Origin of the sequence: Mycolicibacterium llatzerense (assembly GCF_025331195.1) — a bacterium.
GTDB lineage: Bacteria > Actinomycetota > Actinomycetes > Mycobacteriales > Mycobacteriaceae > Mycobacterium > Mycobacterium llatzerense.
In genome coordinates, this window is record NZ_LXOV01000017.1 from 56520 (window position 1) to 171214 (window position 114695).

General features: G+C 66.3%; 108 protein-coding genes and 1 pseudogene (2 of these 109 cut by a window edge). 62 read left to right on the plus strand and 47 right to left on the minus strand.

What is annotated here, in order from left to right; all coding sequences use genetic code 11:
* The 5 genes from A7G45_RS27930 to A7G45_RS27950 all read right to left on the minus strand — a co-directional run.
* Positions 1–285 carry the start of an alkaline phosphatase family protein gene (locus A7G45_RS27930; protein WP_260941695.1) on the minus strand. 2010 nt of this gene lie to the left of the window's left edge, so only the first 285 of its 2295 coding nucleotides appear in the window; the start codon lies at positions 283–285; the stop codon falls past the left edge of the window.
* A 203-nt stretch (positions 286–488) separates the two neighbouring features.
* The gene (locus tag A7G45_RS27935) at positions 489–902 is read right to left on the minus strand and encodes a hypothetical protein (protein WP_260941697.1); all 414 of its coding nucleotides are present in this window, start codon (positions 900–902) and stop codon (positions 489–491) included.
* 168 nt (positions 903–1070) lie between these two features.
* Positions 1071–1406 (minus strand): GerW family sporulation protein, encoded by a 336-nt coding sequence (locus A7G45_RS27940; protein ID WP_043395063.1) that lies wholly within the window; start codon positions 1404–1406, stop codon positions 1071–1073.
* 77 nt (positions 1407–1483) lie between these two features.
* A complete protein-coding gene (locus A7G45_RS27945; RefSeq protein ID WP_071287129.1) occupies positions 1484–1981 on the minus strand; it encodes a TspO/MBR family protein in 498 nt (165 codons plus the stop codon).
* A gap of 90 nt (positions 1982–2071) precedes the next feature.
* Positions 2072–3451, minus strand: coding sequence for a cryptochrome/photolyase family protein (locus A7G45_RS27950; protein ID WP_260941702.1), 1380 nt, complete (start codon positions 3449–3451; stop codon positions 2072–2074).
* Positions 3452–3533: 82 nt separating this feature from the next.
* Here A7G45_RS27950 and A7G45_RS27955 point away from each other — a divergent pair, with 82 nt between their 5' ends.
* Positions 3534–4301 (plus strand): DUF2127 domain-containing protein, encoded by a 768-nt coding sequence (locus tag A7G45_RS27955; RefSeq protein ID WP_043987620.1) that lies wholly within the window; start codon positions 3534–3536, stop codon positions 4299–4301.
* Between the two features lies 1 nt (position 4302).
* Here the strand turns inward: A7G45_RS27955 and A7G45_RS27960 are convergent, their stop codons facing one another.
* From A7G45_RS27960 to A7G45_RS27970, 3 genes are all read right to left on the minus strand, one after another.
* Entirely contained in the window at positions 4303–5772 is a 1470-nt protein-coding gene (locus A7G45_RS27960) for an AMP-binding protein (RefSeq protein WP_260941706.1), read from the minus strand.
* A 93-nt stretch (positions 5773–5865) separates the two neighbouring features.
* On the minus strand, positions 5866–6063 hold the full coding sequence (locus A7G45_RS27965) for a hypothetical protein (RefSeq protein WP_260941708.1): 198 nt from the start codon (positions 6061–6063) through the stop codon (positions 5866–5868).
* The gene (locus A7G45_RS27970; RefSeq protein WP_308204183.1) at positions 6009–6284 is read right to left on the minus strand and encodes an alcohol dehydrogenase catalytic domain-containing protein; all 276 of its coding nucleotides are present in this window, start codon (positions 6282–6284) and stop codon (positions 6009–6011) included. The genes A7G45_RS27965 and A7G45_RS27970 overlap by 55 nt, the downstream gene beginning before the upstream one ends.
* A 281-nt stretch (positions 6285–6565) precedes the next feature.
* On the opposite strand from A7G45_RS27970, the gene A7G45_RS27975 reads away from it, so the two are divergent.
* The 6 genes from A7G45_RS27975 to A7G45_RS28000 all read left to right on the plus strand — a co-directional run bounded on the left by A7G45_RS27975 (position 6566) and on the right by A7G45_RS28000 (position 11864).
* Entirely contained in the window at positions 6566–7054 is a 489-nt protein-coding gene (locus A7G45_RS27975) for a hypothetical protein (RefSeq protein WP_071287132.1), read from the plus strand.
* Positions 7051–8196, plus strand: coding sequence for an HTTM domain-containing protein (locus A7G45_RS27980; RefSeq protein WP_260941712.1), 1146 nt, complete (start codon positions 7051–7053; stop codon positions 8194–8196). The genes A7G45_RS27975 and A7G45_RS27980 overlap by 4 nt, the downstream gene beginning before the upstream one ends.
* Before the next feature lie 202 nt (positions 8197–8398).
* Positions 8399–8977 (plus strand): hypothetical protein, encoded by a 579-nt coding sequence (locus A7G45_RS27985; protein WP_260941714.1) that lies wholly within the window; start codon positions 8399–8401, stop codon positions 8975–8977.
* Entirely contained in the window at positions 8974–10155 is a 1182-nt protein-coding gene (locus tag A7G45_RS27990) for a WXG100 family type VII secretion target (protein WP_260941716.1), read from the plus strand. The genes A7G45_RS27985 and A7G45_RS27990 overlap by 4 nt, the downstream gene beginning before the upstream one ends.
* A 104-nt stretch (positions 10156–10259) precedes the next feature.
* A complete protein-coding gene (locus tag A7G45_RS27995; RefSeq protein WP_260941718.1) occupies positions 10260–11159 on the plus strand; it encodes a hypothetical protein in 900 nt (299 codons plus the stop codon).
* A gap of 63 nt (positions 11160–11222) precedes the next feature.
* The gene (locus A7G45_RS28000) at positions 11223–11864 is read left to right on the plus strand and encodes a nucleoside/nucleotide kinase family protein (protein ID WP_260941721.1); all 642 of its coding nucleotides are present in this window, start codon (positions 11223–11225) and stop codon (positions 11862–11864) included.
* Here the strand turns inward: A7G45_RS28000 and A7G45_RS28005 are convergent.
* Complete coding sequence (locus tag A7G45_RS28005) at positions 11859–12656, minus strand: AraC family transcriptional regulator (RefSeq protein WP_043987616.1); 798 nt, start codon at positions 12654–12656, stop codon at positions 11859–11861. The genes A7G45_RS28000 and A7G45_RS28005 overlap by 6 nt on opposite strands.
* 72 nt (positions 12657–12728) lie before the next feature.
* Between A7G45_RS28005 and A7G45_RS28010 the strand changes: the two genes are divergently transcribed.
* Entirely contained in the window at positions 12729–13991 is a 1263-nt protein-coding gene (locus A7G45_RS28010) for an amidohydrolase family protein (protein WP_260941724.1), read from the plus strand.
* Between the two features lie 45 nt (positions 13992–14036).
* On the opposite strand, the gene A7G45_RS28015 is transcribed toward A7G45_RS28010, so the two are convergent.
* The 3 genes from A7G45_RS28015 to A7G45_RS28025 all read right to left on the minus strand — a co-directional run bounded on the left by A7G45_RS28015 (position 14037) and on the right by A7G45_RS28025 (position 17132).
* Positions 14037–15161: an acyl-CoA dehydrogenase family protein gene (locus tag A7G45_RS28015; RefSeq protein ID WP_043987614.1), complete on the minus strand. Its 1125-nt coding sequence runs from the start codon at positions 15159–15161 to the stop codon at positions 14037–14039.
* Positions 15162–16394 (minus strand): acyl-CoA dehydrogenase family protein, encoded by a 1233-nt coding sequence (locus A7G45_RS28020; RefSeq protein WP_260941727.1) that lies wholly within the window; start codon positions 16392–16394, stop codon positions 15162–15164.
* 72 nt (positions 16395–16466) lie between these two features.
* On the minus strand, positions 16467–17132 hold the full coding sequence (locus A7G45_RS28025; protein ID WP_043987612.1) for a ScbR family autoregulator-binding transcription factor: 666 nt from the start codon (positions 17130–17132) through the stop codon (positions 16467–16469).
* A gap of 185 nt (positions 17133–17317) precedes the next feature.
* Between A7G45_RS28025 and A7G45_RS28030 the strand changes: the two genes are divergently transcribed.
* Entirely contained in the window at positions 17318–18226 is a 909-nt protein-coding gene (locus tag A7G45_RS28030) for a hypothetical protein (protein ID WP_156127176.1), read from the plus strand.
* A gap of 12 nt (positions 18227–18238) precedes the next feature.
* Here the strand turns inward: A7G45_RS28030 and A7G45_RS28035 are convergent, their stop codons facing one another.
* On the minus strand, positions 18239–20128 hold the full coding sequence (locus A7G45_RS28035) for a putative bifunctional diguanylate cyclase/phosphodiesterase (RefSeq protein WP_071287140.1): 1890 nt from the start codon (positions 20126–20128) through the stop codon (positions 18239–18241).
* Between the two features lie 76 nt (positions 20129–20204).
* A complete protein-coding gene (locus tag A7G45_RS28040; protein WP_043395078.1) occupies positions 20205–20921 on the minus strand; it encodes a hypothetical protein in 717 nt (238 codons plus the stop codon).
* Positions 20922–21299: 378 nt separating this feature from the next.
* On the opposite strand from A7G45_RS28040, the gene A7G45_RS28045 reads away from it, so the two are divergent.
* Complete coding sequence (locus A7G45_RS28045; protein ID WP_043395080.1) at positions 21300–21752, plus strand: MaoC family dehydratase; 453 nt, start codon at positions 21300–21302, stop codon at positions 21750–21752.
* Between the two features lie 49 nt (positions 21753–21801).
* On the opposite strand, the gene A7G45_RS28050 is transcribed toward A7G45_RS28045, so the two are convergent.
* Positions 21802–22992 carry an acyl-CoA dehydrogenase family protein gene (locus tag A7G45_RS28050; protein ID WP_043395082.1) on the minus strand — a complete coding sequence of 397 codons (1191 nt, stop codon included), beginning with the start codon at positions 22990–22992 and terminating at the stop codon, positions 21802–21804.
* 132 nt (positions 22993–23124) lie between these two features.
* Here A7G45_RS28050 and fabG point away from each other — a divergent pair, with 132 nt between their 5' ends.
* The 4 genes from fabG to A7G45_RS28070 are packed head-to-tail and all read left to right on the plus strand — an operon-like array spanning position 23125 to position 26965.
* Positions 23125–23859, plus strand: coding sequence for a 3-oxoacyl-ACP reductase FabG (gene fabG, locus A7G45_RS28055; RefSeq protein ID WP_260942218.1), 735 nt, complete (start codon positions 23125–23127; stop codon positions 23857–23859).
* Positions 23860–25080: an acetyl-CoA C-acetyltransferase gene (locus A7G45_RS28060; RefSeq protein WP_260941735.1), complete on the plus strand. Its 1221-nt coding sequence runs from the start codon at positions 23860–23862 to the stop codon at positions 25078–25080.
* 30 nt (positions 25081–25110) lie between these two features.
* Entirely contained in the window at positions 25111–26304 is a 1194-nt protein-coding gene (locus tag A7G45_RS28065) for an acyl-CoA dehydrogenase family protein (protein ID WP_260941737.1), read from the plus strand.
* Positions 26288–26965 (plus strand): GntR family transcriptional regulator, encoded by a 678-nt coding sequence (locus A7G45_RS28070; RefSeq protein WP_260941739.1) that lies wholly within the window; start codon positions 26288–26290, stop codon positions 26963–26965. The genes A7G45_RS28065 and A7G45_RS28070 overlap by 17 nt, the downstream gene beginning before the upstream one ends.
* A gap of 14 nt (positions 26966–26979) precedes the next feature.
* Here the strand turns inward: A7G45_RS28070 and A7G45_RS28075 are convergent, their stop codons facing one another.
* Positions 26980–27438, minus strand: coding sequence for a nitroreductase/quinone reductase family protein (locus A7G45_RS28075; RefSeq protein WP_260941741.1), 459 nt, complete (start codon positions 27436–27438; stop codon positions 26980–26982).
* Positions 27431–28282, minus strand: a complete 852-nt coding sequence (locus A7G45_RS28080; protein ID WP_260941744.1) for an NmrA family NAD(P)-binding protein — start codon at positions 28280–28282, stop codon at positions 27431–27433. The genes A7G45_RS28075 and A7G45_RS28080 overlap by 8 nt, the downstream gene beginning before the upstream one ends.
* 93 nt (positions 28283–28375) lie before the next feature.
* On the opposite strand from A7G45_RS28080, the gene sigI reads away from it, so the two are divergent.
* The gene (gene sigI, locus A7G45_RS28085; protein ID WP_260941746.1) at positions 28376–29239 is read left to right on the plus strand and encodes an RNA polymerase sigma factor SigI; all 864 of its coding nucleotides are present in this window, start codon (positions 28376–28378) and stop codon (positions 29237–29239) included.
* Between the two features lie 33 nt (positions 29240–29272).
* Positions 29273–29641 (plus strand): SpoIIAA family protein, encoded by a 369-nt coding sequence (locus A7G45_RS28090; RefSeq protein WP_043395096.1) that lies wholly within the window; start codon positions 29273–29275, stop codon positions 29639–29641.
* A gap of 96 nt (positions 29642–29737) precedes the next feature.
* Here A7G45_RS28090 and A7G45_RS28095 read toward each other — a convergent pair whose 3' ends face one another.
* The 7 genes from A7G45_RS28095 to A7G45_RS28125 all read right to left on the minus strand — a co-directional run bounded on the left by A7G45_RS28095 (position 29738) and on the right by A7G45_RS28125 (position 38781).
* Complete coding sequence (locus A7G45_RS28095) at positions 29738–31384, minus strand: medium-chain acyl-CoA ligase Mig (protein WP_260941747.1); 1647 nt, start codon at positions 31382–31384, stop codon at positions 29738–29740.
* Positions 31385–31599: 215 nt separating this feature from the next.
* Positions 31600–32712: a T6SS phospholipase effector Tle1-like catalytic domain-containing protein gene (locus A7G45_RS28100; protein ID WP_260941749.1), complete on the minus strand. Its 1113-nt coding sequence runs from the start codon at positions 32710–32712 to the stop codon at positions 31600–31602.
* Between the two features lie 98 nt (positions 32713–32810).
* Positions 32811–32948 (minus strand): CstA-like transporter-associated (seleno)protein, encoded by a 138-nt coding sequence (locus tag A7G45_RS28105; protein ID WP_276525132.1) that lies wholly within the window; start codon positions 32946–32948, stop codon positions 32811–32813.
* Entirely contained in the window at positions 32948–35230 is a 2283-nt protein-coding gene (locus tag A7G45_RS28110) for a carbon starvation CstA family protein (protein WP_260941753.1), read from the minus strand. Before A7G45_RS28110 ends, A7G45_RS28105 begins: the two co-directional genes overlap by 1 nt.
* A gap of 44 nt (positions 35231–35274) precedes the next feature.
* Complete coding sequence (locus A7G45_RS28115) at positions 35275–36798, minus strand: ATP-dependent DNA ligase (protein ID WP_260941754.1); 1524 nt, start codon at positions 36796–36798, stop codon at positions 35275–35277.
* Positions 36799–36830: 32 nt separating this feature from the next.
* Positions 36831–37190: a GatB/YqeY domain-containing protein gene (locus tag A7G45_RS28120; protein WP_260941756.1), complete on the minus strand. Its 360-nt coding sequence runs from the start codon at positions 37188–37190 to the stop codon at positions 36831–36833.
* Between the two features lie 55 nt (positions 37191–37245).
* Positions 37246–38781, minus strand: a complete 1536-nt coding sequence (locus A7G45_RS28125) for a molybdopterin-dependent oxidoreductase (RefSeq protein WP_260941759.1) — start codon at positions 38779–38781, stop codon at positions 37246–37248.
* Between the two features lie 101 nt (positions 38782–38882).
* Here A7G45_RS28125 and A7G45_RS28130 point away from each other — a divergent pair, with 101 nt between their 5' ends.
* On the plus strand, positions 38883–39935 hold the full coding sequence (locus tag A7G45_RS28130) for a phosphotransferase family protein (protein WP_260941760.1): 1053 nt from the start codon (positions 38883–38885) through the stop codon (positions 39933–39935).
* On the opposite strand, the gene A7G45_RS28135 is transcribed toward A7G45_RS28130, so the two are convergent.
* Positions 39926–40675: a sulfite exporter TauE/SafE family protein gene (locus A7G45_RS28135; protein ID WP_260941761.1), complete on the minus strand. Its 750-nt coding sequence runs from the start codon at positions 40673–40675 to the stop codon at positions 39926–39928. The genes A7G45_RS28130 and A7G45_RS28135 overlap by 10 nt on opposite strands.
* A gap of 61 nt (positions 40676–40736) precedes the next feature.
* Here A7G45_RS28135 and A7G45_RS28140 point away from each other — a divergent pair, with 61 nt between their 5' ends.
* The 3 genes from A7G45_RS28140 (at position 40737) to A7G45_RS28150 (ending at position 43163) form a co-directional block, all read left to right on the plus strand.
* Complete coding sequence (locus tag A7G45_RS28140; protein WP_260941763.1) at positions 40737–41720, plus strand: putative nucleotidyltransferase substrate binding domain-containing protein; 984 nt, start codon at positions 40737–40739, stop codon at positions 41718–41720.
* Positions 41717–42526 carry a Fic family protein gene (locus A7G45_RS32595; protein WP_260941765.1) on the plus strand — a complete coding sequence of 270 codons (810 nt, stop codon included), beginning with the start codon at positions 41717–41719 and terminating at the stop codon, positions 42524–42526. The genes A7G45_RS28140 and A7G45_RS32595 overlap by 4 nt, the downstream gene beginning before the upstream one ends.
* A gap of 154 nt (positions 42527–42680) precedes the next feature.
* Entirely contained in the window at positions 42681–43163 is a 483-nt protein-coding gene (locus A7G45_RS28150; protein WP_043395114.1) for a 2-isopropylmalate synthase, read from the plus strand.
* A 26-nt stretch (positions 43164–43189) separates the two neighbouring features.
* Here the strand turns inward: A7G45_RS28150 and A7G45_RS28155 are convergent, their stop codons facing one another.
* Positions 43190–44671, minus strand: coding sequence for a cytochrome P450 (locus A7G45_RS28155; RefSeq protein ID WP_043395117.1), 1482 nt, complete (start codon positions 44669–44671; stop codon positions 43190–43192).
* A 128-nt stretch (positions 44672–44799) separates the two neighbouring features.
* Here A7G45_RS28155 and A7G45_RS28160 point away from each other — a divergent pair, with 128 nt between their 5' ends.
* Positions 44800–45432, plus strand: a complete 633-nt coding sequence (locus tag A7G45_RS28160) for a TetR/AcrR family transcriptional regulator (protein ID WP_260941769.1) — start codon at positions 44800–44802, stop codon at positions 45430–45432.
* Between the two features lie 9 nt (positions 45433–45441).
* Positions 45442–46314: an SDR family oxidoreductase gene (locus A7G45_RS28165; RefSeq protein ID WP_043395121.1), complete on the plus strand. Its 873-nt coding sequence runs from the start codon at positions 45442–45444 to the stop codon at positions 46312–46314.
* 3 nt (positions 46315–46317) lie between these two features.
* Here the strand turns inward: A7G45_RS28165 and A7G45_RS28170 are convergent, their stop codons facing one another.
* From A7G45_RS28170 to A7G45_RS28180, 3 genes are read right to left on the minus strand one after another with little or no spacing between them, the layout of a single operon-like run.
* Positions 46318–47478: an AAA family ATPase gene (locus A7G45_RS28170; protein ID WP_043395123.1), complete on the minus strand. Its 1161-nt coding sequence runs from the start codon at positions 47476–47478 to the stop codon at positions 46318–46320.
* A 2-nt stretch (positions 47479–47480) separates the two neighbouring features.
* On the minus strand, positions 47481–48506 hold the full coding sequence (locus A7G45_RS28175) for a DNA polymerase IV (RefSeq protein WP_043395125.1): 1026 nt from the start codon (positions 48504–48506) through the stop codon (positions 47481–47483).
* A 1-nt stretch (position 48507) separates the two neighbouring features.
* Positions 48508–49140 (minus strand): TetR/AcrR family transcriptional regulator, encoded by a 633-nt coding sequence (locus A7G45_RS28180; protein WP_110797163.1) that lies wholly within the window; start codon positions 49138–49140, stop codon positions 48508–48510.
* Between the two features lie 105 nt (positions 49141–49245).
* On the opposite strand from A7G45_RS28180, the gene A7G45_RS28185 reads away from it, so the two are divergent.
* The 12 genes from A7G45_RS28185 (at position 49246) to A7G45_RS28240 (ending at position 59693) form a co-directional block, all read left to right on the plus strand.
* Positions 49246–49785: an NADPH-dependent FMN reductase gene (locus A7G45_RS28185; protein WP_043987594.1), complete on the plus strand. Its 540-nt coding sequence runs from the start codon at positions 49246–49248 to the stop codon at positions 49783–49785.
* A 116-nt stretch (positions 49786–49901) separates the two neighbouring features.
* A complete protein-coding gene (locus A7G45_RS28190) occupies positions 49902–51146 on the plus strand; it encodes a PucR family transcriptional regulator (RefSeq protein WP_234711527.1) in 1245 nt (414 codons plus the stop codon).
* Between the two features lie 108 nt (positions 51147–51254).
* Positions 51255–51800, plus strand: coding sequence for an RNA polymerase sigma factor (locus A7G45_RS28195; protein WP_043987592.1), 546 nt, complete (start codon positions 51255–51257; stop codon positions 51798–51800).
* Entirely contained in the window at positions 51797–52504 is a 708-nt protein-coding gene (locus tag A7G45_RS28200) for a Rieske (2Fe-2S) protein (RefSeq protein WP_260941775.1), read from the plus strand. Before A7G45_RS28195 ends, A7G45_RS28200 begins: the two co-directional genes overlap by 4 nt.
* Before the next feature lie 117 nt (positions 52505–52621).
* A complete protein-coding gene (locus A7G45_RS28205) occupies positions 52622–53059 on the plus strand; it encodes a cupredoxin domain-containing protein (RefSeq protein ID WP_407667550.1) in 438 nt (145 codons plus the stop codon).
* Entirely contained in the window at positions 53056–53991 is a 936-nt protein-coding gene (locus A7G45_RS28210; protein WP_260941777.1) for a metallophosphoesterase family protein, read from the plus strand. The genes A7G45_RS28205 and A7G45_RS28210 overlap by 4 nt, the downstream gene beginning before the upstream one ends.
* Before the next feature lie 32 nt (positions 53992–54023).
* Positions 54024–54353 carry a hypothetical protein gene (locus A7G45_RS28215; protein WP_276555798.1) on the plus strand — a complete coding sequence of 110 codons (330 nt, stop codon included), beginning with the start codon at positions 54024–54026 and terminating at the stop codon, positions 54351–54353.
* Between the two features lie 537 nt (positions 54354–54890).
* Positions 54891–55130 carry a glutaredoxin-like protein NrdH gene (gene nrdH, locus A7G45_RS28220; RefSeq protein WP_020104016.1) on the plus strand — a complete coding sequence of 80 codons (240 nt, stop codon included), beginning with the start codon at positions 54891–54893 and terminating at the stop codon, positions 55128–55130.
* Between the two features lie 31 nt (positions 55131–55161).
* Complete coding sequence (gene nrdI, locus A7G45_RS28225; protein WP_071287773.1) at positions 55162–55605, plus strand: class Ib ribonucleoside-diphosphate reductase assembly flavoprotein NrdI; 444 nt, start codon at positions 55162–55164, stop codon at positions 55603–55605.
* The gene (gene nrdE / locus A7G45_RS28230; protein ID WP_260941791.1) at positions 55572–57740 is read left to right on the plus strand and encodes a class 1b ribonucleoside-diphosphate reductase subunit alpha; all 2169 of its coding nucleotides are present in this window, start codon (positions 55572–55574) and stop codon (positions 57738–57740) included. The genes nrdI and nrdE overlap by 34 nt, the downstream gene beginning before the upstream one ends.
* 23 nt (positions 57741–57763) lie before the next feature.
* Positions 57764–58519, plus strand: a complete 756-nt coding sequence (locus A7G45_RS28235; protein WP_260941793.1) for an NUMOD3 domain-containing DNA-binding protein — start codon at positions 57764–57766, stop codon at positions 58517–58519.
* A gap of 1 nt (position 58520) precedes the next feature.
* Complete coding sequence (locus A7G45_RS28240) at positions 58521–59693, plus strand: threonine synthase (RefSeq protein ID WP_260941795.1); 1173 nt, start codon at positions 58521–58523, stop codon at positions 59691–59693.
* On the opposite strand, the gene A7G45_RS28245 is transcribed toward A7G45_RS28240, so the two are convergent.
* The 5 genes from A7G45_RS28245 to A7G45_RS28265 all read right to left on the minus strand — a co-directional run bounded on the left by A7G45_RS28245 (position 59632) and on the right by A7G45_RS28265 (position 64904).
* Positions 59632–60306 carry a response regulator gene (locus A7G45_RS28245; RefSeq protein ID WP_260941797.1) on the minus strand — a complete coding sequence of 225 codons (675 nt, stop codon included), beginning with the start codon at positions 60304–60306 and terminating at the stop codon, positions 59632–59634. The two genes, A7G45_RS28240 and A7G45_RS28245, sit on opposite strands and share 62 nt — an antisense overlap.
* Positions 60296–61936: a sensor histidine kinase gene (locus A7G45_RS28250; protein WP_260941800.1), complete on the minus strand. Its 1641-nt coding sequence runs from the start codon at positions 61934–61936 to the stop codon at positions 60296–60298. The genes A7G45_RS28245 and A7G45_RS28250 overlap by 11 nt, the downstream gene beginning before the upstream one ends.
* Positions 61937–61986: 50 nt before the next feature.
* Entirely contained in the window at positions 61987–63339 is a 1353-nt protein-coding gene (locus A7G45_RS28255; protein ID WP_260941802.1) for a CitMHS family transporter, read from the minus strand.
* 150 nt (positions 63340–63489) lie between these two features.
* Positions 63490–63894 (minus strand): VOC family protein, encoded by a 405-nt coding sequence (locus A7G45_RS28260; RefSeq protein ID WP_260941804.1) that lies wholly within the window; start codon positions 63892–63894, stop codon positions 63490–63492.
* A 128-nt stretch (positions 63895–64022) separates the two neighbouring features.
* The gene (locus A7G45_RS28265; protein ID WP_260941806.1) at positions 64023–64904 is read right to left on the minus strand and encodes an exodeoxyribonuclease III; all 882 of its coding nucleotides are present in this window, start codon (positions 64902–64904) and stop codon (positions 64023–64025) included.
* A gap of 180 nt (positions 64905–65084) precedes the next feature.
* On the opposite strand from A7G45_RS28265, the gene A7G45_RS28270 reads away from it, so the two are divergent.
* Together A7G45_RS28270 and A7G45_RS32600 are read left to right on the plus strand one after the other, a co-directional pair.
* Positions 65085–65543 carry a hypothetical protein gene (locus A7G45_RS28270; protein WP_260941808.1) on the plus strand — a complete coding sequence of 153 codons (459 nt, stop codon included), beginning with the start codon at positions 65085–65087 and terminating at the stop codon, positions 65541–65543.
* A gap of 125 nt (positions 65544–65668) precedes the next feature.
* Positions 65669–66820, plus strand: a complete 1152-nt coding sequence (locus A7G45_RS32600; protein ID WP_260941810.1) for a GGDEF domain-containing protein — start codon at positions 65669–65671, stop codon at positions 66818–66820.
* Between the two features lie 39 nt (positions 66821–66859).
* On the opposite strand, the gene A7G45_RS28280 is transcribed toward A7G45_RS32600, so the two are convergent.
* On the minus strand, positions 66860–67246 hold the full coding sequence (locus A7G45_RS28280; protein WP_043395151.1) for a DUF5997 family protein: 387 nt from the start codon (positions 67244–67246) through the stop codon (positions 66860–66862).
* A 51-nt stretch (positions 67247–67297) separates the two neighbouring features.
* On the opposite strand from A7G45_RS28280, the gene A7G45_RS28285 reads away from it, so the two are divergent.
* A complete protein-coding gene (locus A7G45_RS28285; RefSeq protein ID WP_260941813.1) occupies positions 67298–68143 on the plus strand; it encodes a hypothetical protein in 846 nt (281 codons plus the stop codon).
* On the opposite strand, the gene A7G45_RS28290 is transcribed toward A7G45_RS28285, so the two are convergent.
* Positions 68116–68838, minus strand: a complete 723-nt coding sequence (locus tag A7G45_RS28290; RefSeq protein WP_260941815.1) for a hypothetical protein — start codon at positions 68836–68838, stop codon at positions 68116–68118. The genes A7G45_RS28285 and A7G45_RS28290 overlap by 28 nt on opposite strands.
* Positions 68839–68898: 60 nt before the next feature.
* Here A7G45_RS28290 and A7G45_RS28295 point away from each other — a divergent pair, with 60 nt between their 5' ends.
* From A7G45_RS28295 to A7G45_RS28305, 3 genes are all read left to right on the plus strand, one after another.
* Positions 68899–69627: a LysR family substrate-binding domain-containing protein gene (locus A7G45_RS28295; protein ID WP_260941817.1), complete on the plus strand. Its 729-nt coding sequence runs from the start codon at positions 68899–68901 to the stop codon at positions 69625–69627.
* Positions 69628–69673: 46 nt separating this feature from the next.
* Positions 69674–70387: a TetR/AcrR family transcriptional regulator gene (locus A7G45_RS28300; protein WP_260941819.1), complete on the plus strand. Its 714-nt coding sequence runs from the start codon at positions 69674–69676 to the stop codon at positions 70385–70387.
* A 114-nt stretch (positions 70388–70501) separates the two neighbouring features.
* Positions 70502–72181, plus strand: a complete 1680-nt coding sequence (locus A7G45_RS28305; RefSeq protein ID WP_260941821.1) for a PE-PPE domain-containing protein — start codon at positions 70502–70504, stop codon at positions 72179–72181.
* A 3-nt stretch (positions 72182–72184) separates the two neighbouring features.
* On the opposite strand, the gene A7G45_RS28310 is transcribed toward A7G45_RS28305, so the two are convergent.
* The gene (locus tag A7G45_RS28310; RefSeq protein WP_407667551.1) at positions 72185–73381 is read right to left on the minus strand and encodes an NAD(P)/FAD-dependent oxidoreductase; all 1197 of its coding nucleotides are present in this window, start codon (positions 73379–73381) and stop codon (positions 72185–72187) included.
* A 234-nt stretch (positions 73382–73615) separates the two neighbouring features.
* On the opposite strand from A7G45_RS28310, the gene A7G45_RS28315 reads away from it, so the two are divergent.
* The 3 genes from A7G45_RS28315 (at position 73616) to nrdF (ending at position 77053) form a co-directional block, all read left to right on the plus strand.
* A complete protein-coding gene (locus A7G45_RS28315; RefSeq protein ID WP_043985139.1) occupies positions 73616–74350 on the plus strand; it encodes a TetR/AcrR family transcriptional regulator in 735 nt (244 codons plus the stop codon).
* Between the two features lie 94 nt (positions 74351–74444).
* Complete coding sequence (locus A7G45_RS28320; RefSeq protein WP_260941825.1) at positions 74445–75956, plus strand: flavin-containing monooxygenase; 1512 nt, start codon at positions 74445–74447, stop codon at positions 75954–75956.
* A 134-nt stretch (positions 75957–76090) separates the two neighbouring features.
* Positions 76091–77053 carry a class 1b ribonucleoside-diphosphate reductase subunit beta gene (nrdF, locus tag A7G45_RS28325; RefSeq protein ID WP_276555802.1) on the plus strand — a complete coding sequence of 321 codons (963 nt, stop codon included), beginning with the start codon at positions 76091–76093 and terminating at the stop codon, positions 77051–77053.
* Between the two features lie 84 nt (positions 77054–77137).
* Here nrdF and A7G45_RS28330 read toward each other — a convergent pair whose 3' ends face one another.
* The 4 genes from A7G45_RS28330 to A7G45_RS28345 all read right to left on the minus strand — a co-directional run bounded on the left by A7G45_RS28330 (position 77138) and on the right by A7G45_RS28345 (position 81263).
* Positions 77138–77608 (minus strand): hypothetical protein, encoded by a 471-nt coding sequence (locus A7G45_RS28330; RefSeq protein WP_260941829.1) that lies wholly within the window; start codon positions 77606–77608, stop codon positions 77138–77140.
* 73 nt (positions 77609–77681) lie between these two features.
* Complete coding sequence (locus tag A7G45_RS28335) at positions 77682–79295, minus strand: serine/threonine-protein kinase (protein WP_260941831.1); 1614 nt, start codon at positions 79293–79295, stop codon at positions 77682–77684.
* A gap of 72 nt (positions 79296–79367) precedes the next feature.
* The gene (locus tag A7G45_RS28340) at positions 79368–80054 is read right to left on the minus strand and encodes a DUF4333 domain-containing protein (protein WP_260941833.1); all 687 of its coding nucleotides are present in this window, start codon (positions 80052–80054) and stop codon (positions 79368–79370) included.
* Between the two features lie 3 nt (positions 80055–80057).
* The gene (locus A7G45_RS28345) at positions 80058–81263 is read right to left on the minus strand and encodes a neutral zinc metallopeptidase (RefSeq protein WP_260941836.1); all 1206 of its coding nucleotides are present in this window, start codon (positions 81261–81263) and stop codon (positions 80058–80060) included.
* A gap of 805 nt (positions 81264–82068) precedes the next feature.
* Between A7G45_RS28345 and A7G45_RS28350 the strand changes: the two genes are divergently transcribed.
* Complete coding sequence (locus A7G45_RS28350) at positions 82069–83592, plus strand: serine/threonine-protein kinase (RefSeq protein ID WP_260941838.1); 1524 nt, start codon at positions 82069–82071, stop codon at positions 83590–83592.
* A 37-nt stretch (positions 83593–83629) separates the two neighbouring features.
* Here the strand turns inward: A7G45_RS28350 and A7G45_RS28355 are convergent, their stop codons facing one another.
* The 5 genes from A7G45_RS28355 to A7G45_RS28375 all read right to left on the minus strand — a co-directional run bounded on the left by A7G45_RS28355 (position 83630) and on the right by A7G45_RS28375 (position 87126).
* Positions 83630–84538, minus strand: a complete 909-nt coding sequence (locus A7G45_RS28355) for a serine hydrolase (RefSeq protein ID WP_260941839.1) — start codon at positions 84536–84538, stop codon at positions 83630–83632.
* 214 nt (positions 84539–84752) lie between these two features.
* Positions 84753–84947, minus strand: coding sequence for a hypothetical protein (locus A7G45_RS28360; RefSeq protein WP_260941840.1), 195 nt, complete (start codon positions 84945–84947; stop codon positions 84753–84755).
* Positions 84948–84959: 12 nt separating this feature from the next.
* Positions 84960–86009, minus strand: a complete 1050-nt coding sequence (locus A7G45_RS28365) for an NAD(P)-dependent alcohol dehydrogenase (protein WP_260941841.1) — start codon at positions 86007–86009, stop codon at positions 84960–84962.
* 156 nt (positions 86010–86165) lie between these two features.
* Entirely contained in the window at positions 86166–86441 is a 276-nt protein-coding gene (locus A7G45_RS28370; protein WP_260941843.1) for a YciI family protein, read from the minus strand.
* Between the two features lies 1 nt (position 86442).
* On the minus strand, positions 86443–87126 hold the full coding sequence (locus A7G45_RS28375; RefSeq protein ID WP_260941845.1) for a TetR/AcrR family transcriptional regulator: 684 nt from the start codon (positions 87124–87126) through the stop codon (positions 86443–86445).
* Between the two features lie 223 nt (positions 87127–87349).
* Between A7G45_RS28375 and A7G45_RS28380 the strand changes: the two genes are divergently transcribed.
* The 11 genes from A7G45_RS28380 to A7G45_RS28430 are packed head-to-tail and all read left to right on the plus strand — an operon-like array spanning position 87350 to position 98994.
* Positions 87350–89335 (plus strand): dipeptide ABC transporter ATP-binding protein, encoded by a 1986-nt coding sequence (locus tag A7G45_RS28380; protein WP_260941847.1) that lies wholly within the window; start codon positions 87350–87352, stop codon positions 89333–89335.
* Entirely contained in the window at positions 89335–90201 is an 867-nt protein-coding gene (locus tag A7G45_RS28385; protein WP_260941849.1) for an ABC transporter permease, read from the plus strand. The genes A7G45_RS28380 and A7G45_RS28385 overlap by 1 nt, the downstream gene beginning before the upstream one ends.
* 55 nt (positions 90202–90256) lie before the next feature.
* Entirely contained in the window at positions 90257–91261 is a 1005-nt protein-coding gene (locus A7G45_RS28390) for an ABC transporter permease (protein WP_260942222.1), read from the plus strand.
* On the plus strand, positions 91262–91915 hold the full coding sequence (locus A7G45_RS28395; protein WP_260941851.1) for a cysteine hydrolase family protein: 654 nt from the start codon (positions 91262–91264) through the stop codon (positions 91913–91915).
* The gene (locus A7G45_RS28400) at positions 91915–93522 is read left to right on the plus strand and encodes an ABC transporter substrate-binding protein (protein WP_260941853.1); all 1608 of its coding nucleotides are present in this window, start codon (positions 91915–91917) and stop codon (positions 93520–93522) included. Before A7G45_RS28395 ends, A7G45_RS28400 begins: the two co-directional genes overlap by 1 nt.
* The gene (locus A7G45_RS28405; protein WP_260941855.1) at positions 93522–94352 is read left to right on the plus strand and encodes an N-acyl homoserine lactonase family protein; all 831 of its coding nucleotides are present in this window, start codon (positions 93522–93524) and stop codon (positions 94350–94352) included. Before A7G45_RS28400 ends, A7G45_RS28405 begins: the two co-directional genes overlap by 1 nt.
* On the plus strand, positions 94352–95650 hold the full coding sequence (gene allB, locus A7G45_RS28410) for an allantoinase AllB (protein ID WP_260941858.1): 1299 nt from the start codon (positions 94352–94354) through the stop codon (positions 95648–95650). Before A7G45_RS28405 ends, allB begins: the two co-directional genes overlap by 1 nt.
* Positions 95647–96408 carry an aspartate/glutamate racemase family protein gene (locus A7G45_RS28415; protein WP_260941859.1) on the plus strand — a complete coding sequence of 254 codons (762 nt, stop codon included), beginning with the start codon at positions 95647–95649 and terminating at the stop codon, positions 96406–96408. The genes allB and A7G45_RS28415 overlap by 4 nt, the downstream gene beginning before the upstream one ends.
* The gene (alc, locus tag A7G45_RS28420; RefSeq protein ID WP_260941860.1) at positions 96405–97418 is read left to right on the plus strand and encodes an allantoicase; all 1014 of its coding nucleotides are present in this window, start codon (positions 96405–96407) and stop codon (positions 97416–97418) included. Before A7G45_RS28415 ends, alc begins: the two co-directional genes overlap by 4 nt.
* A complete protein-coding gene (locus A7G45_RS28425; RefSeq protein WP_260941861.1) occupies positions 97415–97960 on the plus strand; it encodes a hypothetical protein in 546 nt (181 codons plus the stop codon). Before alc ends, A7G45_RS28425 begins: the two co-directional genes overlap by 4 nt.
* Positions 97957–98994 carry an isopenicillin N synthase family dioxygenase gene (locus tag A7G45_RS28430; RefSeq protein WP_260941863.1) on the plus strand — a complete coding sequence of 346 codons (1038 nt, stop codon included), beginning with the start codon at positions 97957–97959 and terminating at the stop codon, positions 98992–98994. Before A7G45_RS28425 ends, A7G45_RS28430 begins: the two co-directional genes overlap by 4 nt.
* On the opposite strand, the pseudogene A7G45_RS28435 reads toward A7G45_RS28430, so the two are convergent.
* Positions 98991–99152 (minus strand): annotated as a pseudogene (locus A7G45_RS28435) (iron-siderophore ABC transporter substrate-binding protein); the annotation flags it as partial. The gene A7G45_RS28430 and the pseudogene A7G45_RS28435 sit on opposite strands and share 4 nt — an antisense overlap.
* A 240-nt stretch (positions 99153–99392) precedes the next feature.
* On the opposite strand from A7G45_RS28435, the gene A7G45_RS28440 reads away from it, so the two are divergent.
* The 7 genes in view from A7G45_RS28440 to A7G45_RS28470 are tightly spaced (at most 38 nt apart) and all read left to right on the plus strand, a layout consistent with a single transcriptional unit that may run on beyond the window.
* Positions 99393–99977 (plus strand): hypothetical protein, encoded by a 585-nt coding sequence (locus A7G45_RS28440; protein WP_260941865.1) that lies wholly within the window; start codon positions 99393–99395, stop codon positions 99975–99977.
* On the plus strand, positions 99978–103043 hold the full coding sequence (locus tag A7G45_RS28445) for a vWA domain-containing protein (RefSeq protein ID WP_260941866.1): 3066 nt from the start codon (positions 99978–99980) through the stop codon (positions 103041–103043).
* Positions 103043–106588: a tubulin-like doman-containing protein gene (locus A7G45_RS28450; protein ID WP_260941868.1), complete on the plus strand. Its 3546-nt coding sequence runs from the start codon at positions 103043–103045 to the stop codon at positions 106586–106588. The genes A7G45_RS28445 and A7G45_RS28450 overlap by 1 nt, the downstream gene beginning before the upstream one ends.
* Before the next feature lie 38 nt (positions 106589–106626).
* On the plus strand, positions 106627–109236 hold the full coding sequence (locus tag A7G45_RS28455; RefSeq protein ID WP_260941869.1) for a hypothetical protein: 2610 nt from the start codon (positions 106627–106629) through the stop codon (positions 109234–109236).
* A gap of 3 nt (positions 109237–109239) precedes the next feature.
* Positions 109240–111330, plus strand: coding sequence for a SaeA-related protein (locus A7G45_RS28460; protein WP_260941871.1), 2091 nt, complete (start codon positions 109240–109242; stop codon positions 111328–111330).
* Complete coding sequence (locus tag A7G45_RS28465) at positions 111327–113798, plus strand: GAP1-N2 domain-containing protein (protein WP_260941873.1); 2472 nt, start codon at positions 111327–111329, stop codon at positions 113796–113798. The genes A7G45_RS28460 and A7G45_RS28465 overlap by 4 nt, the downstream gene beginning before the upstream one ends.
* Positions 113798–114695 carry the 5' portion of a hypothetical protein gene (locus A7G45_RS28470; RefSeq protein ID WP_260941875.1) on the plus strand. The gene runs 26 nt beyond the window's last position, so the window shows 898 of its 924 coding nt (coding positions 1–898); the start codon lies at positions 113798–113800; the stop codon falls past the right edge of the window. The genes A7G45_RS28465 and A7G45_RS28470 overlap by 1 nt, the downstream gene beginning before the upstream one ends.

Genomic DNA, 114695 nt, shown 5'->3' on the forward strand with positions numbered 1-114695 from the left:
GTCGCTGCTCTTGTTGGATTGCGGCTTGGGTTTGTGGGCGGAGGTCGTCGCCGAGTCGTCTGATGTTGATGCCGGTGTGGCGCCGGGCTGTGCCGCTGTCGCCGGGGTGGGCGGGTGTTTGGGAGCCGGCTTGCTCGGGCCTGCCGCATCCGTGGCATGCGAGGTGTCCGATGCCGTCGATGAGGGCTCGGCGTAGGCGATTCCTTGCCCCGTTGTGAGCGATATGCCGACCCCGAGAAACACTGCCAGGGCTCCGACCCGACCGATGTACCGCGAGCAACCCATGGTCGTTCCCCTTCGTCCGTCCGCCGTGGTCGTCCGCGGTAACGGTAGAAAGAATTGACGCCGGAGTTAGCATTTCCGCCCGGGATGCAGCTGGGAGTATTCGTACAGTTCCCTGTGACTTGCCGATCGCAGCGCGGGTGCCGGCGGCCAGGCGCGGGCCGCCACCCTGTCGGCATGACAGGATGGCGGCCGCGTCGTCGGTGCTAGAGGCGAATGAATGCGCTGCCTTCTGCGTCCCACACGCCCCAGGCGCCGAGGTCAGGGTCCCAGACGGCCTGCATACCGGCGGCCCAGTCGGGCAGTGCCGGTGCCGGCGCAGTACCCATCGGCGGCACGACCGGGACAACCACCCACGCGGGCGCAGCGGTGAACGGGATGCGGTCCTGCGGCAGCGGCCCACCGTGCCCGGGAGGAGGCAGGTAGCCGTGGCCCGCCGGCAGCGGATTACCAGGTGCACCGGCGTTTACGCCGGGTCCGGTAACACCGGGGGCGGGAAATGGTGGTGTCGGTATCGGTCCCATCGGATCGGCTTGGGCGACGGCCGCGCCGACTCCCAGTCCCACCATGCCGAGCATGCCGGTTGCGACTGCGCGTGCTGCGATTTTCTTCAAGGTCATGCGTTGAACTCCCTTGGTGTGGTTTCAGAAATGGCGGAGCACCTCGGCCGCACCGTGTGCGGAGAAATGAGGGCTCCTCGAACCCCCGCCACTGTGGGCATACCCGAAGGAGGAATCGCCAAACCAAACCGAGGGGATGCCCCGTCGGTCAAAGGGTGCGTCGAGCGGCTACCTGCGAAGTCGCGGTGCCAGATGCCCGTGGTTGGACAGGTCAGGCCACGGCGGGCGCCGCAGGATCGCCAGGCAGCCGATCACGGCGGTGATCAGGCCGGTGACGACGCCGACCAGTGCGATCCGGTCCGCGTCCACCGCCGGCACCCACGACGTCCCGCCATCGCGAATGACGAAGACGCCGAGCGGTTTTGCCGTCGTGCCGGTGCCGCCGTGACTGACCTTGGCCACCGGGATGACGGTCGCTCCGTCGGGCGTGTGGTACGGCTCGGCGAAGGCGCGGCCTGCCGCGTCGTCGGAGAACTGGTCGAGAAAAGCTTCCGGATTCTGCAACCTGGCCTCCGCATGAGTCGAGCGTGGATGGTCGCCAGCGTAAGTCGACTGCCCTGGTATGTGCCAGACCTTCGCGGCTACGACCGTTCGGCGCGCCTGTTCAGCTGCCGGATATGCCCGCAGAGCACGGTGGCGAACGCGCACCACAGGGGATAGAGCGCCAATGGTGCAGCCCGTCCGCCGATGGCGTCGACAGCCCGCCGCGTCAGGTCGGCGCTGCTCACCGTGAGCGCCGCGCTGACGGCGGTCGCGGTGCCGAAGCGACGACGATTGAAGAACAACCAGGACCACGCAGCATTGAGCACGAGATTCAGTGCGAGTCCGTTCCGGTAGGCGCGACGCTCGATGTCGCGGCCGGTTGCACCCAATTCGTCGATCGCGGCGGCTGAGACGACGGCGATGTCTGTGTAGAGCGCGGGCCAGACCACAGGGAATACCTGGCGAGGCGGTTGATACGCCGGCTTGCGCAGCTGCTCATACCAACTCGATCGGACTGCGGGCGCTGTCGCCGCGCCGCCGACTGCCGCGGTGGCGACGGTTGCGGCTGCGGTGATCAGCAGGGTGGTGATACGCATGAAGTCCCTTCCCTGAGCATGTCAAAAACTCGATGGCACTGGTCAATTGGCAAGCACTTACTTTCGATGCTGCCATACACCGGCGTGTCGCTACGGTTTCCGCGGCGCGGGCACCGCGGTGTTGCGGGCACCGAGCGCGTGATACCGCCGGAGCGCTTCGGCGCGTTCCTCGCCGTGATCGACGATCGGCTCCGGGTAGCCGGGCGGGCGTGGCCCTGATTTGAGGTGGGCATCGGCCACGTCGGCCAATTCGGGAACCCAGCGGCGGACATAGGCACCGGTGGGGTCGAATTTCTGGCCCTGCGCTGTCGGATTGAACACCCGGAAGTACGGAGCGGCATCGGTGCCGGTGCCCGCGCACCATTGCCAGCCATGCTGATTGTTGGCGATGTCGGCGTCGACCAGCTGCTCCATGAACCAGCGGGCACCCCATTGCCACGGCAGGTGCAGATCCTTGACCAGAAAGGACGCGGTGATCATCCGCACCCGGTTGGGCATGAAGCCGGTCTCGCTCAATTGCCGCATGCCGGCGTCGACGAATGGGAACCCGGTCCGGCCGGCCTTCCAGGCGTCGAAGAGCCGCTCGGCTGCGTCGTCGGTGTCGGTTTCGATGGCGTCGTAGTCACGGTTCCAGTTGCGCCAGGCGCTGTCCGGCCAGTGGTGCAGCACCGCGGCATAGAAGTCACGAAAAGCGAGCTGGCGCAAGTAGGCAACGTGGCTGGCGTGGTGCAGGTCGAGGCCGTCGACCATGGAGCGCGGGTGAATCGTGCCGAACTTCAGGTGCACCGACAGGTGGCTGGTCCCGTCGGCGCCGGGTAGGTCACGCTGGTCGGCGTAGTCGTCCAAACCCGCGTCGATGAATTGCCGCCACTGGTGTAGGGCCGCCTCCTCGCCGGCAGCGAAGCAGGGCGGCACCTTGGGGTCCGGGATGTCGGCAGGTTTGGCTGCTGCGGCAGCCAGACCACTCGGATCGATCCATTGTGCCGATTGGGGACCGGTTTGGGCCGGCTGCCGCCAACCGTGCTCACGCCAGCGCCGGAAGAACGGCGTGAACACCCGGTAGGGGCTGTCGTCGTCTTTGGTGACCCGGCCGGGTGAGACCAGGTACGGCGAGCCGGTGGGAACCAGCGGGACGCCGTCGAGTGCCTGCTGGACCCGCTCGTCACGGCGCTCGCCGAACGGGGAGAAGTCCGCTGAGACGTGCACGGCACTCGCATCGACCTCTTTGGCGATCAGCGGAATTCGATCTTCCGGGCGTCCACGGGTGACCAGCAGGCGGCCATCGAGCTCAGCATGCAGATGCCGCAAACAGTCGCCCAGGAACTGCAGGCGGCGGGCGCCTGATGAGGCTTCAAGACGCGGATCGAGGACGAAGCAGGCAAGCACGTCGCCGTCTTGGTCGGCCGCTGCGGATAAGGCCGGTAAATCGCTGAGCCTGAGGTCACGGCGGAACCAGAGCAGGGAAGGCACGGCTCCATCTTGGTATGAACCGGTGGAGCTGCGGTCGACGGATCCGTGTTCTCGGCTCAGGTGGTGTCGATACGGTACGAACATGGTGGATTTCGCCCTGCGGTCCTGTGGACTACGTGGCCACGCAACGTTCGCTCCGGACGAACCTGAGCTGGCCGCCCGCTTGCATGTGCTGACGCCGGTCGGTGAGGCATGGCGATGCCTGCGGTGCGAGACGTTCGTCGTCGGTGCGCCGCGGGGGAAGGGACCTGCGGAATCGGCACCCGAAGTTCCGCGCGGCCGGCTGCTGCGCGACCGCGTGCTGATGCGGGTGTTGGCCGCCGAGCGCGTTTTCCGGTTCCTGCTGCTGGCCGCGATGTCCTACGGCGTGTTCCGGGTGCGAGCGGCCCGGGTGCATCTGCGGGACATGTTCGAGAAGGACCTGCCACTGCTGCGGCCGTTGGCGGACCAGATCGGCTGGAACCTAGACAGTTCCAAGATCATTCGCCACATCAACGACGCGTTCACGATGTCGAGTGACACGTTGTTGTTGATCGCGATCGGCATTGCCGTCTATGCGTTGATCGAATTGGTGGAGGCCGTCGGGCTGTGGGGGATGTGGCGGTGGGGCGAGTACTTCGCGGTGGTGGCCACCAGTTTCTTTCTGCCGCTGGAGATCTACGAGTTGACCGAGAAGGTCACCGCCCTGCGGTTGACGATGTTCCTGGTGAACGTCATTGCGGTGCTGTGGTTGTTGTGGAGCAAGCGGCTGTTCGGGCTCAACGGCGGTGGCGCGGCGTACCGGCAGGAACATGAGACGGAGAGTCTGATGAGTGTCGAGCGGGCGGGATTGGCGACCGCCGCGGCCTGAGCTATCCGGCGAACTGTTCCCGGAGTTGTTCGCGCAGTACCTGTTTGGCGATCTTGCCGTTGGTCGTGAGGGGTAGCGCGTCGACGAACACGACATGGCGGGGACGTTTGAACGCCGCGATGCGGCCGCGTACGTGCGTGACGAGATCGTCGGCGTCAGGCTGGGTGTCGGCGGCGGGCACCACGACCGCGCAGATCGCCTCGCCCCAGTACGGATCGGGAACCCCAACGACGGCAATCTGATCCACGTCGGGATGAGACGACAGCACGTCTTCGACTTCCCGGGAGGACACGTTCTCGCCGCCGGTGATGATGATGTCCTTCAGCCGGTCGGTCACCACGAGCCGGCCCGCGTCATCGAGGTACCCAACGTCACCGGTGTGCAGCCAGCCGCCGTCGGTCGTGGGCGTGTCGGGCCAGTACCGGACTGCCACCTGATCGCCACGAACCAGGATCTCGCCACTCGGTGCGATCCGGATCTGCACATCGGCGTGGGGCCGGCCGGCCGTGGCGAGCACGGCGGTGTCACCCGCGGCGCCCGCACGATGGTCCTCGGGGCCGAGAAAGGTGACATTGCCGCCGGTTTCGGTCATTCCGTAGCCCTGGTGGAATCCGACGGCGAGGCGGCCCACGGCACGCCGAAGCAGGTCGGCAGGGATGGCCGACGAGCCATAGGCGATGTCCTGCAATGACGGCAGGTCGGTGCCGGTCTCGTCGAGATGAGCCAGCAGGCTGTGCAGCATGGTCGGGGCCAGTGAACACGAGGTCACCTGGTACCGGTTCACCGCGACGGCGAAGGCTTCGGGCCGGAAGGCCGCCACCGGCAGCACCGTCGACTGTGCGCAGTGGTGCACCAGCATGTTGTAGCCGGCGATGTGGCACATGGGGAACGGCAGCAGATACACGCCGCCCGGACGGACCGACCTGCCGGCGATGCTGCCCCGGACGGCCGTGGTGATCGAACGGTGCGTGTGGACAACGCCTTTCGGTGTGCCCGTGGAGCCGCTGGTGAACAGCAGCCAGACCGGGTCGTCCGCGTCCGGCTCGTCGGGCACGGGCCATCGTGTCGATTGCGTTGCCGCAGTCCACTGTTCGTCGTCGAACGAGATCGAGTCGGGCCGGCTCAGCGGTTCCAGATGGCGGGCGTCACCCAGGATCAGGGTGGGCGCCGCGGTGGCCAGTTGTGCGACATGTTCGTCGGCGCTGAGCCGTTGATTGATCAGGACGAGGATGCAACCGGCGCGGGGCACCGCGTAGTAGAGCGTCGCGTAGTCGGGGCCGTTGTCGGCTATCACCGCGACCCGGTCGCCGAGGGTGGTCCGGGAAGCGATCCAGCCCGCGGCAGCCGTGATCGCCCGGTCGAATTGTGCGAACGTCGTGACGGTGCCGTCTTCGGCGATGATGGCCGGACGGTCGGGCACGACAGCGGCGGCGCCGGACACCAGGTGATGGAGCAATTCACCGTGCCCCACAACGCCTCCCGTGTCTCGGCCTGAGTATCCGCAATACGCTACCAGCCTAGGTGCGTGGATAATTCTCCGTCCCAAGGGGTTTGGCTGGGGATCTCAGTCGGCGTGGGCGGCGAGCACCTGGTTGACGCCCGATGGGGCCCAGGAGCGCAGTGGCGAGACGACGTCGCCGCCCCGGTAGTCGATGGCCAGTTCGGCACCGAGTTCGGTGACGCAATCGAAGTTCTTCGGGCTGCAGGTCACCGCGACCCGCGCACCCAGCGCATGGGCGATCTGGATGGTGCTACCCGCCACCGGTAGACCCGTGGCGTCGACGTAGCTCCAGCCTCCGGTAGTGGCGCCAGCAGCTCAGGCGACGCGACACGGTATTCGGCGTACGTGCGGTCTGCCCCGTTGCGCTGATTGGACATCCCGAAGACCTGATCGCCCACCTGCCAGCGGGTAACTCCCGGCCCGACGGCCGCGACGACACCGGCCAGGTCGAAGCCCAGCCCGAACGGGAAGTGGTAGTCGATGTAGACGGAGAGCTTGCCCTCGCGGGTCTTCCAATGCCGGCTGCGTCAGCTCGGCCAAATTGACGTCGGAGTAGATAACGCCGCCGGTGCCTGCTAACGTCCTGAGTGCGTTCACAAGTTTGCTCAGTTGGGGGCTCGGCACCGTGGATGCGAAGGGGGAAGCGACTTGACTTGGTATGCGTTTTCCCGCCATCTTCGCTGGCAGTGCGCCAAGGTGGGAATCAGGGGGCATACGACCGCTGTGCAATTACCAGTGATCGTGAAGTTATTGGGGGACGTTGGTGCAGGCTTCTGAGAAGCGCAGAGTGCGGATTGTCTTTGTTGTCACGTTCTTGTGGATCGCCCTGCTCCAATACGTATTTCTCGGCATTGCGCGCGGGGAACCCTACCCGGCTCTGATTCTCCCCGGTTTCCCGGCGAACTGTCCGGGCTGCTTATTGGAAACTGGCGTACCTAAGGCGAAAGAGCCGTGGCTAATCGTTCGTTTCGCGGACGGGCATGTAGAGCCTGCGCCAATAGAAACCATCCTGCCTCCGGGTCCGTCAGTGCCGTTCATCGCTTTCTCGACTGCCTACGACAACGACGCTTTCAGGAGCAATCCCGAGGCCGTCGCCTGGCTTCGGTCAAAAATCATGGAGCGGTTCCCCGACCAACCTGTAGCAGGCCTGGATATCGTTTGGCGGACAGCGACATATAGACCGGACAAGACATCTGGAACGGACTACGCGCCCTTGCGTACTGTCAGCATCGATTTCGGAAATGCGACGTGAAACTAGTCGAAAGATTCGACCGCTGGGTCGAAGATGGACCGTTCACCGCTGAGGATTTGGGTATTTACCGGATCATCTATGCGTTGAGTGTCCTGCTGGTCGCGCCTGATATCACTTGGCTTAGCCACTATCCCGATTTCATGTTCCATGCGCCGCCAGGGCCACTTCAGCTCCTGTCGGGATTTCCGTCCCCGGGGGTACTCATCGGATTGGAAGTGCTTCGGTCAGTCATTCTCGTCATGCTCGGGTTGGGTATATGGACAAAGTATGTGTCGATCGCTACCTGGCTCGTACTTTCTGCCACCTATGGAGTGACGTTCTGTCTGGGTAAAGTCGACCACACGATCTTGTTGACATTACCGCCCCTGGTGTTGGCCTTCGCCAATTGGGGGAACCGCTTCTCCGTGGACGCCTTTCGGCGTAACAGCGAACCCTCGCTGCAGGCACAGTGGCCATTGCGCTTGTTGGCTCTGCTGATCGGGTGGGGCTTTTTTGCCGCGGCGCTGACCAAGGCGCTGACCGGCTGGCTGTCATTCTCGAGCCAGGCGTCACGCGGGTATTTCGTCCTTGGCTTCGTGACCCAGGGGCGGACGCACTGGCTGGCCCAGTGGATAGCTCAGCATGATGTGCTCGCCGCCTGGGAGGTCGTCGACTGGCTTACCGTCGCCTTCGAGCTCGCCATTCTCATTGCCTTACCGTGGTGGCGTGCCTTTCGGATCACGCTGGCTGTAGCTGCCATATTTCACTTGGTCGTGTTGTTGATCATGAACATTGATTTCAGTAATGCAGTCGTCGCTTACGGTGCGTTCGTTTCGTGGGGTGCGATTGCCCGGCGGGTAGGTAGTTCACGGGTTGGCCGATCTGGTTTGAGGGCCCTGGAAGCGCGGCGCGCGCTACTGGAGGGTGCTGGCGGCCGGGTTCTTTTGGCAGTGCTAGCGGTTGCTGTCGGCGCAGCGTCCTGGTTCCTGATGGTGAGCCCGACGGGCAAAGTTTCTACCGGGGCGATCGGCGGACATCTCATCATTGTCATCGGCGCGATGATTGGGCTGACGTACCTCTTGATCGAAGCGAGTGCCGCACTCGCGGGCGGTGGTAGACGAGGATCGCTACGCCCGAAACATCCTCTGCGGCAGCGATGTTGAATAACCACGGGACGTTGACGTCGTCGTAGCCGTGGTTGAACGCATCGAGCGCATCGCGGATCGGTGAGCGCCAGTCGCCGGTGTGGACGTGAGACAAACATCCGATACTGGGTCGTTGCTCTTTCGGTGGTGGCACGGTGCGAGCCGGCGATGGGCTCCTTGGTGACACCCGAGTTGAGCCGGTCTGTCGGGATCGATTTTGGTGACCGGCGGTCCGAGTTCGGTGGGGGACAATGGGGAGACCGACTGGAACGGGGGACGGCCCATGCCCTACACGGTGTCGCAGGTGATGAATTCCGCTCCGGAATCGCTGCTCACCGCGTCGCTCGACGCGCGGGCCGCAGCCCAGCGCGTCGATGCTCAGATCGACCGGGCACGAACACGATTCGCCCACCTCGCCGACGACTGGACCGGCACCGCCGCCGATGCCGCGCAGAAGCAGGGCCGCGAATCACTCGACGAGCAGACCACCTATCGGGACCACCTCTACGCCGTGGCCAAGCCTTTGGCGACGGGCGGCGCGCAGCTCACCGAGCTCCGGGCAAACTTGAAGAAGGCCGTCGATGCCGCGCAGGCGCAGTGGGACGTCGCCGACGACGGTGGGGTCACGCCAGGGTTCTGGCTGCGCTGGTATGCGAGGGTCTCGCCGGTCCAGGCGCTGCAGATTGCGGCCAAGCGCATCGAGGTCGAGAACGCGATCAAGCTGCTGCTCGCGAAATTCGAAGCGGCCGACCGGGACACCGGCCATCAAATTCGCAAGGTCGGTTGGGAGTTGGCATGACCGCACCGTTGACCGTCGTGGTGGCGTCGCTGCGGGAAACCGCGAAGGCGCTGGAGGACCTGGCGAGCGGCCTGTTCAACGACGGTGGCGGTCCCCAGCTCTCGGCCGCCGCGGAGCCGGTAGCGGGACTGGACAGTGGCCAGGCGTGCCGGGACGCAGGCGATGCGTTCCTGCGGCGCGCACAGTCGCTGGGGCAGGGCATGTCCGCATTCGCAGGCAAGCTCGATTCGGCTGCCTACCTTTACGAGCACGGCGATCGCGCGGCCGCCGAACGTATCCCGTTCGACGTGCCGGAACCGAAAGATGAGCGGATCGGCGACGATCCCGGCGAACCCGGATACGACCCCGTCAACAAGTACGAGGACGCGCTGCGCACAGCGGGGCTGCTGGACGGAACCAGCGACGGGTACTACCGCGAGTGGCTGCAGAACGCGGCGAAAAAGGGTGTGCCGCCACAGGTGATCGTCGACATCGCTCGGCAGCAGCACATCACGCCGGCGAGTTTCGACGTCCTCAAGGGCATGGAGCGCGTCGTCGACAACAACCGGACGAGCAGTGATCCCAGCGACGACAATACCTACTTCCTGCTGCCCGCGGGGACGAGTGCCGACGCTGCCCGCCGGGCCGCGTTGATGACGTACATCCTGAACGCGGGCACCAGCTACACAAAGGGAAATCCGAACACAGACTTCGCCGAGACGCCGTACACCGCGAACGAGGTGCAGCGCATCCTCGACCGACAGTCCGCGAATTCCTGGAGTTACGAACAGGTTCCGCGACTGGCGGGCAGCGGCGGGCGCTTCGCGACCACTCCCAACGGGATGCTCATGGGGCTCGGTGGCGGCTTCGTGCAGAACCAGCTGAGCCAGCAGGGCGGGTCCACCTACGGTGACGTCTTTCTGATCAACATCGACCATCCAGCGGACGCGGGCGACCAGCTTCGCAGGATCATCGGGTCAGGTCAGATGTGGTACGACGGACCCGGGGGAGCACGCCAACAGGACGTGGACATCGACCGCATCCTGCACCATGAAGAGCGGCACTCGGAACAGTGGGCCGCGTTGGGGCCGGTGGAATTCGCCAAGCAGTACGCCATCAGTCTGGGCGCCGAAAGGCTCACTGGCCGCCGGAATCCGTTCGAGACGAACGCCGGCGCTTCGGACGGCGGCTATTCATGATTCGTCGAATGCTCTGCCTAGGTGTCACTTTCGCGACCCTGATGGCATTGTGCGCTTGCGATCCGCTGGGGAAACCATCGCTGCCGGTTCAGTTCGGGGTCCGGGTGACCGACGGACAGCTGCGGCTCTGGACCGGATCGTCATGCCGTGGCACGACGGCAGTCAACGTCACCTTCAACATGGATCGACCGGACAAGGCGGAGTTGAAGCTCGAGGCGACGCCCTTGCCGGAAGTTGTTGGTTCACAAAAGGCTCCGCCGAATCCGGGTACCGAAGTGGAGTACTTCACCGTCGGCGGACCATACCCGGGATTCGACGTGGTCACTCAACTACCACCCGGGTTCGATTGGCGCACTGCGGACACCGTGTTCATCTTCCCGCAGGCCCCACACGCATTCGGGGCCACCAGCAAGCTGGGTGAGGCGATAAAGGAATCCGACCGGCATCCCGCGGATACCTACTGGTTCGAGGGGTTCGGTTGGCTCAATCCTCAGGACATCGCTGCTCAGGACGGCACGAAGTTCCTGACGCTCTGTTCGCGCGACCCCGCTCAAGGTAGCCGGCTACCAAGGGTTTTCGGCGCTCGCGTCACCGACGGCACGCTGCGGATCTGGCCCGGCCAATACTGCGGTCCCGTGGACAATGTGATGCTGACTTTCCAGCCCGGTCAGGCCGATCTCGTGCTGGCCGCCGACCCGCACCAGGCAATCCCATTCGACTCCTTGACCGCCCCCGGACCGTATCCCGGCTTTGCGGTGGTGCGGCCCCTGCCCAGCGGATTCGACTGGCGGACACAGAAAACGGTGCTGCTGCGGGTCTATCGCAGCAACGGCGATCCGTGGACCACGACCACCGACCTCGGTCCGGCGGTAACCGAATCGGGCCAACATGCGCCGGACACCTTCTGGTTCCAGGGATTCGGCTGGCTCAGTCCTGCTGACGTCGCCGCCAAAGACGGCAAGGAGCTATTGACCGCGTGTGCGCCTGAGCCCCAGCGCCGGTGACATGTCGATGTCAGGTGCCTCAGGTCTTCGACTTGGGCGCGCTCAGCGGCTAATGTCCGCGCAATGGCGCCACTGACAGACGATGTCGCCCGACTGCTCGACGAGCGGTCGGGCCGGGTCGTCGTCGGTCTGACCGGGCCGCCGGGCGTCGGTAAATCGACGGTGGCGGCGCGGGTTGTCGACGAATTCAATTCCATCCAGCGCGATTTCGCCGCCCTGCTGCCGATGGACGGTTTCCATCTGTCCAACGCGCAGCTCGCACGGCTCGGCCGAAAAGGGCGTAAGGGCGCCCCGGACACATTCGATGCGGCCGGCTTTCTGGTATCGCTGGCTCGGGTGCACGACGCCTACCAGAGCGCTGATGTTTATGTGCCACAGTTCGATCGGGCGCTCGAAGAGTCTGTCGCAGCGGGCCTGGTGGTGCCGGCAGCGGCGCGGCTGGTCGTCACGGAGGGCAACTATCTTGCGCTGTCGTCTCACAACTTTTCCGGTGCGCGGCAGCTGATCGACCGGCTGTACTACCTGAAGGGCGCTGACGAGGTGCGGCGGAAGCGACTGCTCGCACGCCACATCGCCGGCGGGCGGAGCCTGATCGCGGCCGAGCATTGGGTGCGTGCGGTCGATGAGCCGAACGCGGAGCTGATCGCCGAGACCGAGGGGCGCTGTGATCGCACCTGGGACATGGACGACGGTGATCGGTCATGAGCGCGCCGTCTCCGCGGTCCGACGCCGGTACGCCGATGGTGATTCCCCGCTGAACTGGGTGAAGCAGCGAGTGAACGCGCTGAGGCTCTCGAAGCCGACCGCGGTGGCGGTGGCTTGGACAGATTGCCCCGGCTCCGTCAGCAACGCCATCGCCCGGAGCATTCGGGCGTTGAGAAGGTAAGTGCGCCAAGATAATCCGATGGACTCCTGGAACAACCGGCGCAGCGTCCGTTCAGATACCGAGACCGCACGGCTCACCTGTTCGGCCGTCGCCGACGTCAGATGTTCTTTGGTGTAATCCATTGCCGCGGCAACGATCGGGTGCTCGGTAGTCGGCAGACTCAGCGGCGCTTCGTGGTCCAACGCTTCAGACACGAGATGCGCCAGGGTGCGAAAGAAATCGTCCGAGACGGTGTCGCCGTGCGCCCGGTTGATGGGCCACCGCAACGCGTAGATCATCATCTCGCGGATCAGCGGGGAGACGGCGATGATGCGTGCTCGATCCGATCGGTCGGCGATCAGGCTTGGATCGAACATCACCGCAACGGTCTTCACATCCGGGTTCATCACCGCCTGATGGGGTAGGCCTGCCGGTATCCAGGCTGCCTGTTGCGGCGGCAGCAGGTAGTGGGCGACATCCGTCTCCACCTCGACCAGGCCGTGCAGCGCGTACTCGATCTGGTGCACCTCGTGTGAGTGCCAGCCGGTGATCAGGGCGTCGCCCTCGTAGAGGTAGCTGCCGCCGAGAGCGCGCCCGCCGCGGCGCAGCTCGATCACCGGCCGTGCGGCCATTTTGGCCGTTCGGGATAAACCCCTGTCCGAAAGTGCAGAGACGGTCACGCCTCTAGACGGTACTACTGAGGCATGCAGACCGACGACTTGATCCTGGTGAGCATTGACGACCATGTCGTGGAACCCCCCGACATGTTCCTCAACCACGTGCCGGACAAGTACAAGCCCGAGGCGCCGATCGTCGTCACCGATGACAAAGGCGTCGATCAGTGGATGTACCAGGGCCGACCCCAAGGGGTGAGCGGACTCAACGCTGTGGTGTCCTGGCCAGCCGAGGAATGGGGCCGCGATCCCGCCGGCTTCGCGGAAATGCGCCCTGGCGTGTACGACGTGCATGAGCGGGTGCGAGACATGAACCGCAACGGCATCCTCGCCTCGATGTGCTTCCCGACCTTCACCGGTTTCTCCGCCCGGCACCTCAACATGCACCGCGAAGAGGCCACCCTGGTGATGGTCTCGGCCTACAACGACTGGCACATCGACGAATGGGCCGGGTCGTACCCGGACCGGTTCATCCCCATCGCGATCCTGCCGACGTGGAACCCCGAGGCGATGTGCAGTGAGATCAGCCGGGTGGCCGGCAAGGGCTGCCGGGCCGTGACGATGCCCGAGCTGCCGCATCTGGAAGGCCTGCCGAGCTACTTCGACGAGGACTACTGGGGCCCGGTGTTCCGGACGCTGTCCGAGGAGAACGTAGTGATGTGCCTGCACATCGGCACCGGCTTCGGCGCGATCTCGATGGCCAAGGACGCCCCGATCGACAATCTGATCATCCTGGCCACGCAGGTGTCGGCGATGTGTGCCCAGGATCTGTTGTGGGGCCCGGCAATGCGCAACTACCCGGACCTGAAATTCGCCTTCTCCGAGGGCGGCATCGGCTGGATTCCGTTCTATCTGGATCGCAGCGACCGGCACTACACCAACCAGAAGTGGCTGCGCCGCGACTTCGGGAACAAGCTGCCCAGCGACGTCTTCCGCGAGCACTCACTGGCTTGCTACGTCACCGACAAGACGTCGCTGAAGCTGCGCCACGAGATCGGTATCGACAACATCGCCTGGGAATGCGACTACCCGCACTCGGACTGCTTCTGGCCCGACGCCCCCGAGCAGGTGCTGGCCGAGCTCAACGCGGCCGGGGCCTCGGACTCCGACATCAACAAGATCACCTGGCAGAACTCATGCCGGTTCTTCGGCTGGGATCCCTTCAAGCTGACGCCGAAGGACCAGGCGACGGCAGGTGCGTTGCGCGCCAAAGCCACCGATGTCGATGTGTCGATCCGGCCGCGCGCCGAGTGGGCGCAGTTGTACGCGCAGAAGCAGATGACGCCCACCTGATCCGGATGGATCAGGTGACGGCGGTCATGCCTCCTCGAGTCGAAGTCAGCCCCGGGTCAGTTTTGCGTAGCGGGTCACGTGGTAGTCGGTGGAGCCGTACTCGTATTGAACGGCGGTGAGCCGCTTGAAGTAGTGGCCGATGGCGAGCTCCTCGGTCATGCCCATGCCGCCGTGCAGTTGCACCGCGTTCTGGCCGATGAACCGTGCCGCCCGGCCGATGGTGGCCTTGGCTGCCGACACCGAACGCGCCCGGGTGTGCGCGTCGGTTTCCAGGTTGAGCACCGCGAGGTAGACCGCGGACACGGACTGCTCGAGCTCCATGTGCATGTCGACCATGCGATGTTGCAACGCTTGGAAGCTGCCGATCGGCTGGCCGAACTGTTGGCGCTGCTTGGCGTATTCGACGGTGTCGGCCAGCACCTTTCGCATGTTGCCGACGGCTTCGGCGCACACGGCGGTGGCGCCTTCGTCGCGGGCCTGGGCGATCGACGGCCAGGCCTCGCCTTCGGCGCCGAGAAGAGCATCGCCCGGCAACCGGAGTTCGCGCAGCTCCAGGTCGGCTGCGCGACGGTCGTCGACGGTGCGGTAGCTGTGCAGGGTGAGCCCAGCGGGCAGTGTCGTGACGTCGACCAGGAACAGTGAGATGCCGCCTGCTGTCTGAGCGGTGATCAGCAGGTGGGTGGCGACCGGCGCGTTCATGACCATGATCTTGTCGCCGGAGAGCACCCAGTTGTCACCGTCGCGGGAGGCAGTCGTCTGAACGTCCTGCCACCGGTCGCCGCTCTCGGCCTCGGCCGCGGCGAGCGCGACAATCGCTGTGCCGGAGGCGATTTCCTCCAACACGGGACCGGCGGCCGTGCTGCCAGATCGCAGCAGCAGGCCGGCGGCGACCACCGCGGTGTCCACGTAGGGCTCGATGACCAGCGCGTGCCCTAACGCTTCGGCGATCAGCATGACCTCGACGGCCCCGCCGCCGATGCCGCCGACCTCCTCCGGCAGGGCGGCGCCGAGAATGCCGAGTTCCTCAGCGAACGAGTGCCAGATGTCGGGCTGCCAGCCGGGGCCGGATTTGGCTGCCGCGCGGCTGGTTTCGAGGTCGTATCGGCCGGCCAAGAACTTGGACAGGCCGTCCCGGAGCAGTTCCTGTTCCGCGGAGAAGGTGAAGTCCATCTACAGCCCCAATTCTGCTTTGGCGAGGATATTGCGCTGAATTTCGTTGCTGCCGGCGTAGATCGACCCGGCACGGTCGTTGAAGTACCGCAGGGGCGCGACCGCCTGCCATGGCTCGCCGCTGACGTAACCGTCTGGGGGAGGGGTGAATTCGGCGACCGGACCACCGGGGCGCGTGGCGTGCGGTTGGTACGCGCGGCCGCGGGGGCCGGCGGCCTCCATGGCGAGTTCGGTCAAGGTCTGGCTCAACTCGGTCGAGAGCACCTTCAGCATCGACGACGCCGCGCCCGGATGTCCGCCTCCGGCCAGCGCGGCCAGCACGCGGTATTCGAGGATCTCGAGCACCTCGGTGCGGATTCGCGCGTCAGCGAGCTTGCGGGAGAACGCGGCATCGTCGAGCAGCAGGCCACCGTCGGGGCCCGGCGCCTGGGCCGCGGCGGTGGCGATCTCGTCGGCCAACACCTGCAGACCCGGGGCGGCGGCGCCACCGCCGCGCTCGAACTCGAGCAGATACTTCGCGACGGTCCAGCCCTCGTCGATCTGGCCGATGACGTTGCTCTTGGGTACCCGGACCTCGTCGAAGAACACCTGGTTCTGGACCTCTTCGCCGGACGTCATCACCAGCGGCCGGATCTCGATGCCCGGCGTGCTCATGTCGATCAGCACGAAGGTGATGCCCTGCTGCTTCTTGCCGGTGCGGGTGGTGCGCACCAGCGCGAACATCCAGTTGGCCTCGGTGGCGTGCGTCGTCCAGATCTTGCTGCCGGTACACACCAGGTCGTCGCCATCGGAAACGGCGGCCATGGTCAGGGCGGCCAGGTCGGATCCGGCTTCGGGCTCGGAGTAGCCCTGGCAGAAGAAGACCTCGCCGGTCAGGATGCGGGGCAGAAAGTAGTCCTTCTGTTCCGTCGTGCCGAACCGGACGATCGCGTGGGCCACCATCCGGATGCCCATCGGAGACAGGGACGGCGCTCCGGCCAGGATCGATTCCCGGCTGAAGATGTAGTGCTGAGTCAAGCTCCAATCGCAGCCGCCGTATTCGACCGGCCAGGCCGGCGCGGCCCAACCGCGCTCGTGGAGGATGCGCTGCCAGGCCAGGCTCGCGTCGTGATCGCTGTAGACGCTGGTCATCAGGCGACCGGCCTCTTGAATCTCCGGTGTCAGGTTTTCCTGCAGAAACGTGCGTACTTCATCACGGAATGCCAGATTGCTGGCCGACCAATTGAGGTCCATGCAGACTCCTCTGTCGCTTGGGCTGATAGCAGCCTAGCAACAAAGAAGTGAACTTAGTTAGCGATGTGGGGTTCAGGTGGCGGTGCGCTCCACGATGTTCGTCTGTCGCGTGGACGCGCCGACCATGAAGGCGAGGTGGTGATCGAGCGATTCCGCGGTGACGATCGCCGGCATCAGCACGCGCCACTGCTGGGCGAATCGGTCCCGGAGGTCTTGACCGTCGGATGCGGCGCTGGACATCAGCTCGGCGCCGAGGATCCAGGCCACCAGGGTGTTGGCGACATCGGCAGGGTTCGCGCCAGGGCGCAGGTCACCGTCGGTTTCGGCCCGTTTGATGTCGGAGGTGAACTGATCGACGAAGTTGACGTAGCTGTGCCTCGCGGTCGGGTTGAACCCCGCGAACGTGCGCAGCAGTTTGGTTCCCGCTTGGGCGGTCCGGTTGGTCGCCAGCAGGTCGCTGGTGGTGAACGTGCCGACGATCAGCGATTCCATCGCATTGTGTTCCGAGTCGCGCGCAGACTGGAAGACGTTGTGCAACAACACCATCGCTTCTTCGATGATTACAGTGGCCAGCGCTTCTTTGGAATCGAAGTGGTAGTAGAGCGCGCCTTTGGTCAGTTCGGCGCGTTCGATGATGTCGGCCAAACCTGCGGCCGGGTAACCGATCTCGTTGATCAAATCGACAGCGGAATCGATGATCTTGCGTCGGGTCACTTCGGATCGCGGCTGGCGCCCCATTCGTCGATCACCTTCCGTCAGCGCGCGTTCAGTGGCAAGCCCCCCGGATCATCCTAAGGGTCCCATAACCTCGGCCGTTGATGGTGTCGTTCATTCTGAGAGTATGTAAAGTAGCCGAACGGCGAAATCGACCCCTGGCTGTCGGATTGTTGCAACTCGCTGACACTCAACTCAGGGAATTCAAGTTGGATTGGGACGCAGAAGTTGACGTGCTGTGCATCGGCGCCGGTATCGGTGGCCTGGCGACAGCCATAGCCGCGGTCGATGCCGCCGCAGACGTGATGGTGACCGGAGCACTGCTGCGCGCCGACGACGGGCGCTGGGTGCGCGACAATGAAGTCCGCTGCGCCACTTTGGGCGCGGTCCTCGATGCGCGGATCGACGCCTTCGGCGTGCCGCGAGGTGTCGCCGACGAGGAGCCTGAGCCGGAATCCGGCGAAGCCGGCGAGGTCCATCCGGCCGAGCCAGTCGCCGACCAGCAGCTCGATGTCACCGGCGTCTATTTCGCCGCGGTGACCGCCGAAGTAGATGCCGACGTCAGCGCGCAGCCATCGAATGGTCGGTCGGTGCCAACCCGCGCGGTGCGCGAGCTGACAGAGTCCGAAGCGCACAGCCGCAGCATCGAGACGTTCTTCGGCGCGGGGCTGCTCGACTGGGCTCGGGTGTGCCTGGATTCTGCCACCGGGGCGCTCTACAGCACCGTTCGCGGCTGGACCGCGGAGACCCTACGAGACTCGTCGGGCACGACGCTTCGGCTCTCTTCTCTCGGCCCCATCGAATGGAACGCCGGCGACGGACTGGACGAACTGTTCGACTGGCTGGCGGCGGCTGCCGCTGAGCGTGACATCGCGGTCAGTTCGGACAGCACGCTTGAGGCCCTGCTCTTCGAAGACCGTCGCATCATCGGAGCGGAGCTGAATACGCCCGACGGGCTGTACTTCGTACGGGCCCGCCACGGTGTGGTGATTTCGCCCGATTTCACGAATGTGGGCGCGCCGGCAGAGAATGCCGCCCCACCTGCCGGGGCTTTCGAGGTCTGCATCGTGGGCCACCCCGCCAGCAGGTTCGCCCGCGTGGAACTTGTTGCGCGGTAACGCTGTTCGGTGTCACGTCTCGCTGGCGAACCGGACCGGCACGCGGCCTTTGCGGTACAGCGTCGCCATCTGATCGCTCGGTAGCGGCCGCGACAGCAGGAACCCCTGCGCTCGGTGGCAGCCGTGGCGCAGCAATGTCGTTGCGGCAGCCTTGGTTTCGACACCCTCGGCGACGATCTGCAGACCGAACGAGTCGGCCAGTGCGATGATCGCCCGGACGATCGCCAGATCGCCCGGGTTGGAGCCGAGGTCGGTCACGAAGCTGCGGTCGATCTTGAGGATGTCGACGGGCAGCGACTTGAGGTGGGACAGCACGCTGTATCCGGTGCCGAAGTCGTCGATCGCCAACCGCACCCCGGTTCTCCGGAGGTCGGCCAGCGTCGCGCGCGAGGACTCGCTGTCCTGGACGACGACATTCTCGGTGATCTCCAGGCAGACCGATCCGCGGTCGAGGCCGAATTCGTCGAGGATGTCGGCCACCGACTCGGCGAAGCCGTCGGTGACCAGTTGGACGGGGGAGACGTTGACGCGCAACTCGAAATCGTCGCGATCATCGGCCGCATCAGTGCCGGCCTTGGCCGCCCGGAACTCGTCACGCCACCGCGCGAATTCGCGGCATGCGGTGCGCAGCACCCAGCGGCCCAATTCGCCTGCCAGGTTGATCGATTCGGCGATACCGATGAAGGCGGCCGGGGGGAGCAGTCCGCGGGTGGGGTGGTCCCATCGCACGAGTGCTTCGGTGGCGAGCAGTTTCCCGGTGCGCATGTCGATTTCGGGCAGATAGTTGAGCAGCAGCGCACCGTTCTCGATGACGTCCTGCAGATGCAGCTCGATGTCGTTGCGGTAGGCCGTTTCCAGCGACATCGCGTTGGTGAACACCGCGACGCGATCCCCGCCGGAGGACTTTGCGCTCAGGACCGCCTGGTCGGCCCGGCGCAGCAGGTCGGACGAGTTGTCGGAGCCCGGTATGCCGGAGGCGACGCCGACACTCACTGCCCGCGTGAGCCGTTCGCCGTCGATCCAGACCCGGCGCCGCAACGAGTCCTGGAGCTGATAGGCGAGGGCCTCGGCCTTGCTCGCGGATATCGGTTCCGCCGGGACGACGACGAACTCGTCGCCGCCGAGCCGGGCGATCACGGTCTTGCTGTCGACGCCCTCGGTGAGGCGCTGGGCGAACACCCGGATGAACGAGTCACCGGCACTGTGCCCCAGGTAGTCATTGATGGCCTTGAGCCGGTCCAGGTCGAAGAAGAGGGCGGTCACCGGCCCGGGTTGTCCCTGCTGCAGTCGCGCATCGAGGTGGGCGATGAGAGCACGGCGGTTGTTGAGTCCGGTGAGGTCATCGTGTTCGGCCAGGTATCGAAGCTGCTCTTCGGCCAGTACCCGAGATTGGGCCTGGGTCAACAGCGAAGCGATGGCTTGCAGCGCATTGATCTCTTCGGTGAGCCATTCGCGATTGCCGTACTTGACGAACCCGAGTGCGCCGGTGGTGCGCTCGCCGGACACCAAAGGCGTTGCTGCCAGTGATATCTGGGGTACGTTGCGATCCGCCTCGATACGGCGCTGGTAATCGTCGGGTTCCGGGTCGGGGCGCACGATGAGCGGTGTCTTGCGATGTTCGGTTTCCGCGAACACCGGATCGGCGTCGGCAAAGTACACCACGCGCAGGGGGTCGGGGTCCGGAATCTCCGGCCGCACTGGCCATTCCGCGACGAGTATCGAGGCGCCGATCTCATGGTCGTTGCGGCGCAGAAAGCTGACGTCGACGCCGAAGTAGTTGACCAGGATCTCCAGAACGTCCGTGTACACCTTGGTGTTGTTGGTGGAGTCCGCCGCCATCAAACGCGTCGCCACCTCTGTCACCACGCGATCCAGTGAAGGGGGAGATTCGTCGATGGACATGAGGCTTCCAGCTTAACCTGCGTTGTCCTCGGAGACGGTGTGCCGACCGCCTCGCGGCGAGCGTCTGGGGCTGCCTTCAGCTGGCGGCCAACGTGGTTGATATCTGGTCGATCTCGTGCAGCGCCTTCGTAATCTGCTCCGGTTGAGAATGATTGACCATGGTCCTTCGGTCCCACCACATCATCTTGGTGCGGTAGCGCTCGTCGGGGTACGGCGTGGCCGGAATCGGCGCCACCACGCCACCGCCGGATTTCCACAATTCCAGGACGTGCTGGGCTGCCGTGGCCATCACGAACTGCACGCCCATGATGCTGGTCGCGTGGTAGGCGGTGCGGGCCAGGAGGTGGGTGATGGCGTGCTGGCTCGCCCGATTGTCGGACACCCAGGCCGTCTTCATCTCCATGACGCCGAAGGGCACCCGATCGTTGATCATCTTGCGCACCATGGCCAGCCCAGGTCGGGCGGCCCATTCCATCACCGCGTGAGAGTCCTCGGCGCAGCCGAGGGGGGCCTTGGCGCGCAGTCCGCCGACCATGTTGTCGTGGCGGTCCAGGACCGTCCAGAACAGCGCGGTGTCCGCGCCGTCGCGGATCGCGGCAGCATCCACGACCGCTTCGACGCCGTGCCGGCGATAACTTTGCTGAGCCGCATCGAGGTAGCGATTCCAGAGTTCGGGGTCGGTGTCGGGTTGCGACAGCACCACGGTGCATTCGGTGTCCGGGTCGGACCAGGCGATGTTCTCGGCAAAGCGAATATCGACGTTGGATTCGTATTCGACATACTCCACCGACATCGTTGCCCCATTCGTTTCGCGCAGTCACTGCAACTTCAGTTGGCAGTCGGTTGCGGTAAACGCATCGCGCGCGGACTGCATTCCTGAATTCAGTATCGGGGTTGTTGGGGTCCTGCATCCAGCTAGTGGTGAAACGTTGTCTGTCGACCTTCGGGGCGCCGAAGAATTAGCCGAAACGATTGTGCTGGTGCGACGGATGTTGGCAATCCCGGATATCTGTGTCTTTGCAGGTTAACGCAGACAGTACGCGGATATGGCGAACTTTGGCCAGCTAAGTAGCGGGCATCCGCCCAAAATCTGTGCATTGTGCCGCCCCGGCGGACGCGTTAGAAGTATTAGCGGTGTGGCCCGGAAGCGGCCGCGTTGAGAGAGGTAAGCGTGAAAGTCTTCAACAATCTGGCCGAGTTCGTCGCAGCAGCAGGTAGTCAGCTTGGACCGTCCGAGTGGATGGAAATCACCCAGGATCGGGTGAATCTGTTCGCCGAGGCCACCGACGACCACCAGTGGATTCACGTCGATCCTGAGCGCGCCGCCGCGGGGCCGTTCGGAGGCACAATTGCACATGGTTTGCTGACGCTTTCACTGCTACCGCATTTCACGCACCAGCTGTATCGCGTCGACAACGTCGCTTTGGCCGTCAACTACGGCTATAACAAGGTGCGATTCATCACGCCGGTCAAGGTCGGAGCAAATGTGCGCGCGAGCGCCGTCATTTCGAAAATCGATGAGCTCGATGGTGCCGTTCAAGCGACCATGACGATCACGGTCGAGATCGAGGGTTCGGACAAGCCCGCCGCCGTTGTCGAGTCGATCGTGCGAATCATCGGTTGATTGCTGGACGCGGCCCAAGGGACGGCGCTCCGGGGGCCGCGCAGTCCGGTCAGCGGCCTGAGGCCGACCGCTGCGCGGCCTTCACCAGTCCGCCACCGATGATCAAACGCTGAATCTCGCTGGTGCCCTCGTACAGGCGCAGCAGACGCACGTCGCGGTAAATCCGTTCGACGGGTACGTCGCGCATGTACCCGCTGCCGCCGTGCACCTGCACGGCCAGGTCGGCGACCTTGCCGACCATCTCGGTGCAGAACAGTTTCGCGGCGGACGGTGCGATGCGGCGGTCTGCGCCGCTGACCCACAGTTGCGCGGCGTCGCGGACCAGCGCGCGGCCGGCCATGACACCGGTCTGCATGTCGGCCAGCATCGCCTGCACCAGCTGGAATTCCCCGATCGCGGTGCCGCCCTGGGTGGCGGTCGCGGCGTATGCCACCGACTCGTCGAGGGCACGCTGTGCCGCGCCCACCGACACCGCCGCGATGTGTACCCGCCCACGGGCCAACGACGTCAGTGCCGCGCGGTAGCCGATGTCCTCGGTGCCACCGATGAGGGCGTCGGGTCCGACCCGCACGTCGTCGAACGTGATGTCGGAGGTCCAGGCGCCCTCCTGGCCCATCTTGGCGTCTTTGGGTCCGACCGCGACGCCGGGAGCGTCGGCAGGCACCAGGAACACCGCAATACCTGGTCCGTCAGCGTCGGCGGGCCGGGTCCGGGCGAACACCACGAACAGGTTGGCGGTGGGAGCGTTGGTGATGAATCGCTTGTGTCCGGTGATGATCCAGTCGTCCCCGTCCAGGACGGCCTTGGTGCGCAGGCCCGCGGGGTTGGAGCCGGCACCGGACTCGGTCAATGCGAAGGACGCCACGCAGTCGCCGCTGGCGATCGGCTCCAGCCAGCGCTCTTTTTGCGTGTCGGTGCCGAATCCGACCAGCACCTGCCCGGCGATGCCGTTGTTGGTGCCGAACATCGAGCGCACGGCCAGCGTGGTGTAGCCCAGCTCCATGGCCATCTCGACGTCCTGGACGAGATTGAGTCCCAGACCGCCCCATTCCTGGGGGATGGCGTAGCCGAACAGCCCCATGTCCTTGGCCTGGTCCCGGATGTCGTCGGGCACCCGGTTGTCGTTCATGATCTCCAGCTCACGCGGTACCACCGCGGTCCGGACGAACTGGCGGGTGGCATCGAGGATGTCGCGGAAGTCCTGCTCGCTGACGGTCGGCGCGGTGGCGGGTTCGGCCATGTTTGGGTCTCCTTGTGCAACACGAGAGCGCGTCTGGTTTGATGCAAGAAATATCATATTTTATGTATGAAGCCGGTTGCCGGGTGCGCGGCCGGGTCAGTCGATGAAGAGGGACGAGAGGAGAAGCCGACCATGCTTTTGGACGGACGTATCGCAGTGATCACCGGTGGTGCCCAGGGCATCGGATACGCGATCGCGGAGCGGTTCATCGCCGAGGGAGCCCGCGTCGTGATCGGCGACCTGAACCTCGAGGCGACCGACGCGGCCGTGGCCAAGCTGGGTGGCTCGGAAGTGGCGAAGGCCGCTCGGTGCGACGTGACGTCTGCTGTCGATGTGCAGGCGCTGATCGACGCTGCCGTCGGATGGGGCGGCCTCGACATCATGGTCAACAACGCCGGCATCACCCGCGATGCCACCATGCGCAAGATGACCGAGGAACAGTTCGACCAGGTCATCGACGTGCACCTGAAGGGCTGTTGGAACGGTACCCGGCTGGCTGCAGGCGTCATGCGGGAGGCGAAAAGCGGTGCCATCATCAATATTTCGTCGATCTCGGGCAAGGTCGGCCTGATCGGCCAGACCAACTACTCTGCGGCCAAGGCGGGCATCGTCGGCCTGACCAAGGCTGCTGCCAAGGAGGTCGCCCACCTCGGGGTGCGGGTCAACGCCGTGCAGCCGGGCCTGATCCGCTCCGCGATGACCGAGGCGATGCCGCAACGGATCTGGGATCAGAAGCTGGCGGAGATCCCGATGGGGCGGGCCGCCGAACCCAGCGAAGTGGCGTCGGTCGTGACGTTCCTGGCGTCGGACATGTCGTCGTACATGACCGGCTGCGTGCTGGAAATCACCGGGGGACGGCACATCTAGATGAGCACGTCCAGTCCTGTCATCTGCGCGCCGGTGCGTACCCCCATCGGCCGGTACGGCGGCATGTTCAAGTCGTTGACCGCGGTCGAGCTCGGTGTCGCGGCGCTGCAAGGTCTGTTGCAGCGGACCGGGATTCCGGTGGCAGCGGTGCAGGACGTCATTCTCGGGCACTGCTACCCGTCCAGCGAAGCCCCGGCGATCGGCCGGGTGGTGGCGCTCGATGCCGGGCTGCCCGTCACCGTTCCGGGCATGCAGGTCGACCGGCGCTGCGGATCGGGGCTGCAGGCCGTCATCCAGGCCTGTCTGCAAGTGGCCAGCGGCGCAAACGATCTCGTCGTCGCCGGTGGCGCAGAGTCGATGAGCAACGTCGCGTTCCACTCCACCGACATGCGCTGGGGTGGCTCGCGCGGCGGCATCACGGTGCACGACGGGCTGGCGCGCGGGCGGACCACCGCCGGCGGCAAGAACTACCCGGTGCCGGGCGGCATGCTCGAAACCGCGGAGAACCTGCGCCGGCAGTACGCGATCTCCCGCGTCGAACAGGACGCGCTGGCCGTGCGGTCGCATCAGAAAGCCATTGCGGCGCAAAGCAGTGGTGTGCTGGCCGACGAGATCGTGCCCGTGACGGTGAGCTCGCGTGCCGGCGATCAGTTGATCGACACCGACGAGCATCCCCGCGCCGACACCACCGTCGAAGCGCTGGGCAAGCTCAAACCCGTTCTGGGCAAGAGCGATCCGGATGCCACCGTGACCGCCGGCAACTCCAGCGGGCAGAACGATGCGGCCTCCATGTGCGTCGTGACCACCCCGGAGCGTGCGGCCGAACTCGGGCTGCAGCCGCTGGTGCGCATGGTGTCGTGGGGCGTGGCCGGGGTGGCGCCGAACGTCATGGGGATCGGCCCGGTGCCGGCCACCGAGGTCGCGCTGGCCAGAGCCGGTCTGGCCCTTGCCGATATCGATCTGATCGAGCTCAACGAGGCCTTCGCCGCGCAAGCGCTGGCCTGCACCCGTGAGTGGAAGTTCACCGACAGTGACTGGGAGCGCACGAATGTGCGGGGGTCGGGCATCTCGCTCGGTCATCCCGTCGGCGCGACCGGCGGCCGGATGCTCGCGACCCTGGCGCGTGAACTGCACCTGCGGGATGCCCGCTATGGACTGGAAACCATGTGCATCGGAGGCGGCCAGGGGTTGGCCGCGGTGTTTGAACGGATCGCCTCATGACGGACAGCGAGAAGCGGAGCGGGATCGCGCATGACTAAGTTGGCCCAGACCGCCGGCCTCACCGAGGTGCAGCGCGAAATCGTCGCCACCGTGCGGCAATTCGTCGACCGGGAGATCATCCCGGCTGCCCAGGACCTGGAGCACTCGGACACCTACCCGCAGGCCATCGTCGATCAGATGAAAGACCTGGGTCTGTTCGGCCTGATGATCCCGCAGGAGTACGGCGGGCTCGGTGAGTCGCTGTTGACCTATGCGCTGTGTGTCGAGGAACTGGCCCGGGGCTGGATGAGCATCTCGGGCGTCATCAACACGCATTTCATCGTCGCCTACATGCTGCGCCAGCACGGCACCGAAGAGCAGAAGCAGCGCTACCTGCCCCGGATGGCGACCGGCGAAGTGCGCGGCGCCTTCTCGATGTCCGAGCCAGAACTCGGATCCGATGTCGCCGCGATCCGCACCAGGGGCGTGCGTGACGCCGATGGCGGCTACACCATCACCGGCCAGAAGATGTGGCTGACCAATGGTGGCAGCGCGACTCTGGTTGCGGCACTGGTGAAAACCGATGAGGGAGCGGACAAACCGCACCGCAACCTGACGGCGTTCCTGGTCGAGAAGCCGACCGGTTTCGGTGAGGTCAAACCTGGTCTGACGATTCCGGGCAAGATCGACAAGCTGGGCTACAAGGGCATCGACACCACCGAGCTCATCTTCGACGGGTACCACGCCGGCGCCGACGACGTGCTCGGCGGCAAGCCCGGGCAAGGCTTCTTCCAGATGATGGACGGTATCGAGGTCGGCCGCGTCAACGTGTCGGCGCGGGCGTGCGGGGTCGGTATCCGGGCCTTCGAACTGGCGGTGCGCTACGCCCAGCAGCGGGAGACGTTCGGTAAGCCGATCGCCGACCACCAGGCCATCGCCTTCCAGCTCGCCGAGATGGCCACCAAAGTCGAAGCGGCACATCTGATGATGGTCAATGCCGCCCGGCTGAAGGACTCGGGCGAGCGCAACGACGTCGCGGCAGGCATGGCCAAATACCTTGCCAGCGAGTTCTGTTCGGAGGTCACTCAGCAGAGTTTCCGGATCCACGGCGGCTACGGCTACTCCAAGGAGTACGAGATCGAACGCCTGATGCGAGACGCGCCGTTCCTGTTGATCGGCGAGGGCACCAGCGAAATCCAGAAGACCATCATCAGCAAGAACCTGCTCAATGAATACCGCATCTGAACCCGAATTCGCCGCGCCCGCACAGCTTTCCCACGATGTGGCGCGGTACGTCCGCCGGCGGATCTTCAACGGTACGTTTCCGGCGGGGGAGTACCTGCGGCTGGACCAGCTGGCCACCGAACTGGGTGTCAGCGTCACCCCGGTCCGCGAGGCACTGCTGAACCTGCGGGCCGAGGGGCTGTTGGTGCAGCACCCGCGACGCGGCTTCATGGTCCTCGAGGTCACCGCCCGCGACGTGTCCGACGTGGCCATGGTGCAGGCGTTCGTCGGTGGCGAATTGGCGGCTCGTGCCGCCGAGCACATCACCGCCGACCAGGTCGCTGAGCTCACCCGCATCCAGGAGGCGCTCGAGCAGGCCTACCAGCACACCGATGTCGATCGCATGGTGCGGCTCAACCACGAGTTCCACCGGCTGATCAACGTCGCCGCCGATTCGCCCAAGCTGACCCAATTCATGTCGGGGATAACGCGTTACGCACCGGAGGCGGTGTTCCCGACGCTCGAGGGCTGGCCGGATCTGTCGATCCGGGACCACCGTCGGGTGATCGCGGCGCTGCAGACCGGCGACAGCGACGCGGCCCGGACGGCGATGGCCGAACACTTCGAGGTCGGTGTCCAGCCGCTGACCGAGCACCTCTGCGAACGTGGTGTCATCCGCTAGGTGCAAACTCCCGGTCAGCTCGGCGGGTCGAACCGGAAGACGGCGAGTCTGCCTGCCAGTGACTCGAATTCGTCGGGCGTGCCCTCGGCGACCATGCCGGAGCTCTTGGCGAATTTCACGCCGACCGGTACCTGCACCGGGAACTCGCGCAGTACCGGCCGCGCTTCGTCGATCGTCAGCTCGGTGATCTTCACCGGCCGGGACTTGCGGCCCCGCGTCAAGGTGCCGGTACCAGCGGCACGGGCGTTGAGCGCCCAGTGCGCGCCCGGGTAGCCGGCCACGGCGTACATCGCGCCGTGGACGACGAACGGCGTCATCGGGGTGCTCCGCGGCGTGCCGGTCTTGCGGCCGGGCACGGTCAGCACCATCGCGGGGCCGACGGGGATGCCGAGCTTCCCGACGGCGACGACGACCTTGTTCATCTGCTTCAGGTAGCGCGGCGGTCGCGGATCTGATGTGGGCTGCTCAGACATGGCTGGTCTCCAAATTCCGGGCGAAGGCGCCGCGGTGGCGGTCCACCCATTCGGCGAACGGCTGGGCCGGCCGGCCGAGGATGCGCTCGACCTCGTCGCTCACCGGTGCCGGGGTGTCGACGGTTTCCGCCAGCAGCGCGGTGTACGCGCTGCCGAACTCCGGAGGGAAGCCGATGGCGACGAAGCGCTCGCGGACCTGTTCGACCGGGATTTCCAGGTAGCGAAGATCGCGGCGCAGGACCCGGCCGACGACGGCCAGCAGTTCGGCGTTGGTGAGCGATTGCGGGCCCGTCAGCGGGATCTTGCGGCCGTCCAGTTCATCGGTGAGCAGGGCATGCGCGGCGACCGCGGCGATGTCGGCTTCGACGATCGGTGCGCTGGACGCAGCAGCGTAGGGGCCGGCCACGACGTCGCCGGCCTGCAGCTGCCCGGCCCACATCCCGATGAAGTTGGTGGCGAACAATGCCGGCCGCAGGCTCACCCACGGCAGTCCTGAATCGGCGGCGAGCTGTTCGACTTCCTTGTTCCGGTCACCCCGGAATCTCGACGGCTGGCGCGAGAAGTCGTCGTCGGCGTTGATCGCCGACAGTGCCACCAGTTTGGCTCCGGCGTCCTTGGCGGCCTCGACCGTCCAGGCCAGGTCCGGACCGAGCTCACGGGAGTTGAGGAACACCGCGCTGACGCCGGCCAGGCCGTCGCGTACGGATGCCACGGTCTCGACCTCCGGCGGGAAGTTCGAGGATGGATTACGGGTGACGGCACGGACTTTCATGCCTGCGGCGTGCAACTGTTCGACGAGTGGGCGGCCGACGTTGCCGGTGGCCCCAGTGATGAGAATGGTCATGAACCAAGGACGGAACGCCGCCGGAAAAAGTTATGACCGCCGGCGGTTCGCGTGGTGCGGTAACTTTTCAGCACACCGAATCGTCTTTAACTGATGACAGAAATCACCGGATTCACCGCGGCCTGGCGCCACCACCATCCGTATCTGGTCAATCTCGCGTACCAGATGCTGGGTGACGTCGGCGACGCCGAAGATGTTGCGCAGGAAGCATTTCTGCGGTTGTCCCGCACGGCGCCCGGCGAGATCGAGGACGTCCGCGCGTGGCTGACGACCGTCGCCGGCCGGCTGTGCCTCGACCTGGTGCGCTCGGCGCGCGCACGGCGGGAACAACCGACCGATCTGGAGCAGGATGCGATTCCTGAACTGCCGTCGGCAGAGCCCGACCCCGCGGACCGGATCACCCTGGACGACGAAGTGTCGGGTGCCCTGCTGCGGGTGCTGCGGCAATTGAGTCCCGGCGAGCGCGTGGCGTTCATCCTGCACGACGTGTTCGGTGTCCCGTTCGAGTCGATCGCCGAGACCGTCGGCAGACCGGTCGGCACCTGCCGACAACTGGCCCGTCGGGCCCGGGCCAAGGTTGTGGGTACCGAGGTGCCCGCCGACGACGTCGAGGTGCCCGAACATCAACTCGTCACCGAGAAGTTCATCACCGCCTGCGCCGGCGGCGACGTGCAAGCGCTGGCCGCAGTGCTGGATCCGACGGTCTGGGGCGTCGGCACGGTGCTCAGCGATCCGCCGATCCCGCCCATCGTCAATCACGGACCGCAGCGGGTCGCCGAGAATCTGATGCTGTACCTCGGACCGGGCACCACCGTGGTCGCCGGCCCGCTCGGGCAACCCGTGCTGCTGGCGTTCGCGCACCGGCAGCTGTTCGCTGTGGTGGTCCTGACGATTCGCGACGGACTCGTCGCCAAGATCGAGGCGACCGCCGATCCGCTCGCCCGATTCGGGGCGTGAACACTCCCCGCGAGCAGACGTAGGCTGGCGAACATGATCGAAGTGCTGTCAGACATGCCCGACGGTGTGACCGGCATTCGCGTTTCGGGGCGCGTGAGCGGGGACGACTTCCGTGAATTCGAGCCCACCATGGACGATCTCGTCGTTGGTGGCGAAATCAGGATCGTCGAGGTCATCGCCGCCGACTACGAGGGCTTCGGGCCGGGTGGCCTGGTCGAGGATCTGAAGGTCGGGTTCGGTGCGCTGTTCAAACACCACTCGGCGTTCAAACGCATCGCGGTGGTGTCCGACAAAGCCTGGGTCGCCCACACGCTGCACGCTGTCGCCTGGATGATCCCGGGCGACCTCCAGATCTTCGGCCTCGACGAACTGGACCGCGCCAAGGAGTGGGCTGCGGGTTAGCGTTCGCCTCACGAGCAGACGCAAAACTGTCCAAATTCCAGGGGAAATCGACAGTTTTACGTCTGCTCGCGAGGGAGTTACCCCCAGTCTGGGGACCTAGTTCTGGAGTGCCTGTTCCTTGGCCCAGCGGTAGTCGGCTTTGCCGGCGGGGCTGCGGACGATGGTCTGCCGGAACACGACGGCCTTCGGCAGCTTGTAGCGGGCGATCGATTCCGCGGCGTGCTTGATGAGCTCGGCGGCGTCGACCTCGGCGCCGTCGGCCAGCGCCACGACCGCGACCACCTCGTTGCCCCAGCGCTCGCTCGGGCGTCCGGCGACGACCACGTCGACCACGGCCGGGTGCGATGCGATGGCGGACTCGACCTCTTCGGCGAAGATCTTCTCGCCACCGGAGTTGATCGTCACCGAGTCGCGGCCGAGCAGCTCGACGGTGCCGCCCTCCAGCAGTCGGGCGCGGTCGCCCGGCACCGCGTACCGGATGCCGTCGATCATCGGGAACGTCTTGGCCGTCTTGGCCGCGTCGCCCTTGTAGCCCAGCGGCACGTAGCCCTCCTGGGCCAGCCAGCCGTTGCCATCGTGGCCGGGGGCCAGGAGTGAGGAGAAGTCCTCCGAGACGATCCGGGTGGCCGGACCGGCGGTGAAGGTGCCGCTGGACACGTTGGCCTTGGTCGACACGTGCGACATCTGCGCGCCGGTCTCCGACGAACCCACACCGTCGATCACCATGGCGTTCGGCAGTGCCGCGACGAGTCGGCCCTTCACGGCCGGCGTGAACAGCGCGCCGCCGTTGGCGATGATGACCAGCGAGGTTGGGTCGTGGCTGCCGTCGGCCACCGCTTCTTCGATGGCGGTGACCAACGGCCGGGCCATGGCGTCACCGACGACCGTCGCGATCGCGATCTTCTCTCGGGCGATGGTCTCGACGATCTCCTTGGCGTTGAAGCCCTCGACGTCTTTGGCGAACACGATGGTCTGGCCGTTGTTGATGCCCGTCATCACGCCCCACTGGGCGGCGCCGTGCATGAGCGGCGGCAGGATCATCATGCGCATCTCGGTGGCCGCCGAGGCGCGGTCGACGATCTCCTGGGCCGACTGGGCGGGCTCGCCCGTCATCGCGTTCCGGCCGCCGAACGAGGCCATGAAGATGTCGTGCTGGCGCCACAGGACGCCCTTGGGCATGCCAGTGGTGCCGCCGGTGTACAGCACGTAGAGATCGTCGGGTGACGGCGTCACCGGCGGCGGCGGGACGTCGGCGTTCACGATGGTCTCGTAGTCGACGGCACCGGGCAGCAGCTCGTTGCCCGAACTGTCGGCGATCTGGATCAGCACCTTGAGGTTCGGCAGATCCGGCAGCACTTCGGCGAGGGTCGGCGCGAACGCGGCGTGGTAGATCAGGGCCGAGGCGCCCGCATCGTTCAGCAGGTACTGCAGCTCGGCCTTGACGTAGCGGTAGTTCACGTTGAACGGCGCCACCCGGGCCCGGAATGCGCCGAGCAGGGACTCGACGAACTCGGGGCCGTTGTAGGCGTAGATGCCGACGAGGTCCTGGCCTACTTCATGGCCGGCCAGCTGGTCGCGATCGGTGTGCACGCCCAGGCCCTGCACGTGCAGGTACGCGGCGAGCCGGTGGGAGCGGGCGACGACCTCGGCGTAGGTGAACCGGCGGTCGCCCTGAATGACCAGGGTGCGGTCCGGGATGGCTGCAGCGACGGCGTCGGTGACGTCGGAAACCGTGAACAGCACGTTTCTCCTAAGGCTGGTGGGACAACAACTGGACATCTGTCCATACACTCATTTAGTACCACGGAGTGAGGATCGTCTCTTTTGGTACCACCCTGTGGGGTGCCGGGCGCCGTATGCGTCCACTGTGCGGAAGGTCGTGTAGACGGCCGTCGTCGTGAGCCCGCCTTGCTTGGCCACCGCAAAGTCGTGGGTGTGAGCGTGGGTGCAGCCGTGGATCAGTCCGGGTCGACGGGCATGCGGTGGAACCCGCCCGTTGGTGGGTTCGCCAACGGTTTCGGGCGATAGGTGGCGTCCTGTTCCTCCCGGGTCAGTGCGGTCGAGGACACGTATTCATGATCGGGATCCTTCGCGCCGATATGTCGGACGTAGCGCCCCAACAGCCGGTACATGAGCGTCATGGAATCGTGCTTCTTGCCCAACGGGTTGGGCTGAATGCTGGTGTACGCATCCACGATTGGCACCGTGTCGGCGGAAGCCGGGGGGACCGGCGGGTGTACGGCGAAGGCCCCGGGCTTGAAATGCAGACCGCACTTGTGGGCCTTCTCGGTTATCCAGCGGAGCGTGATGTCACTGAGTTCGTGGGTGAAATATCCGCCGCCGACGTCGCAGTGGACACCGGAGAACCAGACCTGTTCGAGTTTCTGGGTTGGCGTGTCCTTCGGCTGGGTCCAGAGGGTGGGCTCGAAGGGGCGACGCTGTTCGTCGATGGCCAGGGCCTGGTAGGCAAAACGGACCGTGGAGCTCAGGTCGGTGTCGTGAAACTGCCAGCGCTTGTTGATCAGGTTGATCAGGGGATTGCCCGACAATGGAATGCCCAGTGAGCCAACGGTATCCCAGACGCCGATGAAGTAGACCGAAGCTTCGTACGAATAAGCCTGGCGAAACAGCGTCGACTCGATGCCCCGCGGCTTGGTGGCGTCGTTGTGGCTGCGGTAGAGCGCATAGGCCTCGTCGATCCGGTCGGCGTGCTCACGGCGCAGGATGCCGCAGTTACGGATGAATCCCGCCGCACTGCGGGCGGTGAAGGCGCCACGGCTGAAGCCGAACAGGAACAGTTGATCGCCCGGCTCATACGTGGCGACGACGTACCGGTATGCCGACATCACGTCGCGCGACAGTCCGACACCGAAAGCACCGCCGGTGAACTTTTCGGACCGCATCGTGCCGACCCCGCTGCGGTAGTACGCCACCTGCTTGGTGCCGTCGCTCCCGCGGTCTGCCACGGCGAGGGCGACCTTGCAGACGTTTGTCGGGCTGGCTTGGCCGTTCCGCAGTTCGTCGGGCGTGTTCCAGGTGCCGTCACAACACACCACGATGCGTTTCGACATCAGCATTCCCTCCCCGGTGCGCCGGACGGGCGGCCTTCCAGAGAAATTCTGCGCGCGCTGTGTGCGGTTTGTCTTCAGTTATGCAGTGATGGTGCAGATCAGCAGCAGCGGCCCTGCGGGTTGAGGTCGGCGGCGCGGTGCCGGGCCTTCCAGTAGTCGCGCTCGGTCAGCACCGGCTCGCCGGCGTGCGTGCGACGGCGGTGTTCCAGGTACCGCGCGTAGTGGTTGTCACCCATCAATGATGACCAGTACCAACGGATCTGGCGTGCGAACTCGGTAGCGCGTCCCACTGCTTCTGCACCTCCTTCTCGGCGTCGGTCGGGAACAGGCCGCGCGGGGCGAACAGCCGCGACGGCACCGCCTCGTCGTCGGTCAGTGGCCGGCCGCCGCCGCGGATGGCTTGCAGGGCCACGACGATGCCGACGACCACGACGATCACCACCAGTACGGCGAACACGATCGACAGCGTGCCCTGGATGAACGTGTTCCGGATGACGGCGTCGATCTGGTCGGGGTTCTTGGCGGAACCGAACGTCGTCTTGCCCGCGGCCTTGGCTGCGAGATATTGCGAATGCTGTTGCCAGTAACCGATTTTGGGGTCGTGGGAGAAGATCTTCTGCCACGACGCGGTGAGGGTGACGAGAACGTCCCAGCACAACGGCAGGCCCGGAATCCAGGCCCATTTGAGCAGGCCCTTCTTGATCACCACGACGGTGACGACCGTCAGCGCGATAGCGGCGAGCAACTGGTTGGCGATGCCGAACAACGGGAACAGCGTGTTGATGCCGCCGAGGGGGTCGGTGACACCCATCAGCAGGATGCTGCCCCAACCCGCGACGACGAGCAGGCTGCAGGTCCACGCGCCGAGGCGCCAGCTGGGATCGCGCAGCTTCCGCAGCGGCCCACCCAGATTGCCCAGGGCATCGGACAGCATGAAGCGGGCGACCCGGGTGCCGGCGTCGACGGTGGTGAGGATGAACAACGCTTCGAACATGATCGCGAAGTGGTACCAGAAGGCCTTCATGCTCGAGCCGCCGAAGACCTGCTGCAGGACCTCGGACATGCCCAGGGCCAGCGTCGGCGCGCCGCCGGTGCGGGAAACGACCGAGTGCTCACCGACATCGGTCGCGGCGGCGGTCACCTGTGCCGGGGTGATCGGGGCTCCCGACAAGCCCAGTCCGTTGGCGTAGGTGGCCGCGGTGGCCGCGGTTCCGCCGGTCGCCGCGGTGGGGGAGTTGATCACGAAGTACAGGTGCTGGTTGAGGATCGCCGCGGTGATCAGCGCCATGATCGCGACGAAAGACTCCGTCAGCATGCCGCCGTAACCGATGAGCCGCGTCTGCCCTTCCTTCTCCAGCAGCTTCGGTGTCGTGCCCGACGAGATCAGGGAATGGAAGCCCGACAGTGCACCGCACGCGATGGTGATGAACAGGAACGGGAACAGCGCACCGGCGAACACCGGACCGTCGGCACGGGTGGCGAACTGTGACACTGCGGGGGCCGCCATGACCGGACGGGCAATCAGGATGCCGACCGCCAGCAGAGAGATGGTGCCGACCTTCATGAACGTCGACAGGTAGTCGCGGGGGGCGAGCAGGAACCACACCGGCAACACCGAGGCGGCCAGCCCGTAGACGATGATGCACCACGACAGCGTCACCTTCGACAGCGTGAACCAGTCTGCGCCCCAGGATGTTTCCGCGACCCAGCCGCCGGAAACCACCGCGAGCAGTAGCAGTGCGACGCCGATCAGGGACACTTCAGACACCCGGCCGGGCCGCAGGAACCGCAGGTACAGACCCATGAAGATGGCGATCGGGATGGTCATCGCGATGGAGAACACGCCCCACGGGCTTTCGGCGAGAGCGTTGACCACCACCAGCGCCAGCACCGCCAGCAGGATCACCATGATCACCAGCACCGCGACGATCGCGGCGACGCCGCCGATGGGCCCGAGTTCGTCGCGCGCCATCTGGCCGAGTGACCGCCCGCGCCGCCGCGTCGAGATGACCAGCACCAGGTAGTCCTGCACACAACCGGCGACGACCGCACCGACGATGATCCAGATGGTGCCCGGCAGATATCCCATCTGCATGGCCAGGACCGGTCCGACCAGCGGGCCGGCGCCGGCGATGGCCGCGAAGTGATGACCGAACAGGACCCGACGGTCGGTCGGCATGTAGTCGGTGTCGTTCTCGAGGAGTTCGGCCGGGGTGGCGTGATCGTCGCGGGGTTTGACGATCTTCATCTCGATCAGCCGCGCGTAGAACCGGTATCCGATGACGTAGGTACAGATCGCGGCGATGACGAACCATACCGCGTTCACGGTCTCGCCACGGGCGAAGGCGATGACGGCCCATGCCACGGCGGCAAGCACCGCGATGACGCCGAAGATCACCCGATGCCGGGTGGTGATGGGCGAGCGGTCGATGATCGCGACCGGTGGCAGGTCCGGGTCGGTACGCACGTAGGTGACGTCACCGACGGACTCGTCGGGGTACGCGGTGGCTGGTGACATGCCCCACATCCTGTCATCGGTGGCTCCGGATCGCGGGGTAACACTCAGCGTTCGTACAGCGACCGGACGGTGTCGATGGTGTCGGCCTCGTCGGGCCGCTTGTCGTCGCGGTAGCGCAGCACCCGGGCGAACCGCAGCGCCATCTTGCCGGGGTAGCGGCTCGAACCCTGCACGCCGTCGAACGCGATCTCCACCACCTGCGAGGGGCGCAGCCGCACGACGTAACCGTCCATCGGGCCGTCGGCGAGCTCGGTGAACCGCGTCGTCTGCCAGTCCAGCATCGCGTCGGTCATCCCTTTGAAGGTCTTGCCCAGCATCACGTATCCACCGGTGGCCGGGTCACGGGCGCCCAGATGGATGTTCGACAGCTTGCCCGTGCGCCGTCCGGAACCCCACTCGACCGCCAGCACCACCAGGTCCAGGGTGTGGACCGGCTTGACCTTCAGCCAGCCGGCGCCCCGCCGGCCCGCCTCGTACGGCGACTCCGGGTGCTTGGCCATCACGCCTTCGTGGCCGGCGGCCAGCGTCTCGTCAAGGAACTGTTGGGCGACAACCGAATCGGAGGTGACGCAGCGCCGCACCCGCAGTGGTTCGGGGACCACCTCGTCGAGCGCTTCGCGGCGGCGCTGCGCCGGCTGATCCAGCAGGTCGGTGCCGTCGCGGTGCAGGATGTCGAAGAAGAACACCGAAAGCGGTTGCGCCCCATCATCGGAGCGTTTGCCGATCCGCGATGAGGTCACCTGGAACCGGTGCGGACGACCGTCAGGGCGCATGGCCAGGGCCTCGGCATCGGCGATCAGGTTCGTCACGGGCAGTGCCAACACGGCGCTCACCACGTCGGGTACCCGGGCCGTGATGTCGTCCAGGCTGCGGGTGTAGACCGACACCTCGGTGCCGGATCGATGAATCTGCACCCGGACACCGTCGAGCTTGGTCTCGAAGATCGCGGCGCCACCCAGCTTTTCGAGGGCATCGCCGACATCGGTCGCGGTCTGGGCCAGCATCGGGCTCACCGGACGGCCGACAGCGAGCGTGAAGCGCCGCAGCGCGTCGGCACCGTCGGACATCGCCGCGGCAGCCACCGTGGCCAGATCACCGCTGAGCATCGCGGCGCGCCGCACGTCGGCGGCGGGGATACCCGCGGCTTTCGCGACCGCGTCGGCCATCACCCCGGCCAGGGCGCCCTGACGCAGCCCGCCGCTGAGCAGCCCACGCAGAAAGGTCTGCTCGACTTCGGTGGCCGCCCCGAACAGCGCGTGCAGCAGCTCGGTGCGGGTGGCCGCTGAACCGCGGCCGGCGACTGCCTTGATGGCCGACAGAGCGGCGTCGACCTCGATGACGGTCAGCGCCGGGCTCTCGGCGGGTGGCGGCAGCGATCGCAGTGCCGCCCAGCCGACCCCGATCTGGCGCTGGGGCAGCTCACCGGACAGCCAGTCGACGACGATCGCGACAGTGGCCGGATGCTCGGTTGCCGTGCCGAGCAGGGCAGCGATCCGGCTGATCTTCGCCGACCGCGCAGATACCGCACCGACCTCGGCTGAAGCCGCTGCGACGTCGGTGAGGAGCACGAGTTCAGCTTGGCACGGGGGTCCGACAATTCTCAGTCGGACAGCAGCTCACTCAGTACTGCCGCTTCGGCCTGGACGTGGTCGGCGCGGTCGCCGTGGCCGACAGACCGCAGTTGTTCGGCCGCGGCTCGACGTTCGTCGGCTTCGGCCCGGATCAAGCTCCGGATCTGGTCCTCGGTCAGGCTCCGGCGGGCGACCTCTGCCGCGCCGAGACCCTGCGCGCTGTCGGCGATGGCTCCGGCCCTGGGCACGGATACGTCCGGGGTCTCGGCATTGTCGATGGCGCTGAGCGCGCTGCGGATCGCGGAGGTCGAAATGGTGTCCTTCGACTTGCGTGCCGCGATCAATCGGGCCCGCAGGTCGGTGCGCCAGTGCTGCGCCGGTTCGGTCATCCGGACACCGTAGTGACGCGGATCCGTCTCGCCAACCGAATATTTCGGGTTCTGGTCAGGCCACGGTGAAGGACACCGAATGCCAGCCCGTCGCTCCGTCGGGGACGGCACCGGCGACGTCGGCGGTCTGCACCGTGCCGGTGCCATCGGTGGCGCGGACGGTGATGGTGTGGCGCCCCGGCTGGTCTGCCTGCCAGGGGTAACTCCACAGCCGCCAGGTGTCGTTCGAATACGCGGCGCCCAGGGTCGCCGGCCGCCACGGACCGTCGTCGATGCGGACCTCCACCGCGCGGACACCGCGGTTCTGCGCCCACGCGACGCCGCCGAACGTCGCCGGCCCCATCGGCACCCCGGAGCCGGCGCGCGGCACGTCGATGCGCGACTCGGTCTTGATCGGCCCATGCGCGGACCAGCCCAACTTCGTCCAATAGGCCTGGGCCCGATCGAATCTGGTGAGTTCCAGATCGACGAGCCACTTGGTCGCCGAGACGTAGCCGTACAAACCGGGAACCACCAGCCGCGCCGGGTAGCCGTGCTCGGTGGGCAGCGGTTCGCCGTTCATGGCGACGGCAAGGAGCGCGTCGCGGTTGTCGGTCAGTGCCTCGACGGGGGTGCCCGCGGTGAACCCGTCGATGGACTTGGACAGCACCATGTCGGCATCGGGGTGGACGCCGGCCCGGGCGAGCAGGTCACGCACCCGGTAGCCGGTCCAGGTGGCGTTCGATATCAGGTTGCCGCCCAACGGGTTTGACACGCAGGTGAGCGTGACGACCTTGTCGATCGCCTCGAACTGAGCCAGTTCGTCGAAGCGAAAGGTGACCTCGCGATCGACCATCCCGTGGATCCGCAGTCGCCAGTCCTGCCGCTGCACCTGCGGGACGGACAGCGCCGTGTCGATCCGGTAGAAGTCGGCATTCGGGGTGATGAACGGCGGCAGGTTCACCCCGGCGGGTTGCACGTCCGGCGGGATCGGCGGGCCTGGGACCTTGGGCGCCGGCGGGGTGTAGGCGTTGCGGTCGCCCGAGACCGACGATGCGGCACGGCCCAGCACCGTGCCGATGACTCCGGCCAGCGTGCCGGCGGCCAAGAAGCCGAGGGCCGCCAGCGATCGCCGCCGGCCCGGATCGGCGGCACCGGTGTCCGCGTCTGGTTCGGGTACCCGGGGATCGAGGCGCCCGGAGACCAGGACGCGCAGGACCGCGATGCCCGCCGCCGCCCCGACGAGGGACGGGACGACGTCGATGGGGCGGGCACCGGTGCGGGACAACACCGCGGCAGCGCCCAGCACCCCGGCCAGCCCGATGGCGATGCTGCCGAGCTTCCGGTCCTCGAATTGTGCTGCCACCATGGCGATCACCGCGATGGTCAGGATCACCGCCACGGTCAGGAACAGTTTGTCGTTGGTGCCGAAAGTCTGGATGGCCCACTCTTTGAGCGGTCCCGGGGTCAGATCGATGACCACCGACCCGACCGCGGTACGGGAATCGGCGTGCGGCCCAAACGGAATCGCCAGGAGCGCAGCCACACCGAGAGCCACGGCCGCGGCCGCCAGGCCGGCGAGTGATCGGTGCGGATCCAGTCGAGATGCCACACAGCCACAGTACGGCGAACTCGACGGGCCGGTCCCAAATGAAAACGGATCGTAAGAAATAGCTGCCCGTTCGGGCGATTCCGGGCCAGAATCACAGCATCATGCAGCCGACTTTGACCGACCGTGACCGAGACATCGTCCAGAACTGGATCCGCGCCGAGGGGCTGGGTGAGCAACTCACCGACATCGAGCCGCTGACCGGCGGTACCCAGAACATCGTGGTGCGGTTGCACATCGACGGCCGACCGGTGGTGCTGCGCCGCCCGCCGCTGCATCCGCGGCCGACCAGCGACAAGACCATGCAACGCGAGATCGCGGTGCTGCGGACCCTGGCCGGCACGTCGGTGCCGCATCCCGCGTTCATCGCCGGTTGCGAGGACCCGTCGGTGCTCGGCGTCGTCTTCTATCTGATGGCCGAAGTCGACGGCTTCAACCCCGGCGAGGAATTGTCGCTGGCCTACGCGGCCGACCCGAGCCTCCGGCATGACGTCGGGCCGTCGTACGCGGCGAGCCTGGCGCAGTTGGGCAACGTGGCTTGGGAAGGGAGCCCGTTGGCGGCCATCCGCAAGCCGGGATCGTTTGTGGCACGGCAGGTTCCGCAGTTCGTCGGATTGCTGCAGAGCTATCGGCATGACCGCTACGACCCCGAATCGCTGGACGGGGTCGCGCAACTGGCGACCTGGTTGACCGACAACCGGCCGCCCGATGGCGAGCCCGGAATCATGCACGGCGACTGCCACCTGAACAACGTCATGCTGCGCCACGACAAGCCGGAACTGGCGGCGTTCGTCGACTGGGAGATGTGCACCGTCGGCGATCCGCTGCTGGACCTGGGCTGGATGCTGGTGTGCTGGCCGACCGCGCCCAACGCCATTGTCGTCGGTGCCGCGCTGGCCGAGGCCGGCGGACTGGCCGGCCGGGACGAACTGCTGGATGCCTATCTCGCCGCGGGCGGCCGACGCACCGAGCATCTGGACTGGTACCTCGCGATGGCCTGCTTCAAGCTGGGCATCGTCATCGAGGGCACCTGGTCGCGCTTCCTGGCGGGTCTGGCCGACCGCGAGGCAGGGGAGAAGCTGCATGCCTCCGCCACCGAGCTGATCCACTTGGGCGTGCGGGTTGCCAAGGGCGACAACCCGTTCGCCTATCGGTAGGTATCCCAGCCCAGCTTGACGGCCAACGCCAGGCCGGCCACCGCGATGGTCAATCGCAGCGGTGTCGCCGGGGTGTGCCGCACCACGACCGGACCCAGTCGGGAGCCCACCAGACACCCGACGCCCAGCGGGGCCACCGCAATCCAGTTCACCGGGGCGAGCGCGACGAAGCCCACGGCGGCAACACCATTGGCCACGCCGAGGATGACGTTCTTCGCGGCGTTGGCGTGGGCCATCGACTCGCTGCCGCTGTGCAGCAACAGGGCGAGCAGCACCACGCCGGCCGCGGCGCCGAAATACCCTCCGTACAAACAGATCACGAAGATCGCGACGGAGATGAGCACCGCCCGCCCCCGGCCGGGTTCGGTGTCGGCGCCGCGCCGTTGGGGGATGGCGATGGTGACCGAGGACAGGCCGAGCAGCGCCGGGACCACCACCTCGAAGCCCTCGGCAGGCAGGGCCAAAAGCAGGGCGGCTCCGGCCGCCCCGCCGAGTGCGGCGGCCGGCAGGACGCGGCGCAGATACGGTCCCATGCCGTCGAGTTCGGGGAGGGAACCCCAGACCGATCCGATGGTGTTGAAGGTCAGTGCGACGGTGTTGGTCACGTTCGCCGCCACCGGCGGCAGCCCGGCCATCAGCAGGGCCGGATACGTCGCGACGGATGCCAGCCCCGCGATGCTCCCGGTCAGGCCGCCTGCGACACCGGCGGCGAGCAGAAGTAGTGCGTGCTGCCAGCTCATCGCGGCAAACAATATCCAACTGAGCGAGCAGGAATAACTGTCCTCCGATAGAAATAGCGTCATGGACGCGATCGGCGCGATCGATGAGGCGGGCGACGACGCCGCGCTGCGCTCGGGAATCGAGCAGGGCCTGCAGGCGGTGCGGGCCGCGGCACGCGCGTCGGCTCCGGCCGGTGAGGTCGCGGCCGCCTGGTCTCAGGTGCTCCGATCCGGCGTCGCGGCGGCTGTTCGGCTGACGCCCGTCGGTGTGCCATGGTCGTGGTTCGTCTCCGGCAGTGTCGCGCGGGGCGAGGCGGTGGCGGGATCCGACGTCGAGACCCTGGTCGTGCTGGCGGACGACGCCGGGCGGGACGAGGCACTGGAAGCGGCCGCTGCAGTGCATGCCGTCCTGGAGCGGTGTGGTGTGCGAGCCGACGCCAACGGGGTGCTGGCCAGCCGGCCGCGGTTCTCCCGGTCGGCGAGCGCGTGGTCTGACGGCATCGCGCACTGGGCAGCCGATCCGTGGCAGGACCGCGGCGTGGTGATGACCGGCGTGCTGGCCGACTCCCGTGCCGTCCACCTGGCCGACGCGACGGTGACCGACGACTTGCTGCGCGCCCAGGTGGTGCGCGCTGCCGTCGACAACTACCCGGTCCGTCAGTACCTGCTGCAGGACGCCACCACGTTTCGGGCCATGTTCCCCTCCCGGCTGCGCATGTTGGCCAACCAGTCCGACGCCGTCGACCTCAAACTGGCCGCGATCGATCCGCTGGTGAAGATCGCGCGGTGGGCGGCAGTGTCGGCCGGTTCCACCGCGCTGTCGACGCCCAGCCGGCTCGACGCCGCCGGAGCCGCGAATGTGCTTGATGCCGAAGATGTTTCGAGCCTTCATGAGTGTTTCACCGCGTTGGTGAGATTTCGGTGGACGTCGAGGGCCGGTGGCGACCAGGTGGTGCTCTCGGAGCTGCCGCCGCAGGAGCGAGCCATGCTGCGCAGTGTGGCCCGAGAGGTGGCCGGTATCAGCCGCAAGCTGACTTTTCTCGCGTCGACGTCGGCGTTCCGGTGATCGCGGCAGAGTTCACCGAGGCCGCCGCGACCGCGCTCGCGGGACACCGAGCGGTGCAGCAGACACTGGCCGCCCAGCGCATCGAAGGATGGGAACCCGAGCCCGCCCACATCGTCGACTTGGGTGCACTGGCTTCCGGCGCCATGGATTTCGACGACTACCTGACGCGGTGTCGCGAGCAGTATCCGCCGGCGCCGGTGCGGCACCGGTTCCGCTGGCGCCGGGCACCGTACCTGATACCCGGAACATCGGTGCTGCGCAACAACTTTGGTATTCAAAGCGGACCTGACTTGGCGGCGGTGGAATTTCAGGTGACGGCGGGCCGAATGGTGCTGTGGCATGGCCGGCGGTCCGAGCCGAGCATCGATATCAGCGCTCTGCACCGCGAGCTCTTCGGTGACGTGTATCCCTGGGCGGGGGAGCTGCGCACCGTCGACCTTCGCCGCGGCGACTCGGCGTTCACCTGGCAGGTTGACATCGCGGCCCGACTGGACGAAATCCGGCTCGCCGCAACAGCATTGGCAGATATCGGTGCCGGCTTCGACAACCCGAGGCTGGCCTGGGAACTATCCCGGATATACGCCCGGTACAACCAGATTCATCCGTTCCGGGAAGGCAACGGGCGCACCGGGATGCTGCTGCTGCACGCGCTCGCCGGCCGATGCGGTCGGCAACTGGACTTCACCGGTGTCGGCCGCGCCGCCTGGTATTCCGCGGCGCGGGACAGCATGCCGCTGCACCGGGACGGGCACGCCAGCCACCGGCCGTTCCTGTGGCTGCTCAACAAGGCCGTGAAATCGCCTTGACCCGAGGCGCGGTCGCGGACTAACCTCGGCGACCATGCTTCACATGCTCGTAGTAGCCAGTACCCACAGCGGGGTCTGATCCTGACCGACCCCTCGCTGTGGGTCGGACGCTACTACCTGTCGGTCACTTCTTTCGAGCAGAAAAGACCGACGCATGTTCACCTCCACCGCTATCTCCACCACTTCGCGTTTCGCGGATCTGTTTGACCGCCCCGTGCCTCGTGACCTGCGCGAACACGCCGAAACGATGTGTCACGACACCTTCATCGACCACTACGGCCATCAACGTGGGCCGGTCCGCCTTGGCAGTTGGGGCACCGCCGGCGACGACGACCGTCGCCGCGGCGTCACCGCCGCTCGCACGTACCGGGCCAGCATCGCCGTCGGCGACCGCATCACTACCTCGACGGCGGCCGCGACCGGGCCCGTCGCCGCGCTGACCGCCATGCTGCACGAGCGCGGGATGGCCGTCGAGATGATCAAGTTCCATCAGCTGCCCGCCGTCGGCGGCGGCATCGCGACTTTCATCCAGGGCACTGACGGCGTGCGCGCGGAGTGGACCATGGGCTGGGCCCGCGATCCGGTCCAGTCGGCGCTGCGGGCGATGATCGCGTGCGCCAACCGGCTGCACGCCTAGTTTCTAAACGCCGTTTCGGCGGAGGATCAGCCGATGGGCCGCAGCGTGATCGGCATGCCGTCGATCGGCACCGGCATGCCGCCGTAGTCGTATCGCGGCTTGTAGCCCTTGTGCGGGAGTTCCAGGCGGTAGCGACGCAGCAACCGGTGCATGACCGTCTTGATCTCCAGCTGGCCGAAGACCATGCCGATGCACTTGTGCGCCCCGCCGCCGAATGGGGCGAACGCGTAGCGGTGCGACTTGTGCTCGTTGCGCGGCTCGGCGAAGCGGTCCGGATCGAACTTCTCGGGGGCCGTCCACAATTCGGGCAGCATGTGGTTGAGCGACGGCCAGGTGATGACGTCGGTGCCCTCCGGGATGTAGTAGCCCAGCAGCTCGGTGTCGCGCACTGCCCGCCGGAAGTTGAACGGCAGCGGCGTTTGCAAGCGCAGCGCTTCGTTGATCACCAGGTCGTAGGTCTCGAGCTTCTCCAGCGACTCGATGTCCAGCGGACCGTCCCCGATGCGCGCGGAATCCTCGCGCAACCTGTCCTGCCACTCCGGGTTGGCCGCCAGGTGGTAGGCCATGGTGGTCATCGTCGACGTCGAGGTGTCGTGCGCGGCCATCATCAGGAAGATCATGTGGCTGACGATCTGGTCGTCGGTGAAGCTGCCGCCGTCCTCGTCCTGGGCGTGACACAGCACGCTGAACATGTCGGTGCTCTCGCTGCGGCGCTTCTCGGCGATCGAGCGCGAGAAGTACTCCTCCAGCGTCTTGCGGGCCTGGATGCCGCGCCACCACTTGAGAGGCGGGACGGGCGTCCGGACGATCGCGTTGCCGGCCCGGGTCGTGGTGGTGAAGGCGTGGTTGACGGTGGTGACGAGCTTGTGGTCGGTGCCCGCCGGGATGCCCATGAAGACCTCGGCGGCGATGTCGAGCGTCAGCTCCTTGACCGAGGGGTGGAACAGGAACCGGGGATCGTTGGCCACCCAGTCGGTGGCCAACACCTTGGTGGCGACGGAGTCGATGTGCGACACGTAACCGGTCAAGCGGGACCGGGTGAAGGCCTCTTGCATGATCCGGCGGTGGAACATGTGCTCGTCGAAGTCGAGCAGCATCAGGCCGCCCTCGAAGAACGGCCCGATCACCGGATCCCAGGCCTTCTGGGAGAAGTCCTTGTTGCGGTTGGAGAACACCGCCTGAGTGGCGTCGGGTCCCATCGCGGCGACCGCGGACATAGCGGGCGAGTCGGCGAAGTACAACGGACCGTGCTTGCGGTACTGCTCCAGTACGAACTCGGGGCCACTGCGGAACGCCTCGATCAGGTGGCCGATGACCGGCAGTCCCGAGTCGCCCTTGATCGCCTTGAGGCCGCTGCCCGCCGGCGGCTCGGCGAACACGAACTCGTCCCACTTCTTGGCGCGCAGTCGCTGCTCGACGAGGCCCATGCCCGGCAGGTTGGACGGAGTGGGCTTGATTCGCCGGATGGCCTGATCGATGAGGTAGTTCGGGGTGCTGATAGTTGCCATCGAGGGTTTCCTGTCCGCTCATGAGCCGTGTTTTGTGGTGAAAGTCACCACCTGATGTCATCTTGGCTGGCATACTTGACGCGTGTCAAGTTTTGAATTGGTGTGTCGGCGGTGACATCGTGAGCGCCATGAGCGCTGAAGTCGAGACGGTCGACAGGGGCCGCAGCCGAGGCGACAGGCAACGCGACGCCATCATCACCGCGGTTCGGGAACTGCTGGAGGAGAAGCCGTTCGCTGACCTGTCTGTCAGCACCATCAGCGCCCGGGCCGGTGTCGCGCGGTCGGGCTTCTACTTCTACTTCGACTCCAAGTACTCCGTGCTGGCCAAGATCGTGTCCGAGGCCATGGAGGAACTGGACGCGCTCACCCACAACTTCGCGCCACGCGAGCCGGGCGAGACGCCGGCGTCTTTCGCCAAGCGAATGGTTGGCAGCGCGGCGGCGGTGTTCGCCAGCAATGACCCGATCATGGCGGCGTGCACCATCGCGCAGAACACCGACGCGGAAATCCGCGACTTGATGGCCGATTTCGAAGACGGCGTGATCGCCAAGATCGTCGGGCTCGTCGAACAGGACACCGGCGCCCGGCCGATCTCTGACGACCTACCGGCGTTGGTTCGCACTTTGACGTCAACCACGGCGATGACGTTGTCGCATGACAGTGCCTTCATCGGTCGAGACGGAGACCCGCAGCGCGCCCTGGCGATCGTGGAGCGGATGTGGCTCAGCGCGTTATGGGGTGGCGGAGACCTGCCTGTGTAGGGTCAGGCCATGACGCGGTGGAGCGGCTACGCAGGTAAGCGGTGTTTCGTGACGGGGGCGGCCAGCGGGATCGGCCGGGCGACCGTGCTCAAACTGGCTCAGCAGGGCGCGATCCTGTTCCTGACGGACCGCGACGCTTCGGGTCTGGAACAGACCGCCGCCGATGCCCGTGCGCTGGGCGGTGAGGTGGCCGAATGCCGTGCGCTCGACATCTCCGACTACGACGCCGTCGCGGCCTTTGCCGCCGACATCCACAGCCGGCACGAGGCCATGGATGTGGTGCTCAACATCGCCGGGATCTCGGCCTGGGGCACCGTCAGCACCCTGACCCATCAGCACTGGCGCTCGATGGTCGACGTCAACTTGATGGGGCCCATCCACGTCATCGAGACCATGGTTCCGCCCATGGTGGCCGCCGGCCGCGGCGGACGCCTGGCCAACGTGTCGTCGGCCGCGGGCATCGTCGCGTTGCCCTGGCATGCCGCCTACAGTGCCAGCAAGTACGGCCTGCGTGGCGTGAGCGAGGTGCTGCGCTTCGACCTGGCCCGGCACCGCATCGGGGTGTCGGTCGTGGTGCCCGGCGCGGTGAAAACGCCGCTGGTGCAGACGGTTCAGATCGCGGGCGTTGATCGCGACGATCCGCAGGTGCAGCGCTGGGTGGCCAGGTTCGCCGGGCATGCGGTGTCGCCGGAGCAGGCTGCGGACAAACTGCTGTCCGGGGTGGCCAAGAACCGGTTCATGATCTACACGTCGGCGGACATCCGGGCGCTGTATCTGTTCAAGCGGCTGGCATGGTGGCCTTACAGCGTGTCGATGCGTCAGGTGAACGTGTTGTTCACCCGGGCCCTGCGGCCCAAACGGGCTGAGCCCCAAAACCGCTGAGGGTCAGCGCTTTCCCCAGTCCCACGGGGGCGCGCTGATCATGGTCTGGCCGTCGACGTGGCTCTCGCCCCACTGCTTGACCAGTTCGACTTCGCTTGCGTCGCAACCGGCTAGCCGCTCGCGCAGCCTGGCCGAATGCGTCACCACGACGATCTGCGTCTTGCGCGCGGCTGCGGCGATCATGTCGGCGAGCGGGCCGACCAGATCGGGGTGTAGTGACGTCTCCGGCTCGTTGAGCACCATGAGCTGAGGCGGCTCGGGGGACAGCAGGGCGGCGCCCCAGAGCAGGAATCGCAGTGTGCCGTCGGACAATTCTGCCGACCGGAGCGGACGGAGCATGCCGCGCTGGTGCAGCTGCAGTTCGAACAGCCCGCCGTCGGAGCTCACCGATATCTCGGCGCCGTCGAACGCGTCCCCGACCGCCCGTGACAGATCGTCGAACCCGGCCTCGAGGATGGTTTGCACGGCGGCTGCCAGGTCGCTGCCGTCATCGCTGAGCACCGGGGTGCGGGTACCGACCTGGCGGCGGCGGGCCGGCGCGTCTCGGTCGACCCGGAAGCCGTCGTAGAAGCGCCAGTCGCGCAAGCGATCCCGAACCGCGGCCAGCTCGGGCAGTGCCTCCGGGTTCGCGTACTCGGCGAGGACGCTACGGTAGCTGGGCAGGGCACGGGTCAGCTCGTCGAAACCGCGGCCCGAATCGGAGGCCACTTCGGCGTAGGTCCGGGTACGGCGGACCAAGGAACTGCTCGGCCGGGGAGACGGCCCCGCGAACACCGTCTCCCGCTTGATCTCCGGGTCTTGCCCGAACATCGAGTTGTGGCCCGGGTCCTGCGGCAGCCCGAGATCGATGAAGTAACCGAAATCAGTTGCCGCGAAGCCGAGTTCGAGTGACACGGGCCGGGTCCGGCCGGTGCCCTCGGTGGCGCCGGTCCGGCGGGCCCCACTGGTGTTCTCCGGGCCGGCCCACAGCACCGACTGCAACCCGCCTTCGCGGGCCAGGGATCCGATGACCTCACCGCGACCGCAGTCGGCCAGCAATCCCAGCGCCCGGTAAACCGACGACTTGCCCGTGCCGTTGGCTCCGGTCACCACGGTCAATTCCGAGAGGGGTAGCACGATCTCGCGCAGCGACCGGTAGCCCCGGATGGCGATGGTGGTGAGCACTGCTACGGCATCTCCAGTTCCAGGCGTACTCCGAGCAGCCGCACCGGCCGGTCCAGCTCGAACTCGTGCAGCAGATCGATGGCGGTCTGGGTGATGGCATCCAGATCGGTACCGGCGACCGGCAACTTGCGAATCTTGGTGCGGGTGAAGAACGTCTTGGTGCGCAGGGTCACCGCGACCCGGGTTACCTGCCGACCCTGCTCGACGATTTCATCCAGAGTGCGCCGAGCCAGTTCCATGACAGCAGCTTCCATCTCGGCGGTGTCTGTGAGGTCCTGCGGGAACGTCACCACATGACTGCGCGAGCGCGGCACCCACGGCTCGGCCGTCACGGTGCTGTCGCCACCGCCCTTGGCCAGCAACAGAATCCACAGTCCCGTCGTCGGGCCGAAGGTCGAGGTGAGCAGCTCCGCATCGGTACGGGCCAGCTCTGCGACGGTGGTGATGTCGAGCTCGGCAAGCTTTTTCGCGGTCTTGGGGCCGACGCCCCAGAGCGCGTCGACCGGACGGTCGCCCATCACCGTCATCCAGTTCTCGGCCGAGAGGGCGAAAACCCCGGCCGGCTTGCCGAATCCGGTGGCGACCTTGGCGCGCTGCTTGTTGTCACTGATCCCGACGCTGCACGACAGCCCGGTCTCGGCGGCGATCACGGCGCGAATCTTCTCGGCGAGCTCGAACGGATCAGCCACGGACGCACCGACATACGCCTCGTCCCAGCCCCACACCTCGACCGGATGGCCGAGGTCGCGCAGCAGGCCCATCACCTGTTCGGAGGCTTCGTCATACGCGGGCGCGTCGGAGGGCAGGAACACGGCCTCCGGACACTTGCGGGCCGCGGTGCGCAGCGGCATCCCGGCGTGGACGCCGAATTCCCTTGCCTCGTAGGAGGCGCAGGTGACGACCTTGCGGGGTTCGGTGGGGTCGCCGCTACCACCCACGATGACCGGCTGCCCGACCAGCTCAGGGTGCCGGCGCAGTTCGACGGAAGCCAGGAACTGGTCGAGATCGACGTGCAGCACCCACGTCATCTCAGTGCCCACAAAGCTTGTGCGCCACGCTTTCCCACGCAGCGCCCTGCGCCTGCAGGCTGTGGCCGAGATCGTCGTGCTGGTGGCTCACGTAGTCGGCTTCGAGCAGGGCCAGCAGGGCATCGGTCTGGGCATTCAGGTTCCCCGTGGTGCCGGCGGAGTTCAGCAGCATCCGGACGTGGGTGCGGTGGACGGCGGCAGCGGCCCCGAACCGGCTCTGCACATCGCGCCCCGCGTCGGACAGCAGCGCTCGGTGCTGCCAGACGAACTGGAGCCGGTCGCGGCCGTAGGCGATCAACCGTTCCAGTGGCGGTGCGCCGGGACCAAGCGGGGGTGGGCCGAACATCAGGGCGTTCTGCTCGACCTGCTCGTCCTCGTCGAGAAGCACGAGCATCAGGCCGGAGCGGCTGCCGAACCGGCGGAACAAGGTGCCCTTGCCGACGCCGGCCTCGACCGCGATGTCGTCCATCGTGACGGACTCGGCGCCGCGCTCGGCGATGAGTCGGCGGGCCGCGTCGAGCAGCAGGAGTCGGTTGCGCGCCGCGTCGCCGCGTTCGACCGGCGCCGCAGGGGTCATCGGCAGGCCGGCCATGGGCAGGTTCGTCGGCCGCAGCTGCGCCAACCCGTCGCTCATAATCGAACTTTAGCTCAGACGGAATTAATCGGACCACAGTCCGGTTGACTCATGCGAGGATCGGTTCGCCGGAACCGGCCACAGACACAAGCTAGGAGAAAGAAAATGGCAGAAACCAAGGTCCTGGTCCTGGTCGGCAGCCTCCGTGCGGCCTCGCTGAACCGGCAACTCGCCGAGGTCGCGGTCGAGTCGGCGGCCGACGGCGTGACGGTACGAGTGGCAGACGGCCTCGGCGACCTGCCGTTCTACAACGAAGACCTGGACAACGAGTCACTGCCCGAAGCGGTGGTCGCGCTGCGCCAGATCGCAGGCGACGCCGACGCCATCCTGGCCGTGACCCCGGAGTACAACGGCACCATTCCCGCCGTCTTGAAGAACGCGATCGACTGGCTGTCCCGCCCCTATGGCGCCGGTGCCGTCAGCGGCAAGCCGCTGGCCGTGATCGGTACCGCGCTCGGGCAGTACGGCGGCGTGTGGGCGCACGACGAGACGCGCAAGTCGTTCGGCATCGCCGGTGCGGATGTCGTGGACGTCAAGCTGTCGCTGCCGGCTTCGGCGTTCGACGGCAACCATCCGCGGGAGGCTGCCGAGGTTGTCGATGGCGTGCGCGGAGTGATCGCCAAGTTGGCCGCCGAGGTCGGCTGACCCGAGAACGCAAAAGGGCCGTCGGGGACAAACGGACTGACGACGAACTACGGTTTGGGGGTGGCCGGGAGAACAGGCAGCTAATGGCCGGTGGCGGGGACCGCAACGATGACGCGTTGACACAAGCGATGGCCGGAATCGGCACGCGACTGGACGCTCGCCTCACCGACATCACGCGCTCGGTCTCGGATCAGCTGGTGTCCGATATCGCCGAGCTGCGTGGCGAGGAACAGCTGCAGCAGATTCTGGGCGATTCGGTCGCCGCGAACATCGACGCGTTCTTCGCCGCAGCCCGGCACGGTATCTCGATCGACCTCGTGCACGCTCCGGCAGCGGCCATCGAACACGCGCTCCGGCTGGCGCAACGGGACATCTCGGCCAATGTGCTGGTCCGGTCCTACCGACTGGGCCAGCAGGCGGTGCTGAAAGCCGTGCTGGAGGAGATCCGGACGGCCGAACTCGATCCGCGACTGGCGTTGGACGTGTTCGACGCGATGTCGACGATCTCGTTCAACTACATCGACCGGATCTCGCAAGAGGTCGTCGAGGTCTATCAGCAGGCTCGGGAGAGCTGGCTGGAGAACCGAAACAGCGTGCGTATCAATGAGATTCGTGAACTACTCGCCGGTGGCGACGTCGACATCGATGCCGCGACGGTGGCGATCCGGTACCCGCTGCAGCGCACCCACCTCGCGGTGGTCTTGTGGTGCGACGACTCCGAGGATCGACTGGCCGAGATGGAGCGCCTGGTCCAGCAGTTCGCCGCATCGATCGGCGCGGCAGATTCTCCACTGTTCATCTCGGTCGATCGGGCCACGGCCTGGGCCTGGGTCGCGGTGCCCGCGGCAGTCATGGATGAGGCGGTGACGTGGCTGGGCAGCCTGGTGCCGGCCGAGGGCCCGTACGTGGCGGTCGGCACCCCGCAGTCCGGCGTCGCCGGCTTTCGGCTGTCACACCGGCAGGCCGAAGACGCCCGAATCGTCGCCGTGGCGTCGGGACCGCAGCGGCGGCGGTTCACCGCGTTCGGTCACCGCGGTGTGGCGCTCGCGGCGCTGTTGGGGTCGAACGTCGATGCGCTGTCGGCGTGGGCCACGGAAGTGCTTGGCCCACTGGCCTGTTCGACGGTCAGCGACCGGCGCCTCCGGGAGACGCTGCAGGCCTTCCTGAAGGCGGGCGGCAGCAACAAGGCCGCGGCCGAGGAGTTGCATCTGCACACGAACTCGGTGAAGTACCGGGTGCAGCGCGCGATCGAACGGCGCGGCAGGCCCATCGAGGACGACCGGCTCGACGTGGAGGTCGCCCTGCTGCTGTGCAGCCAGTTCGGCGACCGAATGCTGGATCCGGCGGATGACGGCGGCTAAGAGCGGATGAAGTCGGTGCCCACCTCCCCGGCATGTAACCCCGGTGGCTATCTACTTGTCGAAGTGGACCCGGGGTGTGCCGGGCCGCACCGATGAGACGGGGCCAATGTGTCTGCACAGCGTGACCCTGTGCACCGACCCCCGCTGCGCGTGGTCTCGTCGGACTCCCGGTATCCCGACTGGGAATCCGTCTATCAGGACAACGCGCGGTGGGTGTACCGCACGATCTACGCGCGGGTCGGCAATCAGGCCGACGCCGAGGACCTCACCGCCGAGGTGTTCCTCGCCGCGTTGCGGCCGTTGCGGCTGACGGCGAGTGCCGCCGAGGTGCGGTCTTATCTGCGGAGTACCGCGCGCACGGTGCTCGCCGCGCACTGGCGCGAGACGATGGGTCGGGAGATCACCGTGATCGACCTGGATATCGAGGCGCCGCCGGAAGCGGAACCGTCGATCAGCACCGCGCCGGACCGCGTCGCCGCGGTGTTGGAGGCCTTGCCGGACAACTATCGACGCATACTGGAGCTGCGATTTCTCCAGACCAGGTCGATCAAGGAATCAGCAGCGGAGCTCGGTGTCAGCGTCGCCAACGCAAAGGTGTTGCAACACCGGGCATTACGGCTGGCGGCACAGATCAACGAGAAGGGCGAGCCATGAACGCGCGGGGGTTGCGTCGGTACCTCGACGATCTGCTGCGCGGGCGCAAGCCGTCCGGGTTCAAGCCCGACGACTTCGATGCGGCGCAGATGCGGATGGCGATCGACCTGCAGGGGGCCCAGCCCGGTGCCGACGAGCCGCGTCCGGAATTCCTCGCCGATCTGCAGGGTCGGCTGGCTGGGCAATTCGACGGCGACGACGCGGCGGCGACGCAGCCCAGCCGGCTGCGTGCCAACCGTCGTCAGGTGATCGTCGGGACATCGGCGGCCGCGAGCGCCGCGGTCGCGGCGGTGGCCGTCGACCGGACTTTGGTGGGGCGCACTGGGCCGACGAATCCGGACACCGCGAGCCAGGAGATGGTGCCGTCCGCGGGCAGCTGGCAGAAGGTCGCCGACAGCTCCGATGTGTCGGAGGGGGCGGTGCATCCGTTCGACCTGGGCTCGGTTGTGGGGTTCGTGCGCAGGGTCGACGGGAACGTGCAGGGCATCTCGGGTGTCTGCACGCACCAGGGCTGCCGGCTCTGGTTCGACGGACCGGACGACCGGCTGCGCTGCCCGTGCCATTCCACGTCGTTCGCCACCGATGGGCACGTCCTGACCCATCAGCTGCCGATCGCGCCAAAACCCCTGCCGAAGTTCGACGTTCGCGAGGTCGGCGGCGTCATCGAGGTGTTCGCGCCGACTCCTCCGAGTCAGCCGGCCTGAGGCGTGTAACCCGCCACCGTATCTGTTGGTAAGGGTGCGCAGGCGCACCCGTTCCCGACGACTACGGAGGTTCCCGTCGTGTCGCGACGATCTCTGGTTGCGCTCTCCGGCGCAGTCCTGCTCCTGGCTGCATGCAGCTCGACGGCACCGCAGCAAAGTGCTTCCCCCACAGCTGTTTTCAGCTCCGACGTGAGTGGGACGCCGGGCATGAGCGGACCCGGCAACGGCTCCGGACCCACGATGGGCTCGATGGGGTCGATGACCATGGCCCCGCCCGAACCCGGCCACCAGGCGCCGGCCCCGGCGGGGCCGAACGCCGTCAACATCGACAACTTCGCCTTCGCTCCCGACACCCTGACGGTGCCGGCCGGAACGACGGTGACCTGGACCAACCACGACGAAGACCCGCACAACGTCGTCGCCGAAGGTGGTCAGTTCCGCTCTCCGACAATGGGTTCCGGGGCCACCTTCAGCTACGTCTTCGCGGCGCCCGGCACGTTCACGTACGTGTGCGGGATTCATCCCTTCATGCACGGGACGGTGGTGGTCCGATGAATGACTCGGCAACCGGCGACCCGCAGCAGATGAACCGTCGTCAATTGCTCCGGCACACCGCGTGGTTCGGCGCCGCAGTCGGGTTGTCGGTGGTCGGTGGGGAAGTGCTGTCGCACGTCGCGGGCAACTCATCCGGCCCGGCGCAGCAGCCCACGTTGCGCTTCGCGCAGGTCAGCGACAGCCACATCGGCTTCACGGGTGCCGCCAACACCGATGTCGCGGGCTCGTTCACCCATGCCATCGACACCATCAACAACCTGGGCTACACGCCGGATTTCGTGATCCACACCGGCGACCTGACGCATCTGGCCACCCCGGAGCAGTTCGATCAGGTCCGGCAGATGATGACCGGGCTGCGGACCCCGCACGTGTTCACCGTTCCGGGCGAACATGATTCGGCCGACGACGCCGGGGCCAAGTACCGCAAGACCTTCGGGGCGGGGACCCGCGGCGACGGTTGGTACAGCTTCGACATCGCCGGGGTGCATGTGATCGCGCTGGTGAATACGCTGAACCTGAAGAAGCTCGGGCACCTCGGCGTCGATCAGCTCGAGTTCGTGGAGAAGGACGTCGCCTCGCTGTCGAGTGATACGCCGGTCGTGGTGTTCAGCCACATCCCGCTGTTCGCGATGTACCCCGATTGGGGCTGGGGGACCGACGACTCCGCGCAGGCATTGAGCTACCTGAAGCGGTTCGCGTCGGTGACCTGCCTCAACGGCCATGTGCACCAGGTGTTTTCCAAGACCGAAGGCAACATCACCTTCCACAGCGGGACCACCACGGCCTATCCGCTGCCGCATCCCGGGGACGGTCCGGCGCCGAAACCGCTGACGCTGCCGGCCGGCAAACTGCACGACGCACTCGGTATCCGTGAGGTCAGCTACCAGACCGGCCGGCACACGCTCGCGCTCAAGGAACGGACCCTGCTGTGACTCTCATCTACCGTCTCGTGATCGCAGCGGCCATGCTGGCGAGCGGCGCGCTGCACGCATACCTCTATCTGCACGGGTACCGGCATATCCCCACGGTCGGCACCGGCTTCCTGGTGCAGGCGTCGGTGTTCTGTGCCGTCGGGGCATTGCTGGCGGTGGGTGCTCCGCGGTGGTTCGGCTGGGCGTCGGGCCTGCTGTCAGCGGGGGCGCTGGCGGCCTTCGGCATGTCGCGGACGGTCGGATTGTTCGGATTCGTGGAGACGGGCCTCGAGCCAGTACCGTATGCAGTCCTCAGTGTGGTCGCCGAAGCGGTGGCCGTACTGGCGGCAGGGGTGTGGGCGGTGCGTGCCACGCGGGGGTGATAGTCGCATTTGTCACGTCCGTCACGGCTGTACCACAGCTGTGGCGTCTGTCGCGCGGAAATCGGCGTAGCTGGCGACTTCCGTCGGGCAGGGCCCGGCGTGTCGCAGGCGGCGCGTCGCCGCAACTTGTCGGTGGCTGGTGATAAACCGGTAGTTGGAGCGCGACACGCCCCCGGGTGTGATGTGCGACACGCCGAGAGAGTGTCTCGGTATCGGCCTTACGACCTGGGAATTTCACGAATGTTGTTCAGAACATCTTGTATCTGTTCGGTTTGTCGCCCACTAGGTGTAGTGTTTGACGGACCGACAGGCCCCAACGAATTGAGGGTCGGCCGGGGCCGGAAAATCAGTCGGGCGGGGATTCTCAGGGATTCTCGGACGTACTGGCGGAGCGGCTCAGGACGACCGGAGATGCGGGAATTTCAGGGATTGCCGGGCCGCTGATCCAGATGGGGATATCAGCGGAAAGCGATAACCCGTCAGTTGCCAGCCATGTTCAGTTCAGCTTCCAGGCCTTCGAAGAGGAGTCGTACCGAGATGACCGTCACCGTGTACACCAAGCCGGCATGTGTGCAGTGCAACGCCACCTACAAGGCGCTGGACAAGGCGGGCATCGCTTACGAGAAGGTCGACATCAGCATTGATGACGAAGCCCGTGAGTACGTGCTGGCGCTCGGCTACCTGCAGGCCCCGGTCGTGGTGACCGACAGCGAGCACTGGTCGGGCTTCCGCCCCGACCGGATCAAGGCGCTCAGCACCGTGGCGGTCACCGCCTAGCAACCAACCAACCGGGGGAGGAGAAGGAACAGTGAGCAATCTCGTCTACTTCTCCAGCGTGTCGGAGAACACCCACCGCTTCGTCCAGAAGCTGGGCGTCCCGGCCACTCGCATCCCCCTGCATGGCCGCATCGAGGTCGACGAACCCTACGTCCTGGTGCTGCCGACCTACGGCGGCGGGCGGGTCACCCCGGACATCAACGACGGTGGCTACGTACCGAAGCAGGTCATCGCCTTTCTCAACAATGAACACAACAGGTCGTTGATCCGCGGCGTTATCGCCGCGGGCAACAACAACTTTGGTGCTGAATTCGCCTACGCGGGCAATGTGGTCTCCCGTAAGTGCGGTGTTCCGTACCTCTACCGCCTTGAACTCATGGGAACCCCGGACGACGTCACTGCCGTTCGTGAGGGTCTGGAAGACTTCTGGAAGGAACTCTCGTGCCACCAACCGTCACAGCTGCAGAACCGGTAGCCGCCACCACGCACGCGCTGCCCGGTGAGAGCGACTACCACGCTCTCAACGCGATGCTCAACCTGTACGACGCGGACGGCAAGATCCAGTTCGACAAGGATGCGCTCGCGGCGCGGGAGTACTTCCTGCAGCACGTGAACCAGAACACGGTGTTCTTCCACAGCCAGGATGAGAAGCTCGATTACCTGATCGAGAAGGAGTACTACGAGCGCGAGGTGCTCGACCAGTACAGCCGCAACTTCGTCAAAGAGCTGCTGGACCGGGCCTTCGCCAAGAAGTTCCGTTTCCCAACGTTTTTGGGTGCGTTCAAGTACTACACCAGCTACACGCTGAAGACCTTCGACGGCAAGCGCTACCTCGAGCGCTTCGAGGACCGCGTCGTCATGGTGGCCCTCACGCTGGCCGCCGGTGACACCGAGCTGGCCGAGAAGCTGGTCGACGAGATCATCGACGGCCGGTTCCAGCCGGCCACCCCGACGTTCCTCAACTCGGGCAAGAAGCAGCGCGGCGAGCCCGTGTCGTGCTTCCTGCTGCGCATCGAGGACAACATGGAGTCCATCGGCCGCTCCATCAACTCGGCGCTGCAGCTGTCCAAGCGCGGCGGCGGAGTTGCGTTGCTGCTCAGCAACATTCGCGAGCACGGCGCGCCGATCAAGAACATCGAGAACCAGTCCTCGGGCGTCATCCCGATCATGAAGCTGCTGGAGGACTCGTTCTCCTACGCCAACCAGCTCGGTGCCCGTCAGGGCGCGGGTGCGGTGTACCTGCACGCGCACCATCCCGACATCTACCGCTTCCTCGACACCAAGCGTGAGAACGCCGACGAGAAGATCCGGATCAAGACCCTCTCGCTGGGTGTCGTCATCCCGGACATCACGTTCGAGCTGGCGAAGAAGAACGAGGACATGTACCTCTTCTCGCCGTACGACGTGGAGAAGGTCTACGGGGTGCCGTTCGCCGACGTCAACGTCACCGAGAAGTACTACGAGATGGTCGACAACGGCGCCATCCGGAAGACCAAGATCAAGGCCCGCGAGTTCTTCCAGACCCTCGCCGAGCTGCAGTTCGAGTCGGGCTACCCGTACATCATGTACGAGGACACGGTGAACCGGGCGAACCCGATCGCCGGCAAGATCACCCACTCCAACCTGTGCTCGGAGATCCTGCAGGTCTCCACCCCGTCGGAGTTCAACGAGGACCTGTCCTACGCCAAGGTGGGCAAGGACATCTCGTGCAACCTCGGGTCACTGAACATCGCGAAGGCCATGGATTCGCCGGACTTCGCGCAGACCATCGAGGTGTCGATCCGGGCGCTCACCGCGGTGTCGGATCAGACCCACATCTGGTCGGTGCCGTCGATCGAGCAGGGCAACAACGACTCTCACGCCATCGGCCTGGGCCAGATGAACCTGCACGGCTACCTGGCCCGCGAGCAGATTTACTACGGCTCCGACGAGGGCATCGACTTCACCAACATCTACTTCTACACGGTGCTGTTCCACGCACTGCGTGCCTCGAATCGCATTGCGATCGAACGCGGTTCGAAGTTCGGTGGGTTCGAGAAGTCGAAGTACGCCTCGGGTGAGTTCTTCGACAAGTACACCGAGCAGGCGTGGGAGCCGAAGACCGACAAGGTGCGCCAGCTCTTCGCCGACGCCGGCATTCACATTCCGACGCAGGACGATTGGCGTTCGCTGAAGGAGTCGGTGCAAGCGCACGGCATCTACAACCAGAACCTGCAGGCTGTTCCGCCGACGGGTTCGATCTCGTACATCAACCACTCGACGAGCTCGATCCACCCGGTCGCGTCGAAGATCGAGATCCGCAAGGAAGGCAAGATCGGCCGCGTCTACTACCCGGCGCCGTACCTCACCAACGACAACCTGGAGTACTACCAGGACGCGTACGAGATCGGCTACGAGAAGATCATCGACACGTACGCCGCCGCCACTCAGCATGTGGACCAAGGGCTTTCGTTGACGCTGTTCTTCAAGGACACCGCCAGTACCCGCGACGTCAACAAGGCGCAGATCTACGCCTGGCGCAAGGGCATCAAGACGCTGTACTACATCCGGCTGCGCCAGATGGCGTTGGAAGGCACGGCCGTGGAGAACTGCGTCAGTTGCATGTTGTGACGATTGGCTGCTGACGGCGATTCATGACTGCCAGAACTCCGACCGGAGGCCTGATCTATGGGGTCAGGCTCCGGTCGGAGTCTGTTTATCGCTATGTCGGCCTCACGACGAAAACCGCGCAGTTGCGGCTTCGGCAGCATCTGAAAGTCGCTTGGGCCGGGAGAAAGACGCCGTTCTATGACTGGTTGCGAAAGCAGCAGCGCGAAGATCTGATCGTGGACCCGCTGGACTGGACGGATGGACTCGACGAGCTTGGCGAGGCCGAGATTGCGTGGATATCCCTTCTTCGGCAGGAGGGGCATCCACTGCTGAACCTCGCGGACGGTGGACTCGGACCGACTGGCGTCGAATGGACCGCAGCGATGCGGGAAGCAGCGAGGATTCGATCGACTGGTCGTAGAGTTCCGAGCCGCTTTGGTGCCGAGAACCCGTTCTATCAACGCGAGCACTCAGCCGAGCAACGAGCGAAGTGGTCGGCCTCATGTAAAGGCACGAACGTTGGTGCTGACAATCCGAACTACGGGAAGTTTGGTGCTGACCACCCCAGCTTCGGTCATGTGATGTCGGAAGAGGCCAAGGCCAGGCTTTCAGACCAGCGGAAAGGCGCTGGCAACCCCAATTTTGGTCGAAGTGCGAGCGACGAAACACGCGCCAAAATGTCAGCGGTTCGAAAAGGGCGCCCTATGCCGTCGAGTCGGCGCAGTGCTCATACGCGCTATCACACGAATCGGGGAATCAAGAAAGACACCTGCCGGTACTGCATTGAAGACTCGAGTTGAGTTGAGCGGATCGCAGATTATCGACCGCAGCGGCCATCGTTACCCCACTGACCAACCTCGATGGCGCGGTGATGACGGCACCCCGCTGGTCTTCGAGGCGCTGCCAGGCATCGGCCGCGAGCAGATCGACACCGCGGTCAACTCCCAGTGGCGCTATCGCGCGGCTCTGCCAAATCCTTTGACGCACATCGAACCGGTGACCCTGGGTGAGGGGCGGACACCGTTGATCACCCGGACCTTCGACGGCATCGACATCGGCCTGAAAGTCGAGTCGATGAACCCCACCGGCAGTTTCAAGGATCGCGGCGTTGCCGTGATGACGACCGCCCTACGTCACCAGGGGATCGACCGGGCACTCGAGGATTCCAGCGGTAACGGAGGATCTTCCGTCGCCGCGTACTGTGCGGCGGCGGGCATCGAAGCTCACATCCTTGTGCCCGCGGCCACCTCGCCGAACAAGATCGTGCAGAGCCGACTGCACGGTGCCAACATCGAATTGGTCTCGGGTACCCGGCAGGAGGTGGCGGACGAGGCCGTGCGCCGGGCCGAAACATGTTTCTACGCAAGCCATAATTGGCACCCGTACTTCCTGCAAGGCATCAAACTGCTCGCCTACGAGATCTGGGAGGACCTCGGATTCCGTGCTCCCACCGCGGTTCTCGTTCCTGCCGGTGCCGGCAGTCTGGTCCTCGGCTGTGCTGTCGGATTTGGTGAACTGTACAGAGCCGGCGAGATAGACCGAATGCCGCGAATCCTCGTCAGCCAGCCGCAGAACTGCTGCCCGCTCGTCGCCGCCATCGAGCAGGGGCATGACGAGGTCGCCGAACAGCAATGGACGACGACCCTCGCCGAGGGCACAGCCATCGCGAAGCCGGTGCGCGATCGTGAAGTCCTGCAAGCGATCCGGGATACCGGTGGGGCGGCTGTCGCGGTCCCTGAGGACGAATTGCTGCCTGCGGTGGGTGAATTCGCCCGCACCGGGCTGTTCGTCGAACCCACCAGCGCGCAGGTCTTGCCGGCGCTGCGCCGGCTACGGGCAGCCGGCGAACTGAACGCCGCAGACACGATCGTGGCGGTCCTCACTGGATCAGGGCTGAAGGCCAGTCACCTGCTCACGCAGGGGAGTAGCGCTGGCGAGGGCGGCCGGTGGAGCCATACTGCAGGCCCATCGTGAGGGTGCCCGCCCGCACCAGATCCGCGAGGTAGCGCCGCGCGGTAGCCGGGGAGATGCCCACCAGCTGCGCGATCTCGTCCGCCAGCAGTGGTTCGCCCGCCTCGCGCAGCGCGTCCACGATCAGGCGCTCGGTCAGTGAGGCGCCATCGTCCTTCTTGGCGGCTGGCCGCTCGGACCGCAGCAGCGAGGCCGCCGAGTCCACTTGCTCCTGGGTCAGGTGTGGGCCCTCGAGGATCCGTCGATACGCCGTGTATGCGGCGAGGCGCCGCGCCAACTCGGTATTCGGAAACGGTTTGATGAGATATTGCAGGGCGCCCGCGGCGAACCCGGCCCGGATGTTCGCCGCATCGTCCGCGGCACCCAGGATGAACGCGTCGCAGTGCAAGCTACGCACCAGGTCGATGCCGGAGCCGTCCGGTAGGTAGACATCTACCAGCGCCAGGTCCACCGGTGCCTGCGCGGCGTCGGCGCGGGCCACGATGGCCGTGGCTTCCGCGACGGTCCGCGCCGAGCCGACCGTGACCAATCCGACCATCGAGTCCACCACCGAGGCGTGCAGCGCGGCGACCCGAAAGTCGTCGTCCACCACCAGGATTCGCAGGTCACGCGTCATCGCTCAGAACACCTCCCGGAATCGTGGCCAGCACTGTGGTCGGTTCGCCGTCGGTCCCGCCGCCGCGCACAGCGACGACGACGTCCCCGCCGTGCCCACGAGCCACTTGCCGTGCGATGGTCAGGCCCATACCGCGGCCGCCCGGCACCGTCGGGTCGAGGCGGGTGGTAACGCCATCCAGGAACGGGTCGTCGACGGTGAACCCGGCGCCGGTGTCGGTCACGACGATCACCAGATCGTGCCCGTCGCGCAGTAGATCGAGTTCCACGACCGGAGGCTGCGCATGCGAGGTGTCGGCCGCCGCGTCGATCGCGTTGTCGAGCAGGTTCCCGACCACTGTGGTGGTATCTACCGGGTGGGCGAGCGTGCCGACCAGCGCCGTCTCTTCGCCCACCCGCAGCACGACGCCGCGTTCGTGTGCACGTGCCGCCTTCGCGCCGACGAACGCCCGCAGATGCGGCTCGTCGAGGCGTTCGAGCCCCGGTACCGGGGCCACGCCGGCTTGTCCGGTGATCTCGTCCAGGTATCTCAGCGCCTCGGTGGTCCGGTCGTCGCGGAGCAGGCCCGCCACCACGTGCAGGCGGTTCGCCGATTCGTGGCGCTGCGCCCGCAACGCTGAGCTCATCGCTTGCACCGAGTCCAGCTCCCGGGTGAGCGCCTCGATGTCTGTGCGGTCTACGGCGGTCAGCACCGTGCCCAGATCGGTGCCGTCGCGGTGCACCCGCCGGGACGACACCAGCACCACACGTTCGTTGACGGCCGCGGCCACCGGCGCCGTCGTCGGCTCCGCCGCGATCGCGGATACGCGTGGGGTGAGGCCCAGATCGCCGAGCGGCGTCCCAGGTGCGGCGGTGATCCCGAGCAACTCCCGCGCACGCTCGTTGATCACCCGGGCTATGCCTTCCGCGTCGATCGCGATGACTCCCTCCGCGCCCGAATGCAGGACCGCGTCCTGCTCGCGGATCAGCTCGGCCATTTCCTCGGGTTCCAGGCTCAAGGTGAGGCGGCGCCACCGTCTGGTCAACAGAGCTGAGCCGATAGCCCCCACTGTCAGCGCAATCGCCACCAACGTGATCAGGAGCACCAGGGTGCGGTGGGTGGCCCGATTCACGGTGTCCATCGGCACTCCGACACTGACCAGGCCAACGACGGTGCCGTCCGGACCGCGGATCGGTGCCTTCGCGCGGACCGAATCGCCGAGCGTGCCCTGCTGCACGGTCAGTTCGGCCTCGCCACCGAGTACGGCGGACGGATCGGTGCTCAGGGGCCGATCCAGCAGCGTCGCGTCGGGATGTGCGATGCGATAGCCGGCGTCGTCGGCGATGACCACGAACAGCACCCCGGTACGGGCGGTGATGGCCGCGGCCTGCTGCTGCAGCGGGGCGGCAGCCAACTCGGCAGCGGGGGCGGGGTGCCCGGCCCGACGCGCCGCGGATTGGGCGGCAGCACCGGCGCGGACCTCCTGATCCGAGGCCACTGTCTCCGCGATGGCCTGGGCGCGGCGCGCAAATTCGGTTCGGGTCTGCGTATCGGTGCGGTGGATGATGATGCCGAAACCGGCGGCCAGGCTGGCGGTCACGATCACCATCTGCAGGATCAGGATCTGCGTGCGTAATCGGATCCTCGGCATGATGGTCGAGGCTATCCCCGCCGGCGACGGCTCGGCCGCGGATCGGCGCGTCAGAGCGGTATCTGGCCGAGTGCGACGCCCACCACCAGCATGGTCAGCGAGACCACCGCCGCGCGCCACAACACCTTCTTGTGATGATCGGCCAGGCCCACGCCGGCGAGCGCGACCAGTAGCAGGATCGCCGGGACGAGCGGGCTTTGCATATGGAACGTCTGCCCGGTGATCGAGGCCCGCGCCATCTCGGCAGCGCTGATCCCGTAGTGACTAGCGGTCTCCGAGAGCACCGGCAGGACGCCGAAGTAGAAGGCGTCGTTGGACATCAGGAACGTGAACGGGATGGACAGCACACCGGTGATCACGCCGAGGTGCGGGCCCATCGACTCAGGGATGATGCCGGTGACCCAGGTGGCCACCGCTTCCACCATGCCGGTGCCCTTGAATACTCCGGTCAGCACAGCTGCGGCGAGCACCATGCCCACTACCGACACGATCGACGACGAATGCCGGGTGATCGCGGCCTGTTGCTCGGCCACCTGCGGGAAGTTCACCATGAGGGCCACCGCGGCGGCGATCATGAACAGCACCGGGATCGGCAGGATGTCCATGGTGAGCACCGCGAGCAGCGTGACGGTGATTGCCGCGTTGAACCACAGCAGTTTCGGTCGGGCGAACTCGCCGGAGATCGCGCCCGAGTCGTCGGCGGCACCCTCGAATGCGTCGCCGACGCTGAAGCCCGTTGGTTCCAGGCCGCCACCGACGCCGGCGAGGACCCGCTCGCGAACCACGATCGAGCCGATCCGTTTGCGCTCCATCAGTCCCAGGTGCCACGCGAAGACCAGCACGATGAACATGCCGGCGATCAGCGACGGGATCATCGGGACGAACACCTCGGACGGAGAGATCTTCAGTGCGGCCGCCGCGCGCGCAGTCGGGCCGCCCCACGGCAGGATGTTCATCGTGCCGTTCGCCAACCCGGCAACCACGGTGAGCACCACCGGGCTCACACCCAGCTTCAGATACAGGGGGAGTAGCGCGGACACCGTGACGATGTAGGTGGTCGAACCGTCACCGTCGAGCGAGACAACCGCCGCCAGCACCGCGGTGCCGATCACCAGTCGCGCCGGATCGCGATCCACCATTCGGATCACGGTGCGCACGACCGGATCGAACAGTCCGACATCGATCATGATCCCGAAGAACACGATCGCGAAGAACAACATCGCGGCGGTGGGCGCCAGGTCCTTGATGCCGTCGGTGATCATCTTCCCGATCCCGGTGCCCGCCCCAGCCAGCAGGCCGAAGGTCACCGGAACCGCGATCAACGCCACGATGGGCGTGGCGCGCTTGGTCATGATGACGACCATGAAGGCGGCGACCATGGTCAGGCCGAGAACAACCAACATCAGCTATCTCCTGAGGGTGTGGCTGGAGCAATCTCAGAAGGGTCGCTGTAACCGGCATCACAATGCGAGCTTGTACGTATTAGTCGGGCTTTTGCGCGTTTCGCTCAGGGGTGTGCTGCCCGCGCTGATGGCCAGATCCCTCGGCCTGTTCTATTCGGACGCACCTGCCGCTACGGGTGTCATGCAGAAGATCTGCCAGGAGTGGCCATCGAGATCGTTGTAGCTGCGGCCGTACATGAAGTCCTCGTCGTCGGTGTCACCTACTGTGCCGCCGGCGGCGATGGCGCGGTCCACGAGCCCATCCACGCATTCCCGGCTGTCGACACCCAAACAGACAACGCATTCCTTCTGCGACGCGTCAGCGGTCTGGACCGGATGCAAGGAATCGAAGACGTCGCGCTGGGTCAGCATCGCGAACTGGTTTTCACCGAGCACCAGTGTCACGGCGTTGTCGCTGCTGAAGTTCTCGTTGAATGAGTATCCGAGGCCGGTGAAGAACTGCCGCGAGCGCGCGACGTCGGCGACGGGCATGTTGATGAAGAGCATGGGGTGCATCGGGCAGCTCCTGTGGTCCGCGGCGCCCGGAAGCGGGGCCGTCACAGAGGTAGACCGCCCACCCGCGCAGAACTCATCGTGTGCGCGACCTTCCGAAGTCGACCGGTAGCGCCGCGCGCGGCCGGTGTTCAGGGGAAGGCGTACCGCACGACCACGGGCGCGTGATCGGACAGTCGCGCGTCGGGTTCGGGTTCCTTGTCGACGGTCACCGACACGGCGGTCCGCGCGAGCCGCGGCGTGGCCAGGTGGTGATCGATCCGCCAGCCCACGTCCTTGACGAACGACTCGCCGGCCCAGCTCCACCAGGACAGCGGTCCGGGGCGGTCGCCGTGCAGCGTCCGGACCACGTCGACGAGCGTGCGCGGCCCGATCTGTGCATCCAGCCAGGCGCGTTCCTCAGGGAGGAAGCCCTCCATTTTCTGTGCGGGCCGCCAATTGGTCACGTCGTGCGGAAGATGGGCCAGGTTCAGGTCGCCGAGCAGCAGGAACTCCCGCCCCGCCTGGAGGGCCGCCCGGCGGTTCCGGCTCAACTCACGCGCGAACGCCCCGAGGAAGCGCATCTTCCGGTCGTACTTGGCGCCGCCGTCAGGCACGTCGCGGATATTGCCGGGCCGCTGCAGGTGCGCGGGCAGGCCGCCCTTCGGCAAGTAGAGGCACGCCACCGTAAGTGGAGCGTCGGCGAGGTCGACCTCGAGGTACCTGCCCTCGTGCGCATAGGCCGCGAGGCCTCGACTGCGCGGCGGATGTGAGACCCAGGTCCGCACGTTCGACGGTGCCTCGCGCGTCAGGATCGCGACGCCGTTGCGGCCCGGGATCGAGCCGCAGTCGATGGCCGCGCGATAACCGTCGAACGCGCCGACCTCCTCGGGCGGGCAGCGCAACTCCTGCAGGGCCACCACGTCGAGCCCACGCCCGGCGAGCCAGGCGTCGAAGCCGCGACGGCGTGCTGCCCGGACCCCGTTGACGTTGAACGTGGCGATGCCCAGCGGCGGGTTTGGCGTATCAGTCATCGGGTCTACCAAAGCAGATCGGCGGACTCGGGATGTCCGCCGATCGGTGGAGTGCGATTCATCCGGTGCATCCGCTGTTCGGGGGAATCCGCAAAGGCGCCATTCGCGGAATAGTTGCCGGTATCAGCCAGACGGGTCAAACCCATTCTTGGATAACAACATTCACGTGCAGGAGACGCCATGAAGAATACGACGGCTCGTATCGCCGCCGCGGGAGCAGGGATTGCCGCCGCGCTGCCCTTCGCCGCGATCGCTCACGCAGGAACCATGCCGGTCACTCACCCCGGTGAGCCGACCATCGCGATGACGATCACCAACCACACCGACAAGGTTCAGTTTCTGCTCAATGACGGGACGAGCCCGAACGGCAAATGGGTCGACGGCCCACAGCGGATGCTGGCACCCGGCGCGACCGAGATCGTGACAGCCGTTGCGCCACAGGGTGACTCACTCGACATGCACGTCGCCTACCGGGTCGGCGTCGGCGGCCCCACCGCCACCTACGAGGTCAACGATTCGAAGGTCAACACCAATGTCGCCAACACCGGTGTCACTGGTTTTCTCGCCAAGAACTACTGGATCAATCACAACTTCACCAGCCACTATCCCAACACCAACGTCGGCTTCGACCTCTGGTGAGTGCACGTGGTGGCGAAGGCCACCTGATGACTCGTCGCAGGTGCCGCCCCCGAACCCGGCACGTTTGCTAGATCTGCAGGTAGTGTCACGCTGATCGCGCTGTCGTACCGACGGGGAGGGTGGTCGTGTCGCAGGAGTGGGTGCTCGCCGTCAGTCTGGGAACCCTGGCGATGGCGGGTGTCGGGCTGCTCTTCTTCGTCGTATGGGTGGTGGACCGAAGGCGGACCAGCGCGCTCTCTTTCGCCCTGGCGATCGGGTGCTACAGCGCGGCGACGACCGTGCTTTCGGTCCCGCTGCCTGCAGCGTTCGCGGCATCGGTGCACGGAGTCCTGTTCCCGGTCACTATGGCGCTGTTGGCCGACGGGTTGCTGCGGCGGGTGGGCGACCGATTGCCCCGCGGGTGCATGGTCTGGTACGTCACGGTCTCCGCGATCGTGGTGTGGTGTCTCGCGTACCCCTGGCCTTTGCTGGTCGGGCGGATCATCACGCAGAATCTGGCGACGGCGCTGCTCCTGTTTGCCGTGGCGCGTCGCCTCTGGCGCGGCGCGCCGAAGACCGGGACCGATCGGGCCGCGCTCACCGCCTCGGCTGCGCTGGCGGTCTCCCTCGGCGCGGACGCGGTGGCCGCACTGTTCTCGAGCGTGCCGCGTGAACTGACGACTCCCGCCGAATTCGACAGCTATATGTCCTCGAACCTCGAGCTGTTTCTCATCGTGGCGAGCACGATCGTGCTGCCGGCGTGCATGATCACGCTGCTGGCGGTGACTGTGATCGATGTCGTGCAGGAGTTGCGGTTCCAGCGGGATCGGGACGAGCTGACGGGGGTGCTCAATCGGCGGGGCTTCAACCGTCGCGCCGAGGCGATGCTGCAGAGCGTTGAGAGTTGCGCCTTCATCCTGGCCGACCTTGACCACTTCAAGGCCGTCAACGACACCTTGGGGCACTCGGGCGGAGACAAGGTATTGATGGCCTTCGCGCGAATCCTGAACCAATGTCCGGGCGAGGCGCGGATCGTCGGGCGCATCGGCGGCGAGGAATTCGCCATCCTGCTGCCCGGCGCCGGCACCCAGACCGCAGTCGAGTGGGCTGATGCCGCCCGGGCCCGGATGGTCGCTCAGGCACCCGAGCTCGGCGACGGAATGGCAACGGTGACTGCGAGTTTCGGGATCGCTGCCGGCGGCCCGCGATCCCGGTTGGACACCCTGGTCAACGAGGCGGACAAGGCGCTGTACGAGGCGAAGCTCGGTGGTCGCAACCAGATCGTGGTGTGCTCGTAGGCGCCGCGAGCCACACACGTCTCAGCTCAGGTCAGGCGGTCAGCCTTCGCGAGCCTGGTCCGCGTGCAGGGCCTTGATGCGCCGCTGTTCGCGCAGCACGGTCTGGTAGCTCTCGCGCTCGATGGCCAGCCAGTCGGGCATCTCCTCGAGCAGCGCGTCGATCTGCTCGGTGGTCAGCGCCTTCTCGACGTCACCGCGCGTCAGACCGGCGATCGAGATGCCCAGCTTGGCCGCCACCAGGTTCTTGGGGTGCGGCCCGTTCTTGCGAAGGTCTTTGAGCCACTGCGGCGGGTCCGCCTGCAGCGCGGCGAGCTCGTCGCGGGTGATCGCGTTCTCCTGGAACTCCGCAGGCGTCGCGGGCAAGTAGACGTCCAGCTTCTTCGCCGCGGTGGCGGGTTTCATGGACTGCGCGTTGGGCCTGCTCATGGGCATCAGCCTATCGGTAGGTCGTTGGGGTAACCCCGTACGATCCGCGAGGTGGAGTTTTCGACGCTGGATCTCGCGACTCGCAAGTTCTGGCGGGCGACCGGACGAGGCGTCGACCTCGATGGCGGCGAGGCCTGGCTGCAGGCGCCACTCGGATCCGCAGGCGGTGGGAACAGCTGGTTGATCGAGGAAGCGGCTCGGCGCGGTGGGGCCCTGCTGGACGGCGATCCGGACGCCGGACTGCAACCCGATCTCGAGGGCCTTTCCGGGCCGGGGTTCGACGCCGCGGCTGTCCACCCGATGATTCACGATTTCTACACGCACACGGCGCGATGGCGCATGGAGGTCTGGTGCAGCTGGTCGCCGTTGTTCTGGCCGGGCGGTGAGCTGATTTCGCGCATGTTCGGCAAGCGGGTGCAACAACTGGCTCTGCCGATGCGACCCCTCGATGTGGCGCGGGGCATCGACGGCCGGGTTTCGGTGATCACTGACGGCGGCGGGGCGCAGGTTGCCGCCGGCTGGATTCGGACCCTGCGCGGCAATGGTGACACCGTGTTCAGCGGATGTTATTCGCGCAGAACGCTTCCCGGTGCCGAGCGGCCGAGCGTGCACGTGACGTTCCCGTTGGAGGAGGGCAACGTTCAGGTGTTCCTGCAGCCGCAGCACCTGCCGGATGGCGGCCTGCGACTGTCCTCACCGGCGGGCCCGTGGGGTGCCGAGGGGGCGTACGTCCTGGTGCGCGATCGCGGGCGCTATTTCGCGCGGCGCGCGCCCGTGCATGAGACGTTCGACCTCTACGTCGACGGTGAGCAGGTGCTCCGCACCGATCATGTGCTGCGGATGTGGAACATGCCGGCCGTCCGCCTGCACTACAAGCTGGAGCGCCGCGGGACGTAACCGGTACGCCCGTCCCAATTGCCATGCTCGGACAGCGGCCGGAACCGGTAGGTGGCGAACTCGCGGTGAAAATCGCGGCGACGCCGTTCCGCCATCGCGTCTGCATGTCGAGCCGGGTCGAGGACCTCGGCCGCGGCACCCCGGCCGTGGACCATGTCCGTCATCGCCCGAACCGAGTGCCAGATCGAGAAGGTGGAGATCGAGCGGGGCGGACGCATCGCGGCCAGCGCCAGGGTGGCCTCCGGATGGTCGCGGACCAGCCGCTCGACCGGCTTGCCCCAGGTGAGGAACCGGGGGACCTCGGGCAATCGCATCCGGGCCAGGGTGACTGCGACGACGGGCTCGTCGTCGTCGGAGACATCGGCCTGTTGCGGCAGGCCGGGGAGCGCCGCCAGCGTGGACCAGCGTCGCAGAAACGTCATCCGGACGTGCCAGCCCGTGGCGAACCGCGCGCCGGAACCGGCCAGAAATTCGTCGATCGCGCTCTCGTCGTCCCAGCGCGCGAACATCGCCAGCCGCCGCAACTGCAGTCGGTCGGGGGAGACGGTCGGCGCGCCGAGCCGCATCAACGACAGGCACTCGGCGTAGTGCAGCCCGGCCACCTGGTCCAGCCGCGGCGGTCGTCGCAGTAGCGGCACCGTCGCAGTGACAGGCATCTCGACGAGATGGAACGTGAAGACGCCGAACCCGGTCATGCCTCAATTATCGGCGCCGACCGCGAACCACCCGACACTCGTTTGGGTAGCGTGATGGCCGTGAGTTCGCCCTCGTTGACCCTCGGGTACGTCCCCGGCGGGACGCCTGCGAAGTGGGCGCGGATCTGGGCCGATCGCCACCCAACGGTCCCGCTGGTGCTGCACCCCGTCACCGCGGCGGATGCGGCCGACGCACTGCGGGCCGGGACCATCGACGTCGCTCTGCTTCGGCTGCCGGCGGACACGACGGGACTGGCCGTCATCGCGCTCTATGAGGAGACGACGGTGGCCGTGGTGCCGACCGATCACGTGCTCACCGCCGTCGACGACATCGCCGCCGCGGACCTCGCCGGCGAGCCGATCCTCCTCCCGCTCGACCACGTCGTCGCGTGGGCGGACGCGCCCGGCAACCCAGTCGATCACCGGCCCGAAACCACTGAGGACGCAATAGAACTCGTCGCCGCCGGGCTGGGTGCGCTCATCGTTCCGCAGTCCCTGGCGCGGCTGTATCACCGCAAAGACCTCACGTACCGTCCGATCACCGACGCGCCCACCTGCCCCGTCGCGCTCGCCTTCCGGGAAGGGGAGCAGCCGGAGCTGGTCGAGGAGTTCATCGGCATCGTGCGGGGCCGCAAGGCCAGCTCGTCGCGGGGGCAGGCCGAGCCGGCGCCGAAACGCAGCGCACGGGAAAAGACCCTGGCGAAGCAGGCTGCCCGTGCCGCGGCCGGAAAAACTGCGGCCGGCAAGACCGCCCGCAAGCCGGGGAAGGCGCAGCGCGGCCGGCGCTGACGCTGACGTAGTCGCCGTTCGTGCGGCGCCACTACACTCCGGGGCCATGGGCAAACCGCCGGCGGCCACAGGCAACAGCACCACCGCGCCACGATCCGCGACATCGCGGAGCCCGCGGACGATACGTGGTCTCGACGCCGAGCAGCGCCGAATCCACCGTCGGGAACAACTGTTGGCGTCCGCATTCGAGCTGTTCGCCCGCGACGGCTATGCGAACACATCGATCGAGCAGATATGTCAGAACGCATTCGTGGGGAACAAGGCGTTCTACGAGACGTTCGATAGCAAAGAAGACTGCTACGTCGAATTGCTCAGTCAGATCGCCGAGCGGATCGAACGTCACGTTGTCGAAATCCTCGACACCACAACCGCTGACAATGACGCGATGGTTGAGCGGCTGCTGTCGGCGTTCGCCCATGCCCTGGTCGATGACCCCCGGGTCGCGGTGGTGGCTTTCGGGGAATGCGCGGGCATCTCGCCGCGGGTCGAGCGTCAGCGCCGCGAGAATAGACGTTGGACTGCAACGTTTCTCGAAGAGTTCTGGCGAGGTCGCGAGTTCCCGGAGAGTGCCGGCTGCGCCGCCGTGGACTTCCATGCGCTGGCCGTCCTGACCGTGGGCGGCCTATTCGAGGCGGTGGCCGACTGGCTGCACGACCGCGAAGCCGATGGTGATTCGCACCCGAGCATCGACACCCTGATCGGCAATCTGACCGGCTTCATGGCAGTGATCAGGGCCGGTATCGCCGCCTCATTGCGCTGATCGCTGTCCCGTCATACCTTCCGCACACCGATCGCGGATGGTTTTGAGCAAGACTTCTTGTTTTTAAAAAGAGGTCTTGTTTGCACTGGGTGATTGCAATAGTGTCCTGCGGCTATGGGGGTTGACTCAACGCAACAGCAGCACTGGACGACCACTGTTTTGGTGAGGGGTGTCGCGGTCGGCATCGCCGCGGCGACGGTGGCCGGTGTGTCATCACCGGGAGCTCCGATCGTGTCGCAGGCCGCGATACGGCTCGTCGACACCACGATCGGAGTCGGGGGATCGTTCGACCCGTTCGGGCTGAGTATCCCGTTGTTCTTCTATGGAACGACTGTCCCGCAAGGAGATTCGTTCCATGTCGTGCCGTACCCGGGGCAGATCAACGTCGAGTGGCCGATCATCTCGGCGCTACCTGGTTTGTCGGACGTGCCCTATTGGCCACACTCACTGAAGCAGTCCGAACGCATCGGCGCCGGATACCTTGAGCAGGACATCGCCAAGCAGGCACCCGGTCAGAAGATAACCATCCTCGGCATGTCCCAAGGAGCCGAGGTCGCCGAGATCGCGCGCGCCGATATGGCCAAGGACCCGGCCTATGTGGCCCACGCCGGCGACTACGCATTCACGCTCATCGGCGATCCGTACCAGCCGAACGGCGGAATCCTGTCGCGCTTCACCACGTGGAATCACGTGCCGATCCTTGGGGATCTGTTTCCGCTCGGACGGCCCGGGCCGTCGGACAGCCCGTTCCAGACCACCGTCTACCAAAATCAGTACGACGGATTCGCCGACTTCCCGGCCTATTTCAATCCACTGGCCATCGCCAACGCCCTCGTTGGCATCCTGTTCGAACATGTTCTCCCGGGTTATGCGCTGGAACCGAAGAGCAGTTCCAACACGGTCACCACCACCGTGGGCAACACGACCTACGTGACCTTCCCGCAACTCCTGCCGCTGCTCGCGCCGCTGCGCCTTGTCGCGTCCGTGATCGGGGCGCAGCGTCTCGTCGACGCCATGGACCCCGTACTTCGCGTGTTCATCGAAAGCGCCTATGACAGGACTGCGGACCCCAGCCGGGTCAAGGAGTTCAGCTGGACGACACCACAGGCCAACTTCAGTGCCGCCATCAAGGCGCTGCCTGGAGCACTCCAGCAGTCACTGGACATTCTGCGCACCGGCAGCTTCAAGCCAACACTGCCGCAACCGACCGTCGATGCCACCGAACCGACGACACCCACCACGGACCATCCGGCGCGGCCGGTCGATACCTCACCGCTGGCCAAGGCCATTCGGCAGTCGGTGGTGAATCTGACTGCGGCACTGACGAATATCACCCGTCCGGTGGCCAAGCTGCTGCAGGTCGTCGGAGGGCAGAAGCCGTCAGCGGCAACGTCACCGAGCACTGCCTCGGCGGTCGCCGCCTCATCGACGGCGGTCCCACAGGCGCTGCCTGCCGGCGGCAGCTCACTTCGGGCGACAGCAACGCCAACGTCGCCCGCGAAGCCGCAGGCTGCGCCGCAGGCAGCCGCCACCACGCCGTCGAAGCCATCAAAGTCTCGACAATTGCGGAGACCAACGGCAGACTCCGTCGAGCCCGCCCGGGCGCCCCGCGAACAGCGGGAGCAATCCGCTGACCCCGGTCACGCACGTCGGGACACCGACGCTGCGGCTCCGGCCGCCAAAGCCGACGGCCGTCGCCGCGATTCGGCCGGGGCCACAACCAAATCCGACGCGCCCGCGAGTGTGAAGGCCGATCACGCGCCGTCACGTAAGGGAGCCAGGCCGGCCGCGTGACTCTCAGGTATGCGCCGGCCCCTCGGCCTTCTTGTACAGCGACTTGAGCAGCAGATCGCGGAACGCGCGGCTGTCGACTGCTCTGCGCCCGGCGCCGGCCACCATCGGGATACCGGCCAGCTTGTGGAAGAAGCGGCCGCGCCGGTATTCCCGGCCCCAGGCGGATTCGATGCGCTGCTGGTAGTTGGTGAAGTCGTCGGGACTGCCGTTCATGAGGGCAGCGATGGCGCATTCGCCTGCGGCCAAACCGGATTCGAGTGCCTTGGAGATGCCGGCACCGGAGGCGGGTTTACCCGCGCCCAACGCGTCGCCGGCGAACAAGACCCCGGGCTGCCACGGCGGCCACGTGGTGAACCCCATCGGCAACCGCCAGGCCCGCACGCTCTTGTTCTTCTTCAACGCGTCGATCGACGGCAGATTCCAGTCGCGCGGCAGCGTCTGCAGAAAGTCACCGAGGAACCGGGTCGCGTTGATGGCCTGCCAGTTGCGGTAGCTGTTGACGTAGCCGAGCCCAATATTGAAGGTGCCGTTGCCCATTGGGAAAACCCAGCCGTAGCCGGGTAACTGGTCGCCATCGAAGACGAGCTTGAGATAGATCTCCAGGGCATCGGAGTCGGGACGGTCGGCCGGCATCTCGGCACGAATCGCGATCGCCGAATAGCCCTGGTAATCGGACTCGACATGCAGCGCTCGTTTGATCGGCGAGTACGCACCGTCGGCCGCGATGACGGCGTCGCCGTGCACGGTCTCGCCGTCCTTGAGGACCACACCGGTGACTCTGCCGTCGTCATTGCACTCGACGCCCGACACCTCGGTGTCCTCGCGCACTTCCGCGCCCGCGGCGGCGGCGTGGCCGAGCAGCAGCGCGTCCAAATGGGTACGGCTGACGGTGCAGCCGTGGTCGGGCATGCCAGGGCGGCGGGGGAACGACAGCTCCCACCGGTGTGGGCTGAACACCGTGACCCGATTGATCTGGTGGAACTCGGCGACCTGTTTCGCCAGGCCCATCTTCTGCAGGTAGCTGACCCCGCGGGCGGTCAGACCGTCACCGCACGGCTTGTCGCGCGGGAACGTGGCCTTGTCGAGGACGACCACACTCGCGCCGGTCTGCGCGGCTTGCCAGGCAGCCGCCGATCCCGCCGGACCTCCGCCGGCAACGACGACGTCGTACCGCTGCACCATGTGATCAGTCCCTGTCAGGCCGGTACTTTCGGGCGAGGCCTGAGGCCGATGCTACGCGCGAAGCCTGTCGGCCGCCTGGGTGCGACAACGCACCGGCGCATGTGACGTTCGCCGCGCCGGGCAGTCTGAGCAGGTCAGAATTGCCTGGCCCGGTACAGTGGCGGGGTGCGCAGGCCATCTCTTCCACGTACCGGCATCCAGGCCGGGGTGAAAGTACCTGGTGTGCCGGGCGTGAACGTTCCCTCGGTCACCGTGCAGGTGAAGGTCACTCCGCCCAAGGGTGCGCCCGAAAAGGTCGATGCGCGCAGCGAACGCTGGCGCGAACATCGCCTGAAGGTCCGCGAGGAGATCGTCGACGCCGCGTTCCGCGCGATCGACCGCCTCGGCCCGAACGTGAGCGTGCGGGAGATCGCCGAAGAGGCCGGTACCGCCAAACCCAAGATCTACCGGCACTTCGCCGACAAGTCCGACATGTTCTCGCAGATCGGCGAGCGGATGCGGGACATGTTGTGGGCGGCCGTCATTCCGTCCATCGACATCGAGCACGATTCGACGGGGCAGATCATCGGTCGCGCCGTCGAGCACTACGTCGACCTGGTGGACCAGCACCCCAACGTGGTGCGCTTCCTGCTGCAGGGCCGGTTCGCCGACCAGTCCGCCGCCGCGATGACGACCGTCAACCGGGGCCGCGACATCACCCTGGCCATCGCCGCCATGATCAGCGGCGAGCTCAAGGACATGGACCTGGACTCGGCGATCTTCGAGCTGGCTGCGTTCACGCTCTTCGGCGCGGCCGCGTCGGCGACCGACTGGTGGCTCGGCGGCAGTGACGACACACCGCGCCGGCTGCCCCGCGACCAGTTCGTCGCGCACATGACCACGATCATGATCGGCGCCATCAACGGCACCGCTCGGCTGCTCGGCATCCGGTTCGACCTCGACCTGCCGGTGCACGACGCGGTGCGCCGCGAAGAATCCGTCGGCTGACAATTCGGTCCTGATGTGGTGCGTTGACACCGCGTGGGTCTGACCGGAGACTGTGAAGTATCCGGTACCGCCGTTCCCAGGAAAGAGCAGGTTCATGACGGTCTCCGAGCAGTCTGCCGACATTGATGTCCGCACCGAGCCCATCGTGACGCGGGCGGTGATCATCGGGTCCGGCTTTTCCGGGTTGGGCATGGGCATCGCGCTGCGGAAGCAGGGCTTCGGCGAGCGCGACTTCCTGATCCTGGAGAAGGCCGGCGAGGTCGGCGGCACCTGGCGCGACAACACCTACCCGGGTTGCGCGTGTGACATCCCGTCGCACATGTACTCGTTCTCCTTCGAGCCGAAGGCGGACTGGACGCACATGTGGTCGTTCCAGCCCGAGATCTTCGACTACCTCAAGGGCGTCACCGACAAGCACGGGCTGCGCCGCAACATCCGCTTCAACACGCACGTCGACCGCGCGCACTGGGACGAAGACGAGCGACGCTGGCACATCTACGACGGCAGCGGCCAGGAGTACATCGCGCAGTTCCTCATCTCCGGAGCCGGCGGATTGCACATCCCGTCCGTTCCCGAGATCGACGGCAGTGACGAATTTGCCGGTGTCACTTTCCATTCCGCGCAGTGGGACCACAGCGTCGACATCACCGGCAAGCGCGTCGCGGTGATCGGCACCGGCGCCAGTGCCATCCAGATCGTGCCCGCCATCGTCGACCAGGTGGCCGAGCTGCACCTGTACCAGCGCACCCCCGCGTGGGTCATGCCTCGGCCCAACAACGCTTTCCCGGAGTGGATGAAAGACACCTTCCGCCGGGTGCCCGGTGCTCGCGCGTTGATGCGCGCCGGCATCTACTGGATTCACGAAGGCGTCGGCTTCGCGATGACCAAACAGCCGCGACTGCTCAAAATCGGTGAGCTGCTGGGCAAATGGAACATCAACCGCAGCGTCAAAGACCGCGAACTGCGTCGCAAGCTCACGCCGAACTATGTGGCGGGCTGTAAGCGAATCCTGAACTCCGACACCTACTATCGCGGCATCGCCAACCCCAAGACGCAGGTCTTCACCGAGGGCATCGAGCGGATGACGGCCAACGGCATCGTCACCCGCGACGGCGTTGAGCATCCGGTCGATGTGGTGGTGTGGTGCACCGGTTTTCACGTCACCGACTCGTACACCTACGTCGACATCAAGGGCCTCGGGGGAGAGGACCTGGTCGACCGCTGGAATCGCGAGGGTATGGCTGCGCACCGCGGCATCACCGTGGCGAACATGCCGAACCTGTTCTTCCTGCTGGGGCCGAACACGGCGCTGGGGCACAACTCGGTGGTGTTCATGATCGAGTCGCAGATCCGCTACGCCGCGCAGGCCATCGCCGCCGCCGACAAGGCGGGCGCCGCCGCGCTGATGCCGAGCCGGCGCGCGCAGGACGACTACAACGCCGAGTTGCAGCAGGACCTGGCCGGCACCGTGTGGAGCACGGGAGGTTGCCACAGCTGGTACATGGACGAGCACGGCGTGAACCGCACGCTGTGGAGCGGCATGACCTGGCAGTACTGGCTCGAGACCCGGAAGTTCCAGTCGACGGAGTACGAATTCATCCGTTGAATCGGCCTCGCCGACGCGACACGAAAACACAACTTTTAGCGGTGTTCGTCGAAGGTAAACACCAGGGGTAGTGTCTGTGGTGCCAGCTCGGCAAACACAGTTCCAGGTGAAATGGGGTCACGGTGTCTGAAGGTATGAAGCTGATCGACAGGGCCTCCGCGATCAACTGGAACCGTGTGCAGGATGACAAGGACGCCGAGGTCTGGGACCGCCTCACAGGCAACTTCTGGTTGCCGGAGAAGGTGCCGGTGTCCAACGACATCCCGTCCTGGGGCACGCTGACCGACAGCGAAAAGCAGCTCACCATGCGCGTTTTCACGGGTCTGACGCTGCTGGACACCATCCAGGGCACCGTCGGCGCCGTCAGCCTGATCCCCGATGCGCTGACCCCGCACGAGCAGGCCGTCTACACGAACATCGCCTTCATGGAGTCGGTGCACGCCAAGAGCTACAGCAACATCTTCTCGACGCTGTGCTCGACCGTGGAGATCGACGAGGCGTTCCGCTGGTCGGAGGAGAACCCGAACCTGCAGCGCAAGGCCGAGATCGTCATGAAGTACTACCGGGGTGACGAGCCGCTCAAGCGCAAGGTGGCCTCGACGCTGCTGGAGAGCTTCCTGTTCTACTCGGGCTTCTACCTGCCGATGTACTGGTCTTCGCGCGCCAAGCTCACCAACACCGCCGACATGATTCGGCTGATCATCCGTGACGAAGCGGTGCACGGCTACTACATCGGCTACAAGTACCAGCGTGGCTTGGCCATGGTCGACGAGGCCAAGCGGACCGAGCTCAAGGACTACACCTACGAGCTGCTGTTCGAGCTGTACGACAACGAGGTCGAGTACACCCAGGACCTGTACGACGGCGTCGGCCTGACCGAGGACGTCAAGAAGTTCCTGCGCTACAACGCCAACAAGGCGCTGATGAACCTCGGCTACGAAGCGCTGTTCCCGCGCGACGAGACGGACGTGAACCCGGCGATCCTGTCGGCGCTGTCCCCGAACGCCGACGAGAACCACGACTTCTTCTCGGGCTCGGGTAGCTCGTACGTGATCGGCAAGGCCGTCAACACCGAAGACGCGGACTGGGACTTCTAAACGCAGTTCAGTGCTGTGATTGCGGGGCGTATCGGCTTGCCGAATGCGCCCCGCGGTTATTTGGCTCGGCGTTGGTGCAGGCCGTCAGGCCAGCGGCGGCACCGGGTTGATGGTGAACCCGAATTTGGTCAGTGGCTCAAGCGATTTCCGCGCTTCCGGCGAGGCGACTGCGAAGGTGATGATCGCCGTCTGATCGCTGACTGCTGACGCGAACAGCGCCATGAAATTCCGCTGCAGCGCCGAGGTCATGTCGCTGTTGGCGGTCCACTGCGAGATCCACAGACCATTGGTCAGGCCGGGATTCACCGCACTCGCGCAGGTACCCGCCCGCACCGCGCCCGGCCAGTCACGCGCCGCGATGGCGGGATCGTCTTGAGTGAAACTGCCCGGCGCGCATACGGATTTCTGCCAGTCGTTCAGTACGCCGGTGACGCCGGGGGACACTGGCGGTGGTGCCGGGTCAGGGTCGGCATTCGCGACACTTACCGGCAGCAGGGCGATGGCCACGCCGACGAGAGCCAGCTGGGACAGCGGAGCGCAGCGGGTGGGCGTCATGACCAAAGTTTTAGTGCGCGAAAGTAAATTCCGTCAACTTTTTCCAGATGTTGGCCTCGTCTGCCGAGGCCACTCAGTTCGTGGCAGTGCTGCCCGCTACCGGACGCGTGTTGCTGACGATCTTCGCAATGCAGTGGTCGCGATCGAAACCCTGAGTTGCGCACCACAGCAGTGCTCCGCTCGAATCGCTGAAAGTAAGAGGCACGACCGTCACCCAGAAATTTCTGCCATCGAACGTGGACCAGTCTCCGGTCCAGAGCAGCTTTGCGTTGTACCGCTGTCGCAGCTGCAGATGCTCCTGCAGCGCGAGTGTGTTGTCCCAGACCATGCCTTGGTCTACGACGCCGGGACGTTTTGCGCTCAACTGCGGAATCCAGTAGTCGGCGAGAACGGCAGCTATGTACGGCCGGTCAGTTGCGGCCAACTGGCGCAGCTGCAAGGTGCTGGAGGTCTCCTGATCGACGGCGGGCGCCGACGTTACCGAGGGCGCCAGCTTGGGCTGCGGCGAAGGGGCTGGTTGTGGTGGGGACGGGGACGCGATTGGTGACATCGATGCCTGGGCGGCTGGTTGTGCGACGGTAACCGTTGTCGGAGCACCCGCATTCTGATTGGCGCTTTGAGAAACCAGCATGCCGACGACGATGCCAACTGCGCCGAGTAGCAGGACCGCGACTGCGCCGATGACGACCACCGGAACCGTCATGTTTCGAGCTTCGCGATCAGTTTCGTTTTGCGTCCGGGCAGCCGTTGGAAAGGTGGTAGGTAGCTGCGGGACGCTGCCGACGGACTGCACAGGCGAGGGAAGGGGAAAGGGCCTGGCCATTGTGTTGGCGTCTGCCAATGGCGGTGTCTGGATGCCGGGGGAGACCGCGCGTTGTGCTGCGCGTCCGAGCGCTCCGGCGCTGCCGTAACGATCGTCGGGATCTTTCGCCATGCCGCGTGCGATGACGTCGTCGAATGCGAGCGGGAGGTGCGGATTGACTGAACTGGCGCGTGGCGGCGGTTTGGCGATGTGTGCCGCGATCACGTGTTGCTGGCTGGTGGAGGCGAAAGGCGTTTCGCCCGTGACGGACTCGTACAGCACACAGGCAAGGGAGTAGACGTCCGACGCAGCTGAACACGGTGCGTCATCGAACCGCTCGGGAGCCATGTAGGAGAACGATCCGATCTGCGTGCCAGCCATTGTCAGGTGTGTGTCGCCTTGAGCTTCCGCGATCCCGAAATCGACGAGATATGCGAAGTCGGCGGGGGTAACGATGATGTTCTGCGGTTTGACGTCGCGATGCAGCAGCCTCTCGGCATGTGCGGCGTCGAGGGCAGCGCCAATCTGTTGAATGATCGAAACAGCCCGTTGCAGTTCAAGGGGTTGGGTCTTGATCAGCTCGTGTAGCGTGACGCCCTGGATCAGCCGCATATCGATGTACAGATTTCCGTCGATCTCGCCCCAGTCGTGGATCGGCACCACGTGCGGTTCCTGGAGAATGGCCGCCGCGTGTGATTCGCGCAGGAACCGCGCTCTGAATTGATCGTCATCAGCGTGTTGTGCGGCAAGGATCTTCAGCGCGACGGTGCGGTTCTTCTCGGTATCGAAGGCTTCATAGACCTCGCCCATTCCACCCTTGCCGAGTATGCCGACAATTCGGTACTTGCCGAAGTCCGTACCGATCCGGTTATTGTGTGCAGTCACGGTCAGGGTCCTTGTCGTGCATCGTGAAATTGCGTTATCTAATAGCTGTTGTCGGGCATTTCAGTCGAGTCATCAGCCGGTCGGACCTCCGACTTCATATGTCCCGTTGTCGTCGACAAAGACCACGGTGATCTGTCGCTGTCGGCCGCCGATGGTGGCCTCGCATTTGAAGGTGCCGTCCTTCTTGACGGGCGGATTGACGCCGTTGTTGCACCTGATGTTTGAAATGTTCGTCACGCCATAGCCACTCACCGTGTCGGTCAGGACCTGTTCCACGCCCTGTTGGGCTTGATTGATGTCGAGATCGGTCGTTCTAGAGGTGTGAAGCATCGATACGCCGATCACGAGCGCGACGGCTTCGACTGCGAGCACAGCTGCTCCGATGCCAATGAGTTTGCGGCGCTGCCTGGATTGGTGTTTGAGCTGGGTCGTTGAAGATGCGCGGCCCCGGTCTGCCGGGCCAGCAGGTCCCACCGTGGCGCGCTGCGGGATTGGCGGTAGGAGGCGGGCGGTCTCCGGCGACTCTGATCGAGCTTGGGGTGTGACGATCGGACTTCCAGGAGAAACAAACGGGCGGACCGAACTCTGGGGTGGCCGGTGGTGGGGGATGTTGTGGAACGATCCGGGCGGGCGCTGGTAAATGGTTTGCCACCAGGGCAACTCATCGTGGTTCTGCTGGTTGGCTGGTGCTGGCGGTTCTCGTCGCGGAAGTGAGATGTGGGAGGTGGCGTCTTTCGTGTTTGAGGTGTCGTCGTTCATGAGTCAGAACCTCCGGAAGCAATCGTCGGCTGTTCCGAGGATTCCGATCCGAAAGGCGGCAATCCGAGTAAAGCCGGCGGGGAGCGGAGTGCCGTTGACGTCGCTTGCGACGATTCCATTGGTGAGCAGGCCTGCGACGGCTTCATCGAGGTCGCCGGCGCCGAGCGTCAAACCTGGCCCTGACGGCAGAGAAATTGGTTGCGCCATACCGCGCTGCGCGACTCCGGCGAGGCATGCGGTGCGCATCGCGGTTTGCGGCGTGTCGAGCGGCAATCCGCGCTCGTGCTCGTTGGCCAGCGCGTAGCGGGAAGCGATCACTGATATTGCGGTGTTGTCGCCCTGCAGGAGTCGATAGCTGTGTTCGTCTGCGGGTGCGCCGATCTGCTGTAGTGCCGGCAAATCGATTGCCACGGTGTTGGTGTCGGGGCAGTACGCAGCGATCGCGGTAGACCGTCGCCCGCCACACGACGCTCCGCCAATCGTGAGCGCCGGCGGATTCGCAGGCTGCAGGATCTTCTGGAGCTCTTCGGCGAGCGTGGCCAATGTGTTTTGGTCAATGGCCATGTCGCTGTTCGTACTTCGGGCGTCGAACAGATTCCGAGGGAGATCGCCGCGCCGTCGTTGAATCTCGGCACGGTCGATCGCCGAACAGGCATGAGCTCCCTGTTCGAATCCGAGTTGGAATGCACTGACGCGATCCAGTCCCGTGCCGTGCTGTTTGAGAACCACATCTGGATCGTCGGATTCGCTTTGCGGGTCGCGTATTGCCAACAGGCCGGCAAGCAGATGGTTGAGACCGTCTCCCGTGCTGACCACGAACCGTGTGGAATCGCCGTCAGCGACCCAGCGCATGTACACCCCGGCGTAGCAGTCGGCCTGCTGTTCTCTTATCAGCGTGGGAGAGCGTATCGGCAGCCCCGCCTGAAATTGAACGGCGTGGCCATACTCGTGCGCGAAAACCCCTGCCGCACCGATCGTGCCGAAGAACGGCAACGCTGGAGGAACCAGTCCTGTGTCTTGCGAGCGGTCCCACCCGATTGAGTTGTCGATGGTGCAGTACACGGCGTTGGCCTCGGGGCTTCCGCACGATGTGTACCCGGCCAGTTCGTCACCATCTGAGGAGACGAGTCGGCTGACGGGTTTGAGTTGTTCTCCGAATGATTTGGGGTACTGCATCTTCCAGAACGACTCGACGTCGTTGATGGCCAACAGGGCCAATCGGTCAAAGCTGCCGTTGTCGGTGTTGGCGACACGTCCAGTCGGTGCAGGGCCGTCAGGCCTCGGACCGCTCGGCCCGTCGGATACAGTCAGTCCACTGACCCGCTGTGGATCGAATCGTGCCGAAAGTGGGCGTCCGGCAACGACTGTGTGTCCGCACGCGGAAACTACGGATACGGCGACAACTGAGATCAGAACGTTGGCAACGCGTTTGACGCCGAACGGCAATCGTTCGGTGGGATGTCGTAGGTGCGCGGGCGCAGACACTAGCTATCGAGCACCGGGTCCGCACGTGGACTGTGCGTGGTCGCGTAGGGTGCACCGAAGAGTCGGTAATCCGGTTGGCAATAATCCGGTCCTCCTATACGGGGCAAACCTCACGCATGAGCTCGCAATATCGCGCAACCCGATTGCCACGTTCAGCCCTGTTAGTGATCTGCGCCGCATCCCGCGTGATGGTGGCGCGCTTGGCACGGTCCGCTGGCCGCCAGGTCTGCGCTGGTCGAGCGCTGGTCTGAGGTACCTATATTGATCGTTCAGATAGCCCATCGGAAGCCCTCTATCGTGGTGCAGCTGTGTGCGGCCTGCTGGCGACTACAGGCGTAAATGGAGTATCGCGTCGCAGGGCTATCGACCGCGGGCAAATGCGCGTACTGGTCAATATCAGCAGTGAGCAGAACGTTTGGTCCTATGCTGATCGACATCGGCGATGCTGGCTGGAGTGTTGCCGACCGCAGTCGATAGGCCGGGGTAGGCACGCTGCGATTGCATGAGAACGATCTGGCAGGGGGACTAGGTGACTAAGCGCGGCGGTGAGCAATTTGGCAAATACCGAATCACCGGGTTGCTCGGCGTGGGTGGCATGGGCGAGGTCTATGAAGCTGTGGACACCAGCAAGGACCGTACTGTCGCGCTGAAGATCCTGTCAGACCAGTATTCGCTGGACGAACGCTTCCGTGAACGATTTCAGCGCGAATCGCGTGCCGCTGCAATCCTGCAAGAGCCGCATGTCATTCCCATCCATGATTGGGGCGAAGTCGATGGCCGCCTGTACATCGATATGCGACTGGTGCAGGGCCGGACGCTGCACGACATGCTTAAATCCGGACCGCTCCCCGCCGAGCAGGCAGTAGGGATAATCGGTCACATCGCTTCAGCGCTGGACGCAGCACATGCGGCGGGGTTGGTTCACCGTGACGTGAAACCGCAGAACATCATGGTCACTTCGGGGGACTTCGCGTATCTGGTTGATTTCGGGATTGCCGAGGCTCACGGTGATTCGCGGCTGACCATGACCGGAACTCAAATTGGATCGATGGCGTACATGGCCCCTGAGCGGTTCGGAGGAGAAGACACGACGCCGGCTGTGGACGTGTACGCACTTGCGTGTGTGCTGTGTGAGGCGCTGACTGGGCAGACGCCGTTCCCCGGACAGGGGTTGGAGCAGGTGATTGCTGCACACTTATCCGCACCTGCGCCACGTCCGAGTCTGATCAATCCGCACGTTCCGAGGGCGCTCGACGACGTTGTTGCCCGTGGCATGGCAAAAGAAGCCGACGATCGCTACGGCACGGCCGGCGCGTTGGCGCGCGCCGCGCATCGAGCATTGAGCGACACTGGCCCGTCGTGGGCGCAGTCAGCGACCATGCAGCGGGAGCAGTTGGCCACGCCGCGGCCTGCTCTCCATGACTCGGGGCCGATGACTGGGCCGACGGTTGTCGTCCGAGCGCCGCAGGCTGAGCAGCGCGGACGGTGGGTGGTTCCGGCGGCAATCGGCGCGGTTGGGGCTCTGCTGCTCGGTGGAATAGGCATCGTCATCGGTATGCTCGCTGGCCAGAGCAACACGAACTCAGTCGCGACTTCCTCACCGGTGCAAGCTGTTTCGACAATCGGTGCGCCTGCGGCGCAGCAGCTGCCAGCTCCCCAGGTGCCTGTGCCCGCACCGGTGCCAGCACCGCCGATGCCGTCGTCGGGTGGGACTCCGCCGCTCGTGACCGGCGTTGACAACAGCGCGGCGCACGATAGCTGCGATGCTGGCTGGTCGTTGACGTCTAGGTCGGGGTGGGGGACGCGTTCGGGCCGAGGTTCGGCGGAGACGTCATGTTTTTTCGCTCGGAGTGTGCTCAGTTCGTATTGGGATCAGTACGGCAGTGTGTCTCGTACGCCGCGGGCCGTATCAGCGCCCGGGGCTGTGGACTGCCGCACAGTTGACGGCGCAACCTGCAATGGACCAAATTTTGTGGTGCAGTGCGCTGCTTACGGGTCCGACAACTGGGTGACGTGTGCCGGCGGGAACAACGCCCGGGTCTACATCTACTGAGTAGGCGGGATTCGCCGGGCGTCCGGCGGCGGTAAGTTCAGGACGGGCAACGGCCCGCGGGTAGCTCCGTGGAGTGTTCCTTCAACCAGCGTCCGACTTGTGACAGCTGAGCGATGCCATCGGTGAACGTGCCTGAATTTGGTTGCACTGCAATCGCAACCGCGACCTGCCCCCGATTGGTATAGATCACTCCGAGTTGGCGTACCAGGTATCCACCTGACTCCAGCGGTCCCCAGCCGCCTTTGAACCGAGCGCCTGGGATAGCACCCAGGCCCCACTGTTGATCGCCGGCAATCTGTCCCATGAGGTCGAAAATCGGCGTGCTCCGGTGATCGCATGCTGAGGTCGCGAGGAATCGAGTCTGATTCCGCAGTGACCATTCGGTCTGGCCGAATGCGCTGTAGTCGGGCCGACTTCTCGTCGACTGAACCTGGGTCGGGTCACCGGCTTCCCGCAGCACTGTGTCGACCTTGCTCCCGGCGGTCTCGGGTGGCCCGAGGCCACGCCAGATGACGTCGGCGGCGTCATTGTCGGATTGGGTGATCGCGACTTTGATCGACTCGCCCGCCGCGGCCGAAGCCCCTTGTCTCAGTGCAGCTATCGCGAGTGGCACCTTCATTGTCGACCAAGCTGGTCCGCTGGCCCAGTCACCGAACGACATTGGCGTCCCGCTCCCACCGATGGGCATCACCGCGATGCCCATCGGAACGCCCAGCGAGGCTTGCAGTTGTGCGAAGGAGATTCGGAGATCGCTTGAATCACTGGAAGATTGAGGAGCGAGTGTGGTTGTCGCGGGGCTGAGCGGCGTAACGCCGAACTGGCTCGTAGCTCGGGCGGCAGATGGGGGGTGTGGCACCCCCGCCTGTGATGGCGAAACGTGAAGTCCGATGACAACGCCACCGGTCACGATGAGCAGTGCGATACAGCTTCCCACCAGCACGGCCACGACTCGACGCGGCCGTAGCGAATGTCGTTGAGCCGCGTTGCGTGCCGTCAATTCGAGGTCATCGCGGGCGCGGGACGGCGGTGTCCTCACCTGGCTACCCCCAACCCGCTTGCGACGACGGCTGGGTCAACGATACGACGCTCTGACCCGGGCCCCTTGCACGAGTTTTGCCGCGGCGAGTCTGGCCGAGATCTGTTGCGTCAGGCAGCGTTCGTCAGTCCGCGTTGGACTCCCGGTCGCCGACGAAGGCGACCAATGCGGCGTCACCGGAGCGGATCACGTCGACGCGCTCGCCGCCGTCGCACTGGAACAACCCGATGGTCAGTTCGTGCGCGCGGCGGCCGATGATCCGCCAGACACCGCCTGCGAGCTCCCAGCGCTGCAGGATGTCTACCGGATCGTCGGCCACCGGGCGTCCGAATCAGATGGTGGCGGTGTCGATCACGAAGCGGTACCGCACGTCACTGGCGATGACGCGCTCGTAGGCCTCGTTGACGTAGGAGGCCTCGATGATCTCGATCTCCGGGGTGACGTCGTGCTCGGCGCAGAAGTCCAGCATCTCCTGGGTCTCGGGGATGCCGCCGATCAACGAACCGGCGAGAGTGCGACGCATGCCGATCAGCGGGAACACCGGGACCTCCAAGGGCTTCTCCGGTGCGCCGAGCTCGACGAGCGTGCCGTCGGCCCGCAGCAGGTTCAGGTACAGACCCATGTTCAGGTTCGCCGACACGGTGTTGATGATCAGATCGAAGGTGCCGGCCAGCTTCTTGAAGGTGTCCGGGTCGTTGGTGGCGTAGTAGTGGTGCGCACCCAGGCGCAGGCCGTCTTCCATCTTCTTGAGCGACTGGCTCAGGACGGTGACCTCGGCGCCCATCGCGACCGCGAGCTTCACGCCGACGTGGCCCAAACCGCCGAGACCGACGATGGCGACCTTCTTGTCCGGTCCGGCGTTCCAGTGCCGCAGCGGCGAGTACAGCGTGATGCCGGCGCACAGCAGGGGAGCGGCCTTGTCCAGCGGGATGCTGTCCGGGATGCGCAGGACGTAGTTCTCATCGACCACGATGGCGGTGCTGTAGCCGCCGTAGGTGGGGGTGCCGTCGCGGCCGGTGGCGTTGTACGTGCCGATGTTGCCGCCCTTACCGGTGCAGTACTGCTGCAGGCCGGCCAGGCAGTTCTCGCACTCACGGCAGGAGTCGACGAAGCAGCCGACGCCGACGTGGTCGCCGACCTGGTACTTGGTCACCTCGGAGCCGACGGCGGTGACCACGCCGGCGATCTCGTGACCGGGTACGACGGGGTAGTTGGCCGGGCCCCATTCGGACTTGACGGTATGGATGTCCGAGTGACAGATGCCCGCGAACTTGATGTCGAATGCCACGTCGTGCGGGCCGATGTCACGGCGCTCGATGGTGGTCTTGGTCAGCGGGCTGGTCGCTGAGGTCGCGGCGTAGGCGGAAACAGTCGTGGTCATGCTTTGTCAGTCCTCTTCATTCTCGGCTTGCCTAGCGGCGTGTACCTAACGCAAAAGATTAGCGAAGGTAACGAAATGAGGGCAATCGTGGAGCCCTGATCACACTCAACGGCGGCCGGGGCGGAACTAATCCCGGATTCGGCTGTGAATTGCGCGCTACAGTCCGGCGGCGCGGAAACCGGCGTTGAAGCTGACCCGCTCGTAGCTGGCGACGCCGGCGTGCACGTACGGGTCTGAGGCGGTGAGGGCGTCGGCTTCTTCGGCCGACATGTCCGAGGCGATCAGCACGGCGCCACCCTGCGACTCCAGCCGGCCGGCCAGCAGGATGCGCCGCTCTTCGACGAGCTTGCCAAGCCATTCCAGATGCGCCGGTCGCGACTGGTCGACGACGTCGAGGGGCTGAGTGTAGGTGATGTTCAGTACGTGAAACACGCTACGAGGTTATCCGGCAGGCGTGTAGTTCGATGACCTGGCTGGTGCGCTCGCGCAGTCCGGGCGTCTCGGCGTCGAGGACGCCCAGCACCCGCACGCCGGCATCGGCGACGTGCATGGGCAATTCCGATCGCCGCGGGCCGTGCGGCACCGACCACATGTTGACCAGGGATTCGACCAACCGGAACGGTAGATCGGCGGCGGCCGGATGCACGCCGGTCCGCTCCAGCACTCTCTCACTCTGTGCCAGGTAGTGCAGTCGAAGCCGTTCGCGATCGGACCAGAACGGCTCGAGACGGTCGGCGCGCACCTCGGGAAGCAAATAGAGTGCGCCCAAATTCCAGTTGCCACTGAGCAATTGGTCTCCGTCGAAGGCCGCCAGTGCGTGCAGGTGTTCGGTGGCGGTCAAGGTCGGGGCGGCGTCGTTCAGGGTGGTGATGAACGCCAGTGTCGGCGTGACAGTTTGGCTCAGCAGAGCGCACAGGATGTCGTCCTTGGTCTTGAAGTAGTGATACAGCGAGGCCTGTCTGATGCCGACCGAGTCGGCAATGGTTCTCGTGGACGTGCCGGTGTATCCCAACGTCGTGAACAATTCGCTTGCCGCATCGAGTATTTCGTCTCGTGCGGTGATGCCCGGACGACGTTGCGTGTGCAGCCGTGGTCGTCCGGTGCGGGTGATCGACATCCATTCATCGTGGTCCATCGTGGCGCCGACCGGTATCGCCACCCGTATCTGTCATGCGACAGAAACATGCGATATGCCGCGGTTACCCACGCGAGCGAGTTGCTTACATCGTGCTTACCCAGCCGATACCAGGCGGGTTCGTCCAAAGGGAAAACTGTCAACTGACAGGCCAGCGGTTCGAAGACGTACCAAGGCGTGGCGATGACAACGCGGGAGAGCGCTCATGGGCACCGCTGTATCTGTACTGGACGCGTCGCACGCGCGCCCCGCGGCATCGCCGAACCCCGACGCGGTGGCAACCGTCACCGGCCTGCATGTCACCTTTCGGCGCAATGGGCGCGAGGTGCACGCGCTGCGCGGTGTGTCACTGGCGGTGTTGCCCGGTGAAATCCTGGGATTGGTCGGCGAATCAGGCTCGGGGAAAAGCGTATTGGGATTCGGCATGCTCGGACTGCTTCCGGCGTCGGCCCGAATCGACGGCAGTATCTCGGTGGCCGGTTCGGACATGGTGCACGGAGATGCCAAGGCGCTGCGCACAGTTCGTCGGCTCGATCTGGGCGCGGTGTTCCAGGACCCGATGACGTCGTTGAATCCGACGATGCGGATCGGCAAGCAGGTCGCCGAGGCCGCCGGCAGCGCCGACGAAGCGCTGCGCCTGTTGACCGCGGTCGGCATCCCCGACCCGGCGCGGCGGATGCGTGCCTATCCGCACGAACTTTCCGGCGGTCTGCGGCAGCGGGTGATGATCGCCATCGCGATCGCCGGCAACCCGGACCTCATCATCGCGGACGAGCCGACCACCGCACTCGACGTCACCGTGCAAGCCCAGGTTCTCCGGCTGCTGCAGCGGCTGCGCGACGAAATCGGTTGCAGCATTGTCTTCATCACTCACGACCTCGGGGTGGCGGCTCAGATTTCCGATCGCATCGCGGTGCTCTATGCGGGCCGTATCGCAGAGGTCGGCCCCACCGCAGAGGTCCTCGGTTCACCCGCCCACCCGTATACCCGGGGACTGCTGCGTTCACGGTTGACGCTGCAGACCGCCCGTGACAAACGGCTTGCCGCGATGCCGGGGTCGGTACCGAGTGCGCTGACGCCGTTGCCCGGGTGCGCATTCGCCCCCCGCTGCGAGCAGGTGACCGACGATTGCGCGAAATCACCGCCCGAGCCGGTTTCCGTCGGTACCGGACGGGTCAGCGCCTGCCTGCTGACACCGGAGCAGCTGCCAGACCAGCATGAGCCGGAACCCGTCGGCATGCCGGAACCCGTTGTCGGACAGCCGATCGGTGCGGCCGCCGCAGAGCTACCCGCCGCCGTCACGGTGACTGACGTGACCAAGACCTTTGCCGTCGCGCCGCGCGGCAAGCTACAGGCATTGCGTGGCGTGCGGCTCCAAGTGGGGCACGGCGAATCGCTGGCGCTGGTGGGGGAGAGCGGCTCAGGGAAATCCACCCTGTTGCGCGTGATCTCCGGGCTGGAGAAGGCGACCACGGGCAGTGTGGAGGTGGCCGGCGAGCAACGACCGCAGATGGTGTTCCAGGACGCGGGTGCGTCACTCACCCCGTGGCTGTCGGTCGGTGAGTTGATCTCCGAGCGATTGCGCGGCGCGAAACTCTCCCGGGCAGCCAGACGCGATGCCGTCATCGAGGTGCTGGCCCGAGTCGGGCTGCCCGCCGAGGTGGCGAAATCGCGTGCCGGTCAACTGTCTGGTGGTCAGCGCCAACGGGTTTCGCTGGCCCGCGCGACCATCGTGCCACCCGCGGTGCTGCTGTGCGACGAGCCGACCAGCGCGCTGGACGTTTCGCTGGCAGCCTCGGTGCTCAACCTGATCGGCGACCTGCGCCGCAGCCTGGACATGTCGGTGGTCTTCGTGACGCACGACCTGTCGGTCGCCCGCGTGGTGGCCGATCGCATCGCCGTGATGTACCTGGGCCGCATCGTGGAGATCGGGCCGGCCGAACAGGTCATCGGAGACCCGACGCATCCCTACACCCGCGCGTTGGTCGATGCGATTCCTGACCTCGGACGCGAATCACGGGTATTGCCAGGCGAACCCGCGAGCCCGCTGTCGCCGCCGACGGGATGCGCGTTCCATCCGCGGTGCCCGATCTCGGTCGAGGCGTGCAGCGGCGACGAACTCGATGTCCGACTCGTGGGGAAGGCCGGGGGCGCACACCAGGTGGCCTGTATCGAAAAGAAGGTGCCCTGATGGCTGTCGCGCTCTCCGCCCCGAGCCTGGTCCGCGGCCGGCTGCGCCTGGCCCTGCCGCAGTCGCGCTCGATGATCGTCAACTGGGTCGGCTTCTCCCTGGTGATCGTGTTGTCTCTCGCTGTCATCGCGGTGCCGCTACTGGCGCCGCACGACCCGCTGATCCCGGTCGGGATGCCGCTGCAACCTCCGGGTGACCACGGATTCCTGCTCGGCACAGACAGTGTGGGACGCGACATCCTCTCGCGCGTGCTCTACGGCGCGCGGTCGAGTTGGTTGGCGGCGCTGGCGGTGGTGGCGCTGGGTCTGCTGATCGGCGGGTTCGTGGGCCTGGTCGCCGGTGCGACGGGCGGTTGGATCGACGCGACGCTGATGCGCATCACTGACGGCTTCCTGTCCCTGCCTGCGCCGGTGCTGGCGATCGCGGTGGTGGCCGCGATGGGACCGAGTTTCCTGCACACGCTCATCGCGGTGTCCATCGTGTGGTGGCCGTTCTATGCCCGGCTGGTACGCGGGGAGGTGGCGCGGCTGGCTGCGCGCCCACATATCGAGGCGGCAAAACTGGCCGGCGTCAGCAGATTTCGGCTCGCCGGGCGGCACCTGCTGCCGGGCGCGGTGCCCAACGCGCTGGTTGCCGCCAGCCTCGATATCGGCACCCTGATCCTCACCCTGGCGGGCCTGTCCTTTCTCGGACTCGGCCAAGCCGCGCCCGCGCCGGAGCTCGGTGCCGACTCGGCGCGAAACCTGAGTTATTTCCTGCAGCAGTGGTGGATTCCGGTGATGCCGGGGCTGGGGGTGTTGGTGCTGGCTCTGGTCGCCAACATCTCCGGCGACTGTTTGCGCAATTTGATGAAGACGACCGCCTGATGACGACGGGCCGGGTGGGGGCACTGAGTGCCTGTGCGAAGAGAGGTCGGCGACCATTAAGACATTCATAGCGTCTCGGCTCGGGGCGATGGCGGCGATTCTGGTCGCCCTCACGGCAGTGATGTTCGTCCTGCAGAACATCTCACCTCTCGATCCCGTCAAAGCGCAGCTGGGTGCGCAGGCGTCTGCCGATGCGGTGGCGGCTCGACGCGCAGCGCTGGGACTCAACGACCCTGTCCTGGTGCAGTTTTGGCATTACCTGGTCGGCGCCGCCACCGGTGATCTGGGCACCTCGTATCGGACCCGGCACTCGGTGGTGTCCGATCTGGGGTCGTTCGTCCCGGCCACCCTGGAGCTGGCGCTGTGCGGCCTGGCGATAGCCATCGCGCTCGCGGTGCTGCTGGCGTTCAGCACGACTCTGAAGTGGCGGGGCGCGAATGTGCTTCGGGCAGTGTTGTTCACCGGATCCTCGGCGCCGATGTTCCTGCTCGGCATCGTCGGACTCATCGTCTTCTATCAGGACCTGGGCTGGGTGCCGGCCAACGGCCGGATCGCGGTGCCGAATCCGCCGACCGGTCCGACCGGCATGCTCACCGTGGACGGTCTGTTGCACGCGCGGCTCGATGTCGTGGCCGATGCCATGCACCACCTGATTCTGCCGGCGTTCGTCATCGCGATCGGCCCGGCGGTCGCGATCGGCCGGGTACTACGCAGCAGCCTGCTGGCCGATATCGACAGTGACTACGCGCGGACCGCCCGGGCCAAAGGGCTGTCCGAGACCCGGATCCTGGCCAGGCATGTGCTGCGCAACTCGGTCGGCGCCGCTCTGTCGATGACGGGACTCCAAGTGGGCCTGATGTTTTCGGGTGTCCTGGTGGTCGAGCAGGTATTCGGCTGGCCGGGCATCGGACAGTACATCGCGCAGAGCATTCCCGTCGCGGACTTTCCGGCGATCGCCGGCGTCACGCTGATGCTGGGTGCGATCTACGTCGTCATCAACACAGTCGTGGATCTGCTCCAGGCTGCCGCCGATCCACGTATCGCAATCACAGGAGGTTAGATGCCGAAACAGCCGCTCATCGTAGGCAATCCCGTGCTGGTCGTGGTTGACATGCAGGAGTCCGGAGACATGCCGGCCGAACTGGTCGGCATCGCGCACATGGCCGGGTACGACGGCCGAATTGCCCGGGCGCAGCGCCTGATCGCCGCCGCACGTGCCGCGCGAATCCCGATCGTGTTCTTCCAAGAGGTGCACCGCCCCAACGGGATCGACTTCGGACGCGAACTCGACGGCGCCGAGGGAGAGCACTGTGTCGACGGCCGGCCCGGCACGCCGCTGCATCCCGCACTGCTGCCCGACTTCGCCGGACCCAACCACGAGTTCCACATCGTCAAGCGCCGCTATTCCGGTTTCATCGGAACGGATTTCGAGATCGTGCTGTCCGGTCTCAGGGCCTCGACGCTGATCCTCATCGGTGGGCTCACCGATGTCTGCGTGCACTACACGTTCGCCGACGCGCACCAGCGTGACTTCTACGTACGGGTGGTCACCGACTGCGTCGGGGGCTCCTCGGAGTACCGGCACGACGCTGCCCTGGACGCCATGGAGTACCTGCAGTCCGGCGCGATGCGGACCACCGATGAAATCGTCGCCGCCTTTACCGAGATGTCCACCGAATTGTCCGAACCCGCCTTCGAAGGAGTTGCCCGATGATGAAGAGCCACAAGGTCCCCGCTCGCGCACGTGGCGGGTGGCGATACGCGGCCGCCGGTGCCGCCGTGATGTTGACGCTAAGTGGTTGCGGTGGCTCGAATTCCGGTGGCGGTGGCACACCGAATGCCGCCCCCACCGACAAAGTGCTGCACCTGTCGTTCCTGCAGGATCCGGGCCAGCCGCCGGACCCCGACATCTACTACGCCGGCCAGGGTCTGCTGCTGACCACCAACAGCTACGAAGGGCTGCTGCAATACAAATCCGGCGTCGACAAGGCCGTCCTGGAGCCGCTGCTGGCCACCAGTTGGACCGCATCGCCGGACAACAAGGTGTACACGTTCAAACTCCGCGAGGGCGTCAAGTTCCACGACGGCACCGCGTTCACATCGGCGGCGGTCAAGGCGTCTTTCGATCGCAGGCTGGCGGTCAACCAGGGGCCGGCCTACATGGTCAAGGATGTGGAATCGGTTACCACGCAAGGTGATTACGGGGTCACCATCACGCTCAAGGCGCCGAACTCGGCATTCCTCGACTACCTGGCGTGTCCCTACGGTCCCCGCATGCTCAGTCCAGAAGGCCTCAAGAAGAACGGCGCTGCCGACAACGCACAGGCCTACCTGACCAACCATGATCTCGGTACCGGCCCGTTCGTGCTGACGGATGCCCAGGTGGGCTCGCACTATGCACTCGCCGCCTTCCCTGATTACTGGGGGACCAAACCGTATTTCGAGAAGGTCGACATCCCGGTCATCACGGACGTGTCGGCGCAGCAGTTGCAGTTCAACAACGGCCAGGTGGCCGCCATCCTGCACGACCTGCCGTCGTCAGCGGTCCAGTCCTATCTGAGCAACAAGTCGTTCGCCAACTACTCGCTGCCGACGATGATGTCGAACTACGTGTACGTCAACCCGCGTAAGGGCATGATGACCGACGTCAAGAATCGGACCGCCGTGATGCAGGCGATCGACGTCGACGAACTGGTCAAGCAGACGTATTTCGGGCGCGGCAAGAAGGCCGAGCAGATTTACCCGCCGAACATGATGGCCGCCGAATTCGGCAAGCAGTCGGTCCCGCACGATCTGTCTGCGCTGTCCGAAATTGCCGGGAAACTGCCGGCCGACCAGAAGTCCGTCACCATCGGCTACGACTCCAGCAACCCCGATAACCAGCTGATCAGCAACCTGATTCAGACCGAACTGGCCGCGGCCGGTTTGACTGCCAAGGTGCAGGCGTACCCCACGTCGGAGATCTATGGCTGGGTCGGTGGTGACGGTCAGGCCGCACCGGAGATCATGACCTACCTCGGCTGGCCGGATGCGCCGTCGCCGTACACCTGGGGTCACATCTCGTGGGATGCCGATGGTGGTCTGAACTTCTTCGGGTGTTCAGCGCCACCGGTCAGCGCGGCGCTCGCCGCGGGTCTGCCGAACGCCTCGGCCACCGACTTCTCGACCGCCGGTGTGGAAGCGGTCAAGACGGGCTGCTGGCTGAATGTCGCTGATGTCAACGACTTCATGGTCGCCCAGCCCTGGCTGAAGGGAATCGAACAGGCACACGTCGTCACCAACCCGAACTCGCTTCGCCTGAACGCGCTTTCGGTCGGCTGATGGCAACGCTCGTCGGCAAGCCGGGGGTGCGCCGGATCATCCTGCTGACCCTGGGCTGGGAGGAACTGCCGAAGTCGGTGTCGGTGTACGGCGCGCCACCGGAGGAGCGGATGCGCGAACCGGTGCCCGGGGTGCTGCTGCAGACCGACGGCGGTTGGGTACTGCTCGACACCGGCTTCAACACCGCGCTCATACGTGACCCGGCGCTGTACCGGCGGTACTTCCCGACCGTCGAGTACCGCCCGGTGCTGCCCGGTCCCGGCGAGCCCATCGAGCAGCGGCTCGCGGAGGTCGGGGTGGATTTCGACGAGATCCACACCGTCGCCGTCAGCCACCTGCACCACGATCACGCCGGCGGCCTGAAACTGTTCGCCGGCAAGGTGCCGGTACATGCCCAGCGCCGCGAACTCGAGTATGGGCTGTCGAATCATCCTGAGCCTGAACGCAATGCGATCAATCGGGTGGACTTCGACGACCCGAACATCGAATGGCACCTGGCTGATGGGGAAGCCGAGATAGCCCCGGGGATCACCGCGGTGCCCACGTACGGGCATACGCCGGGGCATCAGAGCTTCGTCGTCCAACTGGACCAGTCCGTCGGCGGTGATGGCTTCGTATTCGCCTTCGACGCAGCTGATCTCACCGAGAACATCGAGCACGAACTCGCCATCGGCGGGTTCATCGACGTCGACCCGCAGGACACCATCGAGCCGATTCGCAAGCTCAAGAAGTTGGCCGCGGACAAGGGGTTCCAGTTGATCCCCGGACATGACCCACATGCCTGGCCGGAGCTCACTGAGCATTTCCACCACAGGTTCGGTCCGGTGTGATGCAGTGCGTACTGCGCGCGGATCAGGCACTTGTCGACGGTCATCTGCGCCCGGCGTCGGTCGGCGTGTCCGGCGGCCGGATCGAATTCATCGGGCCCGTGGACGCGGATTGCTCTGCCGTCGAAGAGATTCGGATCCCTGACACCGCGGTGCTGCTGCCGGGGTTCGTCGACACGCACGTTCATATCGACGATCCGGGCACCGACTGGGAGGGGTTTGACACCGCCACCGCGGCGGCCGCCGCGGCCGGTACCACGACGCTGGTGGACATGCCGCTAGACTGTGATCCGGTCACCACCAGCGTCGCGGCGCTCAATGTGAAAAAGGCCGCGGCCGAAGATAATTGCCACGTCGATATGGGGTACTGGGGCGGCGTGGTACCGGACAACCTGGATCAGCTGGCCCCGCTGCTGCGGGCCGGGGTACGCGGCTTCAAATGTTTTCTGGCTGATTCCGGCAACCCGCATTTTCCGCAACTGACCCCTGCACAATTCCGGGACGCCATGGCGCGCATCGCCGAACTGGGGTCGGTGATGTTGGTACACGCGGAAAGTCACCGAGTCATCGACGCCGGGCCGGCGCCATCGGGTCGCCGATACCGGTCGTTCCTGGCGTCGCGCCCAGATGCCGCTGAAGCGGACGCCGTGGCGTTGGTCATCGACACGGCGCGGGAGACCGGGGCCCGGGCGCATGTCGTGCACGTCTCCAGTGCCGCGGTGCTGTCCCGGTTGGCGGCGGCCAAGCGGGCCGGGATTGCGGTGACAGCCGAAACCTGCCCGCATTACCTGACATTCACCGCGGAGGCGGTCCCCGACGGGGGAACTGAATTCGCCTGCTGTCCACCTATTCGCGATGGAGCCAACCGGGAAATGCTGTGGTCCGCGCTGCACGACGGCACCCTGGATTTGGTGGTGTCGGACCACTCGCCGTGTGCGCCGCAGCTCAAAGCCGACGGCGATTTCGGCCGGGCGTTTGGTGGGATCAGTTCACTGCAGCTCAGTCCGCGGGCGGTGTGGACCCAGGCTGCCGCACGCGGTTTCGGGCTCGCCGACCTGAGTCGGTGGATGTCGGAGCGACCGGCGGCGCTGGCCGGCTACACCGACCGAGGCCGGATCGCGGTGGGTATGCGGGCCGACCTGTGCTCCTTCGATCCCGACGGCGAGGAGACGGTGAGCGCGGCTGCGCTGCGGCACCGTCACCCAGTGAGCCCGTACGACGGTGTGCGCCTGCGTGGTTCGGTGCTGCAGACGTGGGTGGCGGGCAGGCCCGCGCTGGCCCGGGTAGGGGAGACGGTATGAGAATTCTGGTGCTCAACCCCAACACCTCGGCGGCCATGACCACCGAGATCGCGGATGTCGCGCGGGCCGCGGCACATCCTGGGGTCGAGATCGTCTGCATGTCACCGCATTTCGGGGCGGAGGCGATCGATTCCGCGGCAGAGAGCTATCTGTCGGCGGTCGGGGTGATGGATGTCGTGGCCCGGCTCACCGGGGACGGGGTCTTCGACTTCGACGCGGTCGTGCTGGCGGGATTCGGCGAGCACGGGCGCGATGCGCTGGCGGAAATGCTGACCGTGCCGGTGTTCGACATCGCCGAATGCGCCGCGCACGTCGCCCATCTGATCGGTAGGCGGTTCTCGGTGATCACCACGCTGACCCGGTCGATCCCTGCCATCGAAGACCGTCTGCTGCTCGCCGGGCTGAACGCGCACTGCGCTTCCGTGCGGGCCTGCGGCCTGGGCACGGCACAGGTGGACGCCGACCCGGCCGGTGCCGTGCAGGCGATCGTCGACGAGGCGGCCCGCGCGATCAGCGAGGACGGCGCCGACGTGATCTGCCTGGGCTGCGCAGGGATGGCCGGTGTGACGGCGGCGATCTCGGCCAAACTCGGTGTTCCCGCCGTCGACGGAGTGGCCGCCGCGGTGGCCCTCGCACAAGCCGTTGTCGGGCTCGGTTTGTCCACCAGCAAGGCCGGGGTCTACGCACCCGGGCCGGACAATCCGCGCAGTCATTGGCCCCTGTCAACAGCGCTGGGGTCGGGAGTTCCGGGGTCATGACCGACATCGATCTCGCCTCCCGCGTCGTCGGAGGCAGCGTGGTGGCGGCCAGCGATGAATCGTTCGGGTTCAAGGAACGGCTCGTCGATCCGGCCGAGCCCGCCTTCGTGCCCGGTACCTACGACCTGCGCGGCGAAGTGGTGGACGGCTGGGAAACCAAGCGCCACGCAGGCCGCGACGGTGACTGGGCGATCATCCGGCTGGGTGCCGCCGGCCGGCTACACAGTATCGACGTCGACACCCGGTTCTTTTCCGGCAATCACCCGACCGCCTGCGCCGTCGACGCCTGCGCGCTGGAACGCACCGAGGACCCGGCCGGCCCCGCCGTGGTGTGGACCCCGATAGTGGAAATGACTGTGCTCAAGGCGGATTCGCACAATCTGCTGGCCGTGACAGACCGGCGCAGGTGGACGCACCTACGCCTGCGGTTGCAATCCGACGGTGGTGTCGCGCGGCTGCGCGCCTACGGCGAAGTGGTGCCGGACCCGGCACTGTGGGCCGGTGTCACCGTCGAGGTGTCGGGCCTCGAGCAGGGCGGGCGCGTCGAATGGTGCAGCGACAGTTTCTATTCCAGCGCCGGCTCGCTGATCGCCCCGAACCGACCGCACAACATGGGCGATGGGTGGGAGACCCGGCGGCGCCGCGATGTCGGGCCCGACACCCACGATGCGGTGATCATCTCGTTCGCGGTCCCCGCCGACCTGCTCCGGATCGAGATCGACACGTCCTACTTCGTGTTCAACGCCAGCCCCGAAGTATCGGTGCTGGGCAGCCGCTGTGTAGCCGATCGTGAACACGGTTGGGGTCTGGTCGCTTTCGACGTCCCGGTGCTGGCGCGCACGACGCTGATTCCCGATGCGCGACAGGTCTTCCCGGTCGATGTGGCCGGCGTGGCCGCACTGCGCGTGCAGGCCTACCCGGACGGCGGGATCGCCAGGGTGCGGGCACTCGGGGTTCCCGCCGCCGACGGGTTGCAGGTACTGCATGACCGATGGGAGGAGAGTTCGTGACCGTGCAGATGACCGAGTGTGCCGGGCTGTGGCGGCGCACCCTGCTGATCGGGGCGGACGGCACCCGGGACGACGAGCCCGGAGTGCTGTGGCTGCAGGGGCTGACGGCGTACGTCGACTCGCGCGGCTTCGCGGGGACGCTGGCGCAGCACGGCGACGTCTTCGAATGGCATCGTGCCGTGGACGTCGAGCCGCCCGGTCCGTTTCCGGATGCCGGCGTGATGACCTGGGACGGTGAGGTTCTCATCGAGGCCGGTGTGCACGAGAACTACATCGAGCATTGGGTCCGTGACCCGGGCTGCGACGGCGCGGACGACGACGGCCGGGTGGGCGCGCTGTTCCTTTCCGGAGCGGACGGCGCTCAGGCTCTGCTGCTCCGGGCCGGCGGGCTGTTCGGCTGGGCCGATCGCGGCCAGGTGCTCATCGGCACCGTCGGCGATGCCGCCTACCAGCAGCTCGGAATCGTGATGTGCGGCGACGAAATCCAGGCCAACGGCGTGCGCTGGACGGTGGATGAATCGGAAGGGGATGTGAATTCATGAGTGGCATAACGTCATTCACGTCGGTGCCGGTCATCGACATCGGTGGACTGTACTCACCCGAGCGCGCCGAGCAGGAACGGGTGGCTGCCGAGATCGGCCGTGCGGCAGCCGAAGTCGGCTTCTTCTACATCAGCGGTACCGGTATCGACGAGGCACTGTTCGACGCCATGCTCGCCGCCGTCAAGGAGTTCTTCGCGCTGCCGGTGGAAGAGAAGATGCGCAACTACATCGGGCTCTCCCGCTGCCACCGCGGCTATGTGCCGATCGGGGAGGAGGGCCTCGAGGGCACCATCCCGGACCTGAAAGAAGCGTTCGATACCGCGCTCGACCTGCCCGTCGACGACCCGGACTACCTCTCCGGCAACCCGATGCTCGGCCCCAACGCCTGGCCGGAGCTCGTGGGTTTCGCCCCGGCGGTGACCGCCTACTACCAGGCGCTGCTGGCGGTGGGGCAGCGGCTGCTGTGGGCATTCGCGGTGGCGCTCGGCGAAGACCCCGAGGTGTTCTCCCGGCACGCCACCAAGACCCCGAGCCAGTTGCGGCTCATCCACTACCCCTACAACCCGGATGCCAAGGACAGCATCGGGATCGGCGCGCACACCGACTACGAATGCTTCACGCTGCTCAAGCCCACCGCGCCCGGACTCGAGGTGCTCAATGGGGCAGGCGAGTGGATCGACGTCCCGCCGGTCGACGGGGCGTTCGTCGTCAACATCGGCGACCTGCTCGAGCTGTGGACCAACGGCGCGTTCGTGGCGACCAGCCACCGGGTCCGCAAGGTGGCCGAGGAACGGTACTCGTTCCCGCTGTTCTTCAACGTCGACTACTACACCGAGGTCAAACCGCTACCGCAGTTCGCCACCCCGGAAGCCAAGAGCCGCCCCACCTTACGGGCCGGCGAGCACCTCTTCGCGCAGACCGCGCAGACCTTCGCCTACCTCCGGCAGCGCATCGAGACGGGCGAACTGGTGTTGCCCGACGGTTCGCTGGGTCTGGGACAGTTCGGTCAGCAGGCCCTGCAGGAGGTGGACTAGTTGATGGGCGCGTTGAGCCAGTGCAGGTCGTCGAGCATGCCGCGGGCCGCCACGATGCCCTGACCGGTCTGCCACACCTCGTTGTTCACGATGAACACCCGGTTGTCGCGGGTGGCCGCAAGCTTCTTCCAGGCCGGGCTGTCGAGCAGGGTCCGGGCGCGTTACGTGGCGGCAGGGGGAGGCGCCGGGGCGGATTTGATCCCTCTGGACCCCGATTTGACCCGTCCGCGCCACAAAGTGGGCCGAGATTGCTGATCCACATCCGTCTCATCTCTGCTCCACATGCTGTGGAAAGCCATGTTCGGGCTGTGCTTGAATTTAACGCAGAGGGGATCTCGACCGGGGGTGTTCGAGTGAGTGGCGCGTGCGCGCGCAGCTGATCGGAGTCGCAGACTGACATGAGCCAGCCCAATCCGTTTGACTTCAGCGACTTCGGGCCGCCACGTCGCGCGGCGACTCCTGTGCCGGGACCGCTTGCCCCAGGGGCCCAGCCGAACATCGCGGGCCCGACGTCCACGGGCTTCGATCCATTCGCAGGCCAGCCACCGAGCCGGGCCGTCGCGCCCGGCGGTCCGGCTGGAACCGGCGACGTGTTCGGTGGACATGGGCGTCCCGCCGGTGGCGCGGTGGACGTGTTCGGTGGGCAGGGGGCTGTTGTCGGGCCCCTGGCACTCACCGGGCCGCCGCTGACGCTGTTCGGGGCGGCGCTGGCCGCGGCTGTTCTCGGTGTCGTCGTCGGGTTGATCGGCGCGTTCGCCGTCCACGGGGCGCTCTTGCCGCCGCTGGCCGGCTGGTTGCTGGCCGGGCCCGTCGCGGTCGGGGTGTTGGCTCAATATTCGCGGGTGGATACCCGTCGCCGCACTGATGCCGTGTATTCGGCGCCTACGTGGACCGGCGGCGCGTACTGGCTGGTGCTCGCCGTATGTCTGGTGGGTATTGCAGTGGCCGCGTGGCAAATTGCGTTGTGGGCGGGTCGGCTGTAGATGGCACCCCTGATCCACCACCGTGCCGTTGTCTTCGTCCGCGCCATGGTGGCGGCTTTGCTGCTCGCCCTGACCGCCATGACCGGTTGGGCGTCGCCAACCGCACACGCCGCACCGGAGAAGAACGCCGGCGCGAACCGGTTCGGCTCATGTTTGGCCTCCCAGAAATCCGGTGACCTGCTGCTGCTGTTCGACGAATCGGGCAGTCTCACCCAGACCGACCCGAAGGCAGCTCGAGTGCAAGCCGCCCGCTACCTGCTGCAAACCCTGGGGCGCTACGCAGACCGGGTGCAGGCCGATCTGTCGGTGAGCGTTGCGGGATTCGCCGACACGTACGTCACCGAGCACGATTGGACACGGTTGACGGCGGGCAGTGCGGACTCGCTGGGTGGCTCATTGGCGCCGCTTGCCAACAAGAACACCGGCATCGATACCGACTACTGGCTGGCCCTCGACGGAGCGCGGCAAGCGTTGGCGGCGCGCGGTGCCGGGCGCTGCCAGGCGGTCGCCTGGTTCTCCGACGGCAAGATCGACTTCACCCAGCGCCCGGGCACGAAACCGTATGCCGACGGGATCTCGCTGGACTCACCGGATGGGGTCGCCGAAATCGGACGCCGTGCGGTCGATTCGATCTGTCGGCCCGGTGGGTTGGCGGACCAGATCCGGTCCAATCGAATCGTCATGCTGGCGATCGGGCTGGGGGCCGATGCCGCCCCGGCCGATTTTGACGTGATGTCTGCGATCGCAACCGGCCATGGCCTGGCCGGAAAGGGCTGCGGCGACATCCTCGACCCGGTGCCGGGGGATTTCTACCCGGCGGCCGACATCGATGACATGCTGTTCGCCTTCGACGCGCTGAATCCCGACCCCGGCGTCACCAATCAGGGCCCCGTGTGCAAGTTGCAGGTATGCCCGGAGGCCCGACACAACTTCGTACTCGACCGGTCGATCAAGTCGGTCAGCATTCTGGGCTCGGGCGGGCAACCCGGCGTCGTCCCCTATTTGGTGGCACCAGGTGGGCAGACGATGGAGTTGCCCAAGACCAACGGCAAAATCAACGCCGACCTGGGCGGCGTGCCCGTCAGCTATGAGTGGCAATCGGATTCCGCGCAAGCGATTTCGATGCAGAACACCGGAAATCCCTTGTGGGCCGGCCAGTGGGCGATCGTGTACGTCGACGTCAGCGGCCAGCACCCTGAAGCGGTGTCGAAGGTGAACATTCATATCGTCACCGACATCTTCCCGGCGTTGGCCAACCCGAAGCTGGCGTGGCGCAGCGGTCAGGTGCTCGAAGGCGTGAAATTCATGCTGGTCGACGGTCAGGGCAAGCCGGTGACCGACCTCGCGGGCACAGCGCTGATGTCGGCGTCGCTGGTACCCAACGGCGCGGCGCCGATCCCGTTGCTGACCTCGGTCAGCGGTCCCGACATCGGTAAGCCGTTGGACGTAGACCTGCGCGATGCCAGCCCGGGGCAGGCGACCTTGCGGATGTCGCTGATCATCACGACCGCCGCGGCCACCGACCCGGCCGGCACGCAGATCGCGCCCGGCACCCAGCTGTCACCGCAAGGCGTCGAGGTGCCGGTGCAAATTCTGCCCCGACTCGGGATGCCGACTCCAGGCGAGCGCGTCGATTTCGGCGCAGTGGAAGCGGCCAAGGGCGCGAGCGGCACCCTGCCCATCACCGGCCCCGGCTGCGCATGGATAGACGACAACGACGCCACCAAAGTCGTCGCGGCGCCGGACGGCGTCGGCACCCCGCGGGTGAGCGCCGGCGCGAATTCCGCGCAGAACTGTCTGAAAGTGCAGGCCGGCCAGACCAGCAACCTCGATCTGACGCTGCGCACCGAGCACGACGGGCGTGGGGGGCTGTCCGGCACGGTTCCGGTACATGTTGCGCCGCTGGAGAACACCACCGAATCGCAAACCGTCGACGTGCCGTTCGTGGCGTCATTGACCAAACCGCTCAACACCACGAACTTCGTGTTGGTCCTCATCGCCGCACTGCTACTCGGTCCCGGCTTGCCATTGGCCTTGCTGTACGCGACCAAGTGGTGGGTGTCGCGCATCCCCGGCACGGTTCTGCTGGCCGAACGCATCCCCGTCGAGGTGAAGTCCGGTGCGGTCGTCCGGGGCGGGGAGCCGTTTGCCCCGGCCGAGACCGACCTCGTCCACCCAGTGCCTGGTTTGTCGGGCGGGACGCGGAAACTGGAGGTGCACGGTGTCACCCTGGCCGCGACGATGGGTCGCAGTCCGTTCGGGACCGGCCGGGTCGTCGTGACGGCCGATGGCCGGGTCAGCGTCGGCTCCAAGATGCCCGGCACGGACCGGTCCGGTGTGCGAGCGGTGCTGCCGTTGGCGATCCACAACACCTGGGTCGTGCTGTATGACCCGCGCGGGCCGGAGTCCAGCGCGGAGGTGTTGATCCTGGTGGCGGGTACCAGCGACGTCAGTGCGAAACAAAAGATCTACGACGACATCAACCAGCGTCTGCCCGATCTGCTCACCGCACTGCGAGCCAGTGCGGTGCAGTCCGGGCTGGTGTCGGCGTACGACGGCGAGCAATCGAACTCGCCGTTCGGGCAGGCCGCCGGCCCAGGTGGGGGGAGCGGCTCAGATCCGTTCAGCGCTGCTGCGCCCGCCGCTGCGGCGGCCCAGGCAGCGCCGTTCGCCGATCCCTTCGCCGGTCCGTTCGGGGCGCAGCCGACCGCTCCCCGTCCGCCTGTGGGGCCGCCGATGCCCCCCAGTGGGCCACCGCCGCAACACCGGCCGCCCGGAGGTCCTCAGTTCTCGGGGCCGGGCAACAGGCCGGCCGATCCCTACGCCGGCACCACAGCCGGCCCGGCCTGGCAGGACGTCCCAACTCCGGCGGGACCGCCCGATCCGTACGCCGAAACCCGCGAGGCGCCGCTTTCCTACCAGCCGGGCGCCAGGTTCGCCCCCGGACCTCAGAACCCGACGGCCGGCCCCCGCGGCGCCGCGCCACCACCCGATCCCGCGCCGCCCCAGCGGCAACCGATCAACCCTGGCAATGAACCTTTCAACCCATTCGGGGAAGGAACCTGATGCGACGATTTCTGGTAGTGGGATGCGGTGGTTCCGGTGGCGCCACGCTGGCGTTCATGATGGACCAGCTGCGTTCGGAGCTGCTCGCCGCCGGGGTCGACCATTTGCTGGCGGGTTGGCAGTTCGTGCACATCGACGTACCGAGTGGCGCCGAACCCGGCCCCGAAGGCCTCGCGAACGTCCCCGCTCAGGGCGGCACCTACATCGGCTGCGGGCCGCAGGGCTCCAGCTACTCGATTCTCGACGGGGCGCTGTCACAGCGGCTGGTCGCTGATGGCGCGCTGGACACCATCGCGACCTGGGCGCCGCGCAATCCCCAAGAGGTGACCAACCCCATTTCCGCGGGTGCAGGCCAGTACCGGGCCATTGGCCGGATGATCACCCTCAGCAAAGCCGCCGAAATCCAGACCCGCCTGCAATCGGCATGGGACCGGCTGTTCCGGGTGGAAACCATGTCCGAGATGGCGGCCGTGACTGTGCCGGGAATGGGCCGCTTCGACCCGAACGATCCGCCGCTGGTGCTGGTGGTGTCCTCGATGGCCGGTGGCGCGGGAGCGTCAATGGCATTGGACGTGTGCCGGTTGCTGACCATGGTCACCGGTTTGGACCCGAAACTCATGGGCGTCTTCATGGTCACCCCTGACATCTTTGAATCCCTCCCGGAGAGCGCCCGCATCGGAGTGCGCGCCAACGCGCTGGCCATGCTCGGCGAGATCGTCGCCAGTCAGTCCGGAGCAGCCCGCGAACACGACGTACGCGTCCTTCGCGCGCTGGGCCAACAGCACGGCGATGGCGAACCGGTACCGTTCGCCCGGGTCTTCCCGATCGGGCGCTACATCGGCGCCGAGCGCACCCAGTTCGGGGATGGCTCCCAGGGTGCGGTGTATCGCGGGCTGGCCCGTGGGTTGGCCGCGCTGATGATGAGCGGCAAGGCGACGTCCCAGTTCGTCTCCTACGACCTCGGTAACACCGCGTCGCCCGAAGGTGACCGTGATCTGCTCGGCTGGGGTATCGCCACCTGGGATGTGTTGCCCTGGGGCACCTACGGTTTCTCCAGCCTGTCGATGGGCCGGGACCGCTACGCCGAGTACGCCGCGCAGCGGCTGGCCCGCAGCAGCGTCGACAAGCTGCTGTTCGGCCACATCCAGCCGGGTAATGCGGCGTCGAGCACCGAACAGCTGGACTCGCTGATGGCCTCGCAGTGGCAGCGTCACTGCAGCGCACTACGACTGCCCGCAGCTGTGGGTGACGAGCAGTCCAGGGTCGGTGTGTTGGGCAATTGGATCGCCACCAGCGCCTTCTCGCCCGATGCGGTGGCCGCCACCGTGAACGGCATTCTCGACCGACAGCTGCGCGGTTATCTGCCCAACCCGGCGGGGATGACCGCAGACCAATGGGTGCCGGTTTTTCGGCAGGCCGTGCAGAACCGCGGTCCCGAATTGTCGAGGGCCTGCGCCGAAGCCGCGTACGCGATGGCATTCGCGTGGCAGCGCGACTTCGCCGAGCATCTCGAGGACATGATCGCCGGCAGCGTATCGGCCATGGGGTTGCCCTACGCGCGGGAACTGGTCGACCGCCTGCGGCGCTTCATAGACGATCAGCTCGCCCCTGGCGCGGCGCAGCTGGGCGCCATGGGTGCGCCCGACATCGCCGGCGTCCCGCCGCAGGTCGACGCCGCACTGCGATCGCTGCGCGGGGTGATGTCAGGGGCCGATCAGGTCTTGGCCATGGCGATGGACGGGTTCCGCGCCAATGTGCGTCGACAGCTCTACGCCGATGCCGTCGCGCGGATCGCCGACGTGATGAAGGTGATGGGGGTCGAGCTGTTGGCGCCGCTGCGCGACGCGCTCGGTGAGGCCATGATCTTGTTGGAGAAGGCGCGCACCGAACAGCCCTCCGACGTGGGCCTGGCTCGGTTGGCCACCGACCAGTACGCGGCGTGGCCCGCCGACGCCGACGAACTCGTCTCGCCCCGGTTCTCGGAAGCCAACAACGAAGTGCTGCTGATCAGCTCGTCTGCGTTCAAGGGACGTTACGAGACGGATCTACCCAAGGCGGTGGCCGGCAACACCGCGATGATTCCGCTGCGCAGCGCCATCGACGCAGCGTGCGGGCAGGTCGTGGTCGGGCAGTGGCCGACTACCGGCGGCACCGCCGCGCCGGGTGGGCTGATCACGCGGACGTCGACGTGGGTGACTCGGGCGCTCGGCATCGATCCCGAATCGGGTCGGCCACGGGTTCCGTCGATGGCGCAATTCGATGTGCATACCCGGCCTGCCGAACTGTTGTCGCGGGCGCGGATGTACATCCAGCGGCCGGGGGAGTCGTTCGAGGAGTTCTGCAAGGTGTCTTTGCGCGACTACGTCGCCGGGATGGGTGCTGCGGAATCCGAACTGTCGGAGCGCCGCCGCGACATCGCAGGCAAATTCGGTGAGGCATTGTCGTTGGCGCGGCCGCTGGCAAGCGTCAACGAACAGGCGCTGCAACGGGTGCATCCGGGCAAGCAGGTGGAGTACCGCTACAAGTTTTCGGAGATCCCATTCGCCGGGCAACCGGTCGCTGATGCGTTGGCCGACGTGCTGCGCACCAATCCGCGCATCGATCAGGCGACCAAGGACAACTACGAGCGGTCGCTGTCGGATGAGGACACCGTGACCAGGGTCGACATTTTCGGGTCCTACCCGAACTATTCGCCGCTGGCGTTCGACTCGGTGCTCAAACCCGCCGCGCAGCAGTGGGCGCAGATCGCCGGTCCGGGTCGGGCGGGGTTCTGGCGGTGGCGTCGCTCGCGGCCGTTGGCGGCTTCGTTGCCGATGACCGACGACGAGCGGCGCACCATGACGGCCGGCTGGTTCCTGGGACAGCTGACCGGCCGAATCCAGATCCCGGCGTCCCCGTACACCGATCCGGTGCGCATCTATGACGGGCAGGACAACCAGTGGCTGGCCTTCCCGAATCCGCTGCTCACCCCACCCTCGGCTTTTCAGGCGTCCTACGACTGGCTACCGGCGGTACTCGAGAGCGTGCTGCTGGCCATCGCGCAGTCCCACGAGCCTCCGGTAATGCGTTCGCTGCGCCCCTATGGTGTGCTGCGCCAGCTCTATGACGCGCACACCCAGGACCCGGCCAGCGGCATCGTGGAGCTGTCCGCCGCGGCCCTGTGCCGAGAGTTCCTCAAGACCGGGACCGCCGGACCGGGAATCACGTCCCGCATCCCGGCAGTGGCTGCGGCGACAACGCCGGATGAGAGGGCCGCTGCCAGCGAACAATGGCTGAGTCAGATTCGCGATGTGGCCGCCCAGTACCTGCCCGTCGACGCTGCCGGTGCCGCACCCGACGGGGCGTTCACCACGGTGGCGACCCGCTCGAAGGCCGCCAAGACGCCGATCTTCCGTGACATTGCGCCCGAAGTGTTCTGGGCCACCGACACGCTGATCCGGCTGGTGACTCGCGAAGCCGCGGCGTTGGCGAGCGGGCAAGCGTCGGGCCCGGCGTTCATCGACGACGGCAGCTTCGTGGCGATCCCGGAAGGGGGCACGTTCTGACCACGACCGCGCGGTTGCCCGCGCTGACGGTATTGGTGGTGCCCTCGCACTACGGCGAGGATGTCACTGCCGTGCTGACCGACTATTCGGCAGCCGGCCTGCTGGACCCGTTCGTGTGGATCAGCGATGCCAGGCTCGGCGGCCCCTCGACACCGGCCACGCTGGTGCGGCAGGGGCGCGGCGAAACCGTGCAATTGCAACAGCTCTTGACCAGCGAGCGATACAGCCGCGTTCGTATCGCGGTGCTGGTACCCGTTGAAGGTGAACCAGCCCAACGGGTATCGCTGGCCGCCGAACAGTCCATCGAGCAGATCGTGCGAAGTTGCGCGGTGGGTGCCCGGATCGTCCTGTTGCGGGCGCTCATTACCGGCGGCTCGGCCGCCCCCCAGCCGGCCGATTCGACCCTGATCCTGGAAGGTTGGCACAACCTTCTGGTCGCTCCGGAAGATTCAGCGAGCCCCGGGCTCGGTGCGGTGGCCTGGGGGCACCTGGTCGACCCGGTCGACATCGCCCAGCGCGCCGCGCCGGTAGTCGCCGCTGTCGCAGGCATGTGGTCCGGTGTCGACGGAACTCCGTTCGACACCCTGGAAATCCTGCCCGGACAGACGGTGCGCGTGGTGCGTGCCTTCTACCGTCGCCTCGACAGCGCCGCAGTCGAGCAGCGGCTACGTACTCACTTGTTCGACCCCGCCGGCCGGTTGCCGCTGCCCCGCGGTGGGGACCTGCCGGTGGTCTACGTCGACGATGTCGCCACGGCCGCCCAGACGATGGCCCGCATGCTCTGGACCAAGCATCGTGACGTACTGCGCGGGCCGCGCCTGGCCGGGCCGGACTCCGCGGCGACGGCGATCTCGATCTGGACCGCGGTGCGCATGTTCTGCACCTTCATGGGTGCGGCATTGCGCAATGCACCCGGCGCGTGGCTGTCCGCCGTCAAGAGCACCGTCACCGCAGCAGTCGTCGGCTCCGTCCAGGGCACGGTATTCGGCAACAGCAATTCCGCGTTCGCGGTCGTCGCCAACGCTGATCTGGCCAACTGGGAGGAAGTCGGCCGCAATGCGGACACCCTCAGCGCCGCACTCGGCGGGCCTGGGCCGACCGACCAGCGGGCCCGCGCCGACCTCAGCGCGCTGTGGACCGATTTCGTCAACGGGGCGCTGACCCTGGCAGACGGAGGTCGCCGTGGTGCCGGCATGGAGCCCATCGGTGTCGGCTCAGGGGTGGGCGTGGTGGCGAACGCAGCCGACGTGGTGGGCGGCCGCGGCGAGGAGTTCCGCGGTATCCCGACCTCGTTGGCCGCGGTCATAGGCTGCGACGCGGTGCACCCGGCCGACGTCCTCGGCGCCGCCGAGGTAGCCGACCGGCTCCAGCGCGCCTACCAGGATCCCGCGGCGGGACTGGAGGCCCGCACCGCGAGTACAGCGCTGGCGGAATGGCAGTCCGTCATGGCGAAAAGCTATGCGTGGCAGGCCAGTTCGATTCTTGCCGATTTTCTGGGCCGCGCCCGCACCGAGGTCGCGAGTCTGGTTTCGGCACTGCAATCCGCCGGTGCCGAAAATGGTGACGAGCGACTGCGCGCTCGGCAGCGCACCGTCGGCGTCATCCTGAAGGCGTCCACCTGGGCGGTGTTGGCGGTGCTGATCGCCACGATCGGGTCCGCGGCGGTCGGCTGGGTGACGTGGACATTCTCGCTCAGCCTGGCGGCAGTGATGGTCGTGCTCTACGTGCTGGTATCGCTGGCGCTGTTCTTGGTGATGCAGCGCGATCTGTTCGCCGAAATGAATCTGCGCCAAAACCATGAAGAGCAACTGCAGTACATGCACGGCAATCTGCGCAACGCGCTGGCCGACGTCAGTCGGCTATCGAGCGCATACGGGCAATTGCTGGCCTGGAGCCGGGTGTTGGGTGCGGTTTTGCGTGCCCCGTTCGGCCCGGCTCCGGCCGGCAGCGAGCCGGCCGGTCAGCTGGCCGACGGGCTGCCACGCAGCACCCAACTGGGGGTTGCGGCTCCCCGTGGTGAACACGGCGCCCATGCGGTGCACACCATCCAGCGCAACCTGTACGCCCTGGGGTGGCTCAGCGCGCCTTGGCAGGACATGGTGACCACCGCCGCGGCGCGGCTGCGCGAAGAGCCCGAGATGTTGTTGCGGATGCCTGGTGCCGGGTCCGGCTCGGGGCTGGATCAGTGGTCGGCCGCCGTCGCGTCCGGACAGGTCCGCGCCGGCGGCGCCGATGTGCTGTGGGGCCGGGTGATGCAGATGTTCGCCCAGGACACCCAGGTGGCAGACGCGCTGACCGGCCAGGTGCTCGTCGAGGGGTACCCCGGACCGGTTGCCGCGGCACAGTTCAGCGCCGGCATGACCGAAGGGCGCGACGCGCCTGCCGCACCGTTCCACAGTGCCCTGTTTTCCAACTCCGCGATGACCGCCGGGCGCTCATCGGTGGCCATCCACGACACCGCGGTGGTGCGCACCGGATTGGGCTACCAGGCCGTGGTCGTGCAAGCCAGTGAAGGTTTGCCGCCCTATGACTTCGCGATCTTCGAACCGCCGCTGAATTTCCTCCCCGGCAGCGAGGGCGAAGTGACCACGATGCTCAAGCAATCCGACTGGTCGGGCAATCCTCCGGGTCAGGACTTGGTGTTCTAGACCATGACCAATCCGCATTCGGAGGGGGGCGACGACCCGCGCCTGCCCACGCTGACGGCGTGGCGGCAGCGGCTGATCGATGCCGGCTTGGTCTCCAAGACAACATTCAAAGAAGCCCACCTGCGGATGGTGCTGCGGTCCGGGCGCACCGCCGCCGACCAGATCCGCGCAATGCTGCCCGGCTCGGCGTCCCAGCACGCCGACGAACTCGCCGGACTCCTCGCCGACCTGTCCGCTGAGGGCAGCCGGCAGGACCCATCCGAGCCGATGGCGACCGGCGGCCGACACGGAATGGCTGATCGTGAGGTCGCCGACGGCGAGCGAACGGCGATGATCAAGGTCGGGATTCCGGCTGCGGCGGGGCCGGCCCCGGACTCAGCGGTGCGGCCGACGGTTTTCGATGCCAGTGCCATGGATTTCGCGCCGATGCGGGCGGCCGCACAGCGGGGTCGGGAGTATGCGGCCACGGTCGAGAGGACGGATGGCGCCGCCCGGCGGATCAGCTGGCCACCAATGTTGCCGCCACCCGGACCCGCGGAGACCGTGGTCGTCTACCGGCTGGTCAGTGCCGACGACGCGGCGCCCTACTCTCCGGACCGGGCGCACCTGATCACGGCCACGAGCGGCACTGCCGGCCTCGATCCGCAGGCCACTGCAGCGGCGGTGCGCCACTACCAGGTCTGGGCCAACACCGGACCGGACCTGACAGCCGCACTGGCCGCGCAACCGGTCCTGCATGCCGCCGCAGTCGCGGTGAGCCCGCCCACCGAGGTGTCGATCGGCGACGACAACGGCCAGGTCATCGGTCGCTGGACCGTAGCGCCCAGCGTGGCGGCGGTGTTCGTCTACCGGATTCCCGCCGAAGACGCCGGCCGCGACGGACCCCAGTACCGCATTCTCGCCGATGGCGACAACCGCAACGGATGTGTCGATGCCGCCGCCGCGCGCGGCGGCCGCTACACCTACCGGCTGCGCGCCGCGGCCAACGTCGACGGCGTCACCCGACTCTCCGATCCCGTCGACGTCGACGTCGATGTGAGCGCGGTGCTGTCGCCGGTCACGGACCTGACCGCTTCCGTTGGTCTCGACGGCGACTCTTTCGACCTGGCCTGGACGGAGCCCCCTGGCGGGCAGGTCATCGTGTTTCGAACCCAAGATGCGCCAGGCGACAACGCCGCGCACGCCGAACTGCCTGAAGTGGCCCTGGAGCAGGCCGGGCTCGGCGACGAACAACGACTGCGTCGGCCCGTCTCGACGGCCCCTGGCCCGAACTCGGTCGCACCCAGGTCGGTGATGACAGGAGTCTCCTGGCCCGCAGAGTGGAGCCGTGCCTACTTCACGCCGGTGACCGTGTTGGCCGGGCGGGCATTGCTCGGCAAGACCGTCTCGGTGGTGCGGACCGGCGTCATCCGGGACGTCGAACTCGTCGAGTACTGCAACAAGAAGGTGCTGACCTTCGACTGGCCTGACGGCGCGGCGATGGTCGTTGTGCACATCGCTCCGAAAGGACACGACCCCCGAACCGGCCTGACCGGCAAGTCCTTCGAGATATCGCTGGAGGACTACGAGAAGTACGGCGGCATGCACCTGACCGACCAACTTCCGGCGACGGGCTGTTCGTTGCACCTGTCGCCGGTCGCGTTCACCGGCGGCCGCCGGGTGACCGGTGCCGTACGGAGTATCGAATACAACGGCTTGCTGCGTCTGTCGTACGCGGTGCGAGTCGTCACCGACGAGGTCGGCATCCCCAGCCATGCCACCATCGCCGTGCGCTCGGAGTGGGACCTGCCCAACTCACCGGCATTCGTGTTGATCCACAACCCGTCGCGGTTGCCGCTGTCCATCCATGACGGTCAGCCCATCGACGTCGCACCGGTGGACTCCGCCGGTCGCATCTCGGATCATCCCGCCAAAGAACTGCGTTGGTCGGCGTTGACCACCCACGGCACGGGTGAACTGTGGGCGGCCAACCTGCGCGGCGTTGCCGGCTACTTGCGGTTGTTCGTCAACTCTCCGTCGCCGGCGCGGCTGCGCACCATCGCCCTGCTTGACCCCGCCGTCGACACCCTGCGCATCCCGGGTCCCATTGCATGAACGACCGCTACGGGCAACTGACCTACACCTCGTTCGATACCGCGCGCGCGGCCGGTGGCTGGCAGATCAAACAAACCTCCGGAGACCTCACTCCCGACGAAACCAAGGCATTGCTCGCCGGCGTGCGCACGGCCTTCCGGCCGGTCACCCCTCTGCCGGACTACCCGACGCCCGAGCAGCTGGCGGCCGGACCGCGCCGTCTGGCCTACGTATATACCCCGACCGCGGCACATTATTGGCACAGCGTGCCGGCCGGAACGGACAGCACGGGCCGCCCGGGAAACGTCCTCGCCCATGCGCTCATCGACCGCCTGGCCGCGCACCCCGGTGACCGGCCGATCGAACGGTGGCGATCCCCGCAGTGGCTGTGCCCGTTCGGTGCGGCCGCCGTGGCACGAGCCACGCTGCCCACCACCGCGCCCACCCCAGCCGGTGCGGTCAGCCGCGATAGTGTCGTGGCCTTTCTGTTCGACCCCACGATCTGGCGCATGGGCACCCTGTTCGGGCTGCTCGATGCTGTCGCCGCCGCGATGTCCGGAGGACCGCCGGTCGTGCTCGGCACAACGTCACCCGATGCGGCCGCCCAATGGATCGGGCTGATCAGCTACCTCATGTCGCCGGCGACCGCGGCGACGCTGAACTTCAGCACCTTCGACCGCGTCGAGGCCATCGGACAAGCCCTGCACGCCGGCTACCACGTCACCGCCGTCCCGGTATGCGACCTCGATGCCGTCGATCACCACACTCTGGTGGTGATCGACGAAACCGCCACGGTGTCCCTCGGCGAACTCGGTGGTGAACCGCACCGCACCTCCGGTGGGCAAGCCATTGCGGTCACTGCGTGGTCGTCGATGGCCCAAGTGGTGCTGATCGAACCCACGATGGCCGCGCGTGTCTTCGCCGCCATCGACCACCACGCCGCTAAAGCCGGCGATGCCCGACTGCACCCGGCGTGGCCGATGGCCATGGCGGTGGCCACCGACCCCACCTTCGACGATGCCATCGCCGAAGCTCATACCGTCATCGCCGCGCACAGTCCGCCGCACCTGGACGGCGAAGCTGCCGTCCTGGTCGGCCGCGCGGTGACGGACCTGGCAGGCACCACGACCGGTGATGCCTGGCGTGCGCTGGAGTACATCAGCGCCGACGGACCGGCCGCCGAGGCCGCCCGCGAAATCTACTTGTGCCGGGCCATCGCCGACCCCGACTGGCTGAACCAGTCACGCCAGCTGCCCGCGCGTGCCGGCGATCACCGCCGACCCATACCCCCGACGTTGTCGTCGGCGATCGGACCCGCCCTCGACGAAGCGCGCGCCGCGGGTCCCGGCCAACTGTTGCGCGTCGTGGATCTGCTGATTCGCTCCGGTATCAACGATGGACGCTTACTCGCGGCCGCCGAGACCATGGCGCCGGCACTCCTGGCCCCGCACGAAGGGGCGGCCGTGGCCGCGTGTCTGCGCGACACCATCGGTGCATCCACACGGCTGAGGGTCGGCGCCGCGGTGCTACGCGCGGCCCACCCGAACACGGTCGACGATGCCGTGCTGGCCTGGTTGGCCGCGGGCATCACCGCACCCACGCGTGACGGACTGCCCGGCGCGCAGCCCTGGGACCACACCTGGTGCCGTGCCGCCCTGAGAGGAGTGGTCACGCTGCGCCGCGGTCCCCACACGCCCGACGACCGGCTCTCTGCCTTGTGGTGGTTGCGCGTGTCCGGGTCGGAGGACTTTGCTCGTGCGGTTGGTGCGGCAGTCTGGGACCCCGCCGACCTGCTCGCCGTGGTCGGGCCTGCCGACCTGCCCGCCGCCGCCGTGCTGCCGACTTTGCTGGGCGCACCCGACAGCCGCGCCCTGACCGATCTATGCCTGGCGGTGGCCGCGTCGGCCACGGATCCCGTCGCCGACGCGTGCGCAGCTCTGCGTGCCGTCGATGTGCGCACCTGGGCTCACGATGGTGCCGTCGCCGGCCACCAGCCGGCCTACAACGATCTTTGGGACCAGGCCGTCGGCACCGTCGGCGCCGAGCGGGTGCACCGCGACTTCGCCGCGCGCCTGCTCACCGTATCCGTCGCCGCGGCGCTCGACAGCCGGCCCTACCCACAGGTCTGTGCCGATTGGCCCCTCGACTCGACGCTCGCCGGCGACGTCGTCACGGCCGCCGTCGGGTTGATCGCCGGGAGCACCCAGACGACTCGGTTGGCCACCGCCGTCTGCGCCTTGCGTGACGATGACCCCGCCGGCACCCAGGACACGGTGGGTGAGCTCCTCACCCAAGTGGTCCACCAGATCGTCGGTGGTTCGACGCACTCGGATGAGGAGCTGACGGCGGTCGCGGCGCTGATGGGCGAACTGTCCGGAGACACTTCCGAACGCACCGCGCGCCGCTACCGAAAAGCGCTGACCAAATGGTTCGCCGGGATACCCCAGATGCAACCTGGTGGCCCAGCCGTCTTCCAGGGGGAGTACTGATGCCGATCTACGTCGTGGGTGCCCGAGCGCAACGGGTGCGGATTCCAAGCCAGTCGCTGGCGGTAACCGTCACCGGATCGGTGGCGGGTGCCGCTCTGGACATCCGGGCCGGTGCCCAGGCCGTCGTGCGCTCCAGTGCACACCACGCCGTGCTACCGCACATCGACGCTCCGGTGGTTGTGGCGCTCACCCCACTCGGCACTGCGCGCTTCGCCCCGGGAACCGTCGTACATCTGGCGATAGCCCACGACACGCCGGCGGTTGCCGATCCGGTCCAAGTGGCGTTCGACCCGGTCGACATCTCCGGCGAGGCGGTCGTGGTGTTCGCCGAACTGACTCCGCAAGGACCGGACATCGAGGTCGCTGTCAGCGCGCTGGCAGACACCCCGATGAATCCACTGGCCGCCGCGGCGCGCAGCGTCGCGCGAGCCACCGTCGGCCGCGGTCGACCGGCCCGCGCCACGCCCGTGGTCCTCGCGTGTGACACCTCGGCGTCCATGCGGCAATGGTTCGCCGACGGTAGCGTCGCGGCGGCCGCCGACATCGTCGTCGGTGTCGCCGATGCCCTCGGCCTCGGCGCGGTCAGCGCGGTACTGGTCGGCGCCGAGGTCACCGCGGTCCCGCAACCGCCGACTCCTGACGGGTTGGCCACCATGCTCCGCCAGGCCCGGCCCCGCTGGTCGGCCGGAGCGCGCTGGTCCAAACTGGCGCCGGGGCCGGCGCGGGTCATCGTCTGTTCCGATTACGTCCCCACTCAAGTGCGCCAACGCTTTCCGGTGATCGCCGTCTCGGCCGACCAACATCTCGACCCGGCAGCCCGGCTGCCGGTGCCGCCGCCGGGGCAAGATGCCACCGCGGCGTTGCTGGCCCATCCCGCGGCGTTGCAGCGCGTCGCCG

Excerpts from the sequence above, each read along its gene's own strand:
- A7G45_RS27935 (WP_260941697.1), bottom strand. The coding sequence starts at position 902 with ATGACCTTGAAGAAAATCGCAGCACGCGCAGTCGCAACCGGCATGCTC.
- A7G45_RS27945 (WP_071287129.1), bottom strand. The coding sequence starts at position 1,981 with ATGCGTATCACCACCCTGCTGATCACCGCAGCCGCAACCGTCGCCACC.
- A7G45_RS27955 (WP_043987620.1), top strand. The coding sequence starts at position 3,534 with ATGGTGGATTTCGCCCTGCGGTCCTGTGGACTACGTGGCCACGCAACG.
- A7G45_RS27990 (WP_260941716.1), top strand. The coding sequence starts at position 8,974 with ATGACCGCACCGTTGACCGTCGTGGTGGCGTCGCTGCGGGAAACCGCG.
- A7G45_RS28000 (WP_260941721.1), top strand. The coding sequence starts at position 11,223 with ATGGCGCCACTGACAGACGATGTCGCCCGACTGCTCGACGAGCGGTCG.
- A7G45_RS28005 (WP_043987616.1), bottom strand. The coding sequence starts at position 12,656 with ATGGCCGCACGGCCGGTGATCGAGCTGCGCCGCGGCGGGCGCGCTCTC.
- A7G45_RS28010 (WP_260941724.1), top strand. The coding sequence starts at position 12,729 with ATGCAGACCGACGACTTGATCCTGGTGAGCATTGACGACCATGTCGTG.
- A7G45_RS28015 (WP_043987614.1), bottom strand. The coding sequence starts at position 15,161 with ATGGACTTCACCTTCTCCGCGGAACAGGAACTGCTCCGGGACGGCCTG.
- A7G45_RS28020 (WP_260941727.1), bottom strand. The coding sequence starts at position 16,394 with ATGGACCTCAATTGGTCGGCCAGCAATCTGGCATTCCGTGATGAAGTA.
- A7G45_RS28025 (WP_043987612.1), bottom strand. The coding sequence starts at position 17,132 with ATGGGGCGCCAGCCGCGATCCGAAGTGACCCGACGCAAGATCATCGAT.
- A7G45_RS28035 (WP_071287140.1), bottom strand. The coding sequence starts at position 20,128 with ATGTCCATCGACGAATCTCCCCCTTCACTGGATCGCGTGGTGACAGAG.
- A7G45_RS28040 (WP_043395078.1), bottom strand. The coding sequence starts at position 20,921 with ATGTCGGTGGAGTATGTCGAATACGAATCCAACGTCGATATTCGCTTT.
- A7G45_RS28050 (WP_043395082.1), bottom strand. The coding sequence starts at position 22,992 with ATGGCCGAACCCGCCACCGCGCCGACCGTCAGCGAGCAGGACTTCCGC.
- fabG (WP_260942218.1), top strand. The coding sequence starts at position 23,125 with ATGCTTTTGGACGGACGTATCGCAGTGATCACCGGTGGTGCCCAGGGC.
- A7G45_RS28060 (WP_260941735.1), top strand. The coding sequence starts at position 23,860 with ATGAGCACGTCCAGTCCTGTCATCTGCGCGCCGGTGCGTACCCCCATC.
- A7G45_RS28065 (WP_260941737.1), top strand. The coding sequence starts at position 25,111 with ATGACTAAGTTGGCCCAGACCGCCGGCCTCACCGAGGTGCAGCGCGAA.
- A7G45_RS28070 (WP_260941739.1), top strand. The coding sequence starts at position 26,288 with ATGAATACCGCATCTGAACCCGAATTCGCCGCGCCCGCACAGCTTTCC.
- A7G45_RS28075 (WP_260941741.1), bottom strand. The coding sequence starts at position 27,438 with ATGTCTGAGCAGCCCACATCAGATCCGCGACCGCCGCGCTACCTGAAG.
- A7G45_RS28080 (WP_260941744.1), bottom strand. The coding sequence starts at position 28,282 with ATGACCATTCTCATCACTGGGGCCACCGGCAACGTCGGCCGCCCACTC.
- sigI (WP_260941746.1), top strand. The coding sequence starts at position 28,376 with ATGACAGAAATCACCGGATTCACCGCGGCCTGGCGCCACCACCATCCG.
- A7G45_RS28090 (WP_043395096.1), top strand. The coding sequence starts at position 29,273 with ATGATCGAAGTGCTGTCAGACATGCCCGACGGTGTGACCGGCATTCGC.
- A7G45_RS28100 (WP_260941749.1), bottom strand. The coding sequence starts at position 32,712 with ATGTCGAAACGCATCGTGGTGTGTTGTGACGGCACCTGGAACACGCCC.
- A7G45_RS28105 (WP_276525132.1), bottom strand. The coding sequence starts at position 32,948 with ATGGGTGACAACCACTACGCGCGGTACCTGGAACACCGCCGTCGCACG.
- A7G45_RS28110 (WP_260941753.1), bottom strand. The coding sequence starts at position 35,230 with ATGTCACCAGCCACCGCGTACCCCGACGAGTCCGTCGGTGACGTCACC.
- A7G45_RS28120 (WP_260941756.1), bottom strand. The coding sequence starts at position 37,190 with ATGACCGAACCGGCGCAGCACTGGCGCACCGACCTGCGGGCCCGATTG.
- A7G45_RS28130 (WP_260941760.1), top strand. The coding sequence starts at position 38,883 with ATGCAGCCGACTTTGACCGACCGTGACCGAGACATCGTCCAGAACTGG.
- A7G45_RS28135 (WP_260941761.1), bottom strand. The coding sequence starts at position 40,675 with ATGAGCTGGCAGCACGCACTACTTCTGCTCGCCGCCGGTGTCGCAGGC.
- A7G45_RS28140 (WP_260941763.1), top strand. The coding sequence starts at position 40,737 with ATGGACGCGATCGGCGCGATCGATGAGGCGGGCGACGACGCCGCGCTG.
- A7G45_RS28150 (WP_043395114.1), top strand. The coding sequence starts at position 42,681 with ATGTTCACCTCCACCGCTATCTCCACCACTTCGCGTTTCGCGGATCTG.
- A7G45_RS28155 (WP_043395117.1), bottom strand. The coding sequence starts at position 44,671 with ATGGCAACTATCAGCACCCCGAACTACCTCATCGATCAGGCCATCCGG.
- A7G45_RS28160 (WP_260941769.1), top strand. The coding sequence starts at position 44,800 with ATGAGCGCTGAAGTCGAGACGGTCGACAGGGGCCGCAGCCGAGGCGAC.
- A7G45_RS28165 (WP_043395121.1), top strand. The coding sequence starts at position 45,442 with ATGACGCGGTGGAGCGGCTACGCAGGTAAGCGGTGTTTCGTGACGGGG.
- A7G45_RS28175 (WP_043395125.1), bottom strand. The coding sequence starts at position 48,506 with ATGACGTGGGTGCTGCACGTCGATCTCGACCAGTTCCTGGCTTCCGTC.
- A7G45_RS28180 (WP_110797163.1), bottom strand. The coding sequence starts at position 49,140 with ATGAGCGACGGGTTGGCGCAGCTGCGGCCGACGAACCTGCCCATGGCC.
- A7G45_RS28185 (WP_043987594.1), top strand. The coding sequence starts at position 49,246 with ATGGCAGAAACCAAGGTCCTGGTCCTGGTCGGCAGCCTCCGTGCGGCC.
- A7G45_RS28200 (WP_260941775.1), top strand. The coding sequence starts at position 51,797 with ATGAACGCGCGGGGGTTGCGTCGGTACCTCGACGATCTGCTGCGCGGG.
- A7G45_RS28210 (WP_260941777.1), top strand. The coding sequence starts at position 53,056 with ATGAATGACTCGGCAACCGGCGACCCGCAGCAGATGAACCGTCGTCAA.
- A7G45_RS28215 (WP_276555798.1), top strand. The coding sequence starts at position 54,024 with ATGCTGGCGAGCGGCGCGCTGCACGCATACCTCTATCTGCACGGGTAC.
- nrdH (WP_020104016.1), top strand. The coding sequence starts at position 54,891 with ATGACCGTCACCGTGTACACCAAGCCGGCATGTGTGCAGTGCAACGCC.
- A7G45_RS28235 (WP_260941793.1), top strand. The coding sequence starts at position 57,764 with ATGACTGCCAGAACTCCGACCGGAGGCCTGATCTATGGGGTCAGGCTC.
- A7G45_RS28245 (WP_260941797.1), bottom strand. The coding sequence starts at position 60,306 with ATGACGCGTGACCTGCGAATCCTGGTGGTGGACGACGACTTTCGGGTC.
- A7G45_RS28250 (WP_260941800.1), bottom strand. The coding sequence starts at position 61,936 with ATGCCGAGGATCCGATTACGCACGCAGATCCTGATCCTGCAGATGGTG.
- A7G45_RS28255 (WP_260941802.1), bottom strand. The coding sequence starts at position 63,339 with ATGTTGGTTGTTCTCGGCCTGACCATGGTCGCCGCCTTCATGGTCGTC.
- A7G45_RS28260 (WP_260941804.1), bottom strand. The coding sequence starts at position 63,894 with ATGCACCCCATGCTCTTCATCAACATGCCCGTCGCCGACGTCGCGCGC.
- A7G45_RS28265 (WP_260941806.1), bottom strand. The coding sequence starts at position 64,904 with ATGACTGATACGCCAAACCCGCCGCTGGGCATCGCCACGTTCAACGTC.
- A7G45_RS28270 (WP_260941808.1), top strand. The coding sequence starts at position 65,085 with ATGAAGAATACGACGGCTCGTATCGCCGCCGCGGGAGCAGGGATTGCC.
- A7G45_RS28280 (WP_043395151.1), bottom strand. The coding sequence starts at position 67,246 with ATGAGCAGGCCCAACGCGCAGTCCATGAAACCCGCCACCGCGGCGAAG.
- A7G45_RS28290 (WP_260941815.1), bottom strand. The coding sequence starts at position 68,838 with ATGACCGGGTTCGGCGTCTTCACGTTCCATCTCGTCGAGATGCCTGTC.
- A7G45_RS28300 (WP_260941819.1), top strand. The coding sequence starts at position 69,674 with ATGGGCAAACCGCCGGCGGCCACAGGCAACAGCACCACCGCGCCACGA.
- A7G45_RS28305 (WP_260941821.1), top strand. The coding sequence starts at position 70,502 with ATGGGGGTTGACTCAACGCAACAGCAGCACTGGACGACCACTGTTTTG.
- A7G45_RS28320 (WP_260941825.1), top strand. The coding sequence starts at position 74,445 with ATGACGGTCTCCGAGCAGTCTGCCGACATTGATGTCCGCACCGAGCCC.
- nrdF (WP_276555802.1), top strand. The coding sequence starts at position 76,091 with ATGAAGCTGATCGACAGGGCCTCCGCGATCAACTGGAACCGTGTGCAG.
- A7G45_RS28330 (WP_260941829.1), bottom strand. The coding sequence starts at position 77,608 with ATGACGCCCACCCGCTGCGCTCCGCTGTCCCAGCTGGCTCTCGTCGGC.
- A7G45_RS28340 (WP_260941833.1), bottom strand. The coding sequence starts at position 80,054 with ATGAACGACGACACCTCAAACACGAAAGACGCCACCTCCCACATCTCA.
- A7G45_RS28365 (WP_260941841.1), bottom strand. The coding sequence starts at position 86,009 with ATGACCACGACTGTTTCCGCCTACGCCGCGACCTCAGCGACCAGCCCG.
- A7G45_RS28375 (WP_260941845.1), bottom strand. The coding sequence starts at position 87,126 with ATGTCGATCACCCGCACCGGACGACCACGGCTGCACACGCAACGTCGT.
- A7G45_RS28380 (WP_260941847.1), top strand. The coding sequence starts at position 87,350 with ATGGGCACCGCTGTATCTGTACTGGACGCGTCGCACGCGCGCCCCGCG.
- A7G45_RS28385 (WP_260941849.1), top strand. The coding sequence starts at position 89,335 with ATGGCTGTCGCGCTCTCCGCCCCGAGCCTGGTCCGCGGCCGGCTGCGC.
- A7G45_RS28395 (WP_260941851.1), top strand. The coding sequence starts at position 91,262 with ATGCCGAAACAGCCGCTCATCGTAGGCAATCCCGTGCTGGTCGTGGTT.
- A7G45_RS28400 (WP_260941853.1), top strand. The coding sequence starts at position 91,915 with ATGAAGAGCCACAAGGTCCCCGCTCGCGCACGTGGCGGGTGGCGATAC.
- A7G45_RS28405 (WP_260941855.1), top strand. The coding sequence starts at position 93,522 with ATGGCAACGCTCGTCGGCAAGCCGGGGGTGCGCCGGATCATCCTGCTG.
- allB (WP_260941858.1), top strand. The coding sequence starts at position 94,352 with ATGCAGTGCGTACTGCGCGCGGATCAGGCACTTGTCGACGGTCATCTG.
- A7G45_RS28415 (WP_260941859.1), top strand. The coding sequence starts at position 95,647 with ATGAGAATTCTGGTGCTCAACCCCAACACCTCGGCGGCCATGACCACC.
- alc (WP_260941860.1), top strand. The coding sequence starts at position 96,405 with ATGACCGACATCGATCTCGCCTCCCGCGTCGTCGGAGGCAGCGTGGTG.
- A7G45_RS28430 (WP_260941863.1), top strand. The coding sequence starts at position 97,957 with ATGAGTGGCATAACGTCATTCACGTCGGTGCCGGTCATCGACATCGGT.
- A7G45_RS28440 (WP_260941865.1), top strand. The coding sequence starts at position 99,393 with ATGAGCCAGCCCAATCCGTTTGACTTCAGCGACTTCGGGCCGCCACGT.
- A7G45_RS28445 (WP_260941866.1), top strand. The coding sequence starts at position 99,978 with ATGGCACCCCTGATCCACCACCGTGCCGTTGTCTTCGTCCGCGCCATG.
- A7G45_RS28450 (WP_260941868.1), top strand. The coding sequence starts at position 103,043 with ATGCGACGATTTCTGGTAGTGGGATGCGGTGGTTCCGGTGGCGCCACG.
- A7G45_RS28460 (WP_260941871.1), top strand. The coding sequence starts at position 109,240 with ATGACCAATCCGCATTCGGAGGGGGGCGACGACCCGCGCCTGCCCACG.
- A7G45_RS28465 (WP_260941873.1), top strand. The coding sequence starts at position 111,327 with ATGAACGACCGCTACGGGCAACTGACCTACACCTCGTTCGATACCGCG.